We start from the raw sequence: 113,559 nt of genomic DNA on the forward strand, positions 1-113,559 counted from the left end.
GGCGGCACCGAGATGGGCCAGGGCCTTCACACCAAGATGCTGCAGGTCGCCGCGACCGCCCTCGGGGTGCCTCTCACCCAGGTGCGGCTCGCCCCGACGCGCACCGACAAGGTGCCCAACACCTCCGCCACAGCGGCGTCGTCGGGTGCCGACCTCAACGGCGCGGCCGTGAAGAACGCCTGCGAGCAGATCAAAGAGCGGATGACGGCGGTCGCCGCCGGGCTTCTGGGCACCGATCCGGATGACCTCGTCTTCGCCGGCGGGCAGGTCACCGCTCCGCATCTGCAGCGCTCGGTGCCGTTCGCCGAGGTGGCCCTGGCCGCCTACTTCTCGCGGGTGCCGCTGTTCGCCGCCGGGTACTACCGCACCGAGGGTCTGTCGTGGGACATCGAACGCATGACGGGTTCGCCCTTCAAGTACTTCGCCTACGGTGCCGCGGCGGCCGAGGTCGAGGTCGACGGCTACACCGGCGCCTACCGGCTGCGACGGGTCGACATCGTCCACGACGTGGGCGACTCGCTCTCGCCGCAGATCGACCGCGGGCAGATCGAAGGCGGGTTCGTGCAGGGCGCCGGATGGCTCACCCTCGAGGATCTGCGGTGGGACACCTCCGACGGTCCCGGCCGCGGGCGGCTGCTGACGACCTCGGCGAGCACGTACAAGCTGCCGAGCTTCTCGGAGATGCCCGAGGACTTCCGCGTTCACCTCTTCGCCGACGCGCGGGAGGACGGCGCTGTGTACGGATCGAAGGCCGTGGGCGAGCCGCCGCTCATGCTCGCGTTCGCGGCGCGCGAGGCGCTGCGCGAAGCGGTCGCCGCCTTCGGCGAGCCGGGGCGCAGCGTCGAGCTCGCCTCGCCCGCAACCCCTGAGGCGGTCTTCTGGGCGATCGAGGCGGCGCGCTCCGCGCTCCCTGTCGCGCGCTAGCGGAGAGCGACGCCGATGGACTGGGTCGACGAACTGCGCCGGCTGCGCGATGCACGCCTGCCGGCGGTGCTCGTCACCCTCGCCACGGTGCGGGGTCACGCGCCGCGCAACGGCGGGGCGAAGCTGGTCGTCTCACCCGATCGGCTCTTCGGCACCGTCGGCGGCGGCAATCTCGAGGAGACCGCGATCGCGACGGCGCGCGAGATGATCGAGGCGGGCGAGAGCGAGCCGCGGCTGCTGACCCTCACCCTCAGCGACAAGGCCGCGACCGAGTACGGCGTGCAGTGCTGCGGGGGAGAGGTGACGATGCTGCTCGAACCGGTGCGCGTGGTGCCGACGGTGGCGGTCTTCGGAGTCGGTCACGTCGGACTGGAGCTCGCCCGGGTGCTCGCGCGACACGAGATCGAGCTGTGGCTCATCGACGGGCGCGCCGACATGGTGGCCGAGGAGCGGCTCGGGGTACCCGGACGCTCGGGGATCTTCGCCGACGCGGTCGCGACCGTCCACGTGCGTCACACCCCGGTGCCCGAGGCGGCGATCGCCGACCTGCCGGCCGGTACGCACGTGCTCATCATGACCCATGATCACGTCGAGGATCTGGCCCTCACCGACCAGGCGCTCCGACGCGATGACCTCGCGTCGATCGGGCTGATCGGCTCGCGCTCGAAGTGGGGGCGGTTCGCGGCGAAGCTCCGCGAGCTGGGGCACACCGACGGCGATCTCGCGCGTGTGACCACGCCCATCGGCGTGCCCGAGGTGTCGGGCAAGGCGCCGGCCGTCATCGCGGTGAGCGTCGCAGCGCGGCTGCTGCAGCTGATCGAGGAGGCAGCGCGCGCGCCGCGCGGGTGAGGCGGAGGCGGCGTCAGCCGCCGAGGACGACGTTCAGCGGGGCCTCGCCCCGCGACATCCGCTCCATCTGACGGCGGACGAGTCGCGCGATCCGCGGGCGCATCGCGCTCGACGCGCCGCCGACGTGCGGGACGATGAGCACGCCGTCGGTCGACCAGAGCGGATGACCCGCGGGCAGCGGCTCGGGATCGGTGACGTCGAGCGCCGCGCGGATGCGGCCACGCCCCGCGTGATCGACGAGCGCATCGGTGTCGATGAGCGGCCCGCGGCCGACGTTGACGATGAGGGCGCCGTCGGGAAGAGCGCGGAGGAACCCGTCGTCGACGAGGTGGCGGGTCGCGTCGCCGCCCGGCAGGGACGCCATCACGATCTCGGCATGCGGCAGCAGCTCGGGCAGTTCGTCGACCCCGTGGATCGTGACACCGTCTTCTTCGCGGTGGCGCGACGCCACCCGGACGAGCTCGACCTCGAAGCCCGCGAGCCGGGCCTCGATCGCCGTGCCGATGCCGCCGTATCCGAGGAGCAGGACCCGCCGATCGGCGAGACTCTCCGCGACTTCGGGCGCCCACCGGCCCTCGACCTGCGCGCGGACGAACGCCGGCACGCGTCGCTGCGCGGCCAGCGCCAGGGTCACCGCGAGCTCTGCGGTCGAGGTTTCGTGCACGCTGGAGGCGTTGGCGAAGGTATATGTCGGCGGGAGAATATCATCGATGCCGTCGTACCCGATCGACTGGCTCTGCACGAGGCGGGTCTCGACCTGGTCGAGGAGCGGCACCGCATCGGTCAGCGACATGTAGGGCAGAACGACGATGTCGATCCGGGATCGGGGCGGCGGGCCATCCATCGGCCACACGACCACCTCCGCAGCGTCGGGTGCCGGCTGGAGGTCATCGGCGAGCTGGGCGGTCGGAACGGACACGACGAGATTCGCACTCACCATTCCCACGCTACCGCCGGCCGGAGTATGGTCTGGCGCAGGAGGCGGCAGCACCTGCCGATGACGGATGGTTCCCGAGATCAACTACTGGGCGGTCCTCATCGCCACGGCCTCGACGCTCATCGTCGGATCGGTGTTCTATGCGCCGAAGGTGTTCGGCACGAGGTGGGCCCGACTGGCCGACGTCGACATGAACCGATCCGGTGCCACTGCCGTCATCCCGATCCTCGTCACGATCCTCGTGAGCTTCATCAGCGCGTGGGTGCTCGCCGGGGCGACCGCGATCGCGTGGCACTTCTACGGGGGCGGCTATCTCCTCGCGGCGCTCGGCACAGCGATCATCCTGTGGGCGGGGTTCACGGCCGCCCGGATCATCACGCACGACGCCTTCGAGGGGCGACCGTCATCGCTGACCGTGCTGACGATCGGCCACGAGCTGGCGACCTTCGTCGTGATGGCGCTGATCATCGGGGTCTGGCCGCCCGCCGGCACCGTCTGACGCGCTCGGCGCGGCTCAGGCCGCGGCGACGAGCGACGCGATCGCCGAGGTGAAGAACCGGCGGCCATCGACACCCGAACGCATCGCGACGCGGGTGTCGGGGCCGAAGCCCTCCTCGACGGCGTGCTCGGGGTGCGGCATGAGCCCCACGACGTTGCCGCGCTCGTTGCGCAGACCCGCGATGTCGTTGAGCGACCCGTTGGGGTTCACGCCCAGGTAGCGGAAGGCGACGAGGCCCTCGCCCTCGATGCGCGCGAGGGTGTCGGCGTCGGCGATGTAGCCGCCGTCGGCGTTCTTCAGCGGGATGACGATCTCTTCGCCGTCGGCGAAGTCGGATGTCCACGCCGTCGACGCGCTCTCGACGCGAAGACGCTGGTCGCGGCGGATGAACTGCTGGTGGGCGTTGCGGATGAGGCCGCCGGGGAGGAGGTGCGCCTCGACGAGCATCTGGAAGCCGTTGCAGATGCCCAGCACGGGCATCCCGCCCCGCGCGGCGTCGGTGACCTCCGACATGATGGGCGCGAGGGCGGCGATCGCCCCGGCACGCAGGTAGTCGCCGTAGCTGAAGCCACCGGGGAGGATGAGGGCGTCCACGCCTTCGAGGTCGTGCGAGCCGTGCCAGAGGGCGACCGACTCACCGCCGGCCAGACGCACAGCGCGGCGGGCGTCGACGTCGTCGAGACTCCCGGGGAAGGTGATGACGCCGATACGGGCGGTCACTCCACGACCTCCACGCCGACGACGTCTTCGATCACGTCGTTGGAGAGCACCTCGGCGGCGATGCGGCGGGCCGTGGCGAGAGTCTCGTCATCGACCTCCCCGTCGACGGTCAATTCGAAACGCTTGCCGATCCGCACACCCGAGAAGCGGTCGACGCCGAGCCGCGTGAGGGCTCCGGCGACGGCCTTCCCCTGCGGGTCGAGCAGCTCGGCCTTGGGCATGACGTCGACGACGATGGTGGGCACACCGACATCTTACGGCTCGACCCCCCGCTCGCCGTCGTGACCTGATCGTTACCCATCTTCTTGGGAGCGCTCCCTTGACAGTCGTGAGAGCGATCCCATAGCGTCATCCGCAATCCGTGGGAGCGGTTCCACGGGAACGTCAACCTGCACCGTGTCGCCGACACAGCATCTTCTTATCCACCCACAAAGGAGTGATCGTGACGTCATCCACCATGCGCAAAGCGGCCGTCGCGGCTGCGATCGCATCATCCACCGCCCTCGTTCTCGCGGGCTGCAGCTCCTCCGGCGGCGACGCCGCAGGCGGCGAGGCCGGCGAGGACATCACCCTCACGGTCACCACCTTCGGCACGTTCGGCTACGACGACCTGTACACCGAGTACGAAGAGGCCAACCCCGGCATCACCATCGAGGCCACCAACATCGACACGGGCGGCAACGCCCGCACCGACGCCTTCACCAAGATCGGGGCGGGGTCGGGACTCTCCGACGTCGTCGCGGTCGAAGAGGGCTGGCTCGGTCAGATCATGGGCGTCTCCGACCAGTTCGTCGACCTGCGCGACTACGGCATCGAAGACCGCAAGAGCGACTGGCTCGAGTGGAAGTACGACCAGGCGACCGATCCCGAGGGCCGCGTCATCGGTTACGGCACCGACATCGGCCCGCAGGGCATCTGCTACAACGCACCCGCCTTCGAGGCGGCGGGTCTGCCCACCGACCGTGAAGAGGTCGCGACTCTTCTCGAGGGCGACTGGGAGAACTACTTCGACGTCGGCCGTCAGTACAGCGAGGCCACCGGGAACGCCTGGTACGACCACTCCGGCTTCGTCTGGAACGCCATGGTCAACCAGCTCCCCGAGGGCTACTACACCACCGACGGCGAGCTGAACGTCGTGGGCAACGCCGAGCTCGAAGAGCGGTTCGAGCTTCTGGGCGCGGCGACCGAGGACGGGCTTTCGGCGGCACAGGCGGCATGGGACTGGAACAGCGGCGAATCGTTCCTCGACGGGACGTTCGCGACGTTCATCTGCCCCGGGTGGATGCTGGGCGTCATGAAGGGCTCGATCGAGGGGGCCGGTGGCGATGAGGACAACGGATGGGACTTCGCCAACGTCTTCCCCGGTGGCCCGGCGAACTGGGGTGGCGCCTTCCTGACCGTTCCCGAGACGTCGGAGCACAAGGAAGAGGCGGCCAAGCTCGCGGACTGGCTCACCCAGCCGGCGCAGCAGGTGAAGCAGTCCGCCGCAGCGGGCAACTTCCCGAGCACCGTCGAGGCGCAGGAGACCCTGGCGGCGGAGGCGACTCCCAACCCGTTCTTCAACGACGCACCCACCGGCGCGATCCTCGCCGAGCGCGCCGTCGGCGTCGAAGCGCAGTACAAGGGCCCGGAGGACTCCGTCATCCAGGAGAACGTCTTCGGTCCCGCGCTGAAGGCGCTCGACCTGGGCGAGACCGACACGCAGGGTGCCTGGCAGCGGGCGCTCCAGCTGCTGAACGAACTGGTCGGCTGAGGCCGATCGGATGACACGGGGCCTCCGGGCGGACAGCCCGGGGGCCCCGACCATCTCTCCGCGAGAGGAACTGCACATGACCGCGACTCTGCCGTCGCCGGCGTCGGCACCCGCCGATTCCGGTCGAGATGAGCCGAAGGATCGGATGCGCCGATCCGTCCGCTCCCCCTTCCGCCAGCGTCTGTCGAAGGCCGACCAGAAGGCCTCGCCCTACCTCTACGTCGCCCCGTTCTTCCTGCTGTTCGGCGTCGTCGGCCTCTTTCCGCTGCTCTACACGCTCAACGTCTCGCTGTACGACTGGGACCTGCTGCAGGGACAGGGCGACTTCGTGGGGCTCGGCAACTTCGTCGAGATCCTGAACGACCGGATGTTCTGGAACGCGGTGTTCAACACCATCAGCATCTTTCTCCTCTCGGCCATCCCGCAGCTCACGATCGCCCTCATCGTCGCGTACCTCCTCGACCGGGGCCTGCGCGCCCCGACCTTCTGGCGGATGAGCGTTCTCCTCCCGTTCGTGGTCACCCCGGTCGCGGTCGCGCTCATCTTCTCGAGCATCTTCAGCGACGTCGATGGGCTGGCGAACAACCTCCTCAACATCTTCGGCATCCCCGACCAGCAGTGGAAGCAGGACCGGTTCCTCAGCCATCTCGCGATCGCGATCATGGTCAACTTCCGGTGGACCGGTTACAACGCCCTCATCCTCCTCGCCGCCATGCAGGCGGTTCCGCGCGACCTGTACGAATCCGCCGCCATCGACGGCGCGGGTCCGGTGCGACGCTTCTTCTCGATCACCATCCCGACGATCCGCCCGACGTTGATCTTCGTCATCATCACGGCCACCATCGGCGGGCTGCAGATCTTCGCCGAACCGCGCCTGTTCGACGTCTCGGCCGCCGGCGGGATCGGCGGGAGCGACCGCCAGTTCCAGACCATGGTCCTCTTCCTCTGGGATCTCGCCTTCTTTCGCACGAACCTCGGTGAGGCGTCCGCCGTCGCGTGGCTGCTGTTCCTTCTGATCGTGCTGTTCGGCGTCCTCAACTTCCTGATCGCCCGTCGCATCGCGACATCCGACTCCCGATCCGACCGCAGAGCACGCCGCATCGCACGGCGTCAGGCCCGCACCCACGGAGGCGTCGCATGAGTGTCACCATCCCCGAGCCCCTTCCCGCGGTGCAGGTCGAGACTCTCGACAACGATCCGCCGGAGCGACCCGGCAGACGCCGGCGCGGTCGCGAGACCGGCAACGCCGGCATCGGCAGCCGTCCGGGCTTCCTCACTTACGGCCTGCTCGCCGCCTTCATCCTCGGCAGCGTCTATCCGCTCTGGTGGTCGTTCGTCGTCGCCAGCGGCACGAACGCCACCCGGGGCGAGACGCTTCCGCTCAATCCCGGTGGCAACTTCCTCGCCAACGCCGCCCGTGTGCTCGACGCCATCCCGTTCTGGCTGGCGCTCGGAAACTCGATCGTGATCTCGGGTGTCATCACCGTCTCGGTCGTGACGTTCTCCACGATCGCCGGCTACGCCTTCGCCAAGCTGAAGTTCCGCGGCCGTAACGGGCTCATGCTCTTCGTCATCGCCACCATGGCGATCCCCACACAGCTCGGCATCATCCCGCTGTTCATGGTCATGCGCGAACTCGGCTGGACCGGCACGATCGGCGCAGTCATCGTGCCCACCCTCGTCACCGCGTTCGGGGTGTTCTTCATGCGCCAGTACCTCGTCGACGTCATCCCCGACGAGCTGATCGAGGCCGCCCGGGTGGACGGGGCCGGGCAGTTCCGCACCTTCCTCACCGTCGGGGTGCCCGCCGCGCGCCCGGCCATGGCGATCCTCGGGCTGTTCACCTTCATGACGGCCTGGACCGACTACCTGTGGCCTCTCATCGTGCTGAGCCCATCCAACCCGACCCTCCAGACGGCCCTCAGCCAGCTACAGTCGGGCTACTACATCGACTACTCGATCGTGCTCGCAGGCGCCGTGATGGCTACGATTCCGCTGTTGATCCTCTTCGTGATCGCGGGCAAGCAGCTCATCAGCGGGATCATGGCAGGAGCAGTGAAAGGCTGACATGACCATCGACCTCACCGAGGACCCTCGCCTCGACGTCACCGGCGCCCGCGCCTTCCCGCCCGGTTTCCTCTTCGGCGCCGCCACCGCGGCGTATCAGATCGAGGGTGCCGCGCACGAAGACGGACGACGCGACTCCATTTGGGACGCGTTCAGCCGTGTTCCCGGCGCCGTCATCAACGGCGACAACGGCGACGTGGCGTGCGACCACTACCACCGCTATCGCGACGACGTCGCGCTGATGAAGGAGATGGGCCTCCAGACCTATCGCTTCTCCACCTCCTGGTCGCGCGTGCGACCGGACGGCGGGGCGGTGAACCCCGCCGGCGTCGACTTCTACCGCCGCCTCGTCGACGAGCTGCTCGACGCCGGCATCCTCCCCTGGCTGACGCTCTACCACTGGGACCTTCCGCAGGCGCTGCAGGAACGGGGTGGCTGGGCGAACCGCGACACCGCCGACCGCTTCACCGAGTACGCGCTCGACATGCACGACGCACTCGGCGACCGGGTCAACGTCTGGACCACGCTCAACGAGCCGTGGTGCGCGTCGTTCCTCAGCTATACGGCGGGGATCCATGCCCCGGGGCACTTCAGCATGACCGAGGGCATGCTCGCCTCCCACCACCTGCTCCTCGGCCACGGTCAGACCGTGCGCGAGCTCCGCGCGCGTGATGCGTCGCTGACCCTCGGCATCACGCTGAACCTCACGGTGGCCGATCCCGCTGATCCGACCGCCCCGGCCGATGTCGACGCGGCACGTCGCATCGACGGACAGTTCAACCGCTGGTTCCTCGACCCCCTCTTCCGGGGGGAGTATCCGGCCGACATCCTCGCGGATTTCCAGAAGAAGGATGCCGCGGCCGTCGCCGTCTTCACCGAGGCTGTGCAGCCCGGAGACCTCGCCGCGATCGGCACGCCGTTCGACACCCTCGGGGTGAACTACTACCACGGTGAACTCGTGGGCGGGACGCCCCCGGTCGTCGCGCCGCCGCGCGGCGACGCTCCGACCGATCGCGTGACGACGTCGCCGTTCCCGGCATCCGACGGGATCTTCTGGCATGACCGGGAGCTCGCCCGCACCGCGATGAACTGGGAGGTGCAGCCCGAGGGGCTGACACGTCTGCTGAAGCGCACGTGGGACGAGTACGCCGAGCCGGCGGGCGTCGCACTCTACGTCACCGAGAACGGCGCGGCCTACGACGACGAGGTGATCGTCGACGACGGCGAGACGCGGGTCCCCGACGCCGAGCGGACGGCGTTCCTCCGGGCGCACCTGGGTGCGGTGCTGGACGCCGCCGAGGCAGGTGTCGATGTGCGCGGCTACTTCTACTGGTCGTTGCTGGACAACTACGAGTGGGCGTGGGGATATGAGAAGCGGTTCGGCATCGTCCGGGTCGACTACGACACCCAGGTGCGCACGGTGAAGGACTCCGGCCGGGAGTACCGCCGTATCATCGCAGCACGAGAGCTCGACGACGTCCACCCGGAGGTCGCGTCGTAGCATCGACCGCGAGGCGGGTGCCCCGCGGGCGAGGAGGCATCCCATGAGCAGTGACACCGGCGATGAGTACTGACGCCACGCGGGCTGCCGCGACCATCGAAGAGGTGGCCGCGGCCGCCGGTGTCTCCCGCTCCACGGTGTCGCGCGTGGTCAACGGGTCGACGGCCGTGAGCCCGTCCGCACTGGAGTCGGTGCGCCGCGCCATCGCCCAGCTGAACTACGTGCCCAATCGTGCTGCCCGCTCGCTCGCCAGCCGTCAGACCCACGCGGTGGCGCTCATCGTGCCCGAGGACACCACCCGCTTCTTCGGCGACCCGTTCTTCGCGGCGATCGTGTCGGGCATCAACCGTCGTCTCAGCCGCTCGGACTACGTCTTGAACCTGTTCATCGCCAGCGACGACCCCGGGGACAAGACGACGAGCTACCTGCGCAGCGGCTCGGTCGACGGGGCGGTCGTGGTCTCGCACCACACGAGCGACACGTTCCTCGACCGGATCGCCAGCGCTCTCCCGGTCGTGTACGGCGGCCGGCCGCCCCGGCTCGGACCCCTGGACTACTACGTCGACGTCGACAACCTGCAGGGCGGGAAGGATGCTGCGGCACACCTGATCGCGAAGGGGAGGCGTCGCATCGCGACGATCACGGGGTCGCTGACGATGGCGGCGGGCATCGACCGACTGGCAGGATTCCGCGAGGCACTGGCGGCCGAGGGGCTCACGGAGGTGGCCGTCGAGGACGGCGACTTCACGACCGACGGCGGAATGCGCGCGATGGAGCGCATCGTCTACAGCGGCGTGGAGTTCGACGGACTGTTCGTCGCGAGTGACCTCATGGCGCAGGGCGCCGTGGAGGTGCTGCGCCGCACCGGGCGCAGCGTTCCCGACGACGTCGCCGTCGTCGGCTTCGACGACTCGCCCATCGCCGTGGCGGTGCAGCCGGCGTTGACGACGATGCGTCAGCCCTCGCTGCAGCAGGGCGAGCAGATGGCGGGTGTGCTCCTCGACCTTCTGGCCGGTCGGCAACCGCCGCACGCGACCATCCTCGGCACCGAACTGGTGGTGCGCGACTCGACCTGACTTCCGTGCGGACCCACTCCGCAGCTGAGCGCCCCCCGGCTCAGCGTTCGACGGGGTCGCCGCCGAGCTGTCCCACCGCCGGAAGCGGGCCGCCGTCGTCGGCGCCCGTCCGCCGCCACCGGGCGACGGCGTTGCCGAGGTGATAGATCACGAGCGCTGCGGCCGTGCCCAGCACGATCGCCCCGAGCTGGAAATCGCCCCACTCGAGGGTGAACCCGGCGATGGCGACGACCAGGGCGACGGCCGCGGTGTACTGATTGACGGGCCGGGAGAAGTCCACGCGGTTGTCGACCCAGATCTTGATGCCGATGATGCCGATCAGCCCGTACAGGGCGGTGGTGACGCCACCGAGCACCCCCGCGGGGATCGAGTTGAACAGCGCCCCGACCTTGGGCGACAGGCTGAGCAGGATGGCGGTGGCTCCGGCCACCCAGTACGCGGCGGTGGAGTACACCCGCGTCGCCGCCATCACGCCGATGTTCTCGCCGTAGGTCGTCGTGCCCGAACCGCCGAAGAACCCCGCGAGCGTGGTGGCGGCGCCATCGGCGATGAGGGCGCGCCCGGTCGAGCGGTTCACCGAGGCATCCGTCATCGTCGCCACGCCGCGGACGTGCCCGACGTTCTCGGCGATGAGCACCAGCACGACGGGCAGGAACATCGCGATGACGCTCCAGGTGCCGGGGGAGCCGAAGTCGGCGATCTGGAACTCGGGGAGGCCCACCCATGCGGCCTCACCGACGGCGGTGAAGTCGACGGCGCCCACGAGGAGGGCGACGACGTACCCCACGACGACGCCGAGGAAGATCGAGATGCGCCCGAGGAAGCCGCGGAACAGCACACTGAAGAGGATGACGGCGGTCAGGGTCACCGTCGCGATCACCGGCTGCTGCTGGTAGCTGTCCCACGCCACCGGGGCGAGGTTGAAGCCGATGAGGGCGACGATGGCTCCGGCCACGACCGGCGGCATCAGCTTCTCGATCCATCCGAGACCGGCGAGCTGCACCACGACGCCGACCGCGGCGAGCAGCACTCCGACGGCCACGATGCCGGCCAGCGCCGAGCCCATGCCCTGCGAGGCGGTGGCGGCGGTGACGGGGGCGATGAAGGCGAACGACGATCCCAGGTAGCTGGGCAGACGGTTGCGCGTGATGAGGAGGAAGAGCAGGGTGCCGACGCCGGAGAAGAGCAGCGTGGTCGAGACCGGGAAGCCGGTGAGCACCGGCACGAGGAACGTCGCACCGAACATCGCGATGACGTGCTGGATGCCGAGGGCGACCGTCGCTCCCCAGTTGAGGCGTTCCTGCGGGCCGACGACGCTTCCGGGCGCGACGGTGCGGCCGTCTCCGTGCAGCTTCCAGAGGGGCATGGGTGGGTCTTCCTTCCGCGGATGGCGGGACTCACCCTATCGGGGGCCGGGGCGCCTCTCTCGAGTTGCCGCGGCGAGCGGTTTCCGGAATGCTGTACGGGCGCTGATATACCGGCGCGTTGACGGACGGAGCGATGTGAACGATTCCCGCACCACCGCACCGCCCTCGGCGGCGATGCAACTCACTGGTCTGCACAAGCGTTTCGGCGAGAAGGTCGCCGTCGAGGCACTCACCCTCACCGTGCCGACCGGGTCGTTCTACGGCTTGGTCGGACCCAACGGTGCCGGCAAGACGACCACGCTCTCCATGGCGACCGGGCTCCTGCAGCCCGACGCGGGACAGGCCTTCATCCACGGGGTCGACGTGTGGCGGAATCCGGTCGAGGCCAAGCGCATGCTCGGAAATCTCGCAGACGGGGTCAAGCTCTTCGACCGCCTCACCGGAGAGCAGCTGGTGACCTACACCGGCATGCTCTTCGGTCTGCCGCACGACGAGATCGCGCGTCGCACGGCTGACCTGCTGTCGCTCCTGGACATGACCGAGGCCGGCGGCGTGCTCGTCGTGGACTACTCCGCGGGCATGACGAAGAAGATCGCGCTGGCCTGTGCGCTCGTGCACGCCCCGCGCGTCCTCGTCCTCGACGAGCCGTTCGAGTCGGTCGACCCGGTGTCGGCGGCGAACATCCAGGACATCCTCACCGGCTACGTCGCCACCGGCGGCACCGTCATCGTCTCGAGCCACTCGATGGACCTCGTCCAGCGCATGTGCGATCACGTCGCCGTCGTCGCGGGCGGCCGCCTGCTCGTCGCGGGGACGGTCGACGATGTGCGCGCAGGCCAGTCGCTGCAGGACCGCTTCGTCGAACTGGTCGGCGGTCGCCGCCACGGGGAGGGGCCGGAATGGTTGCGACACTCCTGAGGCTGCGGTTCCGCGTGCTGGGCAACCAGCTGGCGCGGAGCCCCTGGCAGCTCGTCGGCTTCCTCTTCGGCTGCGTCTACGGGCTGGGGATGCTGGGGGGTGTCGTCATCGGCCTGGTGCTGCTCGGCTCGGCACCGCTGGATCTGGCATCGGCGATCGTCGTCGGGGTGGGCTCCCTTGTCACCCTCGGGTGGGTGCTCGGCCCCCTCCTCGTCGCCGGGGTCGATACGACCCTCGAGCCCGACCGGCTGGTCACCTTCCCCATGACGGTGGACCGGATGATGGTCGCGCTGACCCTCGCGGGGGTCTGCGGCATCCCGGGCATCGTCACCTCCGTGGCTGCCCTCGCCACCGTCGCCACCTGGGTGCGGACCCCGGCCTCGCTCGTCGCCTGGGTCGTCGCCACTCCGCTGGCGATCCTCACCGCGGTCATCGCGTCGCGCACCATGGCGTCGCTCGCCGTCGGGCTGAGCGGAGGCCGCCGCTTCCGTGAGATCGCGGGAGTGCTGATCTTCATTCCCCTCGTGCTCGCGGGCCCGATCATCATCGCGGTCACCACCGGGTTCGCCCTCAACATCGACACGGTGGCGATCGCGGTCGAGGTCGTCGCGTGGACCCCGCTCGGCGCCGCGTGGGCGATTCCGGCCGCGGCTGCAGCCGGGGAGTATCTGCCGGCCTTCGTGAAGTCCCTCATCGCGACGGGCACCCTGGTGCTCCTGTGGGTGCTGTGGCGCCGGGCGCTCGGCGACGCCCTGGTGCGGCCGCGGAACGCCGGCGGAGCGGCCGCGAAGCCCGGCGCGCTCGGGTGGTTCGGGCGTGTGCCGACGGGAGGGTTCGGGGCGATCTACGCACGGTCGCTCACCTACTGGCTGCGCGACCCCCGCTACCTGCGTCAGCTCATCGTCGTGCCGCTCGTGCCGATCATCCTGTGGTTCTACGCCCGCGGCGGCGATGCGCTGGGCGCCGTGAGCTGGAGCGGACTCCTCATCGCACTGGTGATCGGCATCGTCATCTACGCCGACATCTCCTACGACGGCACCGCCTTCGGCACCCAGCTGGCGACCGGCGTCTCGGGGCGTGCCGATCGGTTCGGCCGCACCCTCGCCGCGGCGACGCTCGCGCTGCCGCTCACGGTGGCAGGGGCCGTGCTGCCCTTCGCCGTCTCGGGCGACTGGTCGCAGGCGCCCGCCGTGCTGGGCGCGAGCCTCGGGGTCCTCGGCATCTCCTACGGTGTGTGCGCGGTGACCTCGGCGCAGTTCGTGGTGCCCGTCGCCGCACCCGGAGACAACCCGTTCAAACGGGTACCGGGGGTGACCTTCGTGCAGGGACTCATCTTCCTGGGCATCTGGCTGATCGCGATCGTGCTGTCGGCGCCGTCGGTGGTGATGGCGCTCATCGCCTTCTTCACGGGAAACACGGCGCTGGGCCTCATCGCGGGGCTCGTCGGGCTCGTGATGGGCGGCGTCGTCTTCGCGGTGGGGATGGTCGTCGGCGGCCGGACCCTCGACCGCACCGGCCCGGCGCTGCTGTCGCGGCTGAAGGCGATGCGCAACGCCTGATGCGTTCGAGCCGCGGCGGGCTCAGGCGGTGAGGCGGTCGATCAGCTCACGGTAGCGCGCGGCAGTGCGTTCGACGATCTCGGTGGGGAGCTCGGGCGGGGCACCGGTGCGGTCCCAGTGCGTAGCGAGCCAGTCGCGCACGATCTGCTTGTCGAAGCTCGCCATCCGCTCCTCGGGCGTGGTGCCGCTCGCCCAGGCGTCGCCGTCCCAGTACCGAGACGAGTCGCTCGTCAGCACCTCGTCGGCCAGACGCAGCACGCCGTCGTCGTCGACGCCGAACTCGAACTTGGTGTCGGCGAGGATGAGGCCCCGCTCTTCGGCGATACCCGCAGCGCGGCGGTAGATGTCCAGCGAGGCGTCGCGCAGCTCTACGGCGCGGTCACGGCCGACGAGGTCGACGGTGCGGTCGAACGAGATGTTCTCGTCGTGCTCGCCGAGCGGCGCCTTGTACGCGGGGGTGAAGAGGGGCTCGGGCAGGCGGTCGCCGTTTCCGAGGCCCGGGGGAAGAGGGATGTCGCAGACCGTGCCGTGCTGCTGATACTCGGCCCAGCCCGACCCCGTGAGGTAGCCGCGGACGACGCACTCCACCGGCAGCATCTCCAGGCGCCGGGTGAGCATGGTCCGCCCGCGCACATCCGCGGGGATCTCTCCCTCGAGGAGGTGGTTTCGTACCCCGAGGCGCTCGAACCACCACAGGCTCAGCTGCGTGAGCAGCTCGCCCTTGCCGGGGATGCCGGGGGAGAGCACGTGGTCGAACGCACTCACCCGGTCGCTTGCGACCACCAGCATCCGGTCTTCCGGTCCGTCGGTCGGGAGGTACAGGTCACGCACCTTGCCCGAGTAGACGTGCCGCCAGCCGGGAAGCGCAGAGGGGAGGGTCACCCGCCCATTATCGCGACGTTCGCCTCGGGCGCCTGTCCTGGTCGTTGAGCGAGGAGCGTTTCGACTCGCTTCGCGTGCTCCACGGCCGTTGCGGCCCCCCCGGCGACCGGGGTGACGCTCGCTCGACGACCGCCGCGGGTCAGGCCTGTGCGGCGATGTCGGTGCGGAACTGCCCGCCCTCGAGGGTGATGCGGCCCATCGCGTCGTAGGCGCGGTCGCGCGCCTCGGCGAAGGTCGGTGCGACGGCGACCACATTGAGCACTCGGCCGCCCGTGGCGACGAGGCCGTCACCCTCGACCCGGGTCGCGGCGTGGGCGAGGTGCACCCCCGCGACGCTCGCCGCGGCATCCGTCCCCTCGATGACCCGGCCGGTGACCGGACTCGCGGGATATCCCTCGCTCGCGAGCACCACGGTCACGGCCTTGGCATCGCGGAATCGCGGGCGCGCGAGGCCTTCGAGCCGGCCCGACGCGGCGGCCAGCAGCAGTTCCGACAGCGGCTCGGCGAGGCGGGGGAGCACGACCTGCGTCTCGGGGTCGCCGAAGCGCGCGTTGAACTCGATGACCTTCACCCCGTCGTCGGTGACGATGAGGCCGGCGTAGAGCAGGCCGATGAACGGGGTTCCCTCGGCGTCCAGCTGACCGATGACGGGTGCGGCGACCTCCGCCGTGACGAGGTCGACGAAGGCCTCCTCGCTGCCGAAACGCTCGGCCAGCCACGGCAGGGGCGAATACGCTCCCATGCCGCCGGTGTTGGGGCCGGCGTCGCCGTCGGCGAGGCGCTTGAAGTCCTGGGCGGGGCTGAGGGGCAGCACCCGGTCGCCGTCGCTGAGGAAGAACAGCGACACCTCGGGGCCGGCGAGGAACTCCTCGATCAGCACCGGACCGGTCGGCAGATACGTCTCGGCATGGGCGAGGGCGGCGGCGCGGTCGTCGGTGACGATGACGCCCTTCCCGGCGGCGAGGCCGTCGGCTTTGACCACGTGCGGTGCGCCGATGTCGTCGAGCGCGGCGGCCACCTCGTCGAGGGTGCGGGCCCGCAGGGCGCGACCGGTCGGCACGCCGGCGGCCTCCATGATGCGCTTGGCGAACGCCTTCGACCCCTCGAGCCGCGCGGCGGCGCGACTCGGACCGAAGGCGGGGATCCCCCGCTCGCGCACCGCGTCGGCCACACCCGCGACCAGGGGTGCTTCGGGGCCGATCACGACGAGATCGATGTCCTCCGCCAGCGCGAACGACGTCACCGCCGTGGGGCTGTCGGGATCGAGGTCGACGATCGTCGCATCGCGGGAGATGCCGGCGTTGCCCGGGGCGGCGAAGATCTCGTGCTGCGCCTCCTCGCTGCGGAGGGCAAGGACGATGGCGTGCTCGCGGGCTCCCGCGCCGAGGACCAGGATTCTCACCCGGCCAGCCTATCGATGCGTGCCGAGACGCCACGGGCGCTCGAACACGGGCGCCCGGCGTACGGTGAGAGAATGCCGCGGAAGATCACCACCGACGACGGGCGCGCCGCGCTCGATGCCGCACGGCGGCCGGGGGCGCCGCGCCCTGCCCAGGCCACGGCGGTGCGCTACCTCCTGCAGCTGCTCGCCGAGAAGGCGCCGGGCCATTCGGTCGAGGTGCGGGTGCCGCCCTTCGGGGCGGTGCAGGTCATCGAGGGCCCACGGCACACCCGCGGAACCCCGCCCAACGTGGTGGAGATGGATGCCGCGACCTGGCTCGCCCTCGCCACCGGCGCCGAGCAGTGGGCCGATGCCGCCGCGGCCGGCCGCATCCAGGCATCCGGGGTCCGCGCCGACATCAGCGCGCTCCTGCCGCTGCGGCCCTGACCCCGCCCTCGCACCGGCGGCCCCGCCACCCCCGCGCCGGTGCCACAATGAGGGCATGGCGCGCGGCCGCGCCGGCCGTGACGGCTGGCAGGGAAACCCCGACGACGAACACGTCGTCGATGAGGAGCGCATCCCCGCCGTCGTCCATCGCTCCCCGCGCTACGGCCGATTCCTCGTCATCGGCGTGCTGTCGGGTGTCGCGCTGGCCCTCCTCTACGTCTTCGTCGGCAACCCCGGCGGCCCCGCCTCCGACAGCCTCGGGGGCGCATTCCGCGTCGCCGGCGTGCTGAGCGTCGTCTTCGCCGGGCTCGGCCTGCTCGTCTCCGCACTCGTGGTGCTCGTCGTCGACGCCGTCATCAGCAGGCGGAGACGGATGCTGCAGGCGCAGCGCGACACGACACTCGTCGACGACCTCCGCCGCCCGGTCTCCGACGATCCGCCCCCGTGGCGGCCTGCCGATCCCGACCCGAAGAAGCGACCCCGCTGACGACGCGCCGCCCACGCCGACGGCGCCCGCACGACGCGACGCCGCCCGAACCTCGGGGTGGGAGAATGGGGACATGGCAGATCAGCCGCGTCGTCCCGACCTCCGTCCCCCCGCCCGGGATGAGGTCGAGACCGTGTCGGTGCGCCGATCGCCGAAGTACTCCGCCTTCCTGCTGGTCGGCGCCGCACTCGGCATCCTCACCGCCCTCATCCTCACCTTCGGATTCAACGGCTCCGCCCAGGTGAGCGACAACACCGGGCTGGAGTACTCCAGCGGCCAGGTGTTCGGGTTCCTGCTGCTCATCTTCATCCCCGTCGGGCTGGCGGTGATGGGCGCCGTCGCGCTCATCCTCGACCGCACCTCGGCGCGCCGCACGCGTCAGGTGCGCGTGGACCACACCCTCACCCGCGAGGACTGAGCCTCACGCCAGCTCGGCGATGATCGGGTGGATCGCGGTGTCGAACGCCGCGATGTCACCGCGCAGCCCGTCGGTGACGGCGATCGTCAGCGAACCGATCCACCACACCCCCCGCTGGGCGAGCGGAAGCACCTGCACGTTCAGTTCGAACGAGTGCGCGCGTCGACCCACCTGCCGCTCGTGCTCGGCGATCGCGCTGGCGTACGCGCGATACGCGCTGTGCGACCCGGCCTCGCGGCTGTATCGCGCGTGCACGTCCTCAGCGAAGGCGACGGCATCCGCCGCGTGCGGCAGGATCGCGTCGCGCAGCTCGTCCATCCCCTCGGTGGGCAGGGCGACGTAGACGCCGAACCCGTCGACGAGGTCGAGCGGCACGGGCGACGGGTGCGCCTGCGGCTCGACGGTCAGCGCCCAGAACTCCCGCCACTGCCGCTCCAGAAGCGCCTGCGCCTTCTCGTTCCGATCATTGACGCGGGGAGGGATGCGACGAAGCGGCGGCAGCTCGTCGGGCGACCGGATCCCGAGGGCCTGTCGAAGGTAGAGGGCGATCAGCACCGGCCGACCCGCGTCCTCGCGGATCAGCCACTCCGGACCGCCGGCACCGCCCATGCCGCCAGTGTAAAGGCCGCTGTTTGGGCGCGGGTAGGCTGAGCGGGTGGACCGCATCTCTGGCGACACTTCCCCCTCCTCTCCCGAGAATCCCTACGCGGCTGCGGGCGTCGACACCGCGGCGGGCGACCTGGCCGTGGAGCTGATGAAGGGTGCCGTCGCGCGCACCCACGGTCCCGAGGTGCTGGGCGGGGTCGGCGGCTTCGCCGGTCTCTTCGACGCTTCGGCGCTGCGCGGATACGAGCGGCCGCTCCTCGCGACGAGCACCGACGGCGTGGGGACGAAGGTCGCGATCGCGCAGGCGATCGACAAGCACGACACCATCGGTCTCGACCTCGTGGGCATGGTCATCGACGACATCGCCGTGGTCGGCGCCCGACCGCTGTTCATGACCGACTACATCGCCTGCGGCAAGGTCGTCCCGGCCCGCATCGCCGACATCGTCGCGGGCATCGCCCGCGGGTGCAGCGAGACGGGTGCGGCGCTCGTGGGCGGCGAGACCGCCGAGCACCCGGGGCTCCTCGGGCCCAACGACTACGACGTCGCCGGTGCCGCGACCGGTGTCGTCGAGGCATCCGCTGTTCTCGGGCCCGAGCGCGTGCGCCCGGGCGATGTCGTCCTCGCCCTCGCCTCCAGTGGCCCGCATTCGAACGGGTACTCCCTCATCCGCCACATCGTCGCCGGTGCCGGCATCGGCTACGGCGACCGGGCCGCCGATTTCGGGATGACCTGGGGTGAGGCCCTGCTCGAACCGACCCGCCTCTACACCCGTCCGCTGCTCGACCTCATCGACGAGGTCGGCGACGGGGTGCACGCGCTCAGCCACGTCACCGGCGGCGGCATCGCCGCCAACCTCGCGCGCGTACTGCCCCGCGGCAGCTGGGTCGAGGTCGACCGCTCGACGTGGGAGCCCCCCGCGGTGTTCCAGGTGCTCGCCGACCTCGGCGACCTCTCGCTCACCGCGACCGAGGGCACGTGGAACCTCGGCATCGGATTCTTCGCCGTCATCGCCCCCGAGACAGCGCATGCCGCGACGGCGGCGCTCGAGCGCACGGGCATCGCCACATGGCAGGTCGGCGTCATCGGCGACGGCCCCCTGCCGGACGGCGAGTTCGAACAGGGCGCGAAGGGGGTCGACGGGGGCGCGGTGCGTCTGGTCGGCGCCTACGGCGGCATCCCCCGGATCGGAGCGAAGTAACACCACATGTGCGGAATCGTCGGGATGGTCGGGCGCGGGAGCGTCAACCAGGAGATCTACGACTCGCTCCTTCTCCTCCAGCATCGGGGGCAGGACTCCACGGGCATCGCCACGGCGGAGCCGAGTGGCGCGGTGCACATGCACAAGGCGCGCGGGATGGTGCGCGAGGCCTTCCGCACCCGCGACATGCGGGCGCTGCTCGGCACGATCGGTCTCGGTCACGTCCGCTACGCCACCAAGGGCACGGCCTCGAGCGAGGAGGAGGCGCAGCCGTTCTACGTCAACGCCCCCTACGGCATCGTGCTGATCCACAACGGCAACCTCACCAACACCCGCGAGCTGACCGACGAGCTCTTCCACAAAGACCGTCGGCACCTGAACACCTCCAGCGACACCGAGCTTCTGGTGAACGTGCTCGGGGGCGAGCTGCAGTCCACGATCTCGGGCCCCGAACTCGACCCCGACCAGGTCTTCGACGCGGTCACCCGCGTGCACGAGCGCGTGGAGGGCTCGTACGCGGCGATCGCCCTCATCGCCGGGCACGGTCTGCTCGCGTTCCGCGACCCGTTCGGCATCCGGCCGCTCATCCTCGGCACCCGCCGCCACGACGACGGCCACTACGAGTGGGTCGTCACCAGCGAGAGCCTCGTGCTCGAGAACGGCGAGTTCGAAGTGGTGCGCGACGTCGATCCCGGCGAGGCGGTGTTCATCGACCTCGAGGGGCAGCTGCACACCCGCCAGTGCGCGGCGGATCCGAAGCTCGTGCCGTGCTCGTTCGAGTACGTCTACCTCGCGCGCCCCGACTCGATCATGAACGGCATCTCGGTGTACGAGGCGCGGCTGCGCATGGGCGAGCGCCTGGCCGACACGATCGCGAAGTACACCCCGCCGGGCGCGATCGACGTGGTCATGCCGATCCCCGACTCATCGCGACCGGCGGCGATGCAGGTCGCCCGCAAGCTCGGCATCGAGTACCGCGAGGGCTTCTACAAGAATCGCTACATCGGCCGGACGTTCATCATGCCCGGGCAGGCGGTGCGCAGGAAGAGCGTGCGCCAGAAGCTCAACGCGATGTCGAGCGAGTTCAAGGGCAAGAACGTCCTCCTCATCGACGATTCGATCGTGCGGGGGACGACGTCGAAGGAGATCATCCAGATGGCCCGCGACGCCGGGGCGAAGAGTGTCACCTTCGCCTCGGCCGCGCCGCCGGTGCGGTACCCCCACGTCTACGGCATCAACATGCCCTCGCGTCTCGAGCTCGTCGCCCACGGGCGGACGATTCCCGAGATCGCCGCCGAACTCGGCGCCGACTACATGGTCTACCAGGAGGTCGACGACCTGAAGGCGGCGATCCTCGAGGGCTCGGACGTCGACGACCTCGACATGAGCTGCTTCGACGGTCGGTACGTCACCGGAACGGTGACCGAGGAGTACCTCGCCTGGGTCGAGGGCTCGCAGGAGAGCTGAACGGGCGCCGCCCGCCGCGTGGGGCATCTGCCCACCCGCCTCCCAGCCCTTTCGCGAGCGGCGTTGCTACCGTCGAAGGGTGTCCGCACCCGCGAACCCAGACCCGCACCCGGATGAGCCCGAGGGGCTCGAACGCGAGATCCGCAGCGAGATCGCCGAGGCCGAACGGCCGGATCGCCCGATCCGCGAGGCGCTCCGCCGCACGCGGGCGTGGGTGGCGGGTCATCCGCTTCTCGAGCGGTTCTACCGTGTCGGGGTGGCGATCTTCGGGGGAGTCCTGGCGCTGGGGGGACTGATCCTCGTCCCGCTCCCCGGGCCCGGCTGGCTGGTCGTGTTCCTCGGACTCGCCGTGCTCGGCACCGAGTTCCACTGGGCGCGACGCATCGCCGCGTGGCTCAAGCGCCAACTCGACCGCTTCTGGGCCTGGTGGCGTCAGTATCGCGCACAGCGAGCCGCCCGGCGGGCATAGCGTTCCGCCCGCCCTCCGGGCGCGGCAAGACGCAGCGATCAGAGAGCGATGAGGCTGTCAGGCCTTCTCGTCCTCGTACTCGCCTGCCCACTTGTCGACGTACTCGTCTTCACGAGTCGGGGAGCCGAGCTCACGTTCGAGTGCAGAGTAGTTGATGCTCTGCATGTCGTACTTGAGCTCACGGGCGATCTTGGTGTTCTTCGCCTTCTGTCGGCCACGCCCCATGCGAGACCCCCTCATGTCTGAGCCGCGGGCTGTTGTGCGCGGGCTGTCCGCGACGGTTACCCGGGCAATCACGAATCCGGCAACGAACCGGCAAGAGTAGCATTCAGAATATCACGGCGCCCCGCCCGACCGGCGGCCCCACGACTGGTGAAACGAGGATATATGAGCGAGGCGGAATCTCAGACCGCGGGAATCGATATCGAGGCCCTGCGTGGTGCGGTCATCGCCGGGGTCATCCCGGGCCAGTCGCCCCGCGTCCTCAACGAGGCCGGCCGTTACGCGCAGCTCCTCGGCGTGCCTCTCGTCGTGGTCCACGTCGACGTCACCCGCTTCGTCACCTATGAAGATCCCGACGGCTACGTCCACTCGGCGCCGATCGACATCAACATCGCCTCCGGCGAGGCAGACCTGAAGCTCATCGAGCAGGCGGCCGCGGCGGCCCTCGACGGGCACGGTGTCGACTGGCGCGTGCACCAGCTGGTCGGCGATCCGGCGCTGGCGATGAAGCACTTCGCCGACAAGGTCGACGCCAAGCTCCTCGTCGTCGGCACCCGCAAGCGCGGGATCGGCGAGTCGATCCGCGAGTTCTTCACGGGATCGGTCGCCGCGCGCCTGGCCCACCGTCAGCGCCGGCCGATCCTCGTCGTGCCTCTGGGTGAGCCGGTGCCCGAGGACGAGGAGATCTGGCCGGCGTGACGGCCGGGCGGGTCAGCCGCGCAGGGCGCGGGTGACCTCGCGGGAGATGCGATCGAGGTCGTCGCTGAGCTGATCGACGACGGATGTCGGGAGCTCGCCGCCCCGGGCGACGTGCGTCCTCAGGTCACCCCGAACACGCGCGCGGAACTCGGTGAGCGCCGCATCGGCGCGGTGAAGCTGTTCGCGATTGCGCCCGCGCGCGTCATCCGCCATCGTCCGCGCCTGCTCGCTGCCGGAGCGTTCGTCGACGCGGGCGGCGGCGAGATCGGCCCGAAGGCTCTTCATCGCCTCGCGGACGCTCCCGCGCACACCCTCGGCGATCAGGCGGACCGAGTCGCTGAGGCCCGCCTCGATCCCTTCGAGGTCGCTCGCCCGGGCGCCCACTTCGGCGCGTCCGGCGTCGGTGATCTCGTACACGGTCTTGCGACCGTCGACGGTCTTGGTCACGAGCCCCTCCTCCTCGAGCTTGGCCAATCGCGGATAGATGGTCCCCGCACTCGGCGTATAGGTGCCGCCCGTGCGATCGGCAAGGGCCTGCATCACGTCGTAGCCGTGGCGGGGCCCTTCGTCGAGAAGGTTCAGCAGGTACAGGCGCAGGTCGCCGTGCGAGAACACCGGCGTCATGACCAGTCCTCCGTGCGGTGATCGTCGGCGCTCTCCACCTGAGCGGTGGGAGCCTCGGCGGGGGTGACGCGCGGTGCGCGGCGCAGCACCGTCAGGTCGCCGGAGACGGAGTTGGCGCGGACATCGACGAATCGTCCGCTGAGCTCTCCGGAAGATCCGCTGTAGTTGGTGGGCCCGCGACCGGAGCGGACCACGCCGTCGATCTGGATGCGACCGCTGACGCTGCGCACGACGTAGTTGGCGGGAAGCGTGTCGTCGATCCGGATCGTGGCGTCGCCGCTGACCGTGTTCAGGTTGACGCTCTGGATGTCGCCCGACGAGTCGACCAGCATCGCTCCTGACACGGTGTCGATCGTGGCCTTGCGCAGCTCGCCGGTCGCGGTGACATCGCCCGAGACGCTGTTGGCTGTGAGGCCGCCGACGAGTTCGCGTACCTGCACGTCGCCCGAAACGGCGTTCGCGGTGAGGTCTCCGGCGTGGCCGTCGACGATGATGTCGCCGGACACGGTGTTCAGCCGAGCATCGGTGCGAAGGCCTGTGACCAGTGCGCTCGCGCTGACGACGCCGAGGTTGAGCGCGACCGAGCGCGGGACGGCGACGCTGATCTCAGCGCGCGGACCGCCGGCGCCGAAGTTGCGGAACACCTCGAGGAAGTTGTCCCACCGCAGCTGCGGGTGGTCGATCTCGACGGTGCTTCCCTCCGCGCCGTCGCCGGTGACCTCGATGCGGAGGTCTTTGACCGTGACCGAGTGCACCTCGATGCGGGCGCCGGGCTCGTCGTGGGCGACGACGTCGATCTGGCCGCCGACGAGCCCGACTTTGAGCGCGGCGACGTGCTCGAGGTCGATGACGCGGGTTTCGCCCGGGTGGATGATCCACTTCTCCAGACTCATGACTCCTCCAAACTGCGAGACGCGATATATCTCGTTGACGACGACGGTAACACGATATATCGCGTTCGGCTAGGACCAATGTCCACGATGGGAGATATCCCGGCTTGACCTTGACGCAACGTCAACCTCTACGGTCGTTTTCGAAGGAAGGAACAAGCCATGGAGTGGTCGATTCAGCAGATCTCGCGAGCCGCGGGGACGACGAGCCGAACGCTGCGGCACTACGACGACATCGGATTGCTCGCCCCGACGCGCATCGGGAGCAACGGCTATCGGTACTACGACAGCTCGGCGCTGGTTCGTCTCCAGCGGATCCTTCTGCTCCGAGAACTCGGGCTCGGGCTCGAGCAGATCCGCGATCTGCTCGATCGAGACACGACCGAGGTGGACGCCCTCGAGAAGCATCTGGCCTGGCTCCGCGATGAGCAGAGCCGTCTGGCGCGTCAGATCGCGTCAGTGAAGGCGACCATCCACGCATTGAGAGGAGGTGAAGAACTGATGGCAGAGAACATGTTCGACGGGTTCGACCACACCCGGTACCGGGAGGAGGTCGAACAGCGCTGGGGCGCCGACGCCTACACGCAGAGCGACCGCTGGTGGCGTGGGATGAGCGACGCTGAGCGCGCCGATTGGAAGACCCTTGCCGCCGACCTCGGCCGCGACTGGATCGCCGCCGCCGAGGGCGGCATCGACCCGGAGGGCGACGAGGCGCAGGCGCTCGCCGCCCGCCACGTCGCGTGGTTGCGCAGCGTGCCGGGGACCCCCGGCCAAGGGTCCGCCAGCGAGCTCGCGCAGTACGTGCGGGGCCCGGCCGACATGTACGTCGACGACCCGCGCTTCGCGGCGAACTACGGCGGGACGGCAGGCGCGCAATTCGTGCGCACTGCGCTGCTGCACCACGTGGACGCCCCGCGATGAGTGCACCCGAACGGAAAAGAGAAGGATGCCGCAGGCTCGAGGCCTGCGGCATCCTTTTCGTCGTTCCCGCGCTCTGTCCGTCGCGCGCGGGTGCGGGACGTCAGGTCCGGCGGCTGCCGGTGATGACGCGGAACAGGAAGGCGATCAGGGCGATGACGCCGACGATGAGCGCCACCCACAGCAGCCACTGCAGGGCGGAGTTCAGGCCGCCGACAATGGCAAGCACGATCGCAACCACGATGATGATGATCAGGGCGAGGTTCATGGGGCTCTCCTTGTCCGTATTCGGCGACCAGTGTCGGGTGCGCCGCGTGCCACTCGGCACTTTCACAGGTTCGCATCCCCCGGCCTCCGTCAGCAGGGGGTTGACGTCGCCCCTCGTGCGGTGTAGCCGCAGAGTGCCGCTATTCCTCGGGGTGTGAGGTTGTCAAGCCGCTGTGCAGGTGCAGCCATCGCCCTAACGTCGGCGGTGTGGTCGCTGTGCCGACCGCGCGGAAGGAGGCATCATGCCCCAGGGACGAGGCTCGTCGAGCCTGAAGGACCCCGAGCTCTACGAAGAGCTCCGCAAGGACGGTGCGTCGAAGGAGAAGGCCGCACGCATCTCCAACGCCGCCGCCCGCGACGGCCGCAAGACCGTCGGCCGCCGCGGCGGTGAGTCCGGCAACTACGAAGACTGGACGGTCGCCGAGCTCCGCGATCGTGCGAAGGAGCTCGGGCTGTCGGGATACTCGAACAAGAAGAAGGCGGAGCTCATCTCGATGCTCCGCGATCATTGAGCACGACCGCGGAGGGGCGACGCATGGCGCGACTGGTGCGGGTGCGTCCCGGTGACGATCCCGGCTATCGCCGGGTGCGCTCGGGATCGAGCTTCCGCTATGTCGACGTCCACGGGTCATCCGCTCCTGAAGAGGATCGCGAGCGCATCCACCAGCTGGTGATCCCGCCCGCCTGGCAGGATGTCTGGATCTCCAGCGAGCCGATGGGCCACATCCAGGCGGTCGGGGTCGACGAGGCCGGGAGGCGCCAGTACCTCTACCACCCGAAGTGGCGGGAGCGCCGCGACCGGGGCAAGTTCGCACGCGCCCTCACCCTCGCCGAGGCACTCCCTCGCGCGAGGGCGAAGGCGACCACGGCCCTGCGGCGCGACGATCTCAGCCGCGAGAAGGTGCTGGCGGTGTCATTCCGGCTGCTCGACGAGGGCGCGCCGCGGATCGGCTCGGCCCGCTATCTCGAGCGTCACGGCAGTCGGGGCCTCACGACGCTCCAGCGCCGCGACGCGTCGGTGGAGGACTCCGTCATCACCCTGTCGTTTCCCGCCAAGAGCGGGCAGCGCGCACTCATCCGCATCGAGGACGACGAGCTCGCCGCGGTCATCGAAGAGCTCAGCGCCGGCCGCCCGCGGTCTGCGCTGCTGTCGTATCAGCGTGGCCGGCGGCGCGTGCCGTTGACCCCCGCCGATGTGAACAACCACGTCCGCGCTCTGACGGGGGGCCGCTTCACTGCCAAAGACTTCCGCACCCTGCGCGGCACGATCATGGCGGCCGAGGCGCTCGCCCGCATCGGCACCGTCGACACGGCGCGCGACCGCAAGCGCGCCGAGAAGCTCGCTGTGCGCGCCACCGCCGAGGCCCTCGGCAACACCCCCGCGGTCGCGCGCAGCAGCTACATCGACCCGAAGGTGTTCGCCCGCTATGACCGCGGGCGACTGCTCGACCTGACCATTTCGCCCGAGTCGGCGATCCGTCAGCTGCTCACCGGCCGCTGACCCGGCCGCCCCCGTCGCACCGGCGGGCGGCGAGTACTGTGGCCGGGTGTCCGTCCGACCGCGCATCCGCCCCGATGTGCTCCTCGCCGTCATGGCCGGCGGGGCGATCGGTGCGGGTCTGCGGGCGCTGCTCCTCCTGCCTGTCGCCGGCGGAGGTCGCACCGAGGTCGTTGCCGTCACCCTCGTCGAGAACGTCGTCGGATCGTTGATGCTCGGCATCGTCGTCGCGATCCTCGGCGATCGCCGGCCGCGGCTGCGGGCCTTCGCCGGCACCGGCGTGCTGGGTGGATTCACGACGTACAGCACGTTCGCCGTCCAGACGGCGCAGCTGACCGTGCCTCCGGCAGTGGATGCTGCGGCGACCGCGGTCCTTCTCGCGGTGGCCTCGCTGCTGCTCGGCCTCCTCGCCGCGCTCGGCGGTCTCGCCATCGGCCGTCGGATCACCGGCGCGCGGCCGGGCTCCGACGCCCCGCGGGAGGCCGAGTGAACGAGTCCCGGGGCACGCCGTGAACGCCGTCGATCCGCTCGCCTTCCTGCTGCTCCTCGTCGCCGGTGCCCTCGGCGCGGGCGCCCGCTACGTCATCGACACCCTCGTGCAGCGCGCATGGATGCGGGCGTTTCCGCTCGGCATCCTCCTGGTCAACCTGACCGGGTCATTCCTCCTCGGCCTCCTCACCGGATCCGCGCTGGCGCTCGGCGACACCCTCGTCACGGTGATCGGGGTCGGCTTCCTCGGGGCGTACACGACCTTCAGCACCGTGTCTGTCGAGACGGTGCTCTTCGCGGAGCGGGGCCGATGGCGCCTCGCCCTCGGCAACGTGGTCGGCACACTGCTCGCCGGTGTCGCCGCGGCGGGTCTGGGCCTTCTCCTCGGCACGGTTCTCACAGCCTGACGTCCTCACGCGGATGAGATACTGAGGCGGCCGATACACTCCCGTATCGACGCGCCGGCGGCTCCGCCACAGCAGCAGCACAGCATGGAGCGCCGGGTCGCGGCATCCGGTGTCCCTGCAGAAAGCAGCTCATGTCGAACCTCGCCGTCCTGAGCCTGAAGAACCGCGCGCTCATCGCCCTCATCACGATCGTGGCGGCGCTGTTCGGCGGCATCGCGTTGAACAGCCTCAAGCAGGAGCTCATCCCCTCGATCGAGTTCCCGACGCTGATCATCGTCTCGACGTATCCCGGCGCATCGCCGGAGGTGGTCAACACCGATGTGTCGACCCCGATCGAGACGGCGATCCAGGCGGTACCGGGCCTGGAGTCCACCACCGCGACGAGCACCACCAACGCCTCGGTGGTGCAGGCGTCCTTCACCTACGGCACCGACCTCGCCACCGCCGAACAGAAGATCAACCAGGCGATCAACCGCATCGAGAGCCAGCTCCCCGACGGCCTCGACCCGAATGTGCTCAGTGCCAGCATCGACGACTTCCCCGTCATCCAGCTCGCGGTCACCGGGTACGACGACGAGGAGACCATCCAGTCGCAGCTCGAGGCGAGTGTGGTTCCCGACCTCGAAGACGTCGAGGGCGTCAACACCGCCCAGATCGTCGGCGGCACCGGGCAGCGCATCACGATCACGCCCGACCAGGCCGCGCTCGCCGCGGCGGGGTTCAGCCAGCAGGCGATCCGCGACGCGCTCGACCAGAACGGTGTGCTCTTCCCGGGCGGTGAGATCACCGAGAACGACGAGACCCTCACGGTGCAGACCGGTGTGAAGCTCGGCTCGGTCGACGACATCGCCGCGCTCCCGCTCGTGCCGACCGACGCCGCGCAGTTCGGTGCGGAGACGGTCACGATCGGCGACGTCGCGACGGTGGAGCAGGCCGAGGACCCGGTGACGAGCATCTCTCGGGTGGACGGTGAGCCGGCGCTGACGATCGCCGTCACGAAGCTCCCCGCAGCCAACACGGTCGAGGTGTCGCAGGGTGTGCTCGCCGCCCTCCCCGGACTCGAAGACGCCATCGGCGGCGCGGAGTTCACCGTCGTCTTCGATCAGGCGCCCTATATCCAGAAATCGATCGAGACCCTCGCCGTGGAGGGCACCCTCGGCCTCGTCTTCGCCGTCCTCGTCATCCTGGTCTTCCTGTTGTCGGTCCGCGCGACGCTCGTCACGGCGATCTCGATCCCCACGAGCGTCCTGCTCACCTTCATCGGTCTGCAGGGGTTCGGCTACTCGCTGAACATCCTGACCCTCGGCGCGCTCACGATCGCGATCGGTCGTGTCGTCGACGACTCGATCGTCGTCATCGAGAACATCAAGCGGCACTACGTCGGTGATGCCGACAAGAAGACCGCGATCCTCCTCGGTGTCCGCGAGGTCTCGACAGCGATCACCGCGTCGACGATCACGACCGTGGCGGTGTTCCTCCCCATCGCCTTCGTCGGCGATGTCACCGGCGAACTCTTCCGCCCGTTCGCCCTGACGACCACCATCGCGCTGCTGGCGTCGCTGTTCGTGGCCCTCACCATCGTGCCGGTGCTGGCGTACTGGTTCCTCCGGCCGGGCAAGCCGATCCTCGACGACAACGGCCGCGCCATCGACCCCGAAGACCCGGCGGCACCCCCGAGCCGGCTGCAGAAGGCGTACCTGCCGATCCTGCGCTGGACGCTCCGCCACTCGTGGGCGACCCTTCTCGTCGCCGTGCTGGTGCTCGGCGGCACCGTCGCGGCGATCCCGTTCATGAAGACGAACTTCCTCGGCGATTCGGGGCAGAACACCTTCACGATGACCCAGAGCATCGGGCCCGCCCCGAGCCTCGAGGCCGAGAGCGCCGCGGCCGAGGAGGTCGAGGCGATCCTCACCGACATCGAGGGCATCCAGACCGTGCAGGTCTCGATCGGCTCGAGCGGATCACCCCTGCAAGACGCCTTCGCCGGCGGCGGCACCGGCATCACGTACTCCATCACCACCGCTGACGACGTCGACCAGGTCGCCCTGCGCGAAGAGGTGCAGGAGCGCGTGTCCGAGCTGGACGATGCCGGCGACATCACCGTCTCGGCCGCCCAGGGCGGCTTCGGCTCGACCGACATCGAGATCGACGTCACCGCACCCGATTCGCCGACCCTGCAGGAGGCGACCGACGCCGTGGTCGCGGGGCTCGACGGCCGGGAGGGGATCGGTCAGGTCTCGAACAACCTCTCCTCGTCACTGCCGTTCATCGCCGTCACGGTCGACCGCGACGCCGCTGCGGGGCTCGGCCTCTCGGAGGTCGCGGTCGGGGGCATCGTGTCGGCCGCCATGCAGCCGCAGTCTGTGGGCACGGTCGAGATCGACGGGACGTCGCTCACGGTCTACCTGACCGCCGCCGACACCCCGCTGACCATCGACGAGCTCCGGCAGCTGCAGGTGCCCACCGCCACCGGGCCGATCCCGCTCGAGCAGATCGCCACCGTCGAGGAGTCGGCGGGCCCCGCGTCGATCACGACCGAGGGGGGACAGCGCACCGCGACGGTGACCGTGACCCCCTCGACCGACGACCTCAACGTCGCCTCGGCGACGGTCACCGAGGCGCTCGCCGACGTCGATCTGCCCACCGGCGCCGACGCCGAACTCGGCGGCGTCGTCTCCGAGCAGCAGGACGCCTTCACCCAGCTGGGCCTGGCGCTCCTCGCCGCGATCCTCATCGTGTACATCGTCATGGTTGCGACCTTCAAGTCGCTGCGGCAGCCGCTGGAACTGCTGATCTCGGTGCCGTTCGCCGCGACCGGTGCCATCCTGCTGCTCGTCGTCACCGGCATCCCGCTGGGCGTGCCGTCACTCATCGGCGTGCTGATGCTCATCGGCATCGTGGTGACCAACGCCATCGTGCTCATCGACCTGGTGAACCAGTACCGCGAGAAGGGGCTGTCGTCGCACGACGCCACGATCGCGGGCGGGTCGCGCAGGCTCCGGCCGATCCTCATGACCGCGCTCGCGACCATCTTCGCCCTCACCCCGATGGCTCTCGGCATCACCGGCAGCGGCGGGTTCATCTCGCAGCCCCTCGCGGTGGTGGTGATCGGCGGGCTGATCTCGTCGACGGTGCTGACGCTCCTCGTCCTTCCGACGCTCTACAACCTCATCGAGGGAGCGAAGGAGCGACGCGAGGCTCGCCGCCGACTCCGCGACGGCGAGGGTGCACTCGCCCCCGCCGAGGGTGCACTCGCTCCGGCCGAGGGTGCACTCGGCGTCGGTTCGGCGGGTCTCACCCGCCGCCAGCTGCGTCAGCAGGCGGGCGTCGCGACCGGCGCGATCGCCGTGGCCGTGCCCCTGATCGAGGAGGCTCCGGATGTCGAGACGCCGGCGGCGGACGATGAGGATGCCGCCGAGGGCGACGTCGTCCTGGAAGAGACCACGGTGCCCGACGATCTGCCGATGATCGAGCAGGACCCCGACATCGAGACGCCGATGCCCCCGGAGGAGTCGCTCGAGGAGTCGACGCCTATGGGTGGGTCGGCCGACGGCGATTCAGGTGCTGACGGACCGGAACCGGACCACGGCGAGCCGGCTGCTGAGGCCGACGAGGCGGAGTCGACGTCAGAAGGTGCATCGCCGGAAGGTGCATCGCCCGACGGCGTGTCGCGCGACGAGGAATCCGGCGACGAGGGGCGCGACGCGCGGTGACCGGCGCCGGTCGGCCGAGACGGCGGGCCGCGGCCTGCGTCGGGACAGCGGTCGCACCGAACGGGGTGATCTCGCGGCGGGGTGTGGCCGCGGCATCCGTCGTCGGGCTGATCTTCGTCGTGACGGCGCCGTGCGCGCTGACGGGCGCGCGATAGGCGAGCGCCCGCGGAAGCACGCCGAGCCACACGAGCATCAGCGAGAACGCCACGATCTCGAACAGCGCGAGCGTGATGAAGCCCGCGGTGAGGATCACCATGCCGATCGCGAGGGTCGCGACGCAGAACAGCGTGAACCGGCGGAAGGCGTGGTGGCGTCCGCGGATGCCGAGGCTCGACGCGACCATCGTGAGGAACGACAGCCCGAGGCCTGACGCGGCGAGGTCGTGGAGGACGACGCTGACGGGGATCGGGATCATCCCGACGACGGTGAGGTGCAGCCCCGCCGACACGACGGATCCGCGGAAGATCCGACGGGTGCGGCGACCCACCCCCTGCGGGAGGGCGACGGCCAGGAGCACGCCGTACGCGGCGAGGAAGAACCCCGAGAAGAGCACCGTGGAGTTGAACAGCTTGCTCGAAACCGTGCTGAACGTGCCGAGCTGCGAGAAGTGAAGGTGCCACCAGTCGGGGTCGGTGGTCGTGAGGATCGCCAGGAGCACGCCGACCGGCAGGGACGAGATCGCGATGGTGCCGAGGCGGTGGACGCGCGGCAGGGCGACGGGGGATGCCGGGAGCGTGGCCGCGAGCGCAGCGGGGAAGGGAGCCGTGGCCGGAAGGGTCGCGGTGGTCATGCTGCTCACGATCGGTCGGGCGACGACGGCGTACCGATGGCCGGTTGTGCCCAACCGCTCCTCCGGGAGGTCGACGCGGGTAAGGAAAGGAGGATCCCCCGGGCCAAGCGGTTCCAGCCCGTTGGTGTGAATGGTAGCGCGTGCACATGACAAGCGGACACGCCGTCGGTCGGGGCTCTCACAGGCTGGGACGGTAGGCTGGGGCACGTCGGGCTGAGGACACCGCCAAGTTGTGACGGCTTCTGTGAGTTCTCACGGCCGATTCCCGCGCCCTCTGCCATCGCGAGCCGGCGCTTCACACCACAGGAATGGCCCCCGGCCGGCGATTGCCCGGGTTGCTCGAGCGTGTTCTCGAGCGCTGTTCTCGTGCGAGCACGAAGGACCTCATCATGAGCCCCAAGAACAAGAAGCCTGCCGGCGGACGTCCGGCACGCAACTACGACCCGCGCTACGCCGCGGGCTCGAGCTACCAGGACCGCAAGCGACGCCCCGCCGACGGCGCAGGCTCCGGCGGCTCCGGCGCGAAGGCCGGAAGCCGCAGCCCCGGACACCGCGGCTACCGCGCGAACGACGGTGCGACCGACAGCCGCCCGGGCGCCTCACGCGAGTGGGTGGCCCGCGAAGCGAGCGAGCCGAAGCGCCGCTGGAGCGCGCAGGAGAAGGCCGGCCGCGACGAGGCCCGCGCGATCCGTTCGCAGGCACGCGGCGACCGCGGCTCATACGCCCGCCAGGGTGACGACCGTCCCGCCCGCCGCTACGACGGTGGCGACCGTCCGGCCCGCCGCTTCGAGGACGACCGTCCGCAGCGTCGCTTCGAGGATCGTCCCGCACGTCGCCTCGAGGATCGTCCCGCGCGTCGCACCGACGATCGTCCGGCGCGTCGCACCGACGACCGTCCGGCCCGTCGCTTCGAGGACGACCGTCCGGCCCGTCGCTTCGAGGGTGGCGACCGTCCGCAGCGTCGCTTCGAGGATGACCGCCCGCAGCGTCGCTTCGAGGATCGGGCGCCCCGCCGAGATGACGACCGTCCCTCCCGTCGGATCGACGACCGTCCGCAGCGTCGCTTCGACGACCGTCCTGCGCGCTCCGGCGACGACCGTCCGGCACGTCGGTATGACGACCGCCCCCAGCGCCGCACCGACGACCGCCCCCAGCGCCGCTACGACGAGAACCGTCCCGCTCGCCGCTTCGAGGACCGTCCCGCTCGCCGCTTCGAGGACCGCCCCCAGCGCCGCTACGAAGAGGACCGCCCTTCGCGTCGCACCGATGACCGCCCCGTGCGCTCGGCGCACGCCGAGGCGCAGCTCGATGTCGTCCACGAGCGCCTGCAGGCCGAAGCCGTCGAGGCTCACGAGGTCGAGAACGTCGGCTTCGGCGACCTCGGTCTCGGCGAGAACATCGTCAACCGCCTGACGGAGCTCGGCGCCTCGACGCCGTTCCCGATCCAGGCGGCGACCATCCCCTCGATCATCGAGGGCCGCGACGTGCTCGCGCGCGGTCGCACCGGTTCGGGCAAGACCATCGCCTTCGGCGCCCCCCTGGTCGAGGCGATCCTGCGCGCGCAGGCCGGACAGCGTCGCCAGCAGGGCCGCGCCCCCCAGGCGCTGATCCTCGCGCCGACCCGCGAGCTCGCCCTCCAGATCGACCGCACGGTGCAGGCGCTGGCGCGCAGCGTCGGTCTCTTCACCACCCAGATCTACGGCGGCGTGCCCCAGGCTCGCCAGGTGGGCGCCCTCCGCAAGGGCGTCGACATCATCGTCGGCACCCCCGGACGTATCGAAGACCTCGTGGAGCAGGGCAAGCTCGACCTCTCGCAGGTGAAGATCGCCGTCCTCGACGAGGCCGACCACATGTGCGAGCTGGGCTTCCTCGAGCCGGTGCAGCGGATCCTCCGCCTGACCGCCGAGGGATCGCAGAAGCTCCTCTTCTCCGCCACCCTCGACCGTGAGGTCGCCGCTCTCGTCGAGGAGTTCCTCGTCGAACCGGCCGTCTACGAGGTCGCCGGCGAAGACCAGGACTCCAGCACGATCGAGCACCGCGTGCTCGTGATCGATCACCGCGACAAGGCCGAGATCGTCACCGCCCTCGCCGACCGCGACGGGAAGACCCTCGTCTTCGCCCGCACCCGCGCCTACGCCGAGATGCTCGCCGAGCAACTCGACGACGCGGGGATTCCGGCACTGGCTCTGCACGGCGACCTGAACCAGGGCAAGCGCACGCGCAACCTCGAGCGCCTGACTTCAGGCCGGGTGCGGGTGCTCGTCGCCACCGATGTCGCCGCGCGCGGCATCCACGTCGACGACATCGATCTCGTGGTCCAGGCCGACGCGCCCGATGAGTACAAGACCTACCTGCACCGCTCGGGCCGTACGGGTCGCGCGGGCCGTGCCGGCACCGTCGTGACCCTGGTCACGCGTCAGCGTCGTCGCCGCATGTCGGAACTGCTCAGCCGCGCCGAGATCGAGGCGCCCTTCGAAGACGCCCGTCCCGGTGACGAGGTCGTCGAGGCCCTCGCCGGTCGTCCGACGGTCGCCGACCTCACTTCCTGACGCCCGACCTTCCGGCGTTCAGGCCGGTGCGCAGAGCGAGGGGGCCGACGAGGCGAGGGCGGGCAGGTTCAGAAGAGGGGCGGCTGCGCCGGCGGCGCAGAGGCGGCACGTCGGCCGCGCGACGTCGTCATCACCGTGGCGGCCAGCCGCGCGCGGTCGGCGGCCTCGTGCGAGAGCGGCATGCCGCCCGCGCCGGGGCCGCCCGCCAGCCCCGCGTACCGTGTGGCGCGCGGGTGCGCGTCATCCTCCGCCCCGCCCTCGAGGCGGTACGCGCGCAGCAACGGGCGGACGCGGCGCGCGAGCCACGTGCGGTACGCCTTCGGGGCGGTCGCCGAGACCCCCGGGTACAGCCCCCGGTACGACGACACCAGCTCGGGGCGCTCGCGCGCCAGCCACTGCAGGAACCACTCCTTGGCCCCCGGGCGCAGGTGCAGGGCACCGTAGACGACCCGCGATGCGCCGGCATCGCGGATCCGACCGAGAGCGTCGTCGATCGCCGCCACCGAGTCGGTCAGGTGGGGCAGGATCGGCATGAGGAACACCGTGACCGCGAATCCGGCGTCCACCGCCGCCCGTACGGTGTCGAGCCGCGCCGCAGCGCTCGGCGTCCCCGGCTCGAGAGCAGACTGGAGGGCGTCGTCGAAGACGGCGATCGACATCGCGATGGTGACCGGGACGGATGCCGCGGCATCGGCCAGCAACGGCAGATCACGTCGGAGCAGCGTGCCCTTGGTCAGAATCGAGAACGGCGTCCCCGATGCGCTGAGGGAGTCGATGATGCCCGGCATCAGCCGATAGCGGCCCTCGGCCCGCTGGTACGGGTCGGTGTTCGTGCCGAGTTGCACCGGGTCGCGCAGCCAGGTCGACTTCGCCAGCTCCCGTCGCAGCACCTCCACCGCGTTGATCTTGACGACGATCTGCGAGTCGAAATCCTTCCCCGCGTCGAGCTCGAGGTACTCGTGGGTTCCCCGCGCGAAGCAGTAGGAGCACGCATGAGAACAGCCGCGGTAGGGATTGATCGTCCAGTCGAAGGGCATCGCCGACGACCCCGGAACGCGGTTCAACGCCGACTTCGCCATCACCTCGTGAAAGGTGATCCCCGCGAATTCTGGCGTCGTCACCGACCGCACCAGCCCGTTGAGGTATTCGAGACCGGGCAGCGCCGCGGCATCCGCCACGCCCAACTGCTGCCCCTGCCATCGCATGATTCCAGGGGAACACGTCTTCGAAACTCTGTCAAGGTCATGGCGGACGATGATCGAAGATGGTCCGGCCGGGGTGGCCACAGGACGCACATGCGGGAAGAATGAGGGGGTGCAGGCGCCCCCTCCTCACATTCCTCCCCTCACCCGTCGCGAAGCCAGAGAGCGCGCCCGGGCGCTCGACGCTGTGCGCACGCCGGGCGTCGAGGCGGCGCCGGCGCGCCGGGGGTCTTCGCTCGGCGGCCCGGGTGTCCCCCTGGCGCGCCACGCGCGAAAGCGCCACCGTCGCTGGCCGTCGGTGCCCGTGACGGCCGCCCTCGTGGCGGCGTTCGTGTTCGGCTCGAGCGCCAGCGTCACCGCTGCGGTCACCGGTCTCACCCCCGACGCCCCGCCCCCCGCGGCCGCCGCACCAGAGGCATCCGCACCTCCCGCTCCGCTCAGTGCGTTCATCGCCCCGGCGACGGCGGCGCCCACCCCGCCACCCCTCGCGCCCGTGCCGGCCACCGACCTTCCTGTCGTCGAGCAGCAGCAGGTCGCCGGACAGGATGTGTGCGCCGACCCCGCGGTGACCTCCGCGCTCGCCGCGCTGGACGAGGCTGCGGTGATCTCCGCGGTCGGCGGCATCGGGCCTTTCCGTGAAGCGGTCGCCGCAGGCACCGCGCCGTGCCTGCGGCTCGACGACCCGAACCTCAGCTGGGTGGTGGTCAACAAGACCCGCCCCTTCGCCCCGATCGATTGGGCGCCCGGCTCGGTCGTCTTCCCCGAGGGCGTCCGCAACCTCGGCGAGGGAGCCCTGGCTCCCGAGGCGGCCGCGGCGCTCACGGCGATGGTGTCCGCGGCGGCCGCCGCGGGCGTGGGCGAGATCGGGCTGCAGAGCGCCTTCCGGTCGTACACCACGCAGCAGACCTCGTACGGCGTCCAGGTCGCCGATCGCGGTGTGGAGGGTGCCGACCTCGTCAGCGCGCGACCCGGTCACAGTGAGCACCAGTCGGGCCTCGCCGCCGACGTCGTGCCGTGCGCGAATGGGGCCTGCGGCACCCTCGACGACCTCGCCGCCACGCCGCAGGGGGCCTGGATCGCCGAGCACGCGTGGGAGTTCGGCTGGATCGTCCGGTACCAGGAGGGGCGGACGGATGTCACGGGCTACGCGCCCGAGCCCTGGCACCTTCGCTATGTCGGCCCCGACATCGCGCGAGCGATGCACGAAGGCAACTTCACCACTTTAGAGGAGTTCTTCGGCCTGCCGGCGGCTCCGACTTACGGCTGATCGCCGATCGCTCGGGATCGAGAAATCGTTACTATAGTCCCGCCCTGATGTCAAATTGCGGTTCTAGCATGAATCCAGGAACCGCCCAGGTTCCTCTCAGCACCGGCCGACACCGACGTTGAGCCCTTCGGCTTCCCCGCCGCCGTTGTCTCAAGGAGTGGTCATGGATTTCTCCATCGTGCAATCGTTCTTCATGCTCGGTTTCGTCGCCATGGCGGCCGGCACGTTCTGGTTCTTCATGGAGCGGAACGACCTCAAACCCGAATACCGATCCGTGGCGAGCTACGCCGCGGTCATCACGCTCGTCGCCGCGATCCTCTACTACGTGATGAAGGACGTCGTGCAGTTCCCCGGCGGCGACATCACAGCGGCGGAGGTCGATGCGACCCTGCCGCTCCGCTACATCGACTGGCTCATCACCACGCCGCTGCTGCTGGTGGAGTTCGGCCTCATCCTCGCGATCGCCGGCGCGGTGCGTCGCGGTTTCGTGGCGCAGCTCATCGTCGCCGACATCATCATGATCGTGTTCGGCTACCTCGGTGAGATCGGCGTTCCCGGATCGGCGCCGAACTGGATCTTCTTCATCATCTCGGTGCTGGCGTGGCTGTACATCGTGTACCTGATCTTCACCGTCAAGGTGCCGGCGGGCGCTCCCGCCCACGTGCGCGGCGCGCTGCAGGTGATGCGGCTGTTCGTGGTCATCGGGTGGTCGATCTACCCGCTCGGCACGGCCATCCAGGAGCTCATCGAGCTCGGCGGAGGCGACGCCGCCGTCGCGATCAGCATCGCCGCGGTGATCTACGTCATCGCCGATGTGCTTAACAAGGTCGGGTTCGGTCTCGTCGCCGTCCGTGCGGCGAAGAAGAGCAGCGTCGACGTCGTCGATGCCAGCCCGGGTGGCAAGCTCTGACCCGCTGACATCCACCCGAGTGCCCCGCGGCCTGGACGCGGGGCACTCGTCCGTTGTCGGCCGGGCCGCGGCATCCGCTCTGTCATGAAACTGAGTACCCTTGCTCGTGACACTGAGGGTCGGCGTGACCCGCACTCGAAGACGAGAGAGGGAGGCCCGCTCATGGAGCGCGACATCTACGACGAGGACCACGAGGCGTTCCGCGACGTCGTCAAGGAGTTCTGCAAGCGCTACGTCACGAACGACAAGCGGGAGAAGTGGGATGCCGACGGGCAGATCGATCGCGAGACGCTGCGCGCCGCGGGTGACGCCGGCGTGATGGGACTCTCGGTCCCCGAGGAGTACGGCGGCGCCGGGATGCTGCAGGACTACCGTTTCCGCGCGATCGTCAACGAAGAGGTCATCGCTGCGGGTGCCGGGTCGCTCGCGGGGGCGCTGGGCATCCAGGACGACCTCGCCGTGCCGTACCTGGTGCACATGGGCACCGATGCGCAGAAGCAGAAGTGGCTGCCGGGTATGGCCACGGGCGAGATCATCGGCGCCCTCGCGATGAGCGAGCCGGGCGCCGGCAGCGACCTGCGCGGCATCTCCACCACCGCGAAGAAGGTCGACGGCGGGTACGTCGTCAACGGGGCGAAGACGTTCATCTCCAGCGGCGCGAGCGCCGACGTCGTGGTCACCTTCGTCAAGACGGGGGAGGGCAACCGCCCCGAGGCGTTCAGCCTGCTGCTGATCGAGACCTCGTCGGAGGGCTTCGACCACGGCAAGAAGCTGCAGAAGATGGGCTTCCACGGCCACGACACCGCCGAGCTGTCGTTCACCGACGTGTTCGTGCCCGAGGAGAACCTCATCAGCGGCAAGGAGGGGCAGGGCTTCATCCAGCTCATGATGAACCTGCCGCTCGAGCGCCTGTCGATCGGCGTCGCGGGGGCGGCGGCCGCGCAGGCGGCGCTGGACTGGACCCTCGACTACACCCGCAGCCGCGAGGCGTTCGGGCAGCGGATCATCGACTTCCAGAACTCCCGCTTCCAGATGGCGGATGTCGCCACCACCGTCGACGCCCTGTGGGCCTACATCGACCGGGCCCTGCTGGCGTACCGCGACGGCAAGCTCAGCGCGGAAGAGGCCGCGAAGGTGAAGTTCTGGGCGACCGAGCGGGAGTGGGACGTGCTCGACGCGTGCGTACAGCTGCACGGCGGATACGGCTACATCACCGAGTACCCGATCGCCCGCGCGTTCCTCGACGCGCGCGTGCACCGCATCTACGGCGGCACGAACGAGATCATGCGCGAGATCGTGGGGCGTCAGCTCGCCGGCAAGCGCTGAGGCGCGGCATCCCTCCCTCGCCACACCCTCCTCCGCCGCGCGTCGCCCGCGCCGCGTCGCAGAATCGCGTCGACGTCGCAGAATTCGCGCGGAAAGCTGCGACCTGCACGTGATTCTGCGACGCACGTCGAGAGGGCTCGCTGCGGCGCGGGCGCGAGGTGCACGTGGGGGTGGGGTGGCGGCGCAGACTCGTCGCCGGTCGCATGGCCTCGGTGTCAGCGGGGCAGCAGGGTGAAGAGTGCGGCGCTTGCGACCCAGAACGCCAGCGTGAAGACCGTGTCGCGCGCGCGCCACGGCACGAGGTGCCGCTCGGTGCGGTCGGGGTAGGCGCCGAAGGCGCGGGAGTCCATCGCCAGCGCGACCCGCTCGGCGTGCCGGATCGCGCCGGCGAGGAGCGGTACGACGTACCCGATCCACCGGCGGGCCGCGGCGAACGGCCCCCGCCCGCCGTGCGCGCCGCGAACGCGATGGGCCTGGCGGATCACCTCGAGTTCGTAGCCGAACCGCGGCACGAACCGGAACGCCGCGAGCGCGGTGTATGCGATCCGGTACGGCACCCGCAGCTGCTGCACCATCGCGCGCACGAGGTCGGGGCCGGTGACCGACAGCCCGGCGATGAGGGCGAGCGAGACGATCGCGGCGATCCGCATGCCGGTGGCCGCCCCCACCTCGAGGGCGCCGCCGTAGAGGGTCCAGTCGCCGATCCGCCAGACCGCGACGCTGTGGTCGACGCGCTCGGGGTCGGTCCAGAGGGCGAAGCTGAGCGCCAGCACCGCGGCGAAGGCCGGGATCGCGACGAGGAATCCGACGAGGCGCGGCGTGAAGCGCACCCCCACGAGCAGCACCGCGTACGCCAGCGCCAGGAAGGCGGCCGGGGTCGCGGCATCCCTCACGAACACCAGCCCGATCATCGCCGGCGCCGGCGCGAGGAGCGAAGCGAGCGGATTGATGCCGTACAGGAACCGCAGCGGCGACGCCTCGACGCGATCGGCGTACGGGTCGAACCGGCCGCGGGTCGCCTGCGCCGCGGTGACGGGCCCGGTGACCGTCACCGCGCACCGCCGGGAAGGTCGGCCAGGCGGGTGACCCGGCGGAGGGACGGATGCCGCTGCAGCGCCGTCATCGCGCGGGCGAGCGGTGGCACGGTGAGGCCCGTGGATTCGAGCAGGTCGAGGTCGGAGAGGATGTCGGCGGGCGCGCCTGCGGCGCGGATGCGTCCGTCGTCGACCACCACGACCCGGTGGGCGTGCTCGGCGACGAGCTGCATGTCGTGCGAGACGACGAGGACCGTGGTGCCCGAGGTGTTCAGGTCGCCCAGGAGCGCCAGAAGCTCGTCGGCCCGGGCGCGGTCCTGTCCGAACGTCGGCTCGTCGAGGGCGAGCACCGGCGCACCCGTCACGAGCGCCGTGCCGACCGACAGGCGACGCTTCTGGCCGCCGGAGAGGAGGAACGGGTGGGTGGCGGCTTTGTCAGACAGGCCGAAGCGCGCGAGGATCTCGGCCGTCCGCGCGCGGATCTCGTCGTCGGGGAGTCGCTGCAGGCGCAGCCCGTGCGCGACCTCGTCGAACACGGTGTGGGTGATGAACTGGTGCTCGGGGTTCTGGAAGACGAAGCCCACTCGGCGCGCGAGGGTGCGGATGTCGGCGCGGGCGACATCCGTCCCACCCACGGTGACGCTGCCCTTCGGGGGACGGATGACGCCCGCGATCGCCTGCAGCAGGGTCGTCTTGCCGGCGCCGTTGGCGCCGACGATGGCGACGAATTCCCCCGCGGCGATGTCGAGGTCGATGCCGTGGAGGACCTCGGTGCCGCCCCGGCGGACGGTGAGGTCTCGCACCTCGACGGCCGGGGTGGCTGCGAGTGCGGTCGCGGGGCGCGCGCGGCGCGTGCCGGCTGTGCGGAGCTCGCGGTCGAGGCGAGGAGATTCGGCTGAGACGCGGACGTTTCGCCCCGAATCGTCCGCGTCTCGACCGATCGTCCGCGTCTGAAGGGGGGAGGAGATGGGGTCGGGCGAGGACGTGGGTGCAGGGGCGAGGGAGGGTGCGGCGTCGAGCGCGGCGGTCAGCTCGGCGGGGGTCAGGGGGAGCGGGGCGAGGGCGTATCCCGCGGCGCGGAGCCGGAGCGCCGCGAGGGTCGACACCGGGAGCCACACGCCCATCGCGTGGAGCTCGTCTGCGCGGGTGCGCAGCACGTCGTCGGTCGAACCCTCCGCGAACAGCCGCCCGTCGGCGTCGAGGACGACCACCCGGTCGACGAGGCCGACGGCGGCGTCGAGATCGTGCTCCACGAGAAGGATCGCGCGGTCGCCCGCGGCGACGATGTCGGCGAGCGCGGCGTAGACCTCGTCGATGCCGCGCGGGTCGAGGTTCGCGGTCGGCTCGTCGAGGACGAGGAGCGGCGACCCGAGCGCGAGGGCGCAGGCGATCGCCAGGCGCTGCCGGCCGCCACCCGAGAGCCGGTCGGGGTTCTCGCGACGTCGTTCCCACAGCCCGACCCGGCGAAGCGCCGCCTCGGCGCGCCCGAGCACCTCGTCGACCGGGAGCCGCAGGTTCTCAGGGCCGAAGGCGACCTCGTCCAGAAGCGTGCCGGTGACGAGCTGGGCGTCGGGGTCCTGGAAGACCATCCCCACCCGCGTGCTCAGGGTCGCCACGGGGGTGGCGCCCACGTCGAAGCCGGCGACCTCGAGGTCGCCGACGACCGCAGCGGGGATCGCCTGCGGGATGAGACCGTTCAGCGCCAGGGTGAGCGTCGACTTGCCAGACCCGCTGGGTCCCAGTAGCAGCACCACCTCACCCGGCGCGACGTCGAGGGTCGCGGCGGCGGGGGTCGCGGCATGGGCCCCCTCGTGCGTGATCGCGACATGCCGAGCGCGGAGGAGGCGCGGGGCGTCATCTCGAGCCGTGCGCGGGGCGGCGTGGTCGCGGGGATGGGCGGGCATGGGTCCTCGATGGCTCAGTACCCCCAACTTAGCCTGCCCTAACCTCGCTCGGTTGGGCGGTCTCTCGACGCCGCGGCCACCCCCCGGCGGGCCGGCTCCGCGTCGCCCTGTCCCCGAACTCCTGCAGTTTCGCGCGTCGCGCGGCCAGAGACCCCGGATAGGAGCGCTGCGCGTGGAATCTGCAGGAGTTCGGGACGCCGCACCCTTCGACTCTCACCTGGGACTCGCGCTTTCCCGCGCCACGAGGTAAGCATGAGGGGCTGGAGGGGGAGCAGTGACGACGGAGCTGGACGAGCCGGGCCAATTCGCCGACTTCGACGCCCTCATGCGCGACGCCGCGCGAGCGCCCGAGGGACTGGCCGACATCGATCCCGGTCGTCGCCGGCGACGGCGCTGGATCGGCTGGACGGTCGCCCTGGTGATCCTCGCCCTGGTGATCGGCGCCCCATCGGCGTACGTGACCTGGGCGCTGACCGCGCCGCTCCCCGCCGCCTCGGCGACCTACACCGAACCGGCCGTCCCGGTCACCGCCGCCGCGACGCTCTCGCTCCCCGCCCAGGGGTCGTCGGCGATCAGCGTCGCCGGCGGAGACGAGTACCTCGGCGCGGAGGCGGCGGGCATCTGGGCGACCTCCGGCCCGCAGGAGCCGGCGGCGATGGCGAGCATCACCAAGCTCATCACCGCGCTCGTCGTGCTCGACGCCCACCCGCTCGCGAGCCCCGAGGACCAGGGGCCGACCCTGTGGTTCGACGGCGCCGACGAGGATCTCTACGACGCCTACTACGTGCAGAACGTCACGATCGCGCCGATGCCGGCAGGCAGTTCGATGACCCTCCGCGGCGCGCTCGCCACGATGCTCATCCCGTCGGCCAGCAACTACGCCGACGTGGTCTCGACGTGGGCCTTCGGGTCACGGTCCGGCTTCGTCGCGGCGGCCCGCGCCTGGCTCGACGCCCACGGCCTCGCCCAGACCACCGTGGTCGACCCGACCGGCATCAGCCCCCGGAACACCAGCACTCCCGCCGACCTCATCGCGCTCGGGCGCATCGCCGCGGCGCACCCCGACATCGCGGCGATCGTCGACACCCGGTCGGCGACGATCGGCAGCGCCGGCATGGTCAACAACACCAACGGCCTGCTCGGCACGGCCGGCATCACCGGCCTGAAGACCGGCAACCTCGGCGCCGGGACGTTCGCCTTTCTCTACACCTCCCGGCTCGACGTCGGCGTCGGCACGCCCCTCGCGGTGGTCGGCGTGGTTCTCGGGGGCGAATCCCGCGCGGCGGTCGACACAGACGTGCTGCGGCTCCTCGGCAGCATCCAGGAAGGCTTCCACGACGTGCCCCTGGTGACCGCCGGCCAGGCACTCGGAGACGTCACGACCCCGTGGGGTGGGGCGGCCCGCGTGGTGACCGCATCGGCAGCAGACATCCGCACCTGGTCGGACACCCCGATCACGGTGACCTCCGACATCCGCACGCCGGACACGTACGCCGACGGCGAGGTGATCGGCACGATCACCTGGACCGCCGGGCCGCGGACGGCGACCGTCGACGTCGTGGTCGAGGGCCAGATCGAACCGCCCACCGAGTGGTGGCGGTTGACTCACCCCGCCGAACTCGGGGGCTGAGGAATCCGCGGACGCACGCCGGCCCGGCGGAGTGCGCGACCGATGCCGAGCCCGACCGCGGTCCAGGCGATCGGGCCGATGACGAAGAGGGCGACGTAGACGACCTGCTGCCACTCGCGGAACTGCGCCACATCGGCGGCGAACCAGATCGCCGCGCCGATCACCACGCCCACGACGACGGCCGAGACGAAGAACCGCCACGGTTCCCACCGACGGTATCGGGTGAGGGCGGCCACCCCCTCCTGCAGCAGGCCGATGAGGATCGCCGTCCCGATGTAGCGACCGATCCACACCGGCACGACGGCGCTCGCCACGAGCGCCGCGATGAGATGCGTCAGCAGCGCGACCCAGGGCTGGCGCAGCAGCTCCTGCGCGATCACTCCGGGAAGGACATGGATGCCGAGGACGAGGCCGTACAGGATCGGCCAGGTCGCGACGATCACGCCGCTGACGGCTCCCGCTCCTGCCTGCAGCACGCCCGTCGCCACGCCGATGGCCGCGCACGTCAGAAGAACGCGGGTCGTCAGAGGCGCGGTTCGGGCCACGTCTTCAGCGTAGGGCGGATCTCATCGAGTTCTCATCTGGAATGCGTTCTCTGAGTTTCGCCTGTGAGTTACGTTAGCCCGACGTGCGCGCCGATGATGCCGCGCACGCCTCGCTCTACACCATCCTCGTTGGGAGCCTTCTATGGGTCGATCCTCCGTGAGAGCAGCCGCGGTCGTCACACTCGCCGCCCTGTTCACCGGGTCCGCAGCAACCGGCGCCTATGCCGCGACACCCGTAGAGGAGGTGACACCCCCCACTCCCATCGATTCCCCCACCGGTTCGTACATCGTGCTGCTCGAGGAAGAGCCCGTCGCGACGTACGAGGGCGGCGAGGCAGGGCTCGCGCCCACCAAGCCCGATGAGGGCGAGAAGCTCGACACCCAGTCGCAGGCCGTCGAGGAGTACTCCACCTTCCTCGCCGAACGGCAGCAGGATGTCGCGGCCGAGACCGGCGTCGACCCTGCGGCCACCTACCAGCTGACCCTCAACGGTTTCAGCGCGAAGATGTCGCCCGAGCAGGCCGCGAAGGTCGCCGGGACCGACGGCGTCATCGGCGTGTACCCCGATGAGATCCGTCACCCCGACGCGGTCCCCTCCACCGAGTTCCTCGGCCTCGAGGGCGCCGGCGGCGTGTGGGAGCAGGTCGGCGGTGTGGATGCCGCAGGTGAGGGCGTCGTCGTCGGTGTCATCGACACCGGTATCGCTCCCGAGAACCCCTCGTTCGCCGGCGACCCGCTGGGCACGACGCCGGGCACGGGCGAGCCCTACCTCGAGGGCAACGAAGTCGTGTTCGACAAGGCCGACGGCACGCAGTTCCGCGCGGAGCGCGTGACCGGCGAGGCGTGGGACGAGTCGGCGTACTCCACCAAGCTCATCGGTGCGCGCTACTTCGGCGACGGCGCTGCCGCCGCCGGCTTCACCTTCGAGGCCGATTACCTCTCGCCCCGCGACAACGACGGGCACGGCTCGCACACCGCCGGCACGGCCGCGGGCAACGACCAGGTCGCCGCGTCGATCGAGGGCATCGACCTCGGCGCGATCTCGGGTGTCGCCCCGGCCGCGAAGGTCTCGGCGTACAAGGCCTGCTGGGCAGGCCCCGACCCGCTCGTCACCGAGGACGACATCTGCGCCCTGAGCGACCTGCTCGACGCGATCGACACCGCGGTGGCCGACGGCGTCGACGTCATCAACTACTCGATCGGTGGCGGCGCAGCATCCTCCACCTGGCAGCCGGACGACATCTCGTTCTTCAACGCGGCCATCGCGGGTGTGTTCGTGTCGGTCAGCGCCGGCAACAGCGGCCCCGACGCCTCGACCGCCGACCACGCCTCGCCGTGGTACGCCACCGTCGCCGCGTCGACGATCCCCACCTGGGAGGGCAGCGTCCAGCTGCCGAACGGCTTCCTCGAAGCCGGCGCGTCGGTCACCGTGCAGGAGGGTGAGGAGGTCACCGGCCCGGTCGTCTACGCCGGCGACATCCCCGCCGCGGGCGCGAACGCCGCCGATGCCGCGCTGTGCTTCCTCGACACCGTCGACCCCGCGCAGGCCGCGGGCAAGATCGTCGTCTGCGACCGCGGCGTGAACGCGCGCGTGGAGAAGTCGCAGGAGGTCGCCGCCGCCGGCGGAACCGGGATGATCCTCGTGAACGTCACCCCCGGGTCGCTCGACAACGACTTCCACTCGGTTCCGACCGTGCACCTGGATGCCGCTGCGCGCCCCGCGCTGCTGGACTACGTCCAGAACACCGTCGACCCCACGGCGACCCTCATCGGCGGCAACATTACCGGCAACGAGACCCCGGTGCCGCAGGTGGCGGGCTTCTCGAGCCGCGGCCCGATGCTCGCCGACGGCAGTGATGTGCTCAAGCCCGACATCGCCGCCCCCGGTGTGGCGATCCTCGCCGCGGTGCAGAACGATGCCGACGGCAACCCCGCGTACGGCGTGCTCTCGGGCACCTCGATGGCGGCGCCGCACATCGCCGGGCTCGGCGCGCTGTACCTCGGCGAGAACCCGCTGGCCACGCCCGACGAGGTCAAGTCGGCGATGATGACCACCGCCTACGACACCGTGAACGCCGATGGGACGGCGAACACCGACCCGTTCGCGCAGGGCGCCGGCCAGGTCGACGCGCGACGCTTCCTCGACCCGGGCCTGCTGTACCTCAACGGCCCGGCTGACTGGGCGGCGTTCGTCGAGGGCGTGGGGAACTTCGACTTCGACGGTATCGAGCCCATCGACGGCAGCGACCTGAACCTCGCCTCGATCGCGATCGGCACGCTCTCCAGCGAGCAGACCGTGACCCGCACCCTCACCGCGACGCGCCCCGGCACGTACACGGTGGATGCGTCGATCCCCGGCGTCAACGTCTCGGTCGAGCCGTCGACGCTCACCTTCGGGGCGGCAGGCGAGAGCCAGTCGTTCTCGGTGACGATCTCGAACGCCACGGCTCCCGTCGAGCAGTGGGCCACGGGCTTCCTCACCTGGACCGGCGGTGACGGCACCACCGCGCGCTCGCCGCTCGCGGTGGTGCCCGTGACGGCGGATGCTCCGGCGACGGCCTCGGGCGAGGGGATCACCGGCAGCACCGACGTGACCATCACGCCCGGCGTGACCGGCGACCTCGCACTGAACCTCTCGGGCCTCGCGCCGGTGAGCCTGCTCACCGACCCCGCGAACCCCGTCGAGGGCCACACCGGAAACGAGAACTCCGGTGACGAGAACGGTGACGTCGCGTGGATCGTCGACGTGGCCGAGGGTGCGACGCTCGCACAGTGGAAGCTGGACTCGTCGGATGACGAGGGCAGCGACCTCGACCTGTTCGTGTACCGCGTGGTCGCTCCGGATGACCTCCGCTACTACGAGTCGTGGTCTTCGGCGACGGCGTCTGCCGACGAGCAGGTGAGCCTGGACGACCCCGAGGCGGGGACGTACCTGGTCATCGCGAACATGTACTCGATCACGCAGCCCCTGACGTGGGATCTCACGTCGGCGGTCGTCACCCCGGGTGGCGCGGGCTCGTTCACCGCGACGCCGAACCCGCTGCCCGTGCAGCAGGGCGTGCCCGCGACCTACACCGTCTCGTGGTCGGGCCTGGAGGCCGAGACCCGTTACCTCGGTGTCGTCGGCTACGGCGACTCGGCGGTGCGGACGGTCGTCGAGGTCGATGCCGGGGCCGCGGCTCCGGTCGCGGTCGAGGCTCCGTCGATCAGCGGAACCCCGAAGATCGGACGCACCCTCACCGCTGACCCCGGCACGTGGGACCCGGCCGAGGTGACGGTCGCCTACCAGTGGCTGCGTAACGGCGAGCCGATCGAGGGGGCGACCTCCGACCGCTACCGCGTGACCCGCGACGACCAGGGCGCCGCCCTGTCGGTGCGCGTCACCGCCACGGCCGAGGGGAACATCAACCCCGGCACCGCGACGAGCGCCGAGGTGTTCGTCAAGGTGGCTTCCGACACGCGGGTGAGCCTCAACCGCTACGTCGGATCGAGCTCGCAGGAGTTCGTCGCCACCGTGACGGTCTCGGCCCGGAACGGCGTCGTGCCCGAGGGTGAGGTGACCCTCTTCGTGGATGCGAAGAAGTACACCGGCACCCTCGTGAACGGTCAGGTCGCCTTCCCGCTGCCCAAGCAGAACCGCGGCGTGCACGTCGTGGTCGCGCAGTACGGCGGCAGCGACACGGTCGAGACCTCGACGGGACTCTCCGGGTTCCTCGTGCTCCGCTGACGCGGAGAGCGACCGCGCTGAGAACGACGGCGGCGTCCGGGCTTCGGCTCGGGCGCCGCCGGCGTTTCGGGGCGGCGTCGGGGGCGCAGGCTAGACCCGGCGGCGCCGGCGTGTCAGGCGCACGGCCGGAAGCGGCGGAGCGGGGATCCACTCGTCGCCGTGATCGACGACCCGACCGAAGCGGTCGCCGCGTGCCTGCCAGGCCTCGCGCGCTTCGACGATCTCCTCGTGCGAGCGGCCGACGAAGTTCCACCACATGACGATCTCGTCTTCGAACGGCTCGCCTCCGAGGAGGAAGACCGTGGCGTCATCCGAACTGGACAGTTCCACCCCGCTCCGGCGGGTTCCGAGATAGAGCAGATGGCGGTCGTCGACGGATGCCGCGGGGCGGCCGTCGGACTCATCGACGACGTCGAACACGTCGACCTCGCCCGTGAGGCCGAGGACGGCGTGCTCCCATTCCGGCCGCAGCGGTACGCGCACCCGCGACCCGGCGGGGATGCGGATCTCGGCGCCGACGATGGGTGTGAAGGCGCTCGCCGGTGATGCCGCCTCTCCCAGGCTCCCCATCACGACGGTCGCTTCACCGTCGGCGCCCGTCGTGGCATCCAGCCGCAGTGTGGGCAGCGCCTCGTGCCGCTCGAAATCGGGGGCACCGTTTCGTCGTGACTCGGGGAGCGCCACCCACAACTGAAGGGCGTCGAGCGCGGTCGGACCGTCGCCGAGGGAGTACTCCGAGTGCGAGATGCCGGCGCCGCTCGTCATGAGGTTCAACGCGCCGCGGCGCACCACGACGTCGCTGCCCACCGAGTCGCGGTGGCGCACCTCGCCGACGAGAGGCCACGTCACCGTCTGCAGTCCGATGTGCGGATGGGGTTCGACCCGCATCGTGGTCTCCTGCGGACCGAACCGGTCCAAGAAGCACCACGCCCCGACGATCGGCAGGTCGCGCTGGGGAAGCGCCCGGTAGACCTCCATCCCGCGCACCCCGCCGAGCGGCACCTCGCGCGCCTCGAGCAGCAGGGCCCGCGGGCCGTCGCACTCCACCGCCGCCGACAGCTCGGCGGAGGCGTCCAGGCCGCCTGCCGTGCCCTTCGTCGGAGCGTCGAGGCGTGTCATGGCCGGGGCTCCGGCCAGTCGACCTGCAGGCCGGCGACCTCGTGCTTCCCCAGCCAGCGCGCGACGAAGGGGCAGCGGGGAACCATCGTGGCCCCCCGCGCCGCGACATCCGCCATCGCCTGGCCGACCAGGGTGCCGCCGAGTCCGCGGCCGGCGAAGGCCTCGTCGATCTCGGTGTGGATGAACAGCTCGCGACCTCGGGAGTCGGTGATGAACTGCGAGAATCCGCCGAGCGCGTCGCCGACGTGGATCTCGTAGCGGCCGGCCTCGTCGTTGCGGGTGACGGTGATGGTGTCGGTCTCGTCGCTCACGGGCGTCCTTCCGTTGTGCATCCCAACCTAAGCCGCCCCGAAGACATTCCGCGAGGATGCCGTCGCGCCACCCGGCGCCACTTGGCGCGTGGATCGGGCAGACTCGCTGGATGCCCCTCTCGCTGCTCGACGCCGTCCCGACCGGTGCAGATCCGGATGCGGCGTACGAGGGGTTCGCCGCGTGGGCGGCCGATCGCGGGCTGAGCTTGTACCCCGCCCAGGACGAGGCGGTGGTCGAACTGGTATCGGGCGCCCATGTCATCCTGTCCACGCCGACGGGGACGGGAAAGTCGCTCGTGGCCGTCGCCGCGCACGCGATCGCACTCGCCCGCGGCGGCCGAACCTACTACACCGCGCCGATCAAGGCCCTCGTGAGCGAGAAGTTCTTCGCGCTGGTGGACATCTTCGGCGCCGAGAAGGTCGGCATGGTCACCGGGGACTCCTCGGTGAACCCCGACGCTCCGATCGTGTGCTGCACGGCCGAGATCCTGGCGAACCTCGCCCTGCGGCAGGGACCGGACGCCGCGGTGGACCAGGTCGTCATGGACGAGTTCCACTACTACGGCGATCCCGATCGGGGGTGGGCGTGGCAGGTGCCCCTGCTGCTGCTGCCGCGCGCCCAGTTCGTCCTCATGTCGGCCACGCTCGGCGACACCTCCGAGATCTCCGCCGACCTCCGCCGGCGCACCGGTCGCGAGGTCGCCGAGATCACCGGAGTCGACCGCCCGGTGCCGCTCGACTACACCTACTCGCGCTCTGCGGCGCACGAGATCGTCGAGGAGCTGCTCTCCGACCAGAAGGCGCCGATCTACATCGTGCACTTCTCGCAGGCGGCGGCCATGGAACGCGCGCAGGCACTGTCGAGCGTGCGGATCGTCTCGCGGGAACGCCGCGACGAGATCGCCGAGGCGATCGGGGGATTCCGATTCACCACCGGATTCGGCAAGACCCTCTCCCGCCTCGTCCGCGCGGGCATCGGCGTGCACCACGCCGGGATGCTGCCGCGATACCGACGACTGGTCGAGACCCTCGCCCAGCGCGGGCTGCTGCGGGTCATCTGCGGCACCGACACGCTCGGGGTCGGCATCAACGTGCCGATCCGCACGGTGGTGCTGACGGCGCTGACCAAGTACGACGGCCAGCGGATGCGTCACCTCACCGCCCGCGAATTCCACCAGATCGCGGGTCGGGCAGGTCGCGCCGGATTCGACACCGCCGGCACCGTGGTCGTGATGGCGCCCGAGCACGAGATCGAGAACGCCGCGGCCGTCGCGAAGGCCGGATCCGACCCCAAGAAGCAGCGGAAGGTCGTCCGCAAGAAGGCTCCGCAAGGGTTCGTCAACTGGGGCGAGGCGTCGTTCGAGCGACTCGTCGCCGCCGAACCCGAGCCGCTCGTCCCGCACCTGCAGCTCACCGCGGCGATGCTCATCAACGTCATCGCCCGCGGCGGCGACGTCTTCGCGCACGTGCGCAGCCTCGTCTTCGACAACCACGAGCCGCGGCCCCGTCAGCTCGCGCTGGCCCGCCGCGCGCTGGCGATCTTCCGCACGCTCGTCGTCGCCGGCATCGTCGTGGTGGAGCGCCCGGGCGGCGCCGTTCGTCTCACGGTCGACCTGCAGCCGAACTTCGCGCTCAATCAGCCGCTGTCCCCCTTCGCGCTTGCGGCGATCGAGGTGCTCGATCCCGGTGTCGAGCAGGGGAGGTCTGTCGAGCGGGGGGCCGACGGCGACGACGCGGGCCGCACCGCGGGAACCGGCCACTACGCCCTCGATGTCGTGAGCGTGATCGAAGCCACCCTCGACGATCCGCGGCCGATCCTCTCCCAGCAGGAGTTCCGCGCGCGCGGCGAGGCGGTCGCGGCGATGAAACGGGACGGCGTCGAGTACGACGACCGGATGGCCGCGCTCGAGGAGATCACCTACCCCAAGCCGCTCGCCGAGCTGCTGGAGCAGACCTTCGAGGTGTTCGCTTCGAGCCAGCCGTGGGTCCGCGACTTCGCCCTGTCGCCGAAATCGGTCGTCCGCGACATGTTCGAGCGAGCCCTGTCCTTCGCCGAGTTCGTCTCCTTCTACCAGCTCGGGCGCAGCGAGGGACTCGTCCTCCGCTATCTCAGCGACGCGTACCGTGCGATCCGTCAGACGGTTCCCGCCGAGGCCCAGACGCCCGACCTCCTCGACCTCGTCGCCTGGCTCGGGGAGCTCGTGCGTCAGGTGGACTCGAGTCTCGTCGACGAGTGGGAGGCGCTGATCAACCCGGCCGCCGACCCCGATGCGCCCGTCGTGCCGCCGGCGCCCCCGTCGATCCTCACCAATCGGCGCGCGTTCGTCGTTCTGGTGCGCAACGAGCTGTTCCGCCGCGTTCAGCTGGCCGCGCTACAGCGCGATGACGAGCTCGTCGCGCTCGACCCCGACGTCGACTGGCCCACCTCTCTCGATGACTACTTCGACGAGCACGACGAGATCCTCACCGGCGGATCCGCCCGTTCGTCCGCGCTGGTCACGATCGACGAGACCGACGCCGCCGAGGGGCGCTGGGCGGTCGAGCAGACGATCGATGATCCGGCCGGTCACCATGACTGGCGCATCCGTGCCGAGGTCGACCTCGAGGCATCCGTCGCCGAAGGCACCGCGGTGGTGCGCGTGACCGAGGTCGTGCGCCTCTGACCCCTCGGGCTCACACGCGTCACCTCGAGCCCGACGATTCCGACCTTCGATCCGCTACAACGGGAGCGTGCCGACCTTTCTCGCCTTCCTCCGTGCCGTCAATCTCGGCCCGAAGCGCGTCTTCCCGAAAGACGACATCCGCCGGGTCGTGGAGAGCCTCGGGTTCGAAGGCGTCGCGACCTACATCAACACCGGCAACGTCCGTTTCACCACGCCGATGCGCTCTCGCGCACGCATCGAATCGACGCTGGAGGCGGCCTTCGCCGCCGATCGTGGATTCGACGTGCCGACGATCGTCTTCACGCAGACCGAGTTCCGGTCGATCGCGGCCGATGTCGCAGAACTCGCCGCCGCGCATCCGGGCCTCGCGCGCCACTATGTCTCCCTGCTGAAGGACGAGCTGTCCTCGGCGCAGGCGGCGGCCGTCGAGGCGACCTCCGGGGATCTGGGCAGGATGGTCGTCCGCGGGCGCGCGGCCCACGCCCTGCTCGGCGACGGCTACCGGAGCGGCGAGGTCGATCCGCTCGCCGCGACGAAGCTGCTGGGCGTCGCGACCAACCGCACGCACACCGTCGTCACGGCCCTCGCCGAGCGGTGGTGTTGACAGACCGAAGCCGGTGTCGGCGTCACCGCGTAGCATGGCCGCCGTGGCGCACGCGGACCGATACCCCCTCGACGAGGCGCCCCCCTTCGATCTCGTCTCTCCCGACCTGCCGCCGCCCGACGACGAGTGGTACCCGCCGGAAGACGTCTGGCAGCCCCCGGATGACGCGCCGGCAGCCCCGGCCGCCGCGCCGAGTGTCGCGCGCCGCGACTTCACCGGCGGCGACCCGCGGGCGGTTCTGAAAGAGGTCTACGGCTACGACGCGTTCCGCGGCGACCAGGCCGCGGTGGTCGAGCACGTCATCGCCGGCGGTGACGCGGTGGTGCTCATGCCGACCGGCGCCGGGAAGAGCGTCACCTATCAGGTGCCCGCTCTCGTGCGACCGGGCACCGGCCTGGTGATCTCCCCCCTCATCGCCCTCATGCACGACCAGGTCGATGCGCTCGTCGCCAACGGCGTGCGTGCGGCCTACCTCAATTCCACGCAGTCCCAGCCCGAGCGCGCCGCCACCGAGCGCGCGTACCTCGCCGGCAAGATCGACCTCCTCTACGTCGCGCCCGAGCGGCTCTCCCACCCGGCGACCACCGCGCTCCTCCAGCGCGGCCGGCTGAGCGTGATCGCCGTCGACGAGGCCCACTGCGTGTCGCAGTGGGGGCACGACTTCCGGCCCGATTACCTCGCCCTCGGCGATCTCGCCGAGCGATTCCCCGGCGTTCCGCGGCTGGCCCTGACCGCCACCGCCACCCGCGAGACCCATCGCGAGCTCACCGAGCGGCTCCGCCTGCCCGACGCCCGCCACTTCGTCGCGAGCTTCGACCGTCCCAACATCCAGTACCGCATCGAGCCGAAGGTCGAGCCGCGCAAGCAGCTGGTCTCGTTCATCCGCGCCCAGCCCGAGGGGTCGGCGGGCATCGTCTACGCCCTCAGCCGGAAGACCGTCGAGCAGACCGCCGAGTACCTCCGGGCGCAGCGCATCGACGCGCTGCCGTACCACGCCGGGCTCCCGGCCGAGATGCGCGCCGCTCACCAGGCGCGGTTCCTCCGCGACGACGGGGTGGTGATGGTGGCCACCATCGCGTTCGGGATGGGGATCGACAAGCCCGACGTGCGGTTCGTCGCGCACATCGACCTGCCCAAGTCGGTCGAGGGCTACTACCAGGAGACCGGGCGCGCCGGGCGCGACGGCGAGCCGAGCATCGCGTGGATGGCCTACGGGCTGGGCGACGTGGTCCAGCAGCGTCGCCTGATCGACGCCTCCCCAGGTGACCGCGTGTTCAAGACCCGCCTGGGTCAGCACCTGGACGCGATGCTGGCGCTGTGCGAGACGGTCGGATGCCGCCGGCAGAACCTCCTCGCCTACTTCGGCCAGCCCTCCGACCCCTGCGGCAACTGCGACACCTGCCTCGAGCCTCCCGAGACGTGGGAGGGCACCGTCGCCGCGCAGAAGCTGCTGTCCACGATCGTGCGGCTGCAGCGCGAGCGCAACCAGTCGTTCGGCGCCGGACAGCTCATCGACATCCTCCGCGGCAACAGCACCGAGCGAGTGCGTCAGCAGCGGCACGATCAGCTGGCCACCTTCGGCATCGGCGACGACCTGAGCGAGCAGGACTGGCGCAGCGTCATCCGGCAGCTCCTCGCCCGCGGCATCCTCGTCGCCCGCGGCGAGTACGGCACTCTCGCTCTCGGCGACGCGGCGCCCGACGTGCTGCGCGGCGACAGCGCGGTGCCGCTCCGCCGTGACGTGCTCGGGCGGTCGGGCGGCGGTGGTCGCGTTCGCAAAGCCGCGGCGAGCGAGACGCTGGATGACGGCGACAAGCCGCTGTTCGAGGCGCTGCGCGCCTGGCGCGCGGGCGTCGCACGCGAGCAGGGTGTGCCCGCGTACATCGTGTTCGGCGACGCGACACTGCGCGCGCTCGCCGAACGCCGCCCCGAGAGCGCGGCCGACCTCGAAGGCATCCCTGGAATCGGGGCGAAGAAGCGCGAGGCGTACGGCGAGGCCGTCCTCGATGTGGTCCGGGCCGGCTGAACCCGCGTCCTCTAGGCTCCTGTGAGGGGCGATGAGGCCCCTCACGGCATCGGGCGATGAGGCCCGGGAGGTCTGGCCCCGCAATGAGCAACATCGACATCGCCCAGGCGGCGCAGCTCGAACCCATCGGGGTGATCGCCGACAGGCTCGGCATCCCCGCCGAGGCCCTCGAACCCTACGGGCGGCACAAGGCCAAGGTGTCGCTGGAGTTCGCCCGCAGCATCCGGGATCGCCCGCGCGGCCACCTCGTCCTGGTGACCGCGGTCTCCCCGACGCCGGCGGGCGAGGGGAAGACCACGACGACGGTCGGCCTCGGCGACGCGCTGAACCGGGTCGGGGCGCGTGCCGCCATCTGCCTGCGCGAGCCGGCGCTCGGTCCGGTGTTCGGGATGAAGGGCGGCGCGGCCGGGGGCGGGTACGCGCAGGTGGTGCCGATGGAAGACATCAACCTGCACTTCACCGGCGACTTCGCCGCGAACGGTGTGGCGACGAACCTCCTCGCGGCCCTCATCGACAACCACATCCATCACGGCAACGCCCTCGGCATCGACGTCCGCCGGGTCACGTGGCGGCGGGTGCTCGATGTGAACGACCGCGCCCTGCGCGACGTGGTCGCGGGCCTCGGCGGCCCGGGCAACGGCTATCCGCGTGAGAGCGGGTTCGACATCGTCGTGGCGAGCGAGGTGATGGCCATTTTCTGCCTCGCCACCGACCTCGCCGACCTGAAGGCGCGGCTGGGCGAGATCGTGATCGGCCACACGCGCGAGCGGCAGCCGGTGCGCGCCCGTGACCTCGACGCGCACGGTGCCATGGCGGCGCTGCTGCGCGATGCGCTGGCGCCCAACCTCGTCCAGACGCTCGAGCACACCCCGGCGTTCGTCCACGGTGGTCCGTTCGCGAACATCGCGCACGGCTGCAACTCGTACCTCGCGACCGACACGGCGCTGCACCTGGCCGACTACGTCGTGACCGAGGCGGGATTCGGATCCGACCTCGGCGCCGAGAAGTTCGTCGACATCCTCTGCCGCTCCACGGGGCTGCGTCCCTCGGCTGCCGTCATCGTCGCCACGGTGCGGGCGATGAAGTACCACGGCGGTGTCGAGGTCGCAGACCTCGCCACGGAAGATGTCGCGGCGCTCCGCCGCGGCGCGGTCAACCCGCGGCGCCACATCGAGATCGTGCACGGTGTGCTCGGTCTTCCCGTGGTCGTGGCGATCAACCACCGGGCCGAAGACACCGATGCCGAGGTCGCCGCGCTCCAGGAGGAGGCGGCAGCCGCCGGGGTCACCGCCGTCGTCGCCCGGCACTTCGCCGAGGGCGGTCGAGGCGCAGAGGAGCTCGCCCGCGAGGTCGTGCGCCTTTGCGAAGAACCGTCGGAGCCGGCGCTCACCTATCCCGATGACGCGACCCTGTGGGACAAGATGCGGGCCATCGCCACGCGCATCTACGGCGCATCCGATGTCACCGCCTCCAGCGCCGTGCGCGCGCAGATCCGTCGCCTCCAGGAGGAGGGGTACGGCGGGTATCCCGTCTGTGTGGCCAAGACGCAGTACTCGTTCTCGACCGACCCGCGCCTGCGCGGGGCGCCGACCGGTCACGTCGTCGACATCCGCGAGGTGCGCCTGGCCGCCGGCGCCCGCTTCGTCGTGATGATCTGCGGCGACATCATGACGATGCCGGGCCTGCCCGCCGTGCCCGCCGCGAACACCATCGACGTCACCGACGACGGGCGGATCGTCGGGCTCTTCTGACCTCGCCCCCGGGATCCCCTGCGGGGCGCCCGCCGGGGTCCCCTGCGGGGCCGGATGTCGCTTGGGCACAACCGCCCCCGGCGACGTGGCCGGGCACCCTTGTGCCTAAAGCACAACGCACTTGGTAGCACGTTGTGGGACACCTACGGTTTAGGTGACTTCCTTCGACTCCTTCTGGAGAGGTGAGAAATGGCCGACGCCGCCGTTCGTCCTGAAACCCCCGCATCCGACTCCCGCACGCCCGCCGGCGGAGCGCCGACCGCCGCCCACACGGCGGCCGAGGCATCCGAGGCCCGCATCGACATCGATGCCGTCACGAACCTGCTGCTCGGCACGTGGGCCGACACCCGCCGCGAGGCGCGCGAGCTGATCAAGGACTCCGCGTTCTGGCAGGTCAACGACCTGACGGTCGCCGAGCACCGTGAGCGCACCCTCACGCAGCTGCACCTCCTCGCCGACAACGGCGGCGGGCGCCGCGCGTTCCCCGCCGAGTACGGCGGTGGCGACGACAACGGCGCCAACCTCGCCGGTTTCGAGGAGCTCGTGCTCGCCGACCCGAGCCTTCAGATCAAGTCGGGTGTGCAGTGGGGGCTCTTCGCCTCGGCGATCTACCAGCTGGGCACCAAGAAGCACTGGGACAGGTGGCTCCGCCCTGTCATGTCGATGGAGCTCCCCGGGGCGTTCGCCATGACCGAGACCGGGCACGGGTCCGACGTCGCCGCCATCGGCACCACCGCGACCTACGACCCCGACACCGAGGAGTTCGTCATCCACACGCCGTTCCGTGCGGCCTGGAAGGACTACCTCGGCAACGCGGCCCTGCACGGCAAGGCCGCGACGGTCTTCGCGCAGCTGATCACCGGCGGCGTCAACTACGGCGTGCACTGCTTCTTCGTGCCGATCCGCGATGACGAGGGCGCCTTCCTCCCCGGCATCGGCGGCGAGGACGACGGACCCAAGGGCGGCCTGAACGGCATCGACAACGGCCGCCTGCACTTCGACCAGGTGCGCGTCCCGCGTGAGAACCTTCTCAACCGCTACGGCGACGTCGCGCCCGACGGCTCGTACTCGAGCCCCATCGACAGCCCCGGGCGTCGCTTCTTCACGATGCTCGGCGCCCTCGTGCAGGGACGCGTCTCTCTCGACGGGGCCGTCACGACGGCATCCGCTCTGGCTCTCTACATCGCCGTCACCTACGGCAACCAGCGCCGTCAGTTCGACTCGGGAGCCGGCAGCGACGAGGTCATGCTGCTCGACTACGGCAAGCACCAGCGGCGGCTGCTGCCGCTCGTCGCCCAGAACTACGCCCAGTTCTTCGCCCACGACGAACTGCTGCGCAAGTTCGACGGGGTCTTCTCGGGCCGCGCCGACACCCCTGAGGAGCGCGAGGACCTCGAGACCCTCGCCGCGGCGCTGAAGCCGCTGTCGACCTGGAACGCGCTGAACACGATCCAGGAGAGCCGCGAGGCGTGCGGCGGTCAGGGATTCCTGGCCGAGAACCGGATGACGGGGCTGCGCCACGACCTCGACGTGTACGTCACCTTCGAGGGTGACAACAACGTGCTCCTCCAGCTGGTCGGCAAGCGCCTGCTCTCGGACTACGCCAAGCAGTTCAAGGGCAAGGATGCCGCGGCGCTCGCCCGGTTCGCGGCAGCCCAGACGGCGGGCAAGGTGTTCCACGGTGCGGGGCTACGCCAGCTCGGGCAGGCCGTCGCCGACTTCGGCTCCACCGCCCGCTCGGTGGAACTCGGACTCCGCGCCGAGCAGCAGCACGAGATCCTGTCGGGACGCGTCGAGCAGATGGTCGCCGATCTCGCCGCGGCGCTCCGCCCCGCCTCCAAGCTCGACAAGGCCGAGGCGGCGGCGCTGTTCAATCGTCACCAGGCCGAGCTCATCGAGGCGGCCCGCGCGCACGGCGAGCTGCTGCAGTGGGAGGCCTTCTCCGACGGGGTCAAGGCCGTGACCGACCCCGGCACCCGCCAGGTGCTCACCTGGCTGCGCGATCTGTTCGGTCTTCACCTCATCGAGAAGAATCTCGCGTGGTACCTCATCAACGGGCGTCTCTCGACCCAGCGCGCCGCCGCGGTGTCGCGCTACATCGACCGGCTCTGCGCGCGGCTGCGGCCCCACGCCCAGGATCTCGTCGACGCCTACGGGTTCGCGCCCGAGCATGTGCGCGCCCCCATCGCCTCGGGTGAGGAGCGCGTGCGCCAGGAGGAGGCCCGGGAGTACTACCGCGCCCGAGCCGCCGCCGGCAACGAGCCGATCTCGGAGAAGTCGCTGCAGAAGGGCAAGACGCTGCAGAAGAAGTAGCGCGCGGCCGGTGTCGCCGGTGCGGGGCATACTGACCGCATGAGTGTGGTCACGGGGCCCGACGGACGCGATCGCTGCGGGTGGGTCGGCGACGACCCCGAGTATCGGCGCTACCACGACGAGGAATGGGGCCGACCGCTGCACGGCGACCGGCCGCTCTTCGAGAAGATGAGCCTCGAGGGCTTTCAGGCCGGACTCTCGTGGATCACGATCCTCCGCAAGCGCCCGGCATTCCGCGACGCCTTCGACGGATTCGACCCCATCGTCGTCGCCGGGTTCGGCGACGACGATGTCGAGCGGCTGATGGGCGATGCGGGGATCATCCGCAATCGCGCGAAGATCCTCGCCACGATCGGCAACGCCCGGATCGTCGCCGAGATGCCCGACGGCGCGCTCGATGCCCTGATGTGGGCGTACGCTCCGGATGCCGCGGGCCGGCCGCGCCCGCGGTCGTTCGCCGATCTGCCGGCGACCACCCGCGAGTCGGATGCGCTCAGCCGCGACCTCAAGAAGCGCGGCTTCCGCTTCGTCGGCTCGACGACGATGTACGCGCTGATGCAGTCGTCGGGCATGGTCGACGATCACCTCGAGGGATGCTGGCGCGCGGCGGAATCACCGCCCGTGTGACACCCACTGCGGACACCCCCTGTCCGCGGTCCTTGGCACGCTGTATCGTCTAGGCGCCTCGACAGACGGGAAACGCATGACCGCTGCATCCGCTCACATCGCCGATTCGCATGGGCTCATCCGTGTCGTCGGCGCCCGCGAGAACAACCTCAAGGACGTCACCGTCGACATCCCCAAGCGGCGCCTCACCGTCTTCACCGGCGTCAGCGGATCGGGCAAGTCGTCGCTGGTGTTCGGCACGATCGCGAACGAGTCGCAGCGCCTCATCAACGAGACCTACCCGACCTTCGTGCAGCAGTTCATGGAGCAGCTCAGCCGCCCCGAGGTCGACGCGCTCGAGAATGTCAGCGCCTCGATCGTCGTCGATCAGGAGCGCATGGGCGCCAACTCGCGATCGACGGTCGGCACCGCCACCGACGCCCAGGCGATGCTGCGCATCCTCTTCAGCAGGCTCGGGCAGCCCAGCGCGGGCGCGAGCTTCCACTACAGCTTCAACCTGCCGCAGGGCTGGTGCCCGCGCTGCGAGGGACTCGGCGAGGTGAGTGACATCAACCTCGAGCAGCTCTTCGACCGCGACAAGTCGCTCGCCGAGGGCGCGCTGACCATCCCGGGGTACAGCGTCGACGGGTGGATGGTGCGCATCTTCACCGAGTCGGGCTTCGTCGACCCCGGCAAGAAGATCCGCGACTACTCCGACGACGAGCTCCATGCGCTGCTGTACAAGGAGCCGACGAAGATCAAGGTCACCGGCATCAACATGACCTACGAGGGACTCGTCCCCAAGGTCACGAAGTCGTTCCTCCAGAAGGACCGGGATGCGCTGCAGCCCCACGTGCGGGCCTTCGTCGACCGAGCCGTGATGTTCACCGCGTGCCCCGAGTGCGGCGGGTCGCGCCTGAACGAGGCGGCGCGGGCATCCCTCATCGACGGGATCTCGATCGCGGATGCCGCGGCGATGCAGATCTCCGACCTGGCCGCGTGGCTCGACACCGTCGACGACCGCGAGGTCGGGCCGCTCATGTCGGGGCTGAAGCACCTCACCGCGACCTTCGTCGAGGTGGGTCTCGGCTACCTTTCGCTCGATCGATCGTCGGGCACGCTGTCGGGGGGTGAGGCGCAGCGCACCAAGATGGTGCGTCACCTCGGGTCATCGCTCACCGACATCACCTACGTCTTCGACGAGCCGACGGCGGGTCTTCACCCGCACGACATCCAGCGGATGAACGACCTGCTCCAGCGTCTGCGAGACAAGGGCAACACCGTGCTGGTCGTCGAGCACAAGCCCGAGGTCATCCAGATCGCCGACCACATCGTCGACCTCGGACCCGGTGCGGGCCGCGCGGGTGGCGAGATCCAGTACACCGGGGATGTGGCGGGGCTGCGCGCCTCGCAGACCCTCACCGGCCGGCATCTCGACCATCGCGCGTCGCTCAAGGCTGCGCCCCGCGGCGCGCGCGGAGCGCTCGAGATCCGCGGAGCGACACAGCACAACCTCACCGGGGTCGACGTCGACATCCCGCTGGGCATCCTCACCGTCGTCACGGGTGTGGCGGGGTCGGGGAAGTCCTCGCTCATCCACGGGAACGTGCCGTCCTTCGACGACGTGGTCGTCGTCGACCAGTCGCCGATCAAGGGTTCGCGCCGTTCGAGCCCGGCGACCTATACCGGAATCCTCGACACCGTCCGCACCGCGTTCGCGAAGGCCAACGGCGTCAAGGCGTCGCTGTTCAGCGCGAACTCGGCGGGCGCATGCCCGGTCTGCAAGGGTCTCGGCGTCATCATCACCACCCTCGGCTACACGCAGAGCGTCGAGACGCTCTGCGAGGTGTGCGAGGGAACCGGCTTCAGCGCCGAGGTGCGCGAGTACCTCCTGAACGGCAAGAACATCGCCGAGGTGCTGGCGATGTCGGCGGCCGAGGCGGCGGAGTTCTTCCCGACCGGCCCGGCGCACACCACGCTCGCACGGCTCATCGACGTCGGCCTCGGGTACATCACCCTCGGGCAGGCGCTCAACACGCTGTCGGGCGGTGAGCGGCAGCGCCTGAAGCTGGCGATCTCGATGGCCAAAAAGGGCGCGATCTACGTGCTCGACGAACCCACGACGGGGCTTCACCTCGCCGACGTCGACAACCTCCTGCGCCTGCTCGACCGGCTCGTCGACGCCGGCAACAGCGTCATCGTCATCGAGCACCACCAGGCCGTGATGGCGCACGCCGACTGGATCATCGACCTGGGTCCCGGCGCCGGCCACGACGGTGGGCGCATCGTCTTCGAGGGCACACCGGCCGACCTCGTGGCGACGGCCGACACGCTCACCGCGCGGCATCTGCGCACCTACGTCGGCGGCTGACCGCCGGGTCCCGCGGGGGCGCCGCGCTTACGCGCCTCGCGCGACCCGTCAGAAAGTGCGGCTGGGGATGCGGCGTGGCAGCGTTTTCTGGCGGGTCGGCGTGGGTGCGGGGTGCGGCGGGTCGCGCGAGGGCGCCGCGCTTACGCGCCTCCCGCGACCGGGCAGAAAGTGCGGCTGGGGATGCGGCGTGGCAGCGTTTTTTGGCGGGTCGGGGTGGGTGCGGGGTGGGGTGCGGGTCGCGCGGGGGCGCCGCTCTCACGCGCCTCCCGCGACCGGGCAGAAAGTGTGGCTGGGGATGGGGCGTGGCAGCGTTTTTTGGCGGGTCGGGGTGGGTGCGGGGTGGGGCGGGTTGCGCGCGAGGGCGCCGCGCCGCGCAGCCCGCGTCTCAGCCGAGCTGCGAGTGCTCGCCGAGGCGGTGCCAGCTGCGGTTGTGGTAGACCAGCGCGTCGGCGGGCTCGCCCGGTTCGACATCGCGGGTGATCTGGTGCTGCAGCGCCTGCGCGGCGATGACGGTCGAGGCGCCGGCATCCATCCGATTGATGATCGCGCAGCGCAGCCACGCCCGCGCACCGGGGAAGACCGGCTCGCCCGTGGGAAGCCGCGCCCACAGCGACGTGTCGGCGAAGCGGTCGATGCCACTGGTGGCAGCGAGCTTGGCGAGCTCGAGGTCGTGCGCGTCGAGCAGGTGCACGACCACCGTGTCGGCGGCGGCGATCGTGGGGGCAGCCGACGAGATGGCCGAGAGCGAGAAGATCAGCAGCGGCGGCTCCGCGCTCACGGACGACACCGAGGTCGCCGTCAGCGCGACAGGTCCGTCGCCGGCGTCGGCGGTGATGACGGCCACGCCGCCGGGGTGTCCGCGGAAGACGGTCTTGAACTCCTCAGCGCTGAGCGAGGCGGTCGGGAACGACGCGGGATGGGTGCCGGCGGCGGAACGAGTCATGGGCGGCAGGCTAGCCCGCGACAGATCGTTCGCCGTCATCGCGTTTCGTGATGTTTCAGAGCTGGCCACGACAGAGGAAACCACGCGGGCTCCCGAACGATTCCCCACGGCTCACCGGCCGGCGTCGTAGAGGTGCCGGGCGCCGTGGCTGAGCACCTTCACGACCACGCCGCGGCGGCGGAGGGCGGCGACGGTGCGCGTCTCCTCCTCGATATCGCGTCCCAGCGCGTGGACGTTCGCCACGACGAGCACGTCGCCGTGGCGGAGCGTGCCGAACAGGCGCACCAACCGCTCCTCCCAGCTCTCGAGGGTCTCCGGCGAGGGATGACGGAATCCCTCGATGGGCACCCCGAAGCGGGTGAGCAGATCACGCTGCTCGACCACCGACGGCATGTCGTCGCGGGCGATGACGAGTCCGACCAGGCGCGCACCCGACGGGCGGGCGGCCCACCAATCGCGATCGCGCTGCAGTTCGGTGAAGCACTTCGGGCAGTCGGCTGCATCGTGGGGCACCGGGACGGGGCTGGTCTCCATCGCCTCGCCGAATCCCGCACTCATGGCATCCATTCTCTCCCGGGATGACGGGTGTCGCGACCTTTCGACCCCTCTCAGTCCTCGCCGTCGAGGCGGAGTTCCAGGCTCAGCTCATCGGCGTCGAGCTCGGCGAGCGTGTGTCGGAGCACCGCGGTGCTGTACGCCCCGCCCGACGACAGCTCGGTGAGCCGCCGACGCATCGCGCGGATGAGCACGAGGCGCAGCTCGAGCGAGTCGCGCACGAGCGCGGTGGTGTCGTCATCGGGCGGTCTCGAGTAGCGGTCGCCGACGCGGGCGATGAGCTCCGGCGAGAAGCTCTCGCCGTCTCGTCGGGAGAGGTTCTCATCGGCGAGGGCCGCGGCCGCGGCATCCCGGAGCTCCTCATCCAGCCGCAGCCGCTCCTCGCGACCGACGGTCTCGTCGCCTTCGCCGTCGAGGCCGAGGATGCGCACGACCCACGGGAGCGTCGAGCCCTGCAGCAGGAGGCTGCCGACGGCGACGAGGAAGGCGACGAAGACGAGCAGATCGCGCGACGGCGTCTCGGCCGGAAGGGTCTGCGCCGCCGCGAGGGTGACGACGCCGCGCATGCCGGCCCACACCATGACGGTGCCGTGCCGCCACCCGAGCGGGGTGGTGCGGTGATACTCGAGGTCTTCGATGAAACGGAGCACCCGTGGACGGGCGCGTTCGGGCACCCTGTCGGGCCAGGTGCGCACCCGCGGGAGGTGGAGGGCCGCGCGTCGCGCGCGGCGCGACTCGCCCCACACGAGGAGGGAGACGAACACCGCGCGCGCAGCGAGGATGATCAGCAGCGCCGTCGCCGCGAGGAAGACCGCCCGCTCGAGACCACCGGCACCGTCGCCGGCCACCGAGTCCCACAGGTCCTTCAGTTCGAGCCCCATCACCAGGAACACCGCACCCTCGAGGACGAGCTCGACCGTGCGCCAGTTCAGCTCGTCGGACAGGCGCTGCTCGGGGGTGAACCGGCGGGCGGCGCCCTGCCCGGTGACGATTCCGGCGACGACGGCGGCGACGAGGCCCGAGCCGCCGAGCGCCTCGGTGGGAAGGTACGCCACGAACGGCACCACGAACCCGATCGCGGTGTTCGCGGCGGGGTTGCGCACGAGCGCGCGTACCCGCAGGTTGACGTAGCCGATGATCGAGCCGACGACGATCGCGACGACCACGCCCCACAGGAACGCCCCGACGATTCCGCCCTCGGGGATGGAGCCGGTCACCGCCGCGGCGACCATGGTGCGCAGGATCACGAGCGAGGTGGCGTCGTTGAGGAGGCTCTCACCGTCGAGCCAGGTGGTGACGCGACGGGAGATGCCGAGCCGCTTCGCGATGGAGGTCGCCACCGCGTCGGTGGGGCTGAGGATGGCCCCCAGCGCGATCGCCAGATACAGATCGAGCCCCGGAACGACGGCGTGGAAGAAGAACCCGAGCGCGACGGCGCTCACGACCACGAGCAGCACGGCGAGCCCCGAGATCGGCCGCACGTCGCGGCGGAATTCGATGGCCGGAAGCGAGACCGCCGCCGAGTACAGCAGGGGAGGCAGCACCCCGATGAGGATGACCTCGGGGTCGAGTTCGAACGCCGGCACGAACGGCAGCAGGCTGACACCGAGCCCGAGGAGCACGAGCAGCAGAGGCCCGGCGAGCCGCAGGCGCGGACCGAGCGCGGTCGCGCCGGCGATGACCAGCACCGTCACCGTGGCGATGACGATGACCTCGATCACGGCAGGATGCCCAGGCTCCGCACGGCGTCGCGCTCGGCGACGAGCTCGTCGACCGAGGCGTCGATGAGCGTGCGCGACCGGTCGTCGACGCCCAGATCGGCGACGACCCGATAGCCCGAACCGTCGGAGGTGACGGGGAAGGAGCAGATGAGCCCCTCGGGCACGCCGTACTCGCCGTGGGAGACGACGGCCGCCGATGTGCGGAAACCGCCGAGCACATCGCTGCGCACGTGCTCGATCGTGGCGTGAGCGGCCGAGGCGATCGACGACGAGCCGCGAACCTCGATGATCTCGGCGCCCCGGCGCGCCACCCGGGGGACGAACTCCTCGTCGAGCCAGGCGATCGCGGCGTCCACCCCGCCCCGGTGCTCGGCGAGGGCGTCGATGACGGGACGGCCGGCGACCGTGGCATGCGAGACATCGGGATACTGCGTGGCCGAATGGTTGCCCCACACGATGACCCCGTCGATGTCGCGCGGGTTGACCTCGAGAGCGCCGGCGAGCTGGCCGACGGCGCGGTTGTGATCGAGGCGGGTGAGGGCGGTGAAGCGCTCGGGAGGGATGTCGGGGGCCGACGACTGTGCGATGAGGGCATTGGTGTTGGCGGGGTTCCCCACCGTCACGACGCGGACGGCGTCGTCGGCGACATCGTTGAGGGCCGCGCCCTGCGGGCCGAAGATCCCCGCGTTGGCAGCGAGCAGGTCGGCGCGCTCCATGCCCGGCCCGCGGGGGCGGGCGCCGACGAGCAGGGCGATCTCGCAGCCGTCGAAGGCGGTGCGCGGGTCATCCGAGATCTCGACTCCGGCCAGGAGGGGGAAGGCGCAGTCCTGCAGTTCCAGCGCTGCGCCCTCGGCGGCGCGGAGGCCGGCGGGGATCTCCAGCAGCCGGAGTCGCACGGGACGATCGGGACCGAGCATGTCGCCGGCGGCGATGCGGAAGAGCAGGGCGTAGCCGATCTGCCCTCCGGCGCCGGTGAGGGTGATCGTCGTCGCGCGCATGGCTCCGAGCATAGGGCCGGGCGGCGTCGTCCCGTGAGGGAGGCGTTCGGAGCGGTACCGTGAGCAGATGACGTTCAATGAGAACGCCCAGATCGGCGGGAACACGGCGCGACGACGCGGCGGCGGACTCGTTCTCGCCGGAGGCGGTGTGGCCGGCATCGGTGCGATCGCCGTCCTGCTGCTGAACCTGTTCACGGGGGGAGACTTCTCCGGCCTCCTGGGCGGTGGCGGCGTGCCCGGCGTCTCCGGCGGCGAGGGCAGTGAGATCGCATCGTGCGAGACCGGCGCCGACGCCAACCGCAACGACGCATGCCGCCTGGCGGCGGGATCGCTCGTGCTCGACCAGTACTGGGCCGAGCAGGTCGAGGGCTACCGTCAGCCGCAGCTGATCATCGTCGACCAGTCCACATCGTCGGCGTGCGGCACCGCTTCGAACGCGACGGGGCCGTTCTACTGCCCGCCCGAGGAGACGGTGTACATCGACCCCACCTTCTTCGGGCTGCTGCGGGAACGCTTCGGCGCGAGCGCCGGCGAGCTCGCGCAGCTCTACGTGCTCGCGCATGAGTACGGCCACCATGTGCAGAACATCACCGGCATCACGCAGCAGAACCCCGACAACGGCACCGGCCCCGACAGCAACGGCGTGCGGATCGAGCTGCAGGCCGACTGCTTCGCCGGGGCGTGGGTCGCGGCGATGACCGAGTACGTCGACGAGAACGGGGTGCCGTTCCTCCTCGAGCCGACCGGTACCCAGGTCACCGACGCCCTGAACGCCGCGGCCACGGTCGGCGACGACCACATCCAGCAGGAGGCCGGGGCGCCGGTCAATCCCGAGAGCTGGACGCACGGGTCGAGCGAGCAGCGGCAGCGGTGGTTCGCCGCCGGTTACCAGGGCGGGGTCAGTGCCTGCGACACCTTCGCGGTCTCGGGGAGCGAACTGTGAGCAGCGGCCCGGCGCACCTCGACGGCATCCTCTATCCGGCGATCGAGCCGTACGCGACCGGCGAGCTCCTCGTCGGCGACGGCAACCGCGTGTACTGGGAGGAGAGCGGCAACCCCGACGGCAAGCCCGTGGTGTTCCTCCACGGGGGCCCGGGCGCCGGGACATCGCCGTGGCACCGCCGGTTCTTCGACCCCGAGCGCTACCGCATCGTGCTCTTCGACCAGCGCGGCTGCGGCCGCAGCACCCCGCACGCGTCGGCGCCCGATGCCGACCTGCGCTTCAACACCACCTGGCATCTCGTCGCCGACATCGAGCTGCTGCGCCGCAACCTCGGGATCACACGGTGGCAGGTCTTCGGCGGATCGTGGGGGAGTGCGCTGGCCCTGGCGTATGCCGAGACCCACCCCCACGCGGTCACCGAGGTGGTGCTTCGCGGTGTCTTCACCCTGCGCCCGCACGAGCTGGAGTGGTTCTACGAGGGTGGGGCGGCGGCGATCTTCCCCGACCTCTGGGAGGACTACCTCGCCCCGATCCCGGTGCTCGAGCGTTCCCGCATGATCGAGGCGTACTGCCGACGGCTCTCCGACCCCGACCCGGCCGTCCACGTGCCGGCGGCCAAGGCGTGGACCCGCTGGGAGGCGGCGACGCTCACCCTCAGACCCGACGCCGACCTCGTCGACACGATGACGGACGAGGTCGCAGCGACCGCCTTCGCCCGCATCGAGAACCACTTCTTCATGCACGGCGGATGGTTCACCCAGGAGCAGCTGATCCGCGGCGCGACGGCGCTCCGCGACATCCCGGGTGTGATCGTCCAAGGCCGGTACGACGTCTGCACGCCGGTGATGACGGCGTGGGACCTGCACCGGGCGTGGCCGGAGGCCGAGCTGGTGATCGTCGACGACGCCGGGCACGCCGCCTCGGAGCCGGGGATCGCCGCCGCGCTGCGCGCAGCGACCGACCGGTTCGCGACCCTCGACGTGCCCGCATCGACAGACGTCACCGACTGAGCCTCACGCGGTGAAAGGCACGCTCCCGGCGCTGCAGTACGACCCCGGCGAGTGCACCACGTGCGCGATGCGCAGCTCGGCGGCGTCGTCCTCGCCGACCGCGGGGGCGAGTTCGGGGGAGATCCGCCAGTCGAAGGCCTCGGTGTCGGGATTCTGCCGGGCGTGTTCGCGCAGGCCCAGCGGCACGAGGCGCAGGCGCCGGTCGACCCACTCGGCATCCCAGGGCCCCTCGCTGAGGATCTGCTCTGCGGCGCGGAATTCGTAGTAGATCGTCCGGCGCAGGCGATTCCCGGTCACGGCCTCCGAGCCGTGGACGATCATCACGTCGTGCACGAGCACGTCGCCGGGGTTCAGCTCGACCTGGATGACGCCGGGTGCATTCCAGCCGTACTCCTCCTGCAGCTGGCAGACGTCGACGGGCGCGCGGTGCGAGCCGGGAGCCACCCGGAGGGCGCCCTCCCCGGCGCGCGAGGCGTCGAGGTAGACGTCGATGTTGAAGATGCGGTGGGTGCGGGGGTGCACCGCGTCCTGGTGCCAGTCGATGGCGGCGCCGTCTCCGGCGTCTTTGAACACCAGCGACTCGTACGTCGGCACGAAGTTCTCGCCCGCGAGGCTCTCGGCGATGCCGAGCACGGCGGGGCTGCCGAGAAGTTCCAGCGACGCGGACTGGGCCTTGTTGTGGAGGTAGTCCACGCGGAACATGCGCTTCTGCCCGCCCCGGTTCGCCCACGCGTAGTCCCCCGCGTCGGGGTGATCGGGACCCAGAGCGCGGCCCTGGGTCATCCAGGCATCGGATGCCGCGCGAAGACGCTCCAGCAGGGGAGTGGGGATCCGGTCGCGGAGGATCAGGTACCCGTTCGCGTCGAAGAAGGCGATCTCTTCCGGGGTGAGGTGCCACGCGCGCGTCGGCGCGACGGGGGTGGCGGTCAGTGTGGTGTCGGTCATGCAAGGGACGCTACGGGAGGAGTCCACCGCAGGACTTCCCGAGATGCATGGGAGAATTCCGGGATCATGAGCATGCCAGACGACCGGCCGGAGTGGTTCGGGTTGGCCTCGTTCCGAGGAGCGGTGCCGGCGATGTTCGCCGCGCACCGGCACGACGACCTCGAGGTCAACGCCTCGCCCTCGCCGCTGGTCTACCTCATCGACGGGAGGCAGGCCACGATCCCGGCGGGAAGCCTCGGGGTGTTCTGGGCGGCCCGGCCACACCGGCTGGTCACCGCCGTCGACGAGGTGAGCTGGGTCACCGTGCCGCTCGGGGTGGCGCTCGGCTGGTCGTTGCCGGGCGGGTTCATCGGATCGCTCTTGGCCGGCGACCTCGTGCTCGTCTCGGAGCAGGCGGGGCTCGCGCTCGCCCCACGGGCGGAGCTGTGGACCGATGCGCTGGCGCGTGATCCCGCCGACCCCGAGCGACGCCCGGCCGAGCTCGAGGTCGAAGCGCTCCTGGGTCGCATCGCCGCCCGTCGCACGGAGGTCGCCCCGGGGCATCCGGGGGTGAAGGGAGCCGCCGGCGCGATGGCGGCCTTCATCTCCGAGCGTGCCGCCGACGACATCCGGGTTGACGACGTGGCCCGCCACGTGCACCTGCACCCGCAGTATGCGATGACGCTGTTCCGGCGGGCGCTCGGCATCACGGTCGGCGAGTACCTGCTGCAGTGCCGGGTTGCGCGGGCCCAGCGGCTGCTGCTGACCACCGACCTGCCGATCGCCGAGGTCGGCTTCGCCGCGGGCTTCCGGTCGCAGAGCCAGTTCTACGCGCGGTTCCGCGACCGCTGCGGCGAGCCGCCCGCCGCCTACCGGCGCCGCCTGGCCGGCGCGTGACGAGCTTCGGAGATGCGCGCCGACCTCGGAGCTGCCCCGGGCGCCGCGTCCGAAGTCCGCGCGATTCTCCGCAGGTGCAGTGCCGGTGCAGGAGCGGGGGGTGGAGGGGAGCGGACGCGGCGGTCAGGCGTCGAGCAGCCGCCACTCGGCGAAGAAGTCGCGCACGGTCTTCTCGCCGAGGTCGCGCCGCACCGTCTCGAGCAGGCGGCTCGCCTCGGCATCGGTTCCGGCGTTCACGCGGAGCACCGGTGCGTCGCTGTCGGAGCGCACCACCACCAGGTCGAACGTCGGGGCGGCGAGGTCGTCGCCGCCGCCCATGACGGCCAGCGCGAACGCGCCGACGTATTTCGCCGCGCGCTTCAGCGGGGACGGATGCCGCACCTCCAGCCGTGCTTCGAGCACGCGTGCCGCGAGGGTGCTGTCGTCGAGGTTCATGCCGATTCCCGCCACACCGTCTCGCACTCGAGCATCACCTCGGCACCCCCGGGGGCGCCGCCGATGCGATCGAGGACCAGCCGCGCCGCCTCGGCGCCGAGCCCCGCTGCGGGCTGGCGCACGGTCGACAGCGCCGGCAGGGTGCGCCGCGCCCACGCCGAATCGTCGAAGCCGACCACGCCGACATCCTCGGGCACCCGGCGTCCGGCCGCGCGCAGGGCTTCCACCGCTCCGGCGGCCACCGCATCGGATGCCGCGAAGATGCCGTCGATGTCGGGTGCGCGCGCCAGCAGCGCCTGCATGCCCTCTCTCCCCGCCGAGTACGAGTACAGCGGCACCGGCTCGACGAGGCGGTCGTCGAACTGCTCGCCGAGCGCCTCGCGGAAACCCGCGAGGCGGTCGGACCCCGAGTCGCGGTCCAGCGCCGCGGCGATCATGCCGATCCGTCGGCGACCCGTCTTCCTCAGGCGCGAGGTGATCGCGCGGGCCGAACCGCGATTGTCGATGACGACGAACGAGGCCGAGGACGCGCCGGGAGGGTGGCCCACGTACGCCGCCGGCAGCTGAAGCCGCTCCACGACCCGCGTGATGGGGTCGTTCGCTCGAGCCGAGACGATGATGACCCCGTCGACGAAGCCACCGGAGAGGTAGCGGGCGACGCGGTCGGTGTCGCGGCCGGTGTCGGCGATGAGCACGGCCATCTGATGATCGGCCTCGGAGAGGGCGGCGTTGGCCCCCAGCAGGATCTCGCCGATGTTCGGATCTTCGATGAACAGCGAGTGCGGTTCGTGCACGATGAAACCGACCGCCTGGCTCCGCTGCATCACGAGGTTGCGCGCCGCGGTGTTCGGCACGTAGCCGACCTTCGCGATGGCCGCCTCGATCGCCTCGCGCGCGGTGGCGGAGACGTAGCGGTCGCCGTTGACGTACCGGCTGACCGTGCCGCGCGACACCCCGGCCTCCAGCGCAACATCGTGCACGGTCGCACGTTTGGGGCGCACGGGCGGAGTGGTCACGAGGCCACTGTAGCCCCCGCCGTTCGACTTTCTGCTTGACAGCCGGCCCGCGGGAATGTCAGTGTGTGTACGTTCACAGACTCTCGACGAGGAGTTGTCGTCCGAGAAACTGTGCACGTTCACACAGCACGTCGGACAGCACCCTCACTTCTGGAGATCCGTGGACCACCTCGCAACGACGCTCCCCCCGCAGAGCGACGACGCGCTTCTCACCGAGATCGATGCGTCGCCGGCTCACCCGCGCTTCGCGCACCAGGGTGTCGCCTTCGGCTGCGACTACAACCCCGAGCAGTGGACGCCCGAGGTGTGGCGCGAAGACGTCGCCCTGATGCGCGAAGCCGGGGTCGATCTGGTCGCGATCAACGTCTTCGGCTGGTCGGCCCTCCAGGGGCCCGACGGCGCCTTCCGCTTCGATGAGCTCGACGAGGTCGTCGCGCTGCTGCACGAGAACGGCATCCGCGTGAACCTCGGCACCGGCACCTCGTCTCCACCGCCGTGGCTGACCACGCGGCATCCAGAGATCCTGCCGGTGATGGATGACGGCACCACCCGTTATCCCGGTGGTCGCCAGGCCTGGTGCCCGAGCTCCCCGGTGTTCCGCCGGTACGCGCTCGCGCTGGTCGAGGCCGTCGCCGCACGCTACGGCGCGCACCCCGCGGTCGCCCTGTGGCACGTCTCCAACGAGCTCGGGTGTCACAACGCCGAATGCCACTGCGCCGAGTCGACCCGAGCCTTCCGCCGGTGGCTGCAGGCGAGGTACCGCACCATCGACGCGCTGAACGCCGCCTGGGGGACGAGCTTCTGGAGTCAGCGCTACAGCGACTTCGACGAGATCCTCACCCCGCTGCGCACCGTCTCCACGCGCAACCCGGGGCAGGTCCTGGACTATCGCCGCTTCTGCAGCGACGAGGTGCTCGCCCACTACCGGGCCGAGCGCGACGTGATCCGTCGCCACAGCGACATCCCCGTCACCACCAACTTCATGGTGACCGCCCACATCGACGCCCTCGACTACTGGACCTGGGCGCCCGAGATGGACGTCATCGCCAACGACCATTACCTCGACTCCCGACTGGCCGACCCGCTCGCCGAGCTCGCGTTCACCGCCGACCTCACCCGCGGGCTCGCGGGCGGCGAGCCGTGGCTGCTCATGGAGCACTCCACCGGTGCGGTGAACTGGCAGCCCGTGAATCTCGCCAAGGCACCCGGTCAGATGACCCGCGACTCGCTGTCGCACGTCGCGCGCGGCGCCGACGCCGTCTGCTACTTCCAGTGGCGCGCCTCGCTCCAGGGCTCGGAGAAGTTCCATTCGGCCCTCCTTCCCCACGCCGGCACCGACAGCGCTCTCTGGCGCGAGGTGCGAGAGCTGGGCGCTCTGATCGGTCGCCTCGACGAGGTCGCGGGCACCACCGTCACGGCCGACGTCGCGATGCTCTTCAGCTGGGAATCCTGGTGGGCCGCCGACGCCGAGAACCGCCCGAACCACGCGCTCGGCTACCTCGACCAGGTGCATGCGATGTACGCAGCGCTCCGCGACCTCGGCCACACCGTCGACGTGGTGCGCCCGGGTGCTGACCTCTCGCGCTACCGCCTCGTGGTCGTGCCGGGCCTGCATCTCGTCTCCGACGCCGACGCGCGTGCCCTCGACGGCGCCGCCGCGACCGGCACCCACGTCGTCGTCACCTTCTACAGCGGCATCGTCGATGAGAACGACCGGGTCCGCCCGGGCGGTCACCCCGGTGCGTGGCGCGACCTGCTCGGCGTCCGCGTCGAGGAGTTCGCCCCCGTCCTGCCGGGAACCACCGTCACCCTCGACAGCGGTGCGACGGCGACGATGTGGACCGAGCGGATGTCGGTGACCGACGCCGCCGTCGTGGCACGTTTCGCAGACGGGCCGTCGGCGGGTCTGCCGGCGATCACCCGGCGCACCGCCGGGTCGGCCGGGACCGGCGACGCGTGGTACGTCGCGACGCTGCTGGAGGCACCGGCGCTGCGCGCTCTGCTCGAGACCGCCGCCGCAGCGGCGGGGGTCACCGCAGAGCCCGGTGCAGGACGCGGCGTCGAGGTCATCCGCCGCCACGGCGACGACCGCGCCTACCGTTTCGTCATCAACACCACCGATCGGCCCGTCGAGATCGACGCGGTCGGCGATGACCTCGTGACCCAGAGCCGCGTGACCGGAACGCTCGTCGTTCCGGCCGGCGGCGTCCGTGTCATCCGTGAGCAGCCGACAGAGGAGACGGCATGACCACTTCGCCACCCATCGCCGGCGTCGCCGGCGCGGCCGCGGCGCCCGACGCGCCGGTGCAGAAGCGCAAGCGACCCCGCGTCCAGAACCCGTGGGCGATCGTCGCCTTCGTGTCGCCGTTCGCGCTGGTCTTCACGCTCTTCTACGTCATCCCCATCGGTTACGCGGTGTGGCAGTCGCTGCTCGTCGTCGAGCGCGAAGGCACGTTCGGCGAGGCCCGCGAGGTCTTCGGCGGGTTCGCGCAGTACGCGCTGGTGTTCCAGAACGCCGAGTTCTGGTCATCCGTCGGTCGCGTCTTCCTCTTCGGCATCGTGCAGGTGCCGGTCATGCTGGGCCTTGCGCTGTTGTTCGCCCTGCTGCTGGACTCGCCTCTCCTGCGGGGGAAGAAGTTCTTCCGCCTGGCTTTCTTCGTGCCGTACGCGGTGCCCGGCGTCATCGCCGCCATCATGTGGGGCTTCCTGTACTCGCCGAACCTGTCGCCCTTCGAAGCGGTGACCAGCCAGGTCGACTTCCTCTCGTCCGATCTGGTGCTGTGGTCGATTGCGAACGTCGTGACCTGGGTGTTCGTCGGCTACAACATGCTGATCATCTACTCGACCCTTCTCGCGATCCCCGGCGACATCTACGAGGCCGCGCGCCTGGATGGCGCGGGGCAGGCACGGATCGCGTGGTCGATCAAGATCCCGCTCATCCGCCCCGCGCTCGTCCTCACCGGGGTGCTGTCGATCATCGGCACCCTGCAGCTGCTGGCCGAGCCCCAGACCTTCCGGTCGTTCAGCTCGGCGGTGACGAGCACGTACACCCCGAACATGACGATCTACGCCACGAGCTCCATCCCGAACGTGTCGCTCGCCGCAGCGTTCTCGGTGGTACTGGCGCTGGCGACCTTCGTGCTGTCGTTCACGTTCCTGCGCATCACCCGGCGGAAGGCGGCGACGTCATGACCACGACGACCACGATGACGGCCGTCAACCCGACGGCGTCGCGCCGCCGGAGGGGCGGCGGACAGGATGCCGTGGGTCGCGGACCCCGCGAGGGCGTCATCCCCCGCACCGCCGCCTTCATCGTCATGGGGGTCTTCACCCTCTACTTCCTCACGCCCATCTGGTGGCTGCTCATCGCCTCCACGAAAGACCGCGGCGACCTGTTCAGCACCAACCCGCTGTGGTTCGCCGACTTCCGGTTCTTCGAGAACGTCGGCGCCCTCGTGGCCTACCGCGACGGGGTGTACCTCCGGTGGCTGCTGAACAGCCTGCTGTATGCGGGGGTGGGCGCCGTCGTGGCGACCCTGCTGGCCTCGATGTGCGGATACGCCCTGGCGAAGTACCGGTTCCCGGGCCGCGAGACGCTCTTCAACGTCGTCCTCGGTGGAGTGCTCGTGCCCGCCACCGCACTCGCGCTGCCGCTGTTCCTGCTGTTCAGCCAGGTGCAGCTGACCAACACCTTCTGGGCGGTCTTCCTCCCGAGCATCGTCAGCCCGTTCGGTGTCTATCTGAGCCGGGTCTTCGCCGAGGCATCCGTTCCCGACGAACTGCTCGAGGCGAGCCGCCTCGACGGAGCGGGCGAGGTGCGCACCTTCTTCACGGTGTCGATCCGCCTGATGTTCCCGGCGCTGGTGACGGTCTTCCTCTTCCAGTTCGTCTCCATCTGGAACAACTTCTTCCTGCCGCTGATCATGCTGCGCAGCGAAGAGCTGTTCCCGGTGACCTACGGGCTCTACGCCTGGAACTCCACGATCAACCAGTTCCCCGAGCTGCGCACCTTCGTGCTCGTCGGTTCGCTGCTGTCGATCGTCCCCCTGATCATCACGTTCCTGCTGCTTCAGCGGTACTGGCGCACGGGCCTCGGCACCGGCGCGCTGAAGTGACAACCCCCCGCCCGGGCAGCAACCCGGGCACCCACCACCGAGAGAAGGAAACAATGCGTTCAACGAAACGAGCGGCCACCGCAGCCCTGCTCACCGTGTCCGCGCTCGCCGTCGCCGGCTGTGCGGCCGGCGGAGGGTCGGGCAGTGGAGGCGACGCCGCCTCCTGCGAGCCGGCCGGCGAGGATGTCACCCTCACGTTCACCTCGTGGATCCCCGGCATCGAGGATGCCGTCGCGATGTGGAACGAGGAGAACCCCGACATCCAGGTCGAGGTGCAGACGGGCCCTTCGGGCAACGCCGGCACCTACCAGAACTTCTTCAACCAGCTCGAGGCCGGCAACGCCCCCGACCTCGGTCAGATCGAGTACGACGCGCTGCCGAACTTCCGCGTGCAGGACGGCCTCGTCGACCTCGGTGCGTGCGAGGACGTGCTCGCCGCCGAGGACCAGTTCCTCGACTGGACCTGGGGTCAGGTCACCCTCGGCACCGAGGACGAGGTCTACGGCATCCCTCAGGACCAGGGCCCGATGGCGCTGTTCTACCGCAGCGACCTGTTCGAGCAGAACGGCATCGAGGTTCCGACCACGTGGGAGGAGTACCGCGAGGCTGCGGTGAAGGTCCGCGAGGCCGGCGGCTACATCACCAACTTCTCGGACAGCGACATCAACCAGTTCGCCGGCTTCGTCTGGCAGGCGGGCGGTCAGTGGTTCGAGAACGACGGCGACGCCTGGACGGTGAACCTCACCGGCGAGGAGTCGACGACGGTCGCCGACTACTGGCAGGACCTCATCGAGAACGACCTCGTCTCGACCTACCCGGCCTGGACCGACGAGTGGAACAACGCCTACAACTCCGGTGAGGTCTGGACCTGGAACTCGGCCGTGTGGGGCGCGAACTCGATCCTCTCGGGTGCCCCCGACACCTCCGGCAACTGGTCGGTGGCCCTGGCGCCGCAGTGGAACGCCGGTGACCAGAAGGCCGGCAACTGGGGTGGCTCGTCCATCGCGGTCTTCAACGGCACCGAGCACCTCTACGAGGCGGCGAAGTTCGCGCTGTGGCTGAACACCTCGGAAGAGGCCCTCACCTCGCTCAACGAGACCGCGCAGATCTACCCCGCCACCACCGCGGGACTGGAGCTGCCGGTGCTGAAGGAGGGCGTGGAGTTCTACGGCGGCCAGCCGATCTACGACGTCTTCGCCGAGGCCGCGACCCAGGTCGACCCCAACTTCACGTGGGGCCCGACCATGACGCAGACCTACGGTGACGTGTCCGACGGCTTCAAGGCCGCCGCGCAGGGCAACGGCACGCTGCTCGAGGCGCTCGAGGAGGGCCAGGCGGCCACGATCTCGACGCTCGAGGCGCAGTCGATCCCCGTCGCCGAGTAACACGCGGTAAGACACCGGCGCGGCCCAATCCGCGCCGGGCCGGGGCCCCTCTCGCCGGGGGCCTCGGTCGGCCGAGCCCACCCTTTCCTCCCCGTCGCCCGTCCTTTCGCAAGGACGCGGTGGCGGGGAGGATCGGGTGGGCTCGTTCGCGTCCGGGCTTCCGCCGGCGTCGTGGAATGGCGATGCCACCTCGCAACCCTGCGCCGCGGCGACCGCGGCCGGGCAGAATGACCCCATGAGGCTCGTTCGCGCAGGCCTGTACCTCGTGCAGGCGATCATCGCCGGCGTCGTGATCACGCTGATCGGTATGCCGGCCACCGGCGAGGTCACCGCCCGGCTGGGGGGAGCGGATGTCGCGATCGCGACCGTCCACGCGGGGTGGGCCGCGGTGGTGCTGCTCGCCTTCGGCGGGCTCGTCGACGCCGCCGTCGCGCGCATCGAACCGCTCGCCACACGCGCGCGGCTGGTCACCTGGATCGGGTGGTCGCAGCTGTCGGGCGTCGCGGTCTTCCTCATCGCCCAGCTGAACGGCATCACCGAACTGACGACCCTCGTCGCGCTCTACGCGCTCACGGCCGGAGCCGTGATGCTCCTCGCCCTCGACGGTGCCCTCGTCGCCCCCCGCCTCGACGACCCCGCACCCGCCGACGCCCCCACCGCGTCCCGCGTCATCCGAGGTCTCCGGCGCCCCGCCGCGCTGGCGGCGGTCATCGGCATCGTGCCCTGGGGGCTGATCGCGTTCGCGCAGATCGGCGGGGGCCTGGTCGGCGACCCCGTCGGGCTTGGGACGCGGATCGTCACCCTCGTCGTGCTCGCCCTGTCGATCGCGGTGTGGTTCCGCGGCTGGTTCCGGCCGGCGGACGCCGACGCTCCCGGCATCCTCCCCCTTCTGGCAACGACCGCGCTGGCGTGGGGAGTGATCCTCGCCGTCGGCTGAATCCGCGTCGGAACCCGCGCCGGCGGCGCCGTCCCCGCCTAGGCCCGGAACGCCCGCAGCAGGGTCTTTCCCAGCGCCGGCCACCGCCGGTGCATCCGGAACCGGGTGAACCCCTCGCTCACCGTCGCGCCCGTGCGCGACGACACGAACCACGGCGGCTTCGGCAGCACCGAGAATCGGCCACCGCGCACGAGCGCGGTGAGGGAGCGGGGGAAGGGTCGGAACGGCCCGCGGGCGATCGAGCGTTCGACGTCGTCGAGCAGCAGCGCGTTGTGCACGACGCCGATACCGCTCCCGACGTCCTGCAGGGTGCTCCCGGGGAACGCGCTCCAGGTGAGGGTCGGGGTGAGGAAGACGAAGGCCGTCCACGCGTTGATCGCGATCGCCCCGTACCGCAGGTCGGTCACCGCCCGCTCGAACCCGTCACCGAGCGCCGCCTCGGTCGCCGGATCGATGAGGATGTTGGCGCCGAGCGTGCCGGTCAGCCGTTCGTTCGCGTGCGCGACCGCGGCGTCGAGGAACTCCTGACCCAGACCCGGGAGCGCGATCACGCCGAGGACCGGCGCGAAGTACTCGGTCTCCTCGATGGGTCCGGGCACGGCTCCCGCATCGGCCTCGACGAGCAGCCGGGTGCCGTCGGCGCACCAGACGGCGTCGGGGTACGCCGCTGCCGCGGCATCCATCCGCTCCGCGCTGCCGGGGTACCAGGGGGTGCGCGTGGTCGCCTCGTCGTATGCGCGCCGCAGCGCCGCCACGAACTGCGCGCGCTGCGGCCAGTCGCGACTGAGGAGCACGACCTGCCCGGCGATGCAGTTGTGCCCGGCGTTCTGCAGTCGCATGGTCACGATGTGCTCGGCCTGATACTGGATGTCGGCAGCCGACCATCGCCCGGGCACCACGATGATCGGCGAGACCCCGCCGAGCTCGGCCGTGATCGGCTTCTTCAGCGCGGGACGGTTCTCGCGTCGCCGGCGGCGGGCCTGCGGCCCGTCACCCCACACGATCCGCTCGAACGTCGCCGCGGACCCGGTGATGTGCACGTGATCGACGCCGGGGTGCGCGGTGAGGGCGGCGCCCACCTCGGGCCCGCCGGCGATCACGCGCAGGAACCCAGGCTCGATGAGCGGGGCGAGCGCGCGGGTGAACACCGGCAGCAGCGTCTCCTGCGTCGGATTCAGCTTCAGCATCACCACGCGGTTGTGGGCGAACAGTTCGTACAGCACGTCGGCGACCGGGATCGAGGTGACGTTTCCGGCGCCGAGCACGAGCCCCACCCCGCCGGGGGCGCCGGGGGATCGCTGTGCGAGACCCGCCCTCTCCCGAGCCTCGGCCTCGGTGACGCCCGGTCTCAGCCACACCTCGCCGGTGAACCCCGACAGCAGCAGCGCGTCGATCGCGCGGAGCGGGAAGGCGTCGATCCGCACCCGGCCCCCGGGGGCGGGGGTGACGCGCACCCCGTCGAGAGGATTGCCGCCCCGTGCCAGCCGGCGGAGGGTGGCGGCCAGGGCGTCGACGAGTTCGATCGCGCCGTACGGACCCGAGAGCCACTCCTCGCCACGGAGCGGGTGGCCGGCGTCGAGGCCCTTCGATCGCGCGGCCGCCGCAGCCCACTCGGGGGCGGCGTCGCTGATGCTCGCATGCACGCGGTCGAGAAGGCGAGCCCGCTGCGAGAGGGTCAGCGCGACCCAGGCGCGCGATCCCTCGCGCAGGTCTCGGAGGGCGACGTCGACGTCAGGTGCGGGCACGCGCTCAGCCTAAGCCGCGGTGCCGGCCGTCGTCGCTCGGGCTCCGTCCCCATCCCCGTCCAGGGCTTCGAGCGCGTCGGCGACGGCCCGCATGCCCGACAGCGTCTCGGTGAAGCTCGTCGACAGCGGCGACAGGCCGATGCGCAGGCCCCCGGGGTCGCGGTAGTCGGGGATGACGTCGTTCTCCCAGAGCCGCGCCGTCACGGCGCGCATCTGCCGATGCCGCAGCGTCACGTGTCCGCCCCGCTCGGCCGCGTCGCGGGGTGACCCGAGGGTCACGCCGTAGCGCGCGAGCAGGTCGTCGGCGAGGTCGACGGCGAAGCCGGTGAGCGCGCGCGACTTCTCACGGATCGGTCCGATACCCGCCTCGTCGATCAACGCGAGGGTGTCCTGCATCGCGAGCATCCCGACGATCGGCGGGGTTCCGGAGAGGAATCGGCCCATACCCGCGGCGGGCTCGTAGCGCGGCCCCATCGAGAAGACGTCGGCCGCGCCCATCCACCCCTGAATAGGCTGCGTGAGCTCGGACTGCAGCCGGGTCGCGACGTAGGCGAAGGCCGGTGACCCCGGCCCGCCGTTCAGATACTTGTAGGTGCAGCCGACCGCCAGGTCTGCGCCCCACCCGTCGAGGTCGACCGGCACCGACCCGGCCGAGTGGCAGACATCCCACAGCAGCAGTGCACCGGCGTCGCGGGCGATGGCGGTGAGCGCCGGCGCATCGGCCAGGTGTCCCGAGCGGTAGGCCACGTGCGACAGCACGACGAGTGCGGTCGCCGGTCCCACGGCGGCGCGCAGCTGGTCGGGGGTGACCCCGGCGGCGGTGTCGACCTCGATCCATCGGATCGTCGCGCCCCGCTCGGCGGCGATCCCCTCGACGAGGAACCGGTCGGTGGGGAAGTTGTCGGTGTCGATGACGATCTCGACCCGGGCGGGGTCGCGCCGGCGCTGGTGATCGACGGCGGCGCGCATCAGCTTGTACAGCAGCACCGTGGTCGAGTCGCCGACGACCGTTTGCCCGGCCGCCGCCCCGAGGGCGACCCGGCCGATCTCGTCGCCGATCGCGTAGGGGAGGCGCATCCACGACTCATCCCAGCCGCGGATGAGTCGGCCGCCCCATTCGTCGGTGACGAAGCGGGCGAGGCGATCGGCGGTCGCGCGCGGGGGCCGGCCGAGCGAGTTGCCGTCGAAGTAGACCAGCGACGTCTCGGCTCCCACGAACCGGTCGCGGAAGCCGCGGAGCGGATCGGCGGCGTCGAGAGCGGATGCCGCGGCATCCCAGTCCTGCGTACCGGCACGCTCACGGGGGTCAGTCATCGTCATCCTCACTGTCGGCGTTCCCGGCCTCGTCGTCGAGGTCGGGGAGCAGGTCTTCGCCCGGAACAACGCTCGCCGTGGCGAGCCAGTCGGCGAGGGCGGTCGGGTCGTCGGCGCCGTCGGCGGCCCGCGGCGGCTGCCCGCGCAGGAACGTGCGCACCTCCGGCAGCGGAGCGGCGCCGGGCCACGGATCGGTCAGGGCGGCGACGAGGGCGGGCACGTCACACCCGGCGGCGAGGAGGGCGCGCAGCTCGCGCGGATTCACCCCCAGCGGCAGATCGCCGTTGCCGAGGTCTGTGCCGTAGACGACGCGGCCGCCGGCCGCGCGGAAGGCCCGGAGGTTCTCGCGGGCGACGTCTGCTGCCTGTTCGTCGTCGCGGTGGATGTCGAGGGTCGAGATCCACACCTGTGCGGCGGCCGCCCGGGCGACGAGGGCCTCGTCGAGCCGCTCGGTGAACGGGGTGTGCGCGAGGGCGTCGATTCCGGCGTCGAGCGCGCGTCGGGTCATCCCCTCGCCTTCGACGTGAGCGACGACCGGAAGCCCGGCGGCGTGGGCCGTCTCGACGATCGTCGCCACGGCATCCTCAGGGAGGGGGCGGTCGTGATGGAGGACGACTTTGATGACGGATGCTCCGGCGAGCCGTTGCTCGTCGACCGCCGTCGCCGCGCCCCCGGGGCGCCCGATCTGCGGGGAGGCGTCGGTGATCTGACGGACGATGGCCGGCGGGGCCCACTCGCGACCGGCGGGGTAGCCGCCGAGGGTGGTGAGGAAGGCCCCGGCATAGGTCACCTGCGGGAGCGTGCCCGCGGCGCGGCCGGCGAGGATCGCGGGATCGCCGCCGAGGTCGACCACCGCTGCGACCCCGCCGAGCGGCAGACGCTCGCCGTCGACGAGGTGCAGGTGCACGTGGTGATCGACGAACGCGGGGAGCGAGACCCCCGCTTCGTCGGTGAGGGCGCGGCGGACCGCGGCGGCGTCGGGTCCGAGCAGGGCGCGCAGCGGCTCAGGATGCGGCATCGGGCACCTCGGTGCGCACCGCCCAGAGCTCCGGGAAGAAGGTCAGGTCGAGGGCGCGGCGAAGGAACGGCACGCCGCTCGATCCGCCCGTGCCGGTCTTGCCACCGATGATGCGCTCCACGGTCTTCAGGTGACGGAAGCGCCAGAACTGGAAGTTCTCCTCCAGGTCGACGAGCTCTTCGCACGTCTCGTAGGCGGCCCAGTGCGTCGCGGTGTCGGCGTAGATGCTCGTGAAGACCGGAACGAGCTCGGGGGTGAAGGTCCACGCCTGGGTGACGTCGCGCTCGAGGATCGCGCTGGGGATGTCGTAGCCGGTGCGCGCGAGGAGCCGCAGGAACTCGTCGTAGAGGCTCGGCTGCTCGAGCGCGGTGCGCACGAGGTCGTGCGCGGCCGGGTCGGCGTCGAACACCCGCAGGACGGCGGCGTTCTTGTTGCCGAGCGTGAACTCCACCGCCCGGTACTGCGCCGACTGGAAGCCGCTCGCCTTGCCGAGGACGCTGCGGAACTGGGCGTACTCGGTGGGGGTCAGGGTCGCCAGCACCGACCACTGCTCGGTCAGGGTGCGCTGGATGTGCTTGACCCGTGCGACGCACTTCAGTGCCGGGGCGAGTTCGTCCTGTCGCAGCAGGCGGCATGCCTCGGCGAGCTCGTGCAGGACGAGCTTCAGCCACAGCTCGGTGGTCTGGTGCTGGACGATGAACAGCAGCTCATCGTGGTGCTCGGGGTCGCTCAGCGGCAGCTGGGCCGACAGCAGGGTGGGAAGTTGCAGATAGCCGCCGTAGCTCATCCGGTCTGAGAAGTCCGTCTCGACCGTGGGCTCCAGTGGTCGGGTGTTGCGCTCGACCGTCACCCCGTCAGCCTAACCAGTCGCGGTGGTCCGGCCGCGGGTGCGGGGATGGCGCGACGGAGGATGTCGGTCACCGGACGGTGACCAGCACCCGCTGCCATCCGGTCGATCCGTCGGGTGCGATCGGCGCACGCTCCTGGATCTGGGTCTCACCGTCGCGGTTGACCGCGCGGACGGCGATGTAGTGCGTGCCGCCCGGGGCGTCCCAGTCGAGGAACCACTGCACCCAGGTGTCGTCGTTGATCGGCGTCGACAGGGTCGCCTGCTGCCAGGGGCCGTCGTCGATGCTGACCTCGACCCGCTCGATGCCGACGGTCTGGGCCCAGGCCATGCCGGCGATCGGCGTGCGTCCGGCGGGGATCGGGGTGCCGGCACGCGGGGTGTCGATGCGCGAGGAGAACTTGATCGGAGCCTCGGCGCTGTAGCCGCGGGGAGTCCAGTACGCCTCGTCCTGCGCGAAGGTGGTCACGGTCAGCTGGGTGAGCCACTTGGTCGCCGAGACGTAGCCGTACAGGCCGGGCACCACCATCCGCACCGGGAAGCCGTGCTCGAACGGGAGCGGCTCGCCGTTCATGCCGACGGCGAGGATCGCGTCGATGCCGTCGTCGGTGACGGCGCTGAGCGGCGTGGATGCGGTGTAGCCGTCGACGCTGCGCGAGAGCACCATGTCGGCACCGGCCTGCGGGCCCGCCATGCGCAGGACGTCGCGGAGCGGCACGCCGAGCCAGACGGCGTTGCCGACCAGCCCGCCGCCGACCTCGTTCGACACGCACGTGAGGGTCACGGCGTACTCGTCGAGCCCCATCGCGACGAGGTCGTCGAAGCTCAGCTCGACGGGGGTGTCGACCATGCCGTCGATCCGAAGCCGCCAGGTGGCGGGGTCGACCGAGGGGACGGTGAGTGCGGTGTCGACGCGGTAGAAGTCGTCGTTGGGGGTGATGAGGGGCGACAGGCCCGGGATGTCGAAGCTCGCCCCGTCGGGGATGGTCACCGTCGTGCGGGGGGCGGGGAGGGCCAGCTCTTCGCGGATGGCGGCGAGAGACGAGGTCGCGGCGTTGACGACGCGGGAACCCGCTCCCACGACGACCGCCGCCGCGGCGGTGACGAGGCTCGCACGCAGGAACGCGCGGCGGTCGACGGCAGCGGGGCGTTCGGCGGTGGGCTGCGGGGTGTCGGCGTGTTCGGCCGGAGTGTTCGTGCGCGGGCTGCGCCACCGGCGGAGGTGGTTGACGAGCAGCATGAGCGCGAGGATGCCGACGACCGTGCCCACGAGCGGCGGCAGGACGCTGAGCGGGGTCGCTCCGGCACGGGTCAGCGTCGCGGCTCCCGAGAGGATCCCGGCGAGCGCGAGGGCGGCGACGCCGAGCGGAGGTCGGAGGTACTGCAGGATGCCCGCGACCGCCGCGGCGACGACCACGCCGACGCCGATCCCGATGAGCAGCACGACCTTGTCGGCATCGCCGAAGGTCGAGATCGCGAATTCCTTGATCGGCTGCGGAACGATGTCGATGAGGAACGACCCGACCGCGAGGATCGGGCTCGCGCTGCGCGCGACGACCAGGGCGACGAGTTCGGCCGCGGCGAGGAAGGCGGCGGCGGCGATGATTCCGGATGCCGCAGCCCACCCGATCGGGCGGCGTGCCGTCTTCGTGGTCATCCGGCTCCCCTTCCGCTTCTCGGCCTGACTTCACCTGTTCGTCGCGGGGCGGGGATCGGATGGCGCGGCGCGCGTCAGAGGAGCGCGAGCTCCCGCAGCTTCGCCTCGACGTCGGAGTTCGAGGGCTCGACGTGGTGCGACGCGTCGGGGTAGACGACGACGGGGATATTCGTGCGGCCCGAGATCTCCCGGGCGACGTCCGCGGCCTCGGGCTGCGCGACGAGGTCGACGTAGGTGTAGGCGACACCCAGCTCGTCGAGCTGCTTCTTGGTGCGGATGCAGTCGCGGCACCAGTCCGCGCCGAACATCGTGATGGGGGTGGGGGTGTCAGTCATCCTTCAATCCTTTCGTGCCGAGCATGGACAACGCCTGAGCACGGCCGACGCATTCCCCGACGCCGCGCGCGGGCCCGGGGGATCGTGCGACGATGGTCGGCAGTGCAGCTCTCGATCATCGTCCCGACCTTCAATGAGGCTCCGAACATCCCGGAGCTGGTCGCGCGCGTCTCTGCGGCGGTCGAGGACATCGAGGCCGAGATCATCGTGGTCGACGACAGCACCGACGACACCCCCGCCGTGGTCGAGGACGTCGCGCGGAGCGCGGCCCTTCCGGTGCGGCTGATCCACCGCGCGAAGCGCACCGGAGGTCTGGGCGGCGCGGTCATGGCGGGCATGAAGGCCGCCGAGGCCGATGCGTGCCTGGTGATGGACGCCGACCTGCAGCATCCGCCCGAGAAGATCCCCGAGCTCTACCGGCGCTTCGATCAGGGCGACGTCGACGTCGTCATCGCCTCGCGCTACGCCGGCGGCGGCACCTCGGGCGGCCTCGCCGATCGCACCCGCGTCCTCGTCTCGAGCGCGTCGACCGCGTTGACCAAGGCGATGTTCCCCCTCCGGCTGCACGACGTGACCGACCCGATGACGGGGTTCTTCCTCATCGACCGCCGCGCCGTCGACCCCACCACGCTGATGCCGCGCGGGTTCAAGATCCTGCTCGAGATCCTCGCGCGCAGGTCGCTGCGCATCGCCGAGGTGCCGTTCGACTTCGCCGAGCGGCACGCCGGCCGATCGAAGGCGTCGTTCCGTCAGGGCCTGCACTTCCTCGCCCAGCTGACGGCGCTGCGCTTCGGCAAGATGTCGCTGTTCGCCCTCATCGGCGGGCTGGGGGCCGTGGCGAACCTCGCGATCATGTGGGTGCTCATCCAGCTCGGGGTCGGTTACATCGTCGCGGCCGTCATCGCCGCCGAGGCGACGATCATCGGCAACTTCCTGCTGCAGGAGCGCTTCGTCTTCCACGACATGAAGCACGAGGCATCCGGGGTCTGGACGCGTTTCGCGAAGTCGTTCGCCTTCAACAACACCGAGGCGCTCATCCGCATCCCGGTCATCGCGCTCCTCGTCGAGACGTGGCACATCTCCAGCGTCATCGCCGCCGGGATGACGCTCGTCGTCGCCTTCCTCGTGCGGTTCATGTTCCACTCGCTGGTCGTCTACGCCCCGCGACGAGCGGGAGCTCCGAGCCGCGCGCGGCAGTTCGTCGACGAGCTCGACGCGCAGGCGATGTCGCCCGGCGAGCTCTGACCCGTCCCTTCTCCCGCGGATCGCCCGCGCTCAGAGATCTGCGTGAGCGCAGAAATCCGCGTGAGCGCAGGAATCGCCCGCAGCGCGAAGAGCGGCCGCTGCGCGGCACGCCCCGCCCCGCTCAGCCGATCAGGTTCACCAGTGCGTCCAGACCCATTCCGTAGTTGATGCGGATGGTGGGGAGGGCGAGCTTGTCGGTGCCGATCGTGACGTAGCCCGGCTCGATGGTGCGCGCCATCTCGAAGCCGGCCTGGCGCAGGCCCTCCTTCGCGGTCTCGTTGTAATGACCGAAGGGGTAGGCCATCACCTCCTTCACCCCGAGAACCTGAGCGGATGTCTTCATGTCGGCCACGATCTCGGGAACGTCGTAGTTCGTGATCCGCCCGTCGCCGTTCGCGCCGGCCTGATGCATGTCGTGCGTGTGAGAGCGGCGCAGCACATAGGGCGAAGGTGCCGGGTCCTGCCGGTAGGCCGTGATCATGAACGACGTCGAGAGCACCTGGTACTTGTCCACCACCGGCACCGCGAGATCGAACCACGTCTGATCGGCGTCATCGTCGGTGATGATCACCGACCGGTTCGGCAGCCACAGCCGCCCGTCGATGAAGGCGCTGAGCTCATCCCAGGTCGGAAGGTAGAACCCGCCGGTGGCGATGTGGTTCATGTGCGCGTCGAAGTCGCCGATGTAGGCGTAGTTGCCGCGCAGCCACCCGCTCTCGCCCTCGGGGTTCGTCGTGAACTGGTGGTACATCAGGATCGGGATGCGCGCGTCTTCGGCGGCATTCTCCTCGGGGGTCTTCCACGCCCCGTGCAGCGTCACCTGCCGGTCGGTGCAGGCGACCATCTCCGATCCGTTGACCCGCGCGGGCACGGTGAAGGTCGCGGCGTCCTCGGGGGTCGCGTACCACCCGGCGAAGACCGCGCCGTCGCGCCCGGGGATCGGCAGGCCCGCGTAGAGCGTCCCCTGCGTCTGCAGGATCGGCGCCTGGTCGATGCCGTCGCCGGCGAAGCTCACCGCGCACGCGTTGGGGTCGTCGGTGCTTGCCAGGAGCGTCTCGACCGGGGTCAGCGGGGTGGGTTCGGGCGTCGGCTCGGCCGAAGGCCCGGGCGTCGTCGAGGTGTCGCTGTCAGCCGCGGGCGCCGGCGCACCGCGCGTGAGTGCCGCGATCGTGACGGTCGCGACCAGGATGACCACGAGCACGGTGGCCGCGATCGTCGCGACCAGGCGCCTCCGGCGCCGCACGCGGGCGCTGGCGCGCCGCCTTCCGTATCGACCCACCTGCGACATCACGTCCCCCTTCGCAGCGCCCCCGCGCCGAGGGCATCGTAGTCCTTCGGGCACGTCACGGCCGGCAGCGCGAGACCGCCGCGTCCTGATCGTGATACCCCGACGTGTCTCTCCCGCTATATTTTTCGGTATGCCGAAAAATCGTGCGGCGCTCGCTGGTGCGCTCCTCGCGGGGATGCTGGCGCTCGCCGCCGCGCTCACGGGATGCTCCGGCGGGGCCGCCGACAGCCCCGCGGACGATGATCGCCCGGTGGTGCTGACGACCTTCACCGTGCTCGCCGACATCGCGCAGAACGTCGCCGGCGACCACCTCCGCGTCGAATCGCTCACCAAGGCGGGGGCCGAGATCCACGGCTACGAGCCGACGCCCGGCGACGTCCGCCGCGCCGCCGATGCCGACCTCATCCTCGACAACGGGCTGGGCCTGGAGGCCTGGTTCGCGCAGTTCGTCGAGTCGGTCGACGTGCCGCACGTCGTCGTCTCGGAGGGCGTCGACCCGATCGACATCTCCGGTGACGCGTACGCGGGGCTGCCGAATCCGCACGCATGGATGAGTCCGGTCAACGCCGCGATCTACATCGACAACGTGGTGGCCGCCTTCGCCGATCTCGACCCCGACCACGCCGCCGACTATGCCGAGAACGGCGAGGCGTACAAGGCCGAGCTGCAGGCGGTCTACGACGATCTGCTCGCCGAGCTCGAGGCGGTGCCCGAGGCGCAACGCGTGCTCGTGACCTGCGAGGGGGCCTTCTCGTACCTCGCCCGCGATGCCGGGCTCGACGAGGCCTACATCTGGCCGGTGAATGCCGAGCAGCAGGCGACCCCGCAGCGGATAGCCGCCGTCATCGAGCGCGTCGACGACGATGACATCCCCGCGGTCTTCTGCGAGTCCACGGTGTCGGATCGTCCGATGCAGCAGGTCGTCGAGGCGACGGGCGCCGCCTTCGGCGGCACCCTCTACGTCGATTCCCTCTCCGAACCCGACGGACCCGTTCCGGCCTACCTCGATCTCCTCCGCCACGACGCCGAGCTGATCGCCGCGGGTCTGCGAGGGGAGGGCGGATGACGCAGCCCATCGAGGTCTCGGATGTCACCGTCCGCTACGGAGACGTCGTCGCGCTCCGCGACGTCTCGCTCGAGGTCGGCGCCGGCCGGGTCACCGGGCTCATCGGCATGAACGGGTCGGGAAAGTCGACCCTCTTCGCGGCGATCGTGGGGCGCCTGCGCCCCGAAAGCGGCACGGTCCGCATCGATGGCGCCGACCCGGCGCTCGCGCGCCGGCGCGGGATCGTCGGCTATGTCCCGCAGTCGGAGGCGGTCGACTGGACCTTCCCGGTCTCGGTGCGCGACGTCGTGATGATGGGCCGCTACGGCCGACTCGGCCCGATGCGCCGCCCGGGCGCCGCCGACCGCCGCGCGGTCGACGAGGCTCTGGCGCGCGTCGATCTCGACGGGCTCGCCGACCGGCAGATCGGCCGCCTCTCGGGCGGCCAGCGCAAGCGCGCATTCGTCGCTCGGGCGATCGCGCAGGATGCCGGCATCCTGCTTCTCGACGAACCCTTCGCCGGCGTCGACAAACGCTCGGAGGCGACCATCGTCGGCCTCCTCCGCGACCTCGCGGCGGCGGGCCGGACCGTCCTCGTCTCCACCCACGACCTGCACGCGCTCCCGGATCTCGCCGACGAGGCGGTGCTGCTGATGAATCGCGTCCTCTTCCACGGACCGGTCGCGCAGGCTCTCGAACCCGCGACCCTGGCGCGCGCTTTCGGGCTCGACGAGCCGCCCGCACAGCGGCAGCCCCGCGCTGAGGGGGGCGCCCCGTGACCCCGCTCGACATCCTTCTCGAGCCGCTGCAGTACGACTTCATGGTGCGCGCGCTCGCCACCACCGTCGTCGCCGCGATCGTGTGCGCGCTGCTGTCGTGCTGGCTGGTGCTCGTGGGCTGGTCGCTCATGGGCGACGCGGTCTCGCACGCGGTACTGCCGGGCGTGGTGCTCGCCTACGTCGTCGGAGCGCCCTTCGCCCTCGGGGCGCTGGTGTTCGGCCTCCTCGCCGTCGCGCTCATCGGGCTCATCCGCGGCACCAGTCGTGTCAAAGAGGATGCCGCGATCGGCATCGTCTTCACCACGCTCTTCGCCCTGGGGCTCGTGCTGATCTCGGTCACACCCAGCCAGACCGATCTCAGCCACATCATCTTCGGCAACATCCTCGGGATCTCCGACGCCGAGTTCGTGCAGATCCTCATCCTCGCCGTCGTCGCGTTCGCGGTGCTCATCGTCAAGCGTCGCGACCTGATGCTCTACGCCTTCGACCCGACGCACGCCTTCGCGATCGGACTGTCGCCGCGGGTTCTCGGCGCTCTCCTCCTCGGGGTGCTCGCCCTCACCGCTGTCGTCGCGCTGCAGGTGGTGGGCGTGATCCTCGTCGTGGCGATGCTCATCATCCCCGGTGCGACGGCGTACCTCCTCACCGACCGGTTCGGTCGCATGCTCGTCATCGCGCCGGTGATCTCGGCGGCCGCGTCGGTGATCGGCATCTACCTGAGCTACTGGTTCGATGCGGCATCCGGGGGGCTCGTCGTCCTCGTGCAGGGGGCGTTCTTCACTCTCGCCTACCTCTTCGCCCCGCGGCAGGGGATCATCGGCCGTCGCCTCGTGGCCCGGCGAACGAGCCGCGAGGCCAGCCGGCTCGGTGGTCAGGGCGTGTCGCCCGCGAGCACCCGCACGTCGGAGCCCTGACGCACGAACTTCAGCGGCGTGCCTTCGGGGAAGCGCTCGAGAAGGGCGGCGGGCATCCTCGGCTGCACCCGGAACGATACCGATGCGGCGAAGGCGCCCACGCCGCACCCGAGGAAGACCTGCCGCTGCGCCTCGCCGCCGCCGTCGCCGACGACCAGGAGGCATTCGTCGGTGCCGCCCCCGATCCACTCCTCGTTGCTGCTGAACACGGTGAGACCGTAGAACTCGTCGAATCCGCGCAGCGAGTCCGCCGGAATGCCGAGGAAGTCCGGCGGAGTGAAGCCGGGGTCTCGGGCGAGGGTGCCGACCTGCTGGCCGCCGCCGGTGCGCTCGACGGTGGTCGCGCCGGCGACGACGATGACGGCGCCGATCGCCGCCGCCGCGATGAGCGAGGCTGCCCAGGGTGCGCGTCGCCGGGGGAACCAGGCGCGAAGCGGCGGTCGTTCCTCGGCCGGGGGGAGTGGGGATGCCGCGGGCTCATCGCCGTCGGTCGTGGGCCGGTTCTCGGTCTTCGAGCCTGACGTGCCGGGCGTCTCGGGCGCCCCGCTCGCCTCGGGCGCTCCGGGTGCGGCGGGTACGGGGGTGGGGGCGGGCTCGGCCGCGGGCGGTGCGGATCCGTGCGTCGGCGGGCCCGAGTCATCCGTCCGCTCGTTGTTCCTCCGGAGGGCGGACTCGAGCGCACGCAGTCGTTCGACGGCGGCCGGATCGTCGGCGAGGTCGGCGTCGGGACCCCACGCGCGTTCCCGCAGGCGTCGGAGCTCTTCGTGGGTGGCGTCGAGGGTCATCCGCCGGCCCCGCCCGCTTCGACGGTCGTCTCCTGCCCGACGAAGACCCCGACCCGCGACCCGTCGAGCACGAATTGGAGCGGGGTGCCGACCGGGAACGCCGCGATGAGGTCGCGGGGAAGACCCGGCGACACCGTGAACTGCGCCGAGGCGGGGAACTCGCCCGCGCCGCACCCGACGAAGAGTCGCCCCTGGAACGCCTGCGACTGGTAGCTGATGTCGCCGCCGGCGGTGATGACGAGACACTCATCCGAACCCGGCCCGAGCCACTTCTGGTCGCTCGCCATGACGACCATGCCGTAGAAGTCCTCGAAGCCTCGGACCGAGGAGGCTTCGGGGTCCATGAACATCGGCGCCTGGAACTCCTCGTCGACGTTCAGGGTCGCGACCTGGCGGATGCCGCCGCCGTCGGCGGCGGCGCCCATCACCCCCGCCGTGATGCCCGCCCCGATGACGAGGGCGCCCACGAGCGAGGCCGCCCAGGTCGCGGCCGGCCGGGGTCGCCGCACGCGCCGCGGCTCGACGTCGTCCCCGGCGGTGGCGGCCGAGTCGGCGTCATCCTCATCGGCGGGAATCAGCAGGATGTCGGTGGCCGCGCCCGTTGCGGAGGTGTGCCGCGCCGCGGCGCCCGGGCCGGCCGGCGACGCCGGCGGCGGTGCGGGCGGGGGAGGAGGGGGGCTCGGCAGGGCGCGCGCCTCGAGTTCGTCGAGGCGCGCTGACGCTGCCGCGTCGAGATGGATGTCGGCGTCGGGGCTGAAGGCGCGCCGACGCAGGGAGCGGAGTTCCTCCGCCTCGCCGGCGTCGAGCGGCGCGGTGCCCCGTCGCGGACCGTCCTCCATGCCGTCAGCCTACGGCGGCGTGGAAGGGGTCGGGGCGGCGGATGAGGACGGGGCGAAGACCTGTCAGCCGGCGGCGGCGAGGGTCAGCGCGGGCTGAGGCTCGGCCTCAGGGCTCGTCGCGAACATGCGTGCGTCGAGATTGAGTCCGCCGGAAGAACTGGCTTCGGCCGCGAGCCGCTGCAGGAGGGGTCCGTCGATCTTCTCCGCGTCGACCGTGCTGAAGGTGAAGCGCAGCGGGATCGCCGGATGCAGCCAGAGCGTCGTACGCCCCGGGGCTTCGTCGTCGGTATGACGCCACGTGATCGTGAAGGATTCGTTCCGTCGGAGCTTCGTCGCCGCCAGCACCTTCACGTGCGCGAGCATGCGGTCAGGCATCGAGATGGCCTGTGTGTCGCTGCCGTAATACAAGTAACCCATGGTCCACTCCTTCGCCAGGCCCACCCAGCGTTTGGGATCGAGGTATCGACACCGGGAGCGAGCCAGTGGCAACAGGACAACGCTAACACAATGCTTCACCGATTTAATTAAATTCGTGTAATACTCAGGGTGTGAACCACACCGGACGAGTGTGGGCAGCAGGATGGAGGCGATGACGATCGCACGACAGCCATCCGCTCTGCGCCGGGCGCTTTCCGGGTATTCCGACGCACGCTCCGCCGCCTTCTCGCAGGCCCGCCGCGACCTCAACATGGGCGACGGCGATGCACGCGCACTGATGTTCATCTGCGAGCGCCCGGGCGTTCGCGCAGCCGACATCGCGGCATACCTCGGCATCACCGCAGCAGGGGCAACAGCCCTCATCGACCGACTGGTCGAGCGCGGCGTCGCGACCCGCGACTACGACCCGGACGATCGCCGCGTCATCCGGATCAATCCCGCCATCGATCTCTCGGATGCCCCGTGGTCATCGCTCTGCCGCTTCGACGACGACTTCGACGAGGCGGTGTCGCTCCGCGACGTGGCGCGTGTCGAGGAGCTGTCGACGCTCCTCGACGACCTCACCGCCGCGGTCACCTCACGCTGAGACCGGGGGTCCGGCTAGGGCTGGTCGCCCTCGATGTATTCCGCCGACTTGCGCTCGAGAAACCGGCAGAGTCGCGCGACGTAGGTGAGATCCTCGGCGAGGGCGCTGACCTGTTCGGGAGGCATCGACACCGGAGTGTCGCGCGGTTCGAAGCTCACCAGCCAGCGGGTCGAGCCGGGTTGCTCGGGTCGGATCGCGGTCGTCGTGGAGAGTCGCTCGAACTTCACCCCGACGAGGCCGGTGTCCGCTCCGTCCGCCCCGTCCTGCGGGATCACGCGCACTGTGCCCGCGAAGCCGGCGTGGTCGCCGGAGGCGAGGAACTCCTCCAACCATGCCTGGAGGGTGGCGGCGTTGCGGAAGGGCATGAGGAAACCGTTCGGGTCGAGGACGCGTCACCTGGATTATGCGTCATCACAAGCGCTGGTGTCGCAGAAATCTGTCGACGTCGCAGCGGAGCGCCGGACTTCTGCGACATCCGTGCGGTTCTGCGACCGAACGTCCGCCGTGGCCCGTCAGGGAGAATGAAGAAACCCCCGTGCGTAGAAGCCACACGAGGGTCCCAGTGGCTCCGACGGGCGTCGATCCCGTGACCTCACGATTTTCAGTCGTGCGCTCTACCAACTGAGCTACAGAGCCGCGCGGCATCCGTATCGCGAACGACGCGATGCCACGTCCTAAACGAAGGGCCCTCTCGAAAGAAGGCCCGCCGCTTGGAGCGACCCTGACGGGACTTGAACCCGCGACCTCCGCCGTGACAGGGCGGCACGCTAACCAACTGCGCTACAGGGCCATGCTTATTCAATTGTGCCTTACGGAGTGACCCCAACGGGATTCGAACCCGTGCTACCGCCGTGAAAGGGCGGCGTCCTAGGCCGCTAAACGATGGGGCCGGATGAACGAACCCGGAGGCTCACTCGCCGACGCCCAAGCATACGCAATCCCCGGCGCTTGCGCCAATCGAGCTCTCCGATGCGGTGTCGCCCCGCGCGTCGCGCGTGTGAGAGGGGGGTTCACGACGACACTGGGCCGGACGGTCGCACCGGAATCGACGAGCACGATTCCGGTGATCACCGTTGCGATTGTGACTGATGTTGCTAGTGTGATGCACGTCTACTTCTGCCTGTGTGCGAAGGAGAGGGCCTGTGGACTCCGACGCGATGCATGACGACTGCGGCTGCGCGCCCACGGCGCGTGAGAAGGCGATGCTCTGGCCCGACCTCAGCCGCCGCGGCCTTCTCGGTCTTGGCATCGTCGGTCTCGCCGCGGCGAGCGCGTTGGCGGGTCCGACCCTCGCTCCCGCCTTCGCCGTCGACTACCCGTCATGGGACGACGTCGAGCGCGCCAAGCAGAACGAGGGCGCGAAGGCCGCCGAGATCACCCGCATCGAGGGGCTCATCGCCGGTCTCGCTGCGGATGTCGCCGCCAAGCAGGCAGAAGCGGTCCGGGCGGGCGACGAGTACTACGAGGCGCAGCAGGCCTTCTTCGAGGCCGCGTACCGCGCCGATGAGCTGCAGCGGCAGGCGGACGAGCAGGCCGAAAAGGCCACGGATGCCGCCAACAAGGCCGGACGCGTGGCTGCCGAGCTCTACCGGAACGGCGGCGACGACACCTCGCTCGAGCTGTTCTTCGCCGGTTCCGCCGCCACGGCCGATGATCTGCTCGCCAAGCTCGGCACGATGGACAAGCTCGTCGAGCGCAACCGCGGGGTCTACGCCGAAGCGATCACTGCCCGCGATTCGGCGCAGAGCCTGAGCGACCAGGCCGCCGTGCAGCGCGCCGAGCGCGACCGCCTGCAGAAGGAGGCGGAGCAGAAGATGGTCGCCGCGCAGGAGGCGGCCGCCGCGGCTGAGGCGGCCCTCGCAGCGCAGCAGACGCACCGCGTCGAGCTCGAGGCCCAGCTCGCGGCCCTTCGTGACACGACCGCCAAGACGATCGCCGACTACCAGGCCGGCGTCGAGGCCCGTCGCAAGGCCGAAGAAGAGCGCAAGCGCCGCGAGGAGGAAGAAGCCCGCGCCCGCGCGGCCGAGGCCGCCCGCCTCGCTGAGGAGGAGCGCAAGCGTCGCGAAGCCCAGCAGAATAGCGGCGGTGGCGGTGGTGGCGGCGGTGGCGGCGGCGGTGGCGGCGGCGGGAACGGCGGCGGCGTCGTCGGAACCGGCTGGGCTCGTCCGTCGTCGGGATGGCGGTCCTCGGGCTACGGCTCGCGCGCATCCCAGTGCGGATCGCAAGGATGCTCGAGCTCCTTCCACTACGGCGTCGACCTGGCCGCCGGGTGCGGAGCGGGCATTTTCGCCGCGTCCGCCGGACGCGTCACGTACTCCGGCTGGAACGGCGGCTACGGCAACTTCATCCGCATCGACCACGGCGGCGGCATCGCCACCGGATACGCCCATCTGAGTTCGATCTACGTCGGCTACGGCCAGTGGGTCAACGCCGGCCAGCTCATCGGCGCCGAGGGCAACACCGGCCGATCATTCGGCTGCCACCTCCACTTCGAGTGCTATGTCAACGGTGCCACGGTGAACCCCATCTATTTCATGGCAGATCGCGGTATCGGCGTCTGAATCAAGAAGAGCGGATGCCGTGGCATCCGCTCTTCTCGTCATCCCGCGGGCGATCAGTCCAGCGTGTTCGGCGACTCGCCCTCACCCTGGGTGCGGGTCTCGCCCTCGTGCTCTTCGAAGCGCACGAAGGCCTCACTCACCAGGCGCTCGGCCTCGGCGGCATTCGCCCACTGGTCGACCTTGACCCACTTGTTCGGCTCGAGGTCCTTGTAGTGCTCGAAGAAGTGCCCGATCTCGTTCTTGGTGTACTCGGGAATGTCGTCGACGTCCTGGATGTGCGCCCAACGCGGGTCCTTCGCCAGCACCGCGACGACCTTGTCGTCGCCGCCCGCCTCATCGACCATCTTCAGCACGCCGACCGGGCGGACCTTCGCGAGGATGCCGGGCATGAGGTCCTGGTCGAGCAGCACCAGCACGTCGAGCGGGTCGCCGTCTTCGCCGAGGGTGTTCTCGAAGAACCCGTAGTTGGTCGGGTACCCCATCGGGGTGAAGAGGATGCGGTCGAGGAAGACCCGTCCGGTGCCGTGGTCGACCTCGTACTTGATCTTGCTGTTGCGCGGGATCTCGATGACGGCGTCGTATGCGCCCATGCCTGTGCTCCTTCAGAACGGTGGGTGGCCGGCGACCAGCCTAGCCGGGGCACCCTCTGCGCTCAGGATCGTCGCAGCTGCACGATCGAGACCACGGCGATCGCGAGGCCGGCGATGATCATGACCCAACCGAGCACCGGTCCGCCGTTGGTGAGGAGTGCGGCGACGCCGACGATGGCGAAGAGCAGCGAGACGACGAGGCCGATGATCATGTACAGCCGGTAACGGGTTCGACCCATCTCGGATTCGGATTCCATGGCCACAACGTAGAGCCCCGCGTGCGCGCTGTCGACGGTCGCCACGCCGTCGATGGGTAGCGTGGAGGCGTGACGCTGCGACCCTCGCTCGACCCGGCGGTGGCCGCGGTGCGGCTCGCCGTACGCAAAAGCCTCGAGGTGGTGACCGACGGTCATTCTGTGATCATCGGTCTCTCCGGCGGCGCCGACTCGCTCGCCCTCACCGCTGCGACGGTCTTCGAGGCCGCACGGCGCGGGATCAGGGTGGTCGCGATCACGGTCGACCACGGTCTCCAGCACGGGTCGGAGGATGCCGCGGACGCGGCCCGACGCGCCGCAGAGGCCTCGGGTGCCACGGCCCGCGTGGTGCGGGTGGAGGTGGCGGCCACCGGCGGGCCGGAGGCCGCGGCGCGCGATGCGCGCTACGCGGCGCTCCGGGCGGCCGCTCGCGAGGAGGCCGCCGCGGCGATCCTCATCGGCCACACCCTCGACGACCAGGCCGAGACGGTGCTGCTCGGGCTCGCCCGCGGCTCGGGCGCGGCGAGCCTGCAGGGCATGGCCGCGGCATCCGATCTCGAGGGCGTGCCGCTGCTGCGGCCCCTCCTGGCTCTGCGGCGCGAGACCACCCGGGCGGCGTGCGCGGCGCTCCGGTTGGTGCCGTGGGACGACCCGCACAACGCCGATCCGCGCTTCGCGCGCGTGCGGGTGCGGGAGCGGGTGCTGCCGGTGCTCGAGGCCGAGCTCGGCCCGGGTATCGCCGAGGCGCTCGCGCGCACCGCCGAACAGCTGCGCGAGGACGCGGAGGCCTTCGACGAGATGATCGACGAGACGATCGAAGACATCGTCGAGCACGCCGAGGCCGGCATCGCGGTGTCGGTCGCGGCCCTCGCCGCCAACCCACCGGCGCTCCGGCACCGCATCATCCGCCACGTCGTGGCCGCCGAGTTCGGTGCGAGCCTCACCCGCGTGCAGACGCTCGAGGTCGCGCGCCTGGTCACCGACTGGTCGGGGCAGGGACCCATCGACCTCCCCGCGTGCCGCGCCGCGCGCGTCGGTGGTCGCGTGGTCTTCACCGCACGCTGACCGAGCAGTCCTCCCGCCGCTCGGGCGTTCACACGCGGCGACGTAAGCTGGAGGGCATGCGCGCGGCTGACATCGAAGGCGACATCACCCGGGTTCTCGTCACCGAGGAGGAGATCCGCACCAAGCTCGATGAGATCGCGGCGCAGGTCGCCGCGGATTACGCGGGCAAGGACGTGGTCCTCGTCGGGGTGCTCAAGGGCGCGATCATGGTGATGGCGGACTTCTCCCGCGCTCTGCCGGTGTCGTACCCGATGGACTGGATGGCGGTGTCGTCCTATGGCGCCGGAACCCGCTCGAGCGGTGTGGTGCAGATCCGGAAGGACCTCGACACCGACCTGCACGACAAGCACGTGCTGATCGTCGAGGACATCATCGATTCCGGCCTCACGCTCCGCTGGCTGCTGGACAACTTCGCCTCCCGCGGGGTCGCCTCCGTCGAGGTCTTCGCGCTCTTCCGTAAACCGGATGCCGCGAAGGTGCACGTGGACTGCAAGTACGTCGGATTCGACATCCCGAACGACTTCGTCATCGGGTACGGGCTCGACTTCGCTGAGAAGTATCGCAACCTGCGCGACGTCGCGGTGCTCGCGCCGCACGTCTACGCCTGACGCGCTACCCGATCCCGCATCGATTCCGCCCACGACGAACGCACAGGCCGGGCATAGAGAGCCCGCGATACCCTGAATCCACCGTTGCCGCGGCTCCCGTCACGCCCACGGCTCGTCGAGGAAGGGATCGGGCCCCGCCCGCACCATGAACCTGAAGAAGATCACCCGGAATCCCCTGTTCTACATCGTGCTGATCGGGATCTTCCTGATCGTGGGCTTCTCGCTGATCTCGAGCCTGGGCGGTGCGAAGCAGATCTCCACGCAGGAGGGTCTGGAACTCCTCGACGGCGGCACGGTGACCGAGGTCCTCAACACCGACGGCGACCAGCGCGTCGACCTCACCCTCGCCGAGCCCTACGAGGGTGCGACCGAGGTGCAGTTCTACTACGTCCAGGCCCGCGCCGAAGAGGTCGTGAACGCCATCAACGCCGCCGACCCCGAGGACGGCTTCGACGACTCGGTGCCGCAGCCGTCGTGGTTCGACGGATTCCTGTCGCTGATGATCCCGCTGCTGCTGCTGGGTCTGCTGTTCTGGTTCCTGCTCTCCAGCGCCCAGGGTGGCGGCAACAAGGTCATGCAGTTCGGCAAGTCGCGCGCGAAGCTCGTGACCAAGGAGATGCCGCAGGTCACCTTCGTCGACGTCGCCGGTGCCGATGAGGCCATCGAGGAGATGCAGGAGATCAAGGACTTCCTCAAGGACCCCGCCAAGTTCCAGGCGGTCGGTGCGCGCATCCCGAAGGGCGTGCTGCTGTACGGCCCTCCCGGGACGGGCAAGACGCTGCTGGCCCGCGCCGTCGCGGGTGAGGCGGGCGTCCCCTTCTACTCGATCTCGGGCTCGGACTTCGTCGAGATGTTCGTCGGCGTCGGCGCCAGCCGCGTGCGCGACCTGTTCAACCAGGCCAAGGAGAACGCTCCCGCGATCATCTTCATCGACGAGATCGACGCCGTCGGCCGCCACCGTGGCGCCGGCATGGGCGGCGGTCACGACGAGCGCGAGCAGACCCTGAACCAGATGCTGGTGGAGATGGACGGCTTCGACCCGAAGGCGAACGTCATCGTCATCGCGGCGACGAACCGTCCCGACATCCTCGACCCGGCACTTCTGCGACCCGGCCGCTTCGACCGCCAGATCGGCGTCGACGCGCCCGACCTCAAGGGCCGCCAGAAGATCCTGCAGGTGCACGGTCGCGGCAAGCCCCTCGCCGACAGCGTCGACCTCGAGGTCGTCGCCCGCAAGACCCCGGGCTTCACCGGCGCCGACCTCGCGAACGTGCTGAACGAAGCGGCGCTGCTGACCGCCCGCTCCAACGCCCAGCTGATCGACAACCGCGCGCTCGACGAGGCGATCGACCGTGTCATCGCCGGGCCGCAGCGGCGCACCCGTGTCATGCGCGACAAGGAGAAGCTGATCACCGCGTATCACGAGGGCGGGCACGCTCTGGCTGCCGCGGCGATGAACCACACCGACCCGGTGACGAAGGTGACGATCCTGCCGCGCGGCAAGGCCCTCGGCTACACGATGGTGCTGCCCCTCGACGACAAGTACTCCGTCACCCGCAACGAGCTGCAGGACCAGCTCACCTACGCCATGGGCGGCCGCGTCGCCGAGGAGATCGTCTTCCACGACCCCACCACCGGCGCCTCGAACGACATCGAGAAGGCCACGAGCATCGCCCGCAAGATGGTGACCGAGTACGGGATGACCACGCAGGTCGGCCCGGTCAAGCTCGGCCAGTCCTCGGGTGAGGTGTTCATGGGCCGCGACATGGGTCACGGCCGCGACTTCAGCGAGCGCATCGCCGAGCGGGTCGACGCCGAGGTGCGCGCGCTCATCGAGCAGGCGCACAACGAGGCCTACGAGGTCATCAACGCCAATCGCGACGTCCTCGACAAGCTCGCCCTGGCGCTCCTCGAGAAGGAGACGCTGGACCACATCGAACTCGCCGAGATCTTCTCCGACATCAGCAAGCTCCCGCCACGTCCGCAGTGGCTTTCCAGCAGCGACCGGCCCGTGTCGACTCTTCCCCCAGTCGACGTGCCGAGACGCGCGGAGCCCGCGGGCGTGGCGGCTTCTGTCGAAGCGGACGAGCCTGCCGCCGAGAAGGCGCCGCGTCGCCGGCCGAGCGGACAGGCGCGCCCGGCGACCGCGTAGGCTCGGCCTGTGGCCGTTGACCGAGAGCGCGTCGCCGCGCTCGTGACCGAGCTTCTGTCCGCGATCGGGGAGGACCCCGATCGTCCGGGACTGAAGCTCACGCCGCAGCGCGTCGCCGACGCCTACACCGAGTTCTTCTCCGGCGTCGGGGCGGACCCCGCCGAGCCGCTCTCGCACACCATCTCGGTCAGTCGCGGTCCTGCGCCCGACACGCTGCCATCGGGCGCGGTGATGCTCCGCGACATCCACTTCCGCTCGGTCTGCGAGCACCACCTGCTGCTCTTCCGCGGCAAAGCCCACATCGCCTACCTGCCGGGGGAGCAGGTGGTGGGTCTGGGTGCCCTGCCGAAGGTCGTCGACGTGCTCGCCTCGCGCCCGCAGGTGCAGGAACGACTGGGCGAGCAGATCGCCGACACCATCTGGGACGCGCTCGACACCCGCGGCGTGCTCGTCGTGCTCGAGGCGACCCACGGGTGCGTCACCTTCCGGGGAGAGCGTCAGCGGGATGCCTCCACGGTGACGATCGCCGCGCGCGGCGAATTCACCGACCCGATCTCGCGGACCGAGCTGATGCTGCTCATGGGGGCACCGCGCGAATGACCGTCGTCATGGGCATCGTCAACGTCACGCCCGACTCCTTCAGCGACGGCGGCCGCTACTTCGCGCAGGACGCCGCGATCGCGCGCGGCCGCGTCCTGCGTGCTGCCGGCGCCGACATCCTCGACATCGGCGGGGAGTCGACCCGTCCCGGCGCCGACCGGGTCGAGCCGCGTGTCGAGCAGGAGCGCGTGCTTCCCGTCATCCGGGCGCTGGCCGCCGAGGGCGCGACGGTGAGCATCGACACCATGAACGCCTCCACCGCCATCGCCGCCGTCGAGGCCGGGGCCGCGATCGTCAACGACGTCTCGGGCGGCCTCGCCGACCCGGAGATGCTCGCCGCCGTCGCCGGGTCGGGCGCCGAGGTCGTGATCGGTCACTGGCGGGGGCCCTCGAGCGACATGTACGCGCGGGCCGAGTACCGCGACGTCGTCCGCGAGGTCGTCACCGAGCTCGCGGCGCGTCTGGAGGCCGCGGCGGTCGCCGGCATCGCGCCGTCGCGCGTCATCCTCGATCCGGGCATCGGGTTCGGCAAACGCGGCGACCAGAACTGGGCGGTGCTGCGCGGGCTCTCCCGCATCCTCGGCATCGGCCCCCGGGTGCTCATCGGCACGAGCCGCAAGCGGTTCCTCGCCGAAACGCTCGTCTCCGGCGGCGCCGACCTGTCGTCGACCGCGACGCAGGGCGAGGCATCCGAAGATCGGCGCGACCTGGCCACGGCCGTCACGAGTGCGCTCGCCGCGCGTGAGGGGGTGTGGGGCGTGCGCGTGCACGACGTGCGCGCCACCCGCGACGCGCTGCTCATCGCCGAGGCGTGGGAGGGAGACCGCCGGTGGACGGCGACACGATCACGCTGACGGGCCTGCGGGTCTTCGGGTACCACGGCGTCTACGACGACGAGCGGCGCGACGGCCAGGACTTCGTCATCGACCTGACTCTGACGCTCGACACCCGCCCGGCGGCGACCAGCGACGACGTCTCCGACACCGTGCACTACGGCGAGCTCGCCGAAGAGGTCGCCGCCATCGTCGCGGGCGACCCGGTGAACCTGCTCGAGACGCTCGCCGACCGCATCGCCCGCGCCGTGCTCGAGCGCCCGCTCGTCTCGGTCGCGCGTGTCACCGTTCACAAGCCGCAGGCCCCGATCCCGCTGACCTTCACCGATGTGTCGGTGACGATCACGCGCGCGCGGACCGAAACAGGAGGGCACCCCCATGAGTCGTCGACTGGCTGAGGGTCTGAAGACGGATGCGACGCCCCGGCGTCACGACGAGGCGGTCGCCGTCGTCGCGCTCGGATCGAACCTGGGTGATCGCGCCGCCATTCTCGACGCGGCGCTGACCGACCTCGCCCGGCTGCCGCTCGTCACCCATGTGAAGACCGCCACGCCCATCGAGTCGGTGGCCCTGACACCGGAGGGACCGGACGCCGACGCCCCCGCCTACCTCAACTCGGTGGCACTGCTCACCACGCGCCTCGCACCGACCGTGCTGCTCGGCTACCTGCACGCCATCGAAGCGCGGCACGGTCGGGAGCGGGGGGTCCGCTGGGCCGACCGCACGCTCGACCTCGACCTCATCGCCTACGGCGAGGTGACCAGCGACGGTCCGGTGCTGATCCTCCCGCATCCGCGGGCGGCGGAGCGGGACTTCGTCCTCGAGCCCTGGCTGCAGGTCGACCCCGACGCGGTGCTTCCCGGGGCCGGCCGCGTCGCCGACATCCTCGCCCGCCTGCGGGAACCCTCGTGAGGCGCACGCGGCCGCTCGTCCTCGTCATCGTCGCCGTCCTCGGCGTCGCCGTCGGATTCGCGATCGACCAGGCACTCACCTCGGCGGGGCGGGCGACCTTCACCCCGGCGGTGTCCCTGCCGATCCTCCTGGTGCTGCTGGCTGCCGTGGTCGTGGCCCTCGCGGTGCCGATCCGCCGCGCCACGCGCGGAACCGCCGCACCGGTCGATCCCTTCCGCGCGCTTCGTATCGCGGTGCTGGCGAAGGCGTCGAGCCTGGTCGGGGCGATCGTGACGGGAATCGCGGGGGGCTTGGCTCTGTTCCTGCTCACCCGCCCCGTTCCGCCCTCGCTAGGCTCGTTGGGGGCCGTCATCGCGACGGCCCTGTGCGCGGTGCTGCTGGTGGTCGCGGGCCTGGTCGCAGAGCAGTTCTGCACGATCCGGAAGGATGACGATGACGAACAGCCCGGAGGCTCCGACCCCGGACTCCAACCCGGCGGACACTGAGCCGGCCGCCGTGGCCTTCGACGGAGCGCCGACCGCGCCGGCACCGCCGGCGACCGTGCCGCTCGGCGCCGACGAGGTCCGGCAGGACGACTTCGACCCCGGGGTGTTCGCCACCGGCACCTTCGATCGTGTCGTCGAGCCGCGTTCGGAGAACCGTCTCCCCCTCGGTGACGGCACCTGGTACCAGCTGGCGAAGGCCTACGTGCAGGTACAGCTGATCACGACCGGCTTCTTCTTCGCCCTGGTGCTCGTCGGCGGTCTCGTCGCGGTGTTCGCGTTCGACCTCCGCTGGCTGATGATCCCGGCCGGGATTCTGCTCGTGATCCTCGCCGCGGTTCTCATCGTCACTCCCCGCCAGGCGCGGTCGTACGGTTATCAGCTCCGTCGCGATGACCTCGTCTTCCGCCGGGGCATCCTGTGGCAGCGCATCGTGGCCGTCCCCTACGGCCGGATGCAGCTGGTGGACATCACCCACGGCCCCCTCGATCGCGGCTTCGGCATCGCTCAGCTGAAGATCGTCACCGCGGCCGCCGTGTCGGGGGTCACGCTGCCGGGTCTCACGCAGGAGGCCGCCGAGCAGCTGCGCGACACCCTCATCGACGTCGCCGAGACCCGCCGGACGGGACTGTGACCAGCGCTCCCGCGCCGACCCGGTCGCCGCTCAGCGACGGCGACTGGCACCGCCTGCATCCGCTCACGCCGCTTCTGCGGGGCGGGCTGACGCTCGTCATCATCGCGGGCATCCTCATCGCGAATTTCCGCGACCGCCTCATCCAGGGGGTCGTGCCGATCTTCGTCCCCGAGGTCGACCCGGGCGATTTCGAGACCGGTGATCCGCTGGACTTCATCTTCGAGCGCGGGCTCATCCTCGCCGCCCTCGGCGCGGTGATCGTGGTCGTCATCGTGCTCGTCGGCGTCTTCTACCTGTCGTGGCGGTTCCACACCTTCCGCATCACCGGGGACGATGTCGAGGTGCGCAGCGGTGTGATGTTCCGCACGCAGCGGCGCGCGCCGCTGGATCGGGTGCAGGGGGTCAACCTGACAAGGCCCATGATCGCCCGGCTCATGGGCATGGCCAAGCTCGAGGTCGTCGGCGCGGGCACCGACGGCAACGTCAAGCTCGAGTACCTCTCCACCGCCAATGCCGAGGCGGTGCGGGCCGACATCCTCCGCCTCGCCTCGGGGCGCCGTCTGGCAGAGGCCCGCCAGGCGGCCGCGACGGCGGGTGGCGGTCGGGTGTCGGCAGCCGCGTCGACCGTCGCCGCCGGGCTGACCGAGATGATCGACGGGGCGGAGGATCCCGCCGACGAGCCCGAGTCGGTGGTGAAGATCCCCGTGGGGCGCCTCATCGCGTCGCACCTCCTCGACGGTTCGCTCCTGTTCCTCATCGTCCTCGTCGCGGCGATCGTGGTGGCCTCGATCCTCGGGACGCCGTGGCTGCTGCTGACCGCCATCCCGGCGCTGCTCGGTTTCGGGGCGTACTGGGTGCGCACCATCACGAGGTCGCTGCGGTACTCGATCGCCCCCACCTCGAGCGGTGTGCGCATCACCTTCGGCCTGTTCACCACCGTCACCGAGACGCTGCCGCCCGGCCGCATCCACGCCCTCGAGATCAGCCAGCCGATCCTGTGGCGGCCGGCCGGATGGTGGGCGATCACGGTCAATCGGCTGTCCGGACGAGGTCTGGAAGCCGCGGGGACCGATCAGTTCGCCACCGTCCTCCCCGTGGGCAACCGCACCGACGTCGAGCGCGTCCTGCAGCTGCTGCTGCCGCACCTGCCGCGCGAGGAATGGCCGCTGGTGTTCCAGCACGGGGTGCTCGGGCCAGAGGAGGGCGACCCCTACGTGACCACGCCGCGCCGCGCCGGGTGGCTTCGGCCCACCAGTTGGCGGCGCAACGGCGCCTTCCTCACGCCCGACGTGCTGTTCGTGCGCCGCGGGTTCGTCTGGCGCAAGCTCGCGCTCTTCCCGCTGGCGCGCATGCAGAGCCTCGCCATCGCGCAGGGACCCGTCGACCGTGCGGTCGGTGTCGCCAATCTGCAGGTGCACACCGTCATCGGCCGCGTGAGCGGGTCGCTCGGCATCATCGATCGGGATGACGCGGTGTCGCTGTTCGAGCGCACCGAAGCCGCGGCGATCGCGGCGGCGGCGTCCGACCGCAGCCACCGGTGGGCGGGGGACGAACCGTTCGATGAGGTCACGGCGACCTCCGGAGTCGCCGCCGCGCCGCCGGAGGGACGCGGACCGGTCGAAGCGACCGACTCGCGCCGCACCGAAGAGGTGTCGCCGTGAGACGTGACGGACGACTCGGCGTGGGCATCATCGGGGCGGGCCGGGTCGGCCCGGTGGTGGGCGCCGCCCTCCGCGGCGCCGGTCACGCCATCGTCGGCATCACCGCCGGCTCCGACCGCGACCGCGTCGACGCGGTACTGCCCGATGTGCCCGTGCTCGACCCGGTCGAGATCATCGCGGGGAGCGACCTGGTCGTGGTCGCCGTTCCGCGCGCGGAGCTTCCGGGCCTCGTCGCGGGCCTCGCCGCACTGGACGCCTGGCGGCCGGGCCAGCTGGTGATGCACACCGACGCCTCCTACGGCATCGAGGTGCTCCAGCCCGCCACGGTGCGCGGCGCCATCCCGTTGGCGATCCATCCCGCGATCGCCTTCACCGGGTCATCCATCGATCTGCGGCAGTTGACCCACGCCTACGCGGCGGTCACAGCGCCGGCGCCCGTGCTCCCGATCGCCCAGGCGCTGGCGGTGGAGCTCGGCTGCGAACCGGTCGAGGTGGCCGAAGATCAGCGGTCGACGTACGCCGAGGCGATCTCGACCGCGACGGAGTTCTCGCGCTCGATCATCGCCCAGGCGGCGGGTCTGCTCTCCCGCGCCGGGGTCGACGATCCCGGGCGCTACCTGTCGAGCCTCGTGCACACCACGATCGACCACGCCCTGACGCGCGCCGACGCCCCGGTGATCGATCCGCCCGCGGTCTGACCCCACCCCCCGCAACGCGAGGGTGCACCCCCCACGCGCGAGGGTGCACCCCCTACGCGTGGGGGTGCACTCGCCACGCGTGGAGGTGCATTCGCCACGCGTGGGGGTGCACTCGCCACGCGCGTCAGCCGCGGAGCGCGGACAGCTCGGCGAACTCCTCGTCGGTCAGCTCGATGACGGCGCCCTGCATGTTGTCCTCGAGGTGGGCGACGCGGGACGTGCCGGGGATCGGGAGCATGACGGGCGAGCGCTTCAGAAGCCACGCGAGCGCGATCTGCGCGGGCGTCGCGCCCTTCTGCGCAGCGATGTCGGTGAGCGGCGAGTCGGCGCCGGTGAGACCGCCGGTCGCGAGCGGGAACCACGGGATGAACCCGATGCCCTGCTCCTCCGACCAGTCGAGAAGGTCTTCCGCGTCGCGGGTCTGCAGGTTGTAGAGGTTCTGGACGGTGACGATCTCGGCGATCTTCTGCGCCTCCTTCACCTCGTCGATGGTGACCTCCGACAGGCCGATGTGGCGGATCTTGCCCTCGTCCTGCAGCGCCTTCAGCTCGCCGACCTGGTCTTCGAGCGGCACCTTCGGGTCGATGCGGTGCAGCTGGAAGAGGTCGATGCGCTCGAGGCCGAGGCGGCGGAGGCTCATCTCGGCGCCCTGGCGCAAAAACTCCGGCCGTCCGAGCGGCGGCCAGACGTTCGGGGCGGTGCGGGTCAGGCCCGACTTGGTCGCGATGACGACATCGTCGGCGTAGGGGTGAAGCGCCTCCTTCAGGAGCTCCTCGGCGACGTAGGGGCCATACGACTCGGCGGTGTCGAAGAAGTTCACGCCGAGCTCGACCGACCGGCGCAGAACGCGGATGGCCTCGTCGTGGTCCTTCGGCGGGCCCCAGACGCCGGGTCCGGTCAGCTGCATGGTCCCGTAGCCGAGGCGGTTGACCTCGAGGTCGCCGCCGATGCGGAAGGTGCCGGATGACTGCGCGGGCTGCGTGATGTTCGTCATGAAGGAGTGCAGCGCACCGTGGCGCCCGAGCATTCCCGGGCGCCACGGAGATGCTCAGTCCTCGTCCCAGGGGAGCTTCACCAGCGGCAGCACATACACCCGTCCCGCGATCGCGGTCGGGTGCGTGGTCATCAGCCCCGCGACGTCGTCGATCGACTCCGCGGTGATGACGTCGTACCCGGCGAACCACTCGGTGAACTCGGGGAAGGGGCCGTCGGTGATGAGGGCACGGCCGTCGCGGACGACCACCGACTTCGCCTGATCGGCCGGCGCTGTCGGGGCGCCGCTCTGCAGCATCCCCTTCTTCTCGCCTTCGGCGAGCCAGCCTTCGAGCATGCGCTGGTCTTCCTCGCGGGTGATATCGGTGCCGGTGGGGTCGGTCATGTGGATGACCAGGTACCTGTTGCTCATCTGCTCCTCTTTCGTGTGGTGATGCGGGGCCTGAACGACCCTCTCGGACAAGCGACGATCAGGGGGCGCTGAATACGACACCCGGTGGATGATTCATCCGGGCGATGTCGCATCGACGCCGTCGCGGCGCGCGGTCAGGAGCTCCGCCATCGCGGCGGTCGGCGCGAGGGAGATCGCGCGTTCGTACGCGTCGAGGGCTTCGACGGGTGCGCCGCTCGACGCCAGCAGGTGGGCCCGGACGGCGTGGAAGGCGTAGTGCCCGGCGAGGTCGTCTTCGCGCCGCTCGAGGACGATCAGGCCCGCCTCGGGGGAGTCGGCCTCGGCGACGGCGATGGCGTGATTGACGCCCACCATGGGGCTCGGGTCGACGCGCACGAGCATCTCGTAGAGCGCGACGATCTGCGACCAGTCGGTGCTCCCGGCATCGGGGGCGTGCGCGTGGACGAGATGGATGGCGGCGAGCAGCTCGAAACGGCCGAGACGGATGCCGGTGGCGCGGGCTCGTCGCATCCGCTCGCCGAGGAGCGCGTCGGCCTCCGCGATCAGGTCGCGGTCCCACGCTCCGCGGTCTTGCTCGGCGAGGGTCACGAGTGCGCCGTCGGCGCTGATCCGGGCGGGGGTGCGGGCGATCGAGGCGAGGAGGAGGGCGAGGAGCCCGGTGACGTCGCCGTCGCCCGGGAGCAGTGCGTGCAGTTGGCGCGCGAGCCGGAGCGCTTCGGCGAGGAGGTCGAGGCTCAGCCGGTCGGGGGCGTCGCTGGTCGCGGCGTAGCCCTGCGTGTACATCAGCGAAAGCACCGCGACCACGGCGGCGGCGCGATCGGGAAGGTCGCTCGCCTCGGGAACCCGGAACGGGACGCGTGCCGCGCCGATCTTCGCCTTCCCCCGCGTGATCCGCTGCGCGATCGTCGTCGGCGGCACGAGGAACAGGCGCGCGATCTGTTCGACGGTGAGACCGACGATCACACGGAGGGTCAGGGCCACCCGGGTCTCGAGGCCGAGGAGCGGATGACAGCACGCGAAGAGCAGCCGCAGGCGATCGTCCGCGACCGCGCCCACCGGTTCAGCGGGGGAGTCGTCGGCGAGCAGCACGGCCTCTCGATGCTTGTCGTCACGCCGGGCCTCGCGCCGGAGGCGGTCGATGGCCCTCCGATGTGCGGTCGTCGTGATCCAGGCGCCCGGGTTCGGGGGCACACCGTCGGCGGCCCACCGCTCCACGGCGACGGCGAATGCTTCGGCGGCGACCTCCTCTGCGAGATCGAGGTCGCCGAAGCGGCGGGCGAGCCCGGCGACGATCCGCCCCCATTCCGCGCGGTGGACCTCGGCGAGCGCGACGTCGGCGTCCGTCGACTCCGATGCGTCGCCGTCATCCGGATGCTCCGCCTCCAGGCGCTCGCTCATGTCGTCCTCCTTCGCGGAGACCCTTTCAGATGTTCGGCGAGGGCGGAATCGTCGATTCGACAGGAGGGCGCTGCCGGACTGCCTCGCGGCACGCGCGCGACCTTCAACCCGTGGCCGCGCGACGGGCGTACGCCCGCACTTTCATCCTGTTGCCGCAGGTGGCCATCGAGCACCACTTCGCGGTGCCGGGTCGGCTGTGATCGACGAGGAACAGGTTGCACTCCTCGTTCGCACAGGGGCGGAGGCGGCCGGGGAGGTCTGTCATCACCCGCGACCACGCGAGGACCGTCTCGACCGCGAGACGATCGTCGTCGGAGACGCGCAGATCCCACCTCACGCCGTTGCTGGTCACGCGTGGCGTCTGGGTGACGGCGTCGAGCGCACGTGCCAGCTCACCGTCGGTGGCATTCTCTTCGCCGCGGATGACGGCGTGCAGAGCCGACCGCACGCGACGGAGTCGCGCGAGCTCCGTCGACGAGCCCGATCCGCCCCAGCTGCGCGCCAGCGCGCCTCCCCCTCGGTTCTCGTCGAGCGCATCGGTGGCCACGCCGTCGATGACGGGCGCGCTGTTCAGGACGGCGAGCAGCAGTTCTTCGTTGCGGAGCACCATCCCTCACCTCCTCGCGTCGTGGATGCGCCTCGATCATGTTAGCGTGGGGCTAACCGGTAAAACAAGATAGAAAGGTTAGTTATGGTCGCTGTCCACCACCGCACCGTGTCGGTCGACGGGTTCGATGTCTTCTACCGTGAAGCCGGCGCTCCCGACGCCCCCGCGCTCGTCCTCCTGCACGGGTACCCGACGAGCTCGCACATGTTCCGCCATCTCATTCCCGCACTGGCGGAGCGCTACCACGTCGTCGCCCCGGACCACATCGGGTTCGGTCGCTCATCGGCGCCGTCGGTCGACGAGTTCGATTACACCTTCGCCGCCCTCGCTGAGGTGACCGGTCGATTCCTGTCGACCATCGGCGTGGAGCGTTACGCGATCTACGTCCAGGACTACGGAGCTCCGATCGGGTGGCGCCTGGCTCTTGCCGACCCTGCTGCCGTGACCGGGGTCATCTCGCAGAACGGCAATGCCTATGAAGACGGTTTCGTCCCGAGCTTCTGGGATCCCATCTGGGCCGACGCTGCCGAGAAGACCACCCTGACGCGGGATGCGCTTCGGTCCGCGCTCGGTCGAGAGGCTGTGGAGTGGCAATACACCCACGGCGTCCCCGACCCCACCACCGTCGACCCGGACGCCTGGGAGCACGACCTCGCACTCCTCGCCCGGGAGGGCCAGGACGCCGTGCAGCTCGCTCTCTTCCGCGACTACGCCTCGAATCGCGACCTCTATCCTGCGGTGCACGATTGGCTGCGGCGTTCTGGCGTGCCCGTCCTGGCGGTGTGGGGGCGTAACGACGAGATCTTCCACGCGGACGGAGCCCGCGCGTTCGCCCGTGACGCACACGAGGCTCGCGTCGAACTCGTCGACGGCGGCCACTTCCTGCTCGAATCCCACCTCGACGAGGTCGTCGCCACGATCACCTCCTGGCTGGACGCCGAGGGATCGGGCGCTGTGACCGCACGCCCGGTGCCCATCAATCCGTGACGTCCCCTTCGACCGGTTCCGGATGACGCCCGCGACGTGCCCCGTGTCACGGGGCCGGCGTCACCGGGGCCGGCGTCACGGGGCCGGCGTGACCGGGCCGGCGTCACGGGGCCGGCGTCAGCGGCCGCGGGCGACCGCCCCCTGCGCACCGCCGATACGATCGTCGGATGATCCGCACCCCCGAGGCGCTGCGCAGTCGCCTGGCCGAGGCCCGCCGTGACGCCCCGGGCGCGACAGTCGCGCTGGTGTCCACCATCGGCTCCCTCCACGACGGCCACATCGACCTCATCGACACCGCCCGTGAGCGAGCGGAGATCGTGGTCGTGTCGACGTTCGTCAACCCGATGCGTTTCGGCACGACGGCCGACTTCGAGGCGTATCCGCGCACTCCCGACGCGGACCGTCTGCTGCTGGAGTCGCTCGGCGTCGACGTGGTCTTCGCCCCCGAGACCGCCGACCTGCTGCCGCGCGGCACGGCGACGACGAAGATCAGCGCGGGCGACCTGGGGCTGCGGTACGAGGGCCGGTTCCGGCCGTACTACTTCGACGGCCTTCTCACCGTCGAGGCCGCGCTCTTCCATCTGATCGAGCCCGATGTCGCCGTCTACGGGCTCCGTGACCGGCAGCGGATCTTCCTGGTAGAGCGGATGATCCGCGACCTCTTCTTCGACGTCGACGTCGCGACCGTCGAGACCGTTCGCGGCGACGACGGTCTCCCCGTCTCGACCCGTGCGTCACTGCTGGACGATCGCGATCGCCAGGCGGCCGGCAAGCTGACGGTGGCCCTCGACGCCGCGGCCTCGAACGCCGACCGCGGGGTCGACGCCTGTATCGCCGCAGCGCAGTCGGCGCTCATGGGGGAGCCGCGGATCAACCTGGAGTACCTCACGGTGGTGGACCCCGCCACCTTCCTCCCCGTCGACGAGAACCATCGCGGGCGGGCGCTCGCGCTGATCGCCGCAACCGTCGCCGGACACCGCTTCATCGACAACACCGAGATCTCGCTGCAGTGATCGCCGCGCCCCGGTGATGATGCGCCGGGGTCGGTCGACCGAGCCGACGGGCGCCCCGGCGCCCGTCGATAGACTTGACTGCGACCCCCGAGGAGCCTGTTCATGACCGATTCGCCCGCGCCCGGTGCCGCTCACGACGCCGACGCTTCCGAGCCCAGCGACGAAGAGGTCTTCGAGCAGAAGGCGGTGCGTCTGGCCAAGCGGGAGCGGCTCATCGCAGAGCGGACGGATGCCGCCGGCGGCGCCTATCCGGTAGCGGTGCCGGTGACCGACACCATCCCCGCGCTCCGCGCCCGATTCGGTGACCTCGAGGCGGGCGCCGAAACCGGTGTGACGGCCGGGGTCGCGGGGCGGGTCGTCTTCAGCCGCAACACCGGCAAGCTGTGCTTCGCCACTCTGCAGTCGGGCGACGGCAGTCGCATCCAGGCCATGATCTCCCTCGCCGCCGTGGGTGAGGAGTCGCTGCAGCGGTGGAAGGAACTGGTCGACCTCGGCGACCACGTCTTCGTCTCGGGTGAGGTGATCTCCAGCCGCCGCGGCGAGCTGTCGATCATGGCCGCGTCGTGGGAGATCGCCGCGAAGGCTGTGCTCCCCCTTCCCAACGTCTACGGCGAGTTGAGCGAGGAAGGCCGGGTGAGGAGCCGCTTCCTCGACCTCATCGTCCGCGATCAGGCGCGCGCGACCGTGCGCGCACGGGCCGCGGTGAACGCGAGCCTTCGGCAGACCTTCACCGCTCACGACTTCATCGAGGTCGAGACGCCGATGCTGCAGGTGCAGCACGGTGGCGCATCGGCGCGCCCCTTCGTCACGCACTCCAACGCGTTCGACACCGAGCTGTACCTGCGCATCGCACCGGAGCTGTTCCTCAAGCGTGCGGTGGTCGGTGGGCTCGACAGGGTCTTCGAGATCAACCGGAACTTCCGCAACGAAGGTGCCGACTCCACCCACAGCCCCGAGTTCGCGATGCTGGAGGCCTATCAGGCCTATACCGACTACCACGGCATCGCCGACCTCACCCAGGAGCTCATCCAGAACGCCGCCGTCGCGGTCGCCGGGTCGACGACCGTCACCTGGGCCGACGGCACGGTCTACGACCTGGGCGGGCAGTGGGAGCGGCTGTCGATGTACGACTCCCTCTCGGATGCAGCGAGCAGGTCGATCACGCCCGAGACCTCGCTGGAGGACCTGCTGACCTTCGCCGCCGAGGTCGGGGTCGAGGCTCCCCCTCACGCCACCCACGGCAAACTCGTCGAAGAGCTGTGGGAGCACTTCGTCAAGCCGGGCCTCACGCGCCCCACCTTCGTCATGGACTTCCCGGTCGACACCAGCCCGCTCGTACGCGAGCACCGGTCGATCCCGGGCCTGGTCGAGAAGTGGGACCTGTACGTCCGCGGGTTCGAGCTCGCCACCGGGTACTCCGAGCTCGTCGATCCGGTCATCCAGCGCGAGCGGTTCGTCGAGCAGGCGAAGCTCGCCGCGCGCGGCGATGTCGAGGCGATGCGCATCGATGAGGAGTTCCTCCGCGCCCTCGAGCACGGCATGCCCCCCACGGGCGGCATGGGCATGGGGATCGACCGGCTCCTCATGGCGATCACCGGGCTCGGCATCCGCGAGACGATCCTCTTCCCCCTGGTGAAGTAGCCGGTCACGTCGCCGCCCCCATCGCATCCTCCGGGCGCCAGACTCCGGTGCGGGCGAACGCCCACTCCGGAAGGTGCCCGCGGCGGACCATCGCCTGAACGATTCCGGTGAGACCATGGGCCGGGTCGATCTCGGCGGCCTGTCCGATGAACCACTCGGCGTGGGTCGATCGGCCGAGTGCCCACGAGAGCCAGGCGCAGACCGCGAGCGGGCCGGGTCGCGCGGCTCGCGGCGCAGCAGCCGCCACCCGGCGGGTCACCTCGAGCGCGCCGCGGAGGCGCTCGGCCGAAGGCTGCGGGCCTTCGCCCCACATGCGCTTGGCGATTTCGGCGGGGTACGGCTCTCCCGCCTCCCACCGCAGCTGTGCAGCCATCGCCTCATCGCCCCGGTCGATGTCGTCGCACCACTGCACCAGCGCCACATCCCGGGTCGCCGGCCGCTCCAGGCACCACAGCAGCAGAGCCGCATCGAACGGGTCGAGCATCTCGGGATTCCACTGCAGCGCCTCCTCGAACAAGGCCGGCAGGTCGTCGAGCAGGCACACCGCTTCAAGCCCCCGCGGGTCGACGCGCACGGTGGGCCCGGCCGCGTTCGACCCGAAGCCCTCGATCGCGACGCGGATCGCCTGCAGGGCGTGCCCGACCCTCTCTTTCTCGGCCAGGTCGACGACGGGAAGGGCGGCTCCCGTCCACTGGTCGCCGGCCGCGAGCGGGAGGCCCGCGGGGGCGGTCGGCGACCCGTCGCCATCGAGGATCTCGGACAGGGGCCGGCCGCCGGACGGGGCGTCGGCGTCGAGATACGACGCCCAGCCGTCGGGGGCTCGGCAGAGCATGTCGACCAC

The 113,559-nt window shown here is 70.6% G+C and carries 106 protein-coding genes, 3 tRNA genes and 1 pseudogene (2 of these 110 running past the window's edge); 64 read left to right on the top strand and 46 right to left on the bottom strand.

Going from position 1 to position 113,559, the window contains the following annotated elements; genetic code table 11:
- Both xdhB and xdhC read left to right on the top strand, forming a co-directional pair.
- On the top strand, nt 1–924 hold the 3' end of the coding sequence (gene xdhB / locus DT073_RS03430; RefSeq protein ID WP_124292121.1) for a xanthine dehydrogenase molybdopterin binding subunit. 1,416 nt of this gene lie to the left of the window's left edge; only the last 924 of its 2,340 coding nucleotides appear in the window; its start codon lies beyond the left edge, outside the window; its stop codon occupies nt 922–924.
- A gap of 15 nt (nt 925–939) precedes the next feature.
- A complete protein-coding gene (gene xdhC, locus DT073_RS03435; protein ID WP_124292122.1) occupies nt 940–1,773 on the top strand; it encodes a xanthine dehydrogenase accessory protein XdhC in 834 nt (277 codons plus the stop codon).
- Between the two features lie 13 nt (nt 1,774–1,786).
- On the opposite strand, the gene DT073_RS03440 is transcribed toward xdhC, so the two are convergent.
- Complete coding sequence (locus tag DT073_RS03440) at nt 1,787–2,713, bottom strand: 2-hydroxyacid dehydrogenase (RefSeq protein ID WP_124292123.1); 927 nt, start codon at nt 2,711–2,713, stop codon at nt 1,787–1,789.
- Nucleotides 2,714–2,777: 64 nt separating this feature from the next.
- Here DT073_RS03440 and DT073_RS03445 point away from each other — a divergent pair, with 64 nt between their 5' ends.
- A complete protein-coding gene (locus DT073_RS03445) occupies nt 2,778–3,209 on the top strand; it encodes a DUF1761 domain-containing protein (protein ID WP_124292124.1) in 432 nt (143 codons plus the stop codon).
- A 15-nt stretch (nt 3,210–3,224) separates the two neighbouring features.
- Here DT073_RS03445 and purQ read toward each other — a convergent pair whose 3' ends face one another.
- Together purQ and purS are read right to left on the bottom strand one after the other, a co-directional pair.
- Nucleotides 3,225–3,929: a phosphoribosylformylglycinamidine synthase subunit PurQ gene (gene purQ / locus DT073_RS03450; protein WP_124292125.1), complete on the bottom strand. Its 705-nt coding sequence runs from the start codon at nt 3,927–3,929 to the stop codon at nt 3,225–3,227.
- Nucleotides 3,926–4,174 (bottom strand): phosphoribosylformylglycinamidine synthase subunit PurS, encoded by a 249-nt coding sequence (purS, locus tag DT073_RS03455; protein ID WP_124292126.1) that lies wholly within the window; start codon nt 4,172–4,174, stop codon nt 3,926–3,928. Before purS ends, purQ begins: the two co-directional genes overlap by 4 nt.
- A gap of 212 nt (nt 4,175–4,386) precedes the next feature.
- Between purS and DT073_RS03460 the strand changes: the two genes are divergently transcribed.
- From DT073_RS03460 to DT073_RS03480, 5 genes are all read left to right on the top strand, one after another.
- Nucleotides 4,387–5,682, top strand: coding sequence for an ABC transporter substrate-binding protein (locus DT073_RS03460; protein WP_124294326.1), 1,296 nt, complete (start codon nt 4,387–4,389; stop codon nt 5,680–5,682).
- Between the two features lie 76 nt (nt 5,683–5,758).
- On the top strand, nt 5,759–6,823 hold the full coding sequence (locus DT073_RS03465) for a carbohydrate ABC transporter permease (RefSeq protein ID WP_124292127.1): 1,065 nt from the start codon (nt 5,759–5,761) through the stop codon (nt 6,821–6,823).
- The gene (locus DT073_RS03470; protein WP_124292128.1) at nt 6,820–7,749 is read left to right on the top strand and encodes a carbohydrate ABC transporter permease; all 930 of its coding nucleotides are present in this window, start codon (nt 6,820–6,822) and stop codon (nt 7,747–7,749) included. The genes DT073_RS03465 and DT073_RS03470 overlap by 4 nt, the downstream gene beginning before the upstream one ends.
- Before the next feature lies 1 nt (nt 7,750).
- A complete protein-coding gene (locus DT073_RS03475; RefSeq protein ID WP_124292129.1) occupies nt 7,751–9,250 on the top strand; it encodes a GH1 family beta-glucosidase in 1,500 nt (499 codons plus the stop codon).
- 62 nt (nt 9,251–9,312) lie between these two features.
- The gene (locus tag DT073_RS03480; RefSeq protein WP_124292130.1) at nt 9,313–10,326 is read left to right on the top strand and encodes a LacI family DNA-binding transcriptional regulator; all 1,014 of its coding nucleotides are present in this window, start codon (nt 9,313–9,315) and stop codon (nt 10,324–10,326) included.
- Nucleotides 10,327–10,366: 40 nt separating this feature from the next.
- Here DT073_RS03480 and DT073_RS03485 read toward each other — a convergent pair whose 3' ends face one another.
- Nucleotides 10,367–11,692, bottom strand: a complete 1,326-nt coding sequence (locus DT073_RS03485; protein WP_124292131.1) for a uracil-xanthine permease family protein — start codon at nt 11,690–11,692, stop codon at nt 10,367–10,369.
- A gap of 175 nt (nt 11,693–11,867) precedes the next feature.
- Between DT073_RS03485 and DT073_RS03490 the strand changes: the two genes are divergently transcribed.
- Both DT073_RS03490 and DT073_RS03495 read left to right on the top strand, forming a co-directional pair.
- Nucleotides 11,868–12,611: an ABC transporter ATP-binding protein gene (locus DT073_RS03490; protein ID WP_124294327.1), complete on the top strand. Its 744-nt coding sequence runs from the start codon at nt 11,868–11,870 to the stop codon at nt 12,609–12,611.
- Complete coding sequence (locus tag DT073_RS03495) at nt 12,593–14,170, top strand: hypothetical protein (protein ID WP_124292132.1); 1,578 nt, start codon at nt 12,593–12,595, stop codon at nt 14,168–14,170. The genes DT073_RS03490 and DT073_RS03495 overlap by 19 nt, the downstream gene beginning before the upstream one ends.
- A gap of 21 nt (nt 14,171–14,191) precedes the next feature.
- Here the strand turns inward: DT073_RS03495 and DT073_RS03500 are convergent, their stop codons facing one another.
- Together DT073_RS03500 and purD are read right to left on the bottom strand one after the other, a co-directional pair.
- Nucleotides 14,192–15,052 (bottom strand): phosphoribosylaminoimidazolesuccinocarboxamide synthase, encoded by an 861-nt coding sequence (locus DT073_RS03500; RefSeq protein WP_240638715.1) that lies wholly within the window; start codon nt 15,050–15,052, stop codon nt 14,192–14,194.
- A gap of 139 nt (nt 15,053–15,191) precedes the next feature.
- Entirely contained in the window at nt 15,192–16,454 is a 1,263-nt protein-coding gene (gene purD, locus DT073_RS03505) for a phosphoribosylamine--glycine ligase (RefSeq protein ID WP_124292134.1), read from the bottom strand.
- Between the two features lie 72 nt (nt 16,455–16,526).
- Here purD and DT073_RS03510 point away from each other — a divergent pair, with 72 nt between their 5' ends.
- The 3 genes from DT073_RS03510 (at nt 16,527) to DT073_RS03520 (ending at nt 17,785) form a co-directional block, all read left to right on the top strand.
- Nucleotides 16,527–16,880: a sterol carrier family protein gene (locus tag DT073_RS03510; RefSeq protein ID WP_124292135.1), complete on the top strand. Its 354-nt coding sequence runs from the start codon at nt 16,527–16,529 to the stop codon at nt 16,878–16,880.
- 55 nt (nt 16,881–16,935) lie between these two features.
- Nucleotides 16,936–17,367: a hypothetical protein gene (locus DT073_RS03515; RefSeq protein WP_124292136.1), complete on the top strand. Its 432-nt coding sequence runs from the start codon at nt 16,936–16,938 to the stop codon at nt 17,365–17,367.
- A gap of 73 nt (nt 17,368–17,440) precedes the next feature.
- Nucleotides 17,441–17,785 (top strand): potassium transporter Trk, encoded by a 345-nt coding sequence (locus DT073_RS03520; protein ID WP_124292137.1) that lies wholly within the window; start codon nt 17,441–17,443, stop codon nt 17,783–17,785.
- A 3-nt stretch (nt 17,786–17,788) separates the two neighbouring features.
- Here DT073_RS03520 and DT073_RS03525 read toward each other — a convergent pair whose 3' ends face one another.
- Nucleotides 17,789–18,394, bottom strand: coding sequence for a zinc-binding alcohol dehydrogenase (locus tag DT073_RS03525; protein WP_124292138.1), 606 nt, complete (start codon nt 18,392–18,394; stop codon nt 17,789–17,791).
- Nucleotides 18,395–18,440: 46 nt separating this feature from the next.
- Here DT073_RS03525 and purM point away from each other — a divergent pair, with 46 nt between their 5' ends.
- The 3 genes from purM to DT073_RS03540 all read left to right on the top strand — a co-directional run bounded on the left by purM (nt 18,441) and on the right by DT073_RS03540 (nt 21,528).
- A complete protein-coding gene (purM, locus tag DT073_RS03530; protein ID WP_240638716.1) occupies nt 18,441–19,592 on the top strand; it encodes a phosphoribosylformylglycinamidine cyclo-ligase in 1,152 nt (383 codons plus the stop codon).
- A gap of 6 nt (nt 19,593–19,598) precedes the next feature.
- On the top strand, nt 19,599–21,059 hold the full coding sequence (gene purF / locus DT073_RS03535) for an amidophosphoribosyltransferase (RefSeq protein WP_124292139.1): 1,461 nt from the start codon (nt 19,599–19,601) through the stop codon (nt 21,057–21,059).
- A gap of 79 nt (nt 21,060–21,138) precedes the next feature.
- Nucleotides 21,139–21,528 carry a TIGR02611 family protein gene (locus tag DT073_RS03540; protein WP_240638717.1) on the top strand — a complete coding sequence of 130 codons (390 nt, stop codon included), beginning with the start codon at nt 21,139–21,141 and terminating at the stop codon, nt 21,526–21,528.
- A gap of 57 nt (nt 21,529–21,585) precedes the next feature.
- Here the strand turns inward: DT073_RS03540 and DT073_RS03545 are convergent, their stop codons facing one another.
- Nucleotides 21,586–21,753 (bottom strand): DUF3073 family protein, encoded by a 168-nt coding sequence (locus DT073_RS03545; RefSeq protein WP_124292140.1) that lies wholly within the window; start codon nt 21,751–21,753, stop codon nt 21,586–21,588.
- A gap of 162 nt (nt 21,754–21,915) precedes the next feature.
- Here DT073_RS03545 and DT073_RS03550 point away from each other — a divergent pair, with 162 nt between their 5' ends.
- Nucleotides 21,916–22,449 carry a universal stress protein gene (locus DT073_RS03550; protein WP_124292141.1) on the top strand — a complete coding sequence of 178 codons (534 nt, stop codon included), beginning with the start codon at nt 21,916–21,918 and terminating at the stop codon, nt 22,447–22,449.
- Between the two features lie 12 nt (nt 22,450–22,461).
- Here DT073_RS03550 and DT073_RS03555 read toward each other — a convergent pair whose 3' ends face one another.
- On the bottom strand, nt 22,462–23,073 hold the full coding sequence (locus DT073_RS03555) for a PadR family transcriptional regulator (protein ID WP_124292142.1): 612 nt from the start codon (nt 23,071–23,073) through the stop codon (nt 22,462–22,464).
- On the bottom strand, nt 23,070–23,966 hold the full coding sequence (locus DT073_RS03560) for a DUF4097 family beta strand repeat-containing protein (RefSeq protein WP_124292143.1): 897 nt from the start codon (nt 23,964–23,966) through the stop codon (nt 23,070–23,072). The genes DT073_RS03555 and DT073_RS03560 overlap by 4 nt, the downstream gene beginning before the upstream one ends.
- A gap of 159 nt (nt 23,967–24,125) precedes the next feature.
- Between DT073_RS03560 and DT073_RS03565 the strand changes: the two genes are divergently transcribed.
- Nucleotides 24,126–24,884 (top strand): MerR family transcriptional regulator, encoded by a 759-nt coding sequence (locus DT073_RS03565; RefSeq protein ID WP_124292144.1) that lies wholly within the window; start codon nt 24,126–24,128, stop codon nt 24,882–24,884.
- Nucleotides 24,885–24,984: 100 nt separating this feature from the next.
- On the opposite strand, the gene DT073_RS15800 is transcribed toward DT073_RS03565, so the two are convergent.
- Entirely contained in the window at nt 24,985–25,149 is a 165-nt protein-coding gene (locus DT073_RS15800) for a hypothetical protein (protein WP_164478137.1), read from the bottom strand.
- Nucleotides 25,150–25,390: 241 nt separating this feature from the next.
- Between DT073_RS15800 and DT073_RS03570 the strand changes: the two genes are divergently transcribed.
- The 5 genes from DT073_RS03570 to DT073_RS03590 all read left to right on the top strand — a co-directional run bounded on the left by DT073_RS03570 (nt 25,391) and on the right by DT073_RS03590 (nt 31,255).
- Complete coding sequence (locus DT073_RS03570; protein WP_124292145.1) at nt 25,391–25,660, top strand: DUF7218 family protein; 270 nt, start codon at nt 25,391–25,393, stop codon at nt 25,658–25,660.
- A 23-nt stretch (nt 25,661–25,683) separates the two neighbouring features.
- Nucleotides 25,684–26,649: a DNA topoisomerase IB gene (locus DT073_RS03575; RefSeq protein ID WP_124292146.1), complete on the top strand. Its 966-nt coding sequence runs from the start codon at nt 25,684–25,686 to the stop codon at nt 26,647–26,649.
- A gap of 46 nt (nt 26,650–26,695) precedes the next feature.
- Complete coding sequence (locus DT073_RS03580; RefSeq protein ID WP_240638718.1) at nt 26,696–27,136, top strand: fluoride efflux transporter FluC; 441 nt, start codon at nt 26,696–26,698, stop codon at nt 27,134–27,136.
- A gap of 19 nt (nt 27,137–27,155) precedes the next feature.
- The gene (locus DT073_RS03585; RefSeq protein ID WP_124292147.1) at nt 27,156–27,542 is read left to right on the top strand and encodes a fluoride efflux transporter FluC; all 387 of its coding nucleotides are present in this window, start codon (nt 27,156–27,158) and stop codon (nt 27,540–27,542) included.
- Between the two features lie 131 nt (nt 27,543–27,673).
- A complete protein-coding gene (locus DT073_RS03590) occupies nt 27,674–31,255 on the top strand; it encodes an efflux RND transporter permease subunit (protein WP_240638719.1) in 3,582 nt (1,193 codons plus the stop codon).
- Between the two features lie 229 nt (nt 31,256–31,484).
- Here DT073_RS03590 and DT073_RS16030 read toward each other — a convergent pair.
- Nucleotides 31,485–32,045: pseudogene (locus DT073_RS16030) on the bottom strand (hypothetical protein); the annotation flags it as partial.
- Between the two features lie 389 nt (nt 32,046–32,434).
- Between DT073_RS16030 and DT073_RS03600 the strand changes: the two are divergent.
- Nucleotides 32,435–34,594 carry a DEAD/DEAH box helicase gene (locus tag DT073_RS03600; RefSeq protein WP_124292148.1) on the top strand — a complete coding sequence of 720 codons (2,160 nt, stop codon included), beginning with the start codon at nt 32,435–32,437 and terminating at the stop codon, nt 34,592–34,594.
- 68 nt (nt 34,595–34,662) lie between these two features.
- Here DT073_RS03600 and DT073_RS03605 read toward each other — a convergent pair whose 3' ends face one another.
- Complete coding sequence (locus DT073_RS03605; protein WP_124292149.1) at nt 34,663–35,799, bottom strand: Rv2578c family radical SAM protein; 1,137 nt, start codon at nt 35,797–35,799, stop codon at nt 34,663–34,665.
- A gap of 109 nt (nt 35,800–35,908) precedes the next feature.
- Here DT073_RS03605 and DT073_RS03610 point away from each other — a divergent pair, with 109 nt between their 5' ends.
- The 3 genes from DT073_RS03610 (at nt 35,909) to DT073_RS03620 (ending at nt 39,299) form a co-directional block, all read left to right on the top strand.
- Entirely contained in the window at nt 35,909–37,063 is a 1,155-nt protein-coding gene (locus DT073_RS03610; protein WP_124292150.1) for a M15 family metallopeptidase, read from the top strand.
- Nucleotides 37,064–37,226: 163 nt separating this feature from the next.
- Nucleotides 37,227–37,973 (top strand): bacteriorhodopsin, encoded by a 747-nt coding sequence (locus DT073_RS03615; protein ID WP_124292151.1) that lies wholly within the window; start codon nt 37,227–37,229, stop codon nt 37,971–37,973.
- A gap of 162 nt (nt 37,974–38,135) precedes the next feature.
- On the top strand, nt 38,136–39,299 hold the full coding sequence (locus tag DT073_RS03620) for an acyl-CoA dehydrogenase family protein (RefSeq protein WP_124292152.1): 1,164 nt from the start codon (nt 38,136–38,138) through the stop codon (nt 39,297–39,299).
- A gap of 215 nt (nt 39,300–39,514) precedes the next feature.
- On the opposite strand, the gene DT073_RS03625 is transcribed toward DT073_RS03620, so the two are convergent.
- On the bottom strand, nt 39,515–40,351 hold the full coding sequence (locus tag DT073_RS03625; protein WP_124292153.1) for an energy-coupling factor transporter transmembrane component T: 837 nt from the start codon (nt 40,349–40,351) through the stop codon (nt 39,515–39,517).
- Complete coding sequence (locus DT073_RS03630) at nt 40,348–42,237, bottom strand: ABC transporter ATP-binding protein (protein WP_124292154.1); 1,890 nt, start codon at nt 42,235–42,237, stop codon at nt 40,348–40,350. The genes DT073_RS03625 and DT073_RS03630 overlap by 4 nt, the downstream gene beginning before the upstream one ends.
- A gap of 274 nt (nt 42,238–42,511) precedes the next feature.
- Between DT073_RS03630 and DT073_RS03635 the strand changes: the two genes are divergently transcribed.
- Nucleotides 42,512–43,867, top strand: coding sequence for a D-alanyl-D-alanine carboxypeptidase family protein (locus DT073_RS03635; RefSeq protein WP_240638720.1), 1,356 nt, complete (start codon nt 42,512–42,514; stop codon nt 43,865–43,867).
- On the opposite strand, the gene DT073_RS03640 is transcribed toward DT073_RS03635, so the two are convergent.
- Nucleotides 43,843–44,412 carry an ECF transporter S component gene (locus DT073_RS03640; protein ID WP_124292155.1) on the bottom strand — a complete coding sequence of 190 codons (570 nt, stop codon included), beginning with the start codon at nt 44,410–44,412 and terminating at the stop codon, nt 43,843–43,845. The genes DT073_RS03635 and DT073_RS03640 overlap by 25 nt on opposite strands.
- Before the next feature lie 142 nt (nt 44,413–44,554).
- Between DT073_RS03640 and DT073_RS03645 the strand changes: the two genes are divergently transcribed.
- Nucleotides 44,555–48,139, top strand: a complete 3,585-nt coding sequence (locus tag DT073_RS03645; RefSeq protein ID WP_124292156.1) for a S8 family serine peptidase — start codon at nt 44,555–44,557, stop codon at nt 48,137–48,139.
- Nucleotides 48,140–48,229: 90 nt separating this feature from the next.
- Here DT073_RS03645 and DT073_RS03650 read toward each other — a convergent pair whose 3' ends face one another.
- Complete coding sequence (locus tag DT073_RS03650) at nt 48,230–49,258, bottom strand: pirin family protein (protein WP_124292157.1); 1,029 nt, start codon at nt 49,256–49,258, stop codon at nt 48,230–48,232.
- Nucleotides 49,255–49,569: a GNAT family N-acetyltransferase gene (locus DT073_RS03655; protein WP_240638726.1), complete on the bottom strand. Its 315-nt coding sequence runs from the start codon at nt 49,567–49,569 to the stop codon at nt 49,255–49,257. Before DT073_RS03655 ends, DT073_RS03650 begins: the two co-directional genes overlap by 4 nt.
- Before the next feature lie 110 nt (nt 49,570–49,679).
- Between DT073_RS03655 and DT073_RS03660 the strand changes: the two genes are divergently transcribed.
- From DT073_RS03660 to DT073_RS03690, 7 genes are all read left to right on the top strand, one after another.
- Nucleotides 49,680–52,232: a DEAD/DEAH box helicase gene (locus tag DT073_RS03660; protein WP_124292159.1), complete on the top strand. Its 2,553-nt coding sequence runs from the start codon at nt 49,680–49,682 to the stop codon at nt 52,230–52,232.
- A 67-nt stretch (nt 52,233–52,299) separates the two neighbouring features.
- Nucleotides 52,300–52,836 carry a DUF1697 domain-containing protein gene (locus DT073_RS03665; protein ID WP_124292160.1) on the top strand — a complete coding sequence of 179 codons (537 nt, stop codon included), beginning with the start codon at nt 52,300–52,302 and terminating at the stop codon, nt 52,834–52,836.
- Between the two features lie 34 nt (nt 52,837–52,870).
- The gene (gene recQ / locus DT073_RS03670; protein WP_124292161.1) at nt 52,871–54,862 is read left to right on the top strand and encodes a DNA helicase RecQ; all 1,992 of its coding nucleotides are present in this window, start codon (nt 52,871–52,873) and stop codon (nt 54,860–54,862) included.
- An 83-nt stretch (nt 54,863–54,945) separates the two neighbouring features.
- Nucleotides 54,946–56,613, top strand: coding sequence for a formate--tetrahydrofolate ligase (locus DT073_RS03675; protein WP_124292162.1), 1,668 nt, complete (start codon nt 54,946–54,948; stop codon nt 56,611–56,613).
- Between the two features lie 189 nt (nt 56,614–56,802).
- Nucleotides 56,803–58,926 carry an acyl-CoA dehydrogenase family protein gene (locus DT073_RS03680; RefSeq protein WP_124292163.1) on the top strand — a complete coding sequence of 708 codons (2,124 nt, stop codon included), beginning with the start codon at nt 56,803–56,805 and terminating at the stop codon, nt 58,924–58,926.
- Between the two features lie 39 nt (nt 58,927–58,965).
- Nucleotides 58,966–59,553: a DNA-3-methyladenine glycosylase I gene (locus DT073_RS03685; RefSeq protein WP_124292164.1), complete on the top strand. Its 588-nt coding sequence runs from the start codon at nt 58,966–58,968 to the stop codon at nt 59,551–59,553.
- Nucleotides 59,554–59,629: 76 nt separating this feature from the next.
- On the top strand, nt 59,630–61,903 hold the full coding sequence (locus DT073_RS03690; RefSeq protein WP_124292165.1) for an ATP-binding cassette domain-containing protein: 2,274 nt from the start codon (nt 59,630–59,632) through the stop codon (nt 61,901–61,903).
- A gap of 385 nt (nt 61,904–62,288) precedes the next feature.
- Here DT073_RS03690 and DT073_RS03695 read toward each other — a convergent pair whose 3' ends face one another.
- From DT073_RS03695 to DT073_RS03710, 4 genes are all read right to left on the bottom strand, one after another.
- Entirely contained in the window at nt 62,289–62,846 is a 558-nt protein-coding gene (locus tag DT073_RS03695) for a flavin reductase family protein (RefSeq protein ID WP_124292166.1), read from the bottom strand.
- A gap of 111 nt (nt 62,847–62,957) precedes the next feature.
- Entirely contained in the window at nt 62,958–63,404 is a 447-nt protein-coding gene (locus DT073_RS03700) for a recombinase family protein (RefSeq protein ID WP_240638745.1), read from the bottom strand.
- A gap of 50 nt (nt 63,405–63,454) precedes the next feature.
- Nucleotides 63,455–65,122: a cation:proton antiporter gene (locus DT073_RS03705; RefSeq protein ID WP_240638755.1), complete on the bottom strand. Its 1,668-nt coding sequence runs from the start codon at nt 65,120–65,122 to the stop codon at nt 63,455–63,457.
- A complete protein-coding gene (locus DT073_RS03710) occupies nt 65,119–66,120 on the bottom strand; it encodes a malate dehydrogenase (protein ID WP_124292168.1) in 1,002 nt (333 codons plus the stop codon). Before DT073_RS03710 ends, DT073_RS03705 begins: the two co-directional genes overlap by 4 nt.
- Before the next feature lie 67 nt (nt 66,121–66,187).
- Between DT073_RS03710 and ypfJ the strand changes: the two genes are divergently transcribed.
- Both ypfJ and pip read left to right on the top strand, forming a co-directional pair.
- Nucleotides 66,188–67,063: a KPN_02809 family neutral zinc metallopeptidase gene (gene ypfJ / locus DT073_RS03715; RefSeq protein WP_124292169.1), complete on the top strand. Its 876-nt coding sequence runs from the start codon at nt 66,188–66,190 to the stop codon at nt 67,061–67,063.
- Entirely contained in the window at nt 67,060–68,073 is a 1,014-nt protein-coding gene (gene pip / locus DT073_RS03720; protein ID WP_205783007.1) for a prolyl aminopeptidase, read from the top strand. The genes ypfJ and pip overlap by 4 nt, the downstream gene beginning before the upstream one ends.
- Before the next feature lie 3 nt (nt 68,074–68,076).
- On the opposite strand, the gene DT073_RS15810 is transcribed toward pip, so the two are convergent.
- A complete protein-coding gene (locus DT073_RS15810) occupies nt 68,077–69,018 on the bottom strand; it encodes a phytanoyl-CoA dioxygenase family protein (RefSeq protein ID WP_164478139.1) in 942 nt (313 codons plus the stop codon).
- 66 nt (nt 69,019–69,084) lie between these two features.
- Between DT073_RS15810 and DT073_RS03730 the strand changes: the two genes are divergently transcribed.
- Complete coding sequence (locus DT073_RS03730; RefSeq protein WP_124294334.1) at nt 69,085–69,894, top strand: helix-turn-helix domain-containing protein; 810 nt, start codon at nt 69,085–69,087, stop codon at nt 69,892–69,894.
- A gap of 123 nt (nt 69,895–70,017) precedes the next feature.
- Here DT073_RS03730 and DT073_RS03735 read toward each other — a convergent pair whose 3' ends face one another.
- Both DT073_RS03735 and DT073_RS03740 read right to left on the bottom strand, forming a co-directional pair.
- Nucleotides 70,018–70,329 (bottom strand): hypothetical protein, encoded by a 312-nt coding sequence (locus DT073_RS03735; RefSeq protein ID WP_124292171.1) that lies wholly within the window; start codon nt 70,327–70,329, stop codon nt 70,018–70,020.
- Complete coding sequence (locus tag DT073_RS03740) at nt 70,326–71,345, bottom strand: LacI family DNA-binding transcriptional regulator (protein ID WP_124292172.1); 1,020 nt, start codon at nt 71,343–71,345, stop codon at nt 70,326–70,328. Before DT073_RS03740 ends, DT073_RS03735 begins: the two co-directional genes overlap by 4 nt.
- Nucleotides 71,346–71,562: 217 nt before the next feature.
- On the opposite strand from DT073_RS03740, the gene DT073_RS03745 reads away from it, so the two are divergent.
- From DT073_RS03745 to DT073_RS03765, 5 genes are all read left to right on the top strand, one after another.
- A complete protein-coding gene (locus DT073_RS03745; protein ID WP_240638914.1) occupies nt 71,563–73,593 on the top strand; it encodes a beta-galactosidase in 2,031 nt (676 codons plus the stop codon).
- Entirely contained in the window at nt 73,590–74,537 is a 948-nt protein-coding gene (locus tag DT073_RS03750; RefSeq protein WP_124292174.1) for a carbohydrate ABC transporter permease, read from the top strand. Before DT073_RS03745 ends, DT073_RS03750 begins: the two co-directional genes overlap by 4 nt.
- Nucleotides 74,534–75,460, top strand: coding sequence for a carbohydrate ABC transporter permease (locus DT073_RS03755; RefSeq protein ID WP_240638757.1), 927 nt, complete (start codon nt 74,534–74,536; stop codon nt 75,458–75,460). Before DT073_RS03750 ends, DT073_RS03755 begins: the two co-directional genes overlap by 4 nt.
- Nucleotides 75,461–75,513: 53 nt before the next feature.
- Nucleotides 75,514–76,845, top strand: a complete 1,332-nt coding sequence (locus DT073_RS03760; RefSeq protein WP_124292175.1) for an ABC transporter substrate-binding protein — start codon at nt 75,514–75,516, stop codon at nt 76,843–76,845.
- 235 nt (nt 76,846–77,080) lie between these two features.
- Entirely contained in the window at nt 77,081–77,782 is a 702-nt protein-coding gene (locus DT073_RS03765) for a hypothetical protein (RefSeq protein ID WP_124292176.1), read from the top strand.
- A 38-nt stretch (nt 77,783–77,820) separates the two neighbouring features.
- Here the strand turns inward: DT073_RS03765 and DT073_RS03770 are convergent, their stop codons facing one another.
- From DT073_RS03770 to DT073_RS03795, 6 genes are all read right to left on the bottom strand, one after another.
- Nucleotides 77,821–79,527, bottom strand: coding sequence for an aldehyde dehydrogenase family protein (locus DT073_RS03770; RefSeq protein WP_124292177.1), 1,707 nt, complete (start codon nt 79,525–79,527; stop codon nt 77,821–77,823).
- 9 nt (nt 79,528–79,536) lie between these two features.
- Nucleotides 79,537–80,841 (bottom strand): kynureninase, encoded by a 1,305-nt coding sequence (locus DT073_RS03775; RefSeq protein ID WP_205783009.1) that lies wholly within the window; start codon nt 80,839–80,841, stop codon nt 79,537–79,539.
- Nucleotides 80,834–81,859: an amidohydrolase family protein gene (locus DT073_RS03780; RefSeq protein WP_124292179.1), complete on the bottom strand. Its 1,026-nt coding sequence runs from the start codon at nt 81,857–81,859 to the stop codon at nt 80,834–80,836. The genes DT073_RS03775 and DT073_RS03780 overlap by 8 nt, the downstream gene beginning before the upstream one ends.
- On the bottom strand, nt 81,846–82,709 hold the full coding sequence (kynA, locus tag DT073_RS03785) for a tryptophan 2,3-dioxygenase (protein ID WP_124292180.1): 864 nt from the start codon (nt 82,707–82,709) through the stop codon (nt 81,846–81,848). The genes DT073_RS03780 and kynA overlap by 14 nt, the downstream gene beginning before the upstream one ends.
- A 67-nt stretch (nt 82,710–82,776) precedes the next feature.
- Nucleotides 82,777–84,363 carry a molybdopterin-dependent oxidoreductase gene (locus tag DT073_RS03790; protein ID WP_124292181.1) on the bottom strand — a complete coding sequence of 529 codons (1,587 nt, stop codon included), beginning with the start codon at nt 84,361–84,363 and terminating at the stop codon, nt 82,777–82,779.
- Between the two features lie 74 nt (nt 84,364–84,437).
- Entirely contained in the window at nt 84,438–84,698 is a 261-nt protein-coding gene (locus tag DT073_RS03795; protein ID WP_124292182.1) for a glutaredoxin family protein, read from the bottom strand.
- Between the two features lie 102 nt (nt 84,699–84,800).
- Between DT073_RS03795 and DT073_RS03800 the strand changes: the two genes are divergently transcribed.
- Nucleotides 84,801–85,943 carry a glycosyltransferase gene (locus tag DT073_RS03800; protein WP_124292183.1) on the top strand — a complete coding sequence of 381 codons (1,143 nt, stop codon included), beginning with the start codon at nt 84,801–84,803 and terminating at the stop codon, nt 85,941–85,943.
- Between the two features lie 121 nt (nt 85,944–86,064).
- Here DT073_RS03800 and DT073_RS03805 read toward each other — a convergent pair whose 3' ends face one another.
- On the bottom strand, nt 86,065–87,231 hold the full coding sequence (locus DT073_RS03805) for a polysaccharide deacetylase family protein (protein ID WP_124292184.1): 1,167 nt from the start codon (nt 87,229–87,231) through the stop codon (nt 86,065–86,067).
- A gap of 130 nt (nt 87,232–87,361) precedes the next feature.
- Between DT073_RS03805 and DT073_RS03810 the strand changes: the two genes are divergently transcribed.
- The 3 genes from DT073_RS03810 to DT073_RS03820 are packed head-to-tail and all read left to right on the top strand — an operon-like array spanning nt 87,362 to nt 89,969.
- Nucleotides 87,362–88,297, top strand: coding sequence for a metal ABC transporter substrate-binding protein (locus DT073_RS03810; protein ID WP_205783011.1), 936 nt, complete (start codon nt 87,362–87,364; stop codon nt 88,295–88,297).
- Nucleotides 88,294–89,055, top strand: coding sequence for a metal ABC transporter ATP-binding protein (locus DT073_RS03815; RefSeq protein ID WP_124292185.1), 762 nt, complete (start codon nt 88,294–88,296; stop codon nt 89,053–89,055). The genes DT073_RS03810 and DT073_RS03815 overlap by 4 nt, the downstream gene beginning before the upstream one ends.
- Nucleotides 89,052–89,969, top strand: coding sequence for a metal ABC transporter permease (locus DT073_RS03820; RefSeq protein WP_124292186.1), 918 nt, complete (start codon nt 89,052–89,054; stop codon nt 89,967–89,969). Before DT073_RS03815 ends, DT073_RS03820 begins: the two co-directional genes overlap by 4 nt.
- Here DT073_RS03820 and DT073_RS03825 read toward each other — a convergent pair.
- The 3 genes from DT073_RS03825 to DT073_RS03835 form a co-directional block, all read right to left on the bottom strand.
- The gene (locus DT073_RS03825) at nt 89,927–90,754 is read right to left on the bottom strand and encodes a hypothetical protein (RefSeq protein WP_124292187.1); all 828 of its coding nucleotides are present in this window, start codon (nt 90,752–90,754) and stop codon (nt 89,927–89,929) included. The two genes, DT073_RS03820 and DT073_RS03825, sit on opposite strands and share 43 nt — an antisense overlap.
- Nucleotides 90,751–91,593, bottom strand: a complete 843-nt coding sequence (locus tag DT073_RS03830; RefSeq protein WP_124292188.1) for a hypothetical protein — start codon at nt 91,591–91,593, stop codon at nt 90,751–90,753. Before DT073_RS03830 ends, DT073_RS03825 begins: the two co-directional genes overlap by 4 nt.
- Before the next feature lie 63 nt (nt 91,594–91,656).
- The gene (locus tag DT073_RS03835; protein WP_124292189.1) at nt 91,657–92,010 is read right to left on the bottom strand and encodes a DUF7882 family protein; all 354 of its coding nucleotides are present in this window, start codon (nt 92,008–92,010) and stop codon (nt 91,657–91,659) included.
- 172 nt (nt 92,011–92,182) lie between these two features.
- On the opposite strand from DT073_RS03835, the gene DT073_RS03840 reads away from it, so the two are divergent.
- Nucleotides 92,183–92,617: a MarR family winged helix-turn-helix transcriptional regulator gene (locus tag DT073_RS03840; protein ID WP_240638759.1), complete on the top strand. Its 435-nt coding sequence runs from the start codon at nt 92,183–92,185 to the stop codon at nt 92,615–92,617.
- Nucleotides 92,618–92,631: 14 nt separating this feature from the next.
- Here the strand turns inward: DT073_RS03840 and DT073_RS03845 are convergent, their stop codons facing one another.
- The 4 genes from DT073_RS03845 to DT073_RS03860 form a co-directional block, all read right to left on the bottom strand.
- On the bottom strand, nt 92,632–92,982 hold the full coding sequence (locus DT073_RS03845) for a hypothetical protein (protein WP_124292191.1): 351 nt from the start codon (nt 92,980–92,982) through the stop codon (nt 92,632–92,634).
- Nucleotides 92,983–93,180: 198 nt separating this feature from the next.
- Nucleotides 93,181–93,253, bottom strand: a tRNA-Phe gene (locus DT073_RS03850).
- 80 nt (nt 93,254–93,333) lie between these two features.
- Nucleotides 93,334–93,407: transfer RNA gene (locus DT073_RS03855), tRNA-Asp, on the bottom strand.
- A gap of 27 nt (nt 93,408–93,434) precedes the next feature.
- Nucleotides 93,435–93,507: transfer RNA gene (locus DT073_RS03860), tRNA-Glu, on the bottom strand.
- Between the two features lie 267 nt (nt 93,508–93,774).
- Here DT073_RS03860 and DT073_RS03865 point away from each other — a divergent pair.
- The gene (locus DT073_RS03865) at nt 93,775–95,178 is read left to right on the top strand and encodes a M23 family metallopeptidase (RefSeq protein ID WP_124294337.1); all 1,404 of its coding nucleotides are present in this window, start codon (nt 93,775–93,777) and stop codon (nt 95,176–95,178) included.
- 53 nt (nt 95,179–95,231) lie between these two features.
- On the opposite strand, the gene ppa is transcribed toward DT073_RS03865, so the two are convergent.
- Nucleotides 95,232–95,768: an inorganic diphosphatase gene (gene ppa, locus DT073_RS03870; RefSeq protein WP_124292192.1), complete on the bottom strand. Its 537-nt coding sequence runs from the start codon at nt 95,766–95,768 to the stop codon at nt 95,232–95,234.
- Nucleotides 95,769–95,830: 62 nt separating this feature from the next.
- Entirely contained in the window at nt 95,831–96,025 is a 195-nt protein-coding gene (locus DT073_RS03875; RefSeq protein ID WP_124292193.1) for a hypothetical protein, read from the bottom strand.
- A gap of 69 nt (nt 96,026–96,094) precedes the next feature.
- Here DT073_RS03875 and tilS point away from each other — a divergent pair, with 69 nt between their 5' ends.
- The 11 genes from tilS to DT073_RS03930 all read left to right on the top strand — a co-directional run bounded on the left by tilS (nt 96,095) and on the right by DT073_RS03930 (nt 105,667).
- Complete coding sequence (gene tilS, locus DT073_RS03880) at nt 96,095–97,087, top strand: tRNA lysidine(34) synthetase TilS (protein ID WP_124292194.1); 993 nt, start codon at nt 96,095–96,097, stop codon at nt 97,085–97,087.
- 56 nt (nt 97,088–97,143) lie between these two features.
- On the top strand, nt 97,144–97,695 hold the full coding sequence (gene hpt, locus DT073_RS03885; protein WP_124292195.1) for a hypoxanthine phosphoribosyltransferase: 552 nt from the start codon (nt 97,144–97,146) through the stop codon (nt 97,693–97,695).
- Between the two features lie 145 nt (nt 97,696–97,840).
- Complete coding sequence (gene ftsH / locus DT073_RS03890; RefSeq protein ID WP_124292196.1) at nt 97,841–99,847, top strand: ATP-dependent zinc metalloprotease FtsH; 2,007 nt, start codon at nt 97,841–97,843, stop codon at nt 99,845–99,847.
- 9 nt (nt 99,848–99,856) lie between these two features.
- A complete protein-coding gene (gene folE, locus DT073_RS03895; protein ID WP_124292197.1) occupies nt 99,857–100,447 on the top strand; it encodes a GTP cyclohydrolase I in 591 nt (196 codons plus the stop codon).
- Nucleotides 100,444–101,301: a dihydropteroate synthase gene (folP, locus tag DT073_RS03900; RefSeq protein WP_124292198.1), complete on the top strand. Its 858-nt coding sequence runs from the start codon at nt 100,444–100,446 to the stop codon at nt 101,299–101,301. The genes folE and folP overlap by 4 nt, the downstream gene beginning before the upstream one ends.
- Entirely contained in the window at nt 101,277–101,678 is a 402-nt protein-coding gene (folB, locus tag DT073_RS03905; RefSeq protein WP_124292199.1) for a dihydroneopterin aldolase, read from the top strand. Before folP ends, folB begins: the two co-directional genes overlap by 25 nt.
- Nucleotides 101,659–102,192 carry a 2-amino-4-hydroxy-6-hydroxymethyldihydropteridine diphosphokinase gene (folK, locus tag DT073_RS03910; RefSeq protein ID WP_124292200.1) on the top strand — a complete coding sequence of 178 codons (534 nt, stop codon included), beginning with the start codon at nt 101,659–101,661 and terminating at the stop codon, nt 102,190–102,192. The genes folB and folK overlap by 20 nt, the downstream gene beginning before the upstream one ends.
- Nucleotides 102,189–102,677 (top strand): DUF3180 domain-containing protein, encoded by a 489-nt coding sequence (locus DT073_RS03915; protein WP_124292201.1) that lies wholly within the window; start codon nt 102,189–102,191, stop codon nt 102,675–102,677. The genes folK and DT073_RS03915 overlap by 4 nt, the downstream gene beginning before the upstream one ends.
- Nucleotides 102,625–103,308 (top strand): PH domain-containing protein, encoded by a 684-nt coding sequence (locus tag DT073_RS03920; protein ID WP_124292202.1) that lies wholly within the window; start codon nt 102,625–102,627, stop codon nt 103,306–103,308. Before DT073_RS03915 ends, DT073_RS03920 begins: the two co-directional genes overlap by 53 nt.
- Nucleotides 103,305–104,969 carry a PH domain-containing protein gene (locus DT073_RS03925; protein ID WP_124292203.1) on the top strand — a complete coding sequence of 555 codons (1,665 nt, stop codon included), beginning with the start codon at nt 103,305–103,307 and terminating at the stop codon, nt 104,967–104,969. Before DT073_RS03920 ends, DT073_RS03925 begins: the two co-directional genes overlap by 4 nt.
- Nucleotides 104,966–105,667 carry a Rossmann-like and DUF2520 domain-containing protein gene (locus DT073_RS03930; protein WP_124292204.1) on the top strand — a complete coding sequence of 234 codons (702 nt, stop codon included), beginning with the start codon at nt 104,966–104,968 and terminating at the stop codon, nt 105,665–105,667. Before DT073_RS03925 ends, DT073_RS03930 begins: the two co-directional genes overlap by 4 nt.
- Before the next feature lie 124 nt (nt 105,668–105,791).
- On the opposite strand, the gene DT073_RS03935 is transcribed toward DT073_RS03930, so the two are convergent.
- The 4 genes from DT073_RS03935 to DT073_RS03950 all read right to left on the bottom strand — a co-directional run bounded on the left by DT073_RS03935 (nt 105,792) and on the right by DT073_RS03950 (nt 109,080).
- Nucleotides 105,792–106,661 (bottom strand): aldo/keto reductase, encoded by an 870-nt coding sequence (locus DT073_RS03935; RefSeq protein ID WP_124292205.1) that lies wholly within the window; start codon nt 106,659–106,661, stop codon nt 105,792–105,794.
- 54 nt (nt 106,662–106,715) lie between these two features.
- The gene (locus DT073_RS03940; protein ID WP_124292206.1) at nt 106,716–107,072 is read right to left on the bottom strand and encodes a YciI family protein; all 357 of its coding nucleotides are present in this window, start codon (nt 107,070–107,072) and stop codon (nt 106,716–106,718) included.
- A gap of 93 nt (nt 107,073–107,165) precedes the next feature.
- Nucleotides 107,166–108,470 (bottom strand): RNA polymerase sigma factor, encoded by a 1,305-nt coding sequence (locus tag DT073_RS03945; protein ID WP_124292207.1) that lies wholly within the window; start codon nt 108,468–108,470, stop codon nt 107,166–107,168.
- A gap of 103 nt (nt 108,471–108,573) precedes the next feature.
- Nucleotides 108,574–109,080, bottom strand: a complete 507-nt coding sequence (locus tag DT073_RS03950) for a CGNR zinc finger domain-containing protein (protein ID WP_124292208.1) — start codon at nt 109,078–109,080, stop codon at nt 108,574–108,576.
- An 81-nt stretch (nt 109,081–109,161) separates the two neighbouring features.
- Between DT073_RS03950 and DT073_RS03955 the strand changes: the two genes are divergently transcribed.
- The 3 genes from DT073_RS03955 to lysS all read left to right on the top strand — a co-directional run bounded on the left by DT073_RS03955 (nt 109,162) and on the right by lysS (nt 112,718).
- Nucleotides 109,162–110,064 carry an alpha/beta fold hydrolase gene (locus DT073_RS03955; protein WP_124292209.1) on the top strand — a complete coding sequence of 301 codons (903 nt, stop codon included), beginning with the start codon at nt 109,162–109,164 and terminating at the stop codon, nt 110,062–110,064.
- A gap of 167 nt (nt 110,065–110,231) precedes the next feature.
- Nucleotides 110,232–111,077, top strand: a complete 846-nt coding sequence (panC, locus tag DT073_RS03960; protein WP_124292210.1) for a pantoate--beta-alanine ligase — start codon at nt 110,232–110,234, stop codon at nt 111,075–111,077.
- A 102-nt stretch (nt 111,078–111,179) separates the two neighbouring features.
- A complete protein-coding gene (lysS, locus tag DT073_RS03965; protein WP_124292211.1) occupies nt 111,180–112,718 on the top strand; it encodes a lysine--tRNA ligase in 1,539 nt (512 codons plus the stop codon).
- A gap of 4 nt (nt 112,719–112,722) precedes the next feature.
- Here the strand turns inward: lysS and DT073_RS03970 are convergent, their stop codons facing one another.
- A protein-coding gene (locus DT073_RS03970) for a DUF4192 family protein (RefSeq protein WP_124292212.1) crosses the window boundary here: on the bottom strand, nt 112,723–113,559 show its 3' portion. 321 nt of this gene lie beyond the right edge of the window; the window shows 837 of its 1,158 coding nt (coding positions 322–1,158); the start codon falls outside the window, past its right edge; the stop codon is at nt 112,723–112,725.

The sequence above is a fragment of the Microbacterium sp. ABRD28 genome (assembly GCF_003850245.1).
Lineage (GTDB): Bacteria > Actinomycetota > Actinomycetes > Actinomycetales > Microbacteriaceae > Microbacterium.

Bases quoted from the DNA above. Each gene is read 5' to 3' on its own strand.
- DT073_RS03775 (WP_205783009.1), bottom strand. From the start codon at position 80,841: ATGACTGACCCCCGTGAGCGTGCCGGTACGCAGGACTGGGATGCCGCG.
- DT073_RS03525 (WP_124292138.1), bottom strand. From the start codon at position 18,394: ATGGGCGGTGCCGGCGGTCCGGAGTGGCTGATCCGCGAGGACGCGGGT.
- DT073_RS03710 (WP_124292168.1), bottom strand. From the start codon at position 66,120: ATGCGCGCGACGACGATCACCCTCACCGGCGCCGGAGGGCAGATCGGC.
- DT073_RS03760 (WP_124292175.1), top strand. From the start codon at position 75,514: ATGCGTTCAACGAAACGAGCGGCCACCGCAGCCCTGCTCACCGTGTCC.
- DT073_RS03685 (WP_124292164.1), top strand. From the start codon at position 58,966: ATGAGTGTGGTCACGGGGCCCGACGGACGCGATCGCTGCGGGTGGGTC.
- DT073_RS03810 (WP_205783011.1), top strand. From the start codon at position 87,362: ATGCCGAAAAATCGTGCGGCGCTCGCTGGTGCGCTCCTCGCGGGGATG.
- DT073_RS03590 (WP_240638719.1), top strand. From the start codon at position 27,674: ATGTCGAACCTCGCCGTCCTGAGCCTGAAGAACCGCGCGCTCATCGCC.
- DT073_RS03550 (WP_124292141.1), top strand. From the start codon at position 21,916: ATGAGCGAGGCGGAATCTCAGACCGCGGGAATCGATATCGAGGCCCTG.
- purF (WP_124292139.1), top strand. From the start codon at position 19,599: ATGTGCGGAATCGTCGGGATGGTCGGGCGCGGGAGCGTCAACCAGGAG.
- DT073_RS03865 (WP_124294337.1), top strand. From the start codon at position 93,775: ATGCATGACGACTGCGGCTGCGCGCCCACGGCGCGTGAGAAGGCGATG.
- DT073_RS03510 (WP_124292135.1), top strand. From the start codon at position 16,527: ATGCCGCGGAAGATCACCACCGACGACGGGCGCGCCGCGCTCGATGCC.
- DT073_RS03570 (WP_124292145.1), top strand. From the start codon at position 25,391: ATGCCCCAGGGACGAGGCTCGTCGAGCCTGAAGGACCCCGAGCTCTAC.
- DT073_RS15800 (WP_164478137.1), bottom strand. From the start codon at position 25,149: ATGAACCTCGCCCTGATCATCATCATCGTGGTTGCGATCGTGCTTGCC.
- xdhC (WP_124292122.1), top strand. From the start codon at position 940: ATGGACTGGGTCGACGAACTGCGCCGGCTGCGCGATGCACGCCTGCCG.
- DT073_RS03765 (WP_124292176.1), top strand. From the start codon at position 77,081: ATGAGGCTCGTTCGCGCAGGCCTGTACCTCGTGCAGGCGATCATCGCC.
- DT073_RS03835 (WP_124292189.1), bottom strand. From the start codon at position 92,010: ATGGGTTACTTGTATTACGGCAGCGACACACAGGCCATCTCGATGCCT.
- DT073_RS03780 (WP_124292179.1), bottom strand. From the start codon at position 81,859: ATGCCGCATCCTGAGCCGCTGCGCGCCCTGCTCGGACCCGACGCCGCC.
- DT073_RS03940 (WP_124292206.1), bottom strand. From the start codon at position 107,072: ATGAGCAACAGGTACCTGGTCATCCACATGACCGACCCCACCGGCACC.
- DT073_RS03805 (WP_124292184.1), bottom strand. From the start codon at position 87,231: ATGTCGCAGGTGGGTCGATACGGAAGGCGGCGCGCCAGCGCCCGCGTG.
- DT073_RS03875 (WP_124292193.1), bottom strand. From the start codon at position 96,025: ATGGAATCCGAATCCGAGATGGGTCGAACCCGTTACCGGCTGTACATG.
- DT073_RS03955 (WP_124292209.1), top strand. From the start codon at position 109,162: ATGGTCGCTGTCCACCACCGCACCGTGTCGGTCGACGGGTTCGATGTC.
- DT073_RS03830 (WP_124292188.1), bottom strand. From the start codon at position 91,593: ATGGAGGACGGTCCGCGACGGGGCACCGCGCCGCTCGACGCCGGCGAG.
- DT073_RS03515 (WP_124292136.1), top strand. From the start codon at position 16,936: ATGGCGCGCGGCCGCGCCGGCCGTGACGGCTGGCAGGGAAACCCCGAC.
- folP (WP_124292198.1), top strand. From the start codon at position 100,444: ATGACCGTCGTCATGGGCATCGTCAACGTCACGCCCGACTCCTTCAGC.
- ppa (WP_124292192.1), bottom strand. From the start codon at position 95,768: ATGGGCGCATACGACGCCGTCATCGAGATCCCGCGCAACAGCAAGATC.
- DT073_RS03730 (WP_124294334.1), top strand. From the start codon at position 69,085: ATGAGCATGCCAGACGACCGGCCGGAGTGGTTCGGGTTGGCCTCGTTC.
- DT073_RS03460 (WP_124294326.1), top strand. From the start codon at position 4,387: ATGCGCAAAGCGGCCGTCGCGGCTGCGATCGCATCATCCACCGCCCTC.
- DT073_RS03575 (WP_124292146.1), top strand. From the start codon at position 25,684: ATGGCGCGACTGGTGCGGGTGCGTCCCGGTGACGATCCCGGCTATCGC.
- DT073_RS03440 (WP_124292123.1), bottom strand. From the start codon at position 2,713: ATGGTGAGTGCGAATCTCGTCGTGTCCGTTCCGACCGCCCAGCTCGCC.
- ypfJ (WP_124292169.1), top strand. From the start codon at position 66,188: ATGACGTTCAATGAGAACGCCCAGATCGGCGGGAACACGGCGCGACGA.
- DT073_RS03645 (WP_124292156.1), top strand. From the start codon at position 44,555: ATGGGTCGATCCTCCGTGAGAGCAGCCGCGGTCGTCACACTCGCCGCC.
- DT073_RS03445 (WP_124292124.1), top strand. From the start codon at position 2,778: ATGGTTCCCGAGATCAACTACTGGGCGGTCCTCATCGCCACGGCCTCG.
- DT073_RS03935 (WP_124292205.1), bottom strand. From the start codon at position 106,661: ATGACGAACATCACGCAGCCCGCGCAGTCATCCGGCACCTTCCGCATC.
- DT073_RS03495 (WP_124292132.1), top strand. From the start codon at position 12,593: ATGGTTGCGACACTCCTGAGGCTGCGGTTCCGCGTGCTGGGCAACCAG.
- DT073_RS03755 (WP_240638757.1), top strand. From the start codon at position 74,534: ATGACCACGACGACCACGATGACGGCCGTCAACCCGACGGCGTCGCGC.
- DT073_RS03920 (WP_124292202.1), top strand. From the start codon at position 102,625: ATGACGAACAGCCCGGAGGCTCCGACCCCGGACTCCAACCCGGCGGAC.
- DT073_RS03555 (WP_124292142.1), bottom strand. From the start codon at position 23,073: ATGACGCCGGTGTTCTCGCACGGCGACCTGCGCCTGTACCTGCTGAAC.
- DT073_RS03750 (WP_124292174.1), top strand. From the start codon at position 73,590: ATGACCACTTCGCCACCCATCGCCGGCGTCGCCGGCGCGGCCGCGGCG.
- DT073_RS03470 (WP_124292128.1), top strand. From the start codon at position 6,820: ATGAGTGTCACCATCCCCGAGCCCCTTCCCGCGGTGCAGGTCGAGACT.
- DT073_RS03490 (WP_124294327.1), top strand. From the start codon at position 11,868: ATGCAACTCACTGGTCTGCACAAGCGTTTCGGCGAGAAGGTCGCCGTC.
- DT073_RS03520 (WP_124292137.1), top strand. From the start codon at position 17,441: ATGGCAGATCAGCCGCGTCGTCCCGACCTCCGTCCCCCCGCCCGGGAT.
- DT073_RS03680 (WP_124292163.1), top strand. From the start codon at position 56,803: ATGGCCGACGCCGCCGTTCGTCCTGAAACCCCCGCATCCGACTCCCGC.
- DT073_RS03690 (WP_124292165.1), top strand. From the start codon at position 59,630: ATGACCGCTGCATCCGCTCACATCGCCGATTCGCATGGGCTCATCCGT.
- DT073_RS03565 (WP_124292144.1), top strand. From the start codon at position 24,126: ATGGAGTGGTCGATTCAGCAGATCTCGCGAGCCGCGGGGACGACGAGC.
- DT073_RS03790 (WP_124292181.1), bottom strand. From the start codon at position 84,363: ATGACCACGAAGACGGCACGCCGCCCGATCGGGTGGGCTGCGGCATCC.
- DT073_RS03825 (WP_124292187.1), bottom strand. From the start codon at position 90,754: ATGACCCTCGACGCCACCCACGAAGAGCTCCGACGCCTGCGGGAACGC.
- recQ (WP_124292161.1), top strand. From the start codon at position 52,871: ATGGCCGCCGTGGCGCACGCGGACCGATACCCCCTCGACGAGGCGCCC.
- DT073_RS03475 (WP_124292129.1), top strand. From the start codon at position 7,751: ATGACCATCGACCTCACCGAGGACCCTCGCCTCGACGTCACCGGCGCC.
- DT073_RS03735 (WP_124292171.1), bottom strand. From the start codon at position 70,329: ATGAACCTCGACGACAGCACCCTCGCGGCACGCGTGCTCGAAGCACGG.
- DT073_RS03840 (WP_240638759.1), top strand. From the start codon at position 92,183: ATGACGATCGCACGACAGCCATCCGCTCTGCGCCGGGCGCTTTCCGGG.
- DT073_RS03560 (WP_124292143.1), bottom strand. From the start codon at position 23,966: ATGAGTCTGGAGAAGTGGATCATCCACCCGGGCGAAACCCGCGTCATC.
- DT073_RS03605 (WP_124292149.1), bottom strand. From the start codon at position 35,799: ATGCGATGGCAGGGGCAGCAGTTGGGCGTGGCGGATGCCGCGGCGCTG.
- DT073_RS03620 (WP_124292152.1), top strand. From the start codon at position 38,136: ATGGAGCGCGACATCTACGACGAGGACCACGAGGCGTTCCGCGACGTC.
- hpt (WP_124292195.1), top strand. From the start codon at position 97,144: ATGCGCGCGGCTGACATCGAAGGCGACATCACCCGGGTTCTCGTCACC.
- DT073_RS03950 (WP_124292208.1), bottom strand. From the start codon at position 109,080: ATGGTGCTCCGCAACGAAGAACTGCTGCTCGCCGTCCTGAACAGCGCG.
- DT073_RS03615 (WP_124292151.1), top strand. From the start codon at position 37,227: ATGGATTTCTCCATCGTGCAATCGTTCTTCATGCTCGGTTTCGTCGCC.
- panC (WP_124292210.1), top strand. From the start codon at position 110,232: ATGATCCGCACCCCCGAGGCGCTGCGCAGTCGCCTGGCCGAGGCCCGC.
- DT073_RS03485 (WP_124292131.1), bottom strand. From the start codon at position 11,692: ATGCCCCTCTGGAAGCTGCACGGAGACGGCCGCACCGTCGCGCCCGGA.
- DT073_RS03600 (WP_124292148.1), top strand. From the start codon at position 32,435: ATGAGCCCCAAGAACAAGAAGCCTGCCGGCGGACGTCCGGCACGCAAC.
- lysS (WP_124292211.1), top strand. From the start codon at position 111,180: ATGACCGATTCGCCCGCGCCCGGTGCCGCTCACGACGCCGACGCTTCC.
- DT073_RS03660 (WP_124292159.1), top strand. From the start codon at position 49,680: ATGCCCCTCTCGCTGCTCGACGCCGTCCCGACCGGTGCAGATCCGGAT.
- DT073_RS03545 (WP_124292140.1), bottom strand. From the start codon at position 21,753: ATGGGGCGTGGCCGACAGAAGGCGAAGAACACCAAGATCGCCCGTGAG.
- DT073_RS03675 (WP_124292162.1), top strand. From the start codon at position 54,946: ATGAGCAACATCGACATCGCCCAGGCGGCGCAGCTCGAACCCATCGGG.
- DT073_RS03815 (WP_124292185.1), top strand. From the start codon at position 88,294: ATGACGCAGCCCATCGAGGTCTCGGATGTCACCGTCCGCTACGGAGAC.
- folK (WP_124292200.1), top strand. From the start codon at position 101,659: ATGAGTCGTCGACTGGCTGAGGGTCTGAAGACGGATGCGACGCCCCGG.
- DT073_RS03630 (WP_124292154.1), bottom strand. From the start codon at position 42,237: ATGCCCGCCCATCCCCGCGACCACGCCGCCCCGCGCACGGCTCGAGAT.
- DT073_RS03845 (WP_124292191.1), bottom strand. From the start codon at position 92,982: ATGCCCTTCCGCAACGCCGCCACCCTCCAGGCATGGTTGGAGGAGTTC.
- DT073_RS03465 (WP_124292127.1), top strand. From the start codon at position 5,759: ATGACCGCGACTCTGCCGTCGCCGGCGTCGGCACCCGCCGATTCCGGT.
- DT073_RS03700 (WP_240638745.1), bottom strand. From the start codon at position 63,404: ATGAGTGCGGGATTCGGCGAGGCGATGGAGACCAGCCCCGTCCCGGTG.
- DT073_RS03480 (WP_124292130.1), top strand. From the start codon at position 9,313: ATGAGTACTGACGCCACGCGGGCTGCCGCGACCATCGAAGAGGTGGCC.
- ftsH (WP_124292196.1), top strand. From the start codon at position 97,841: ATGAACCTGAAGAAGATCACCCGGAATCCCCTGTTCTACATCGTGCTG.
- DT073_RS03945 (WP_124292207.1), bottom strand. From the start codon at position 108,470: ATGAGCGAGCGCCTGGAGGCGGAGCATCCGGATGACGGCGACGCATCG.
- DT073_RS03650 (WP_124292157.1), bottom strand. From the start codon at position 49,258: ATGACACGCCTCGACGCTCCGACGAAGGGCACGGCAGGCGGCCTGGAC.
- DT073_RS03795 (WP_124292182.1), bottom strand. From the start codon at position 84,698: ATGACTGACACCCCCACCCCCATCACGATGTTCGGCGCGGACTGGTGC.
- DT073_RS15810 (WP_164478139.1), bottom strand. From the start codon at position 69,018: ATGACCGACACCACACTGACCGCCACCCCCGTCGCGCCGACGCGCGCG.
- DT073_RS03695 (WP_124292166.1), bottom strand. From the start codon at position 62,846: ATGACTCGTTCCGCCGCCGGCACCCATCCCGCGTCGTTCCCGACCGCC.